This is a genomic window from Lactobacillus sp. ESL0263 (assembly GCF_003692845.1).
Taxonomy (GTDB): Bacteria; Bacillota; Bacilli; order Lactobacillales; family Lactobacillaceae; genus Lactobacillus; species Lactobacillus apis.
Genome location: NZ_REHL01000004.1, coordinates 113,869 through 229,211 on the forward strand (window position 1 = coordinate 113,869; position 115,343 = coordinate 229,211).

The following is a 115,343-nucleotide window of genomic DNA, read 5'->3' on the forward strand; positions in this document are numbered from 1 at the left end:
GGCTAATTAACTCAGTCTTTTCTTCTTTAGCCCGTTCTTTAGCAAATTCCATTGCATCAGTTTTGCGGTCAAAGACTTTAAGTGGCTTGGCTTCACCAGCAATCTTTACTGCCCATTGGTCACCGTGAGTTGTAACCCAAACATTTTTGGTGGTTTCTTCCTTGCTCATTTTGCTCATCTCTTTTCTTACTCTATATTGTGATTATACAACGAGCTACCAATTAATAGTTGAAAGATGCACATTTAAAAACTCGGAAAAAATGAGTAGCACTCTTTTGCGAAAACCCTACTCTAAAAATGATTAAAGTAGAGGATTGTTTAAGATTAGCTTGGTTAAAATGCCAATTATAATAAATAAGATAACTGCGCCAGTGAAAAGTAATAATCGTTTTTGCTTTGTACGCCGGTTATCGAAACTAAATACTAGAAAGAAGCAGGCAATGATGATTAAAAAGGCAGTGATTAAAAGTAGTCCGAAGTGATTTTTCATTAGTTTACCAGCTTTCTATTTCCTCTTAATTATTAAAGCATAATGACTTGAGTTTTTCTTGTGAAATTAATATTATTAGTGTGGAGGCACTTATGACTAAAATAAAAGTAATGATGGTTTTTGGAACCAGACCAGAAGCAATAAAAATGGCTCCTTTGGTGCTGAAACTAAAGGCAGATGAGCGTTTTGATGAGGTAACAGTCGTTACTGCGCAACATCGCGAAATGCTAGATCAGGTTCTAGAAATTTTTAATATAAAACCAGATTATGATTTTAATATCATGAAAAAGAACCAGTCGCTCGAAGGAATTACTTCAAAGGTAATGCTTAAATTGGCAGATGTGATTACCAAGGAACGACCTGATATCGTTTTGGTGCACGGTGATACAACGACTAGTTTTGCAGCTAGTTTGGCCAGTTTTTACCAACAACGACCTATTGGTCACGTCGAAGCCGGTTTGAGAACATGGAATAAGTATTCGCCTTTCCCTGAAGAAATGAATCGCCAAATGACAGATGACTTGGCAGATATTTATTTTGCGCCAACTAAGTTGAGTAAAAAAAATCTGCTTAGTGAGCATCATCAAGCAGAGAATATTTTTATTACTGGTAATACTGCTATCGATGCTTTGCAAGAAACGGTCAAAGATAACTATCATCATAAGGTGCTCGACTTAATTGAGCCAAATCATAGAGTGATCTTAGTAACAATGCACAGACGGGAAAATCAGGGCGAACCGATGAGACGCGTCTTTAAGGTGATGAAAGAAGTTGTGGATAGTCACGATGATGTTGAAATCATCTATCCCGTTCACATGTCGCCTAAGGTGCAAGAAGTAGCACATGAGATTTTAGGCAATGATCCTCGCATTCATTTGATCGCACCACTTGACGTGGTTGATTTTCATAACTTAGCTAAGCGCAGTTACTTTATTATGACAGATTCGGGTGGTGTTCAAGAAGAAGCACCTGCCTTAAACAAACCTGTGTTAGTTTTACGTGATACTACTGAACGGCCAGAGGGTGTCAAGGCTGGAACATTGAAACTGGTTGGAACGCAGGTTGACGATGTTCGAGCAGCAATGCTGCAATTATTAGAAGATAAAAGTGCCTATGACAAAATGGCTAATGCGAAGAATCCATATGGTGATGGTCATGCTTCAGACCGCATCATGGATGCAATTGCTTATTACTTTTCTGATAAAAAGGGGCAACGACCAAAAGATTTTGAATAAAAAGAAAAACCACGATTGGATAAAGAAAAATGATTTGGAAATACTTAAAACGAGTAATTAAAAAAATTGGTATTAGCAAAATTGCATATTTCTCTATCTTCGTGCTTTTTGGATATATACTTTATTTTTCGCAACCTTATTTCATCACTAATTTATTTTCTACAAATAAAAGTGAAAGTAACAGATTAGTTAATTTAATAGCCCTGATAGTTTCACTTATGACGATACCGTTTATTGATTATTTCAACAATACATTTGTTCAGGCAGTTAGGAAATATTCTAAACAAGAACTGTGGGAAGTAGTAACTAATAAACCTTTCAGCTATTTTTCAAAGCATCCTGTAGGTAAAGTCCAAAGCTATATTAAGGACGTCTCTTTTGCCTGCCGTGAGTTGGAACAAAGTAGTTTAAAAATCATAATTCAAATGGCTGTAATGATTGTGCTGTATACCATCATGATAGGTATCGAAAATAAACTACTTGGTTTTTTATACTTGGTGTTCTTTTCTGGTTATTTAGCAATTTCTGTGTGGATGGCGAAGCGCAACAGGAAAAACATATCTAATTCGTTAAAAAGTGCATCTGTTGTAAACGAGTATATGATTGACTACTACCGAAATATTGAAACAATCTCATCTAGTAATTCTGAAGAATATGAAAGTAATTACATGAACAGTATTCTTTCTAATGAGCAAAAGTCATATCAACATGTTCAGAGCATTACAAATCAGGCCGCAATAATACAACAATTAATAATAGTTGTTTTAGCTTGTCTAATTGCGGCAGTTGGACAGCATGTATTTGGAAGTAATAAAATTCAATCACTTTCAGTCATTCTAATTTTATTATATTCTATTTTGAATTTATCCGGATTTGGCCCACAGTATTTAGCTATAGAGGAATTATTAAACCGCATTCGAGCAGGATTGTCCGAACTCGAATATGGTGTGTCATCTGAGCAAAAACCTAATATGGTTAAATTTGATGATCAGACAGACGAAGTGGTAATTAGAGATATTGACTACTCATATAAAAGTGATCAAGCTATTTTTCATCACCTAAATTTAACCTTTGAAAAAAATAAAATGAATGCATTAACAGGGCAAAACGGCTCTGGTAAAAGTACACTTTTGAAAATTCTGAGTGGGTTTTATACACCGAGTAAAGGTGAAATAATTTTCCCGTTTCAGAGTGCACCCAAAATAATGTACATCGCACAAGATGCCCCGTTATTTAACAGATCTATTTATAAAAATATTTGTTATCCTAATTTAAATGCTAGTATTGAAACAGTTTTGAACCTAGTTAAAGAAATTGGCTTAGATACTTTAATTCAAACTAGAGATGATTTAAATAATAAGACACCAGGAGATTTTAAGAATAAAATCTCCGGCGGTGAAGTTCAAAAAATTTTGTTTTTGCGAGCAATTATTACTAAACCGGATATTTTATTACTTGACGAATTTACAAGTAGTTTAGATGAAAAGGCCATCAAAAAAGTTTACTTAATGATTAACAAATACCTAAGTAACACGACAATTATAAGTGTTATACATAGGGCAGATGAATTATCTTATTATTCAAATATTGTGAAAATAGCTCCAATTCAATAATTTTTCTTTTTTAAAAAATCAATTACCAAAAGCTGCAATTTGTCATGGTAACTTGATAGTTATAATGATTCTTTGTAAAATGCAGCTTTATAATATCTTGATTGAGCATCAGGCACCAAGTAGCTTGATGCTCTTTTTTGATTTCGGTTTTGAAATTTTGATAGCTTAATGGAAAAATTCTCAGGTTTGGATAAAACTGAAATATTTCTAACCAAGAATTAAAGAGACACTAAAAGGTCTGATTCCGAAAGAATATCGGACTCAGACCTTAAAGAAATGATATTAACTTTTTTCCAAGTTTTTGGCTTAGAACAATTCATGACTCTTTATTTTGGACGCTTTTCTTGATGTTCTTTGAGCTTCTTTTTAGCTCGTTCAATCATCGTTGTTTCTTTTGCTTGGAAAACAGATCTGGTAGTCAAGTAATTGAAAATACCAACCAGAACTTGATCAAGAATCTTCACGAATAGTGCATTCATTTTTAACCATGACAGACCAACTAACATGATGAGGCTGTCTGGAATCAAGCTGATAATGCGGTAAGTGAAAAAGACGATTAACTTTTGCCAAGTAGAGTGCTCTTCATCAACGTTATTTGTAAAAACGGCTTTTTGATTAAAAACAAAAGAGGCCAAATTTGAAATCACAAACGCAATTGTATTTGAAATTAATACGGGGCTATGCATGTATTTGTGGATAACCATAAATACCACGGTGTTAATGAGAGCAGCAATAAAACCGAAAATCATGTAAACAAATAAATTACGGTGCCGTTTAACCACGTTTTGTCCCAAGCGATGAATGGTTGGATCAGACGTTGAATTAAACTTGGATGAATTAGTGTTAGTGTTTTTAGCCATTTAATTGATCAGCCATTTCCTTTGCGGCATTGTCAATAGCAGCGATATCGTCATCATCCGGTGCATTTTCAATTGTAACTGGTTTAGTTACTTCTTTTGCACCAACTTGATTAAACATTTTTTCAAAGTCAAAGACATTTTCGCAAAAATGGTCAGCATAGACCATGTCGCCGCTGCCCATCACGGCGAAGTATTTACCACTTAAATCCAATTCTTTTAGTTGCTCATAAAAGTCCGCAACGTCATCAGTCATTTTACCTTCACCGTAAGTATAAGTGACGAAGATGCAGAGGTCGCTTGTCAAATAGTCACTAGCATCGGTAAATTCTGCTTCGCTTGTTTCCACATCAAAGCCGTAGTCTTGTAAATCTTCTTCCAAGATATCTGCCATATCGGCATCATTACCAGTCATACTAGCATAGACAATTCTAGCTTTCATACTTCTCCTTACCTTTCCTCTTTTTTATTCATCATAACATTATACATAATTTCACTGTATTGATGAAATTCTTTAGTAAAGTTTTAAAAAACGCTATAATGATAATAAACATCATTTTACTAAGAGGAGAAGTTTAATTTTGATAACAATTAAATCTGTTCGTGAACTTAAAGGTATGCAAGCTTCTGGCCGTTTATTGGCTTCAATGTTTGAAGGATTGCGCGATGTCATTGAGCCAGGAATTACGACCTGGAAAATTGAAGAATTTTGCCAAGACTTTGTTAAAAGCCGTGGTGGTCGCTTATCAGAACAAGGTTTTGAGGGCTACAAATATGGTACTTGTATTTCAGTCAATGACCAAATTGCTCACGCAACCCCACGTAAGGACACCATTTTAAAAGAAGGCGATCTAGTTAAGGTTGATGTAACCTGCAACCTTAACGGTTTTGAAACTGATTCATGTACCACTTATGCAGTTGGTGAAATTTCTCCTGAAGATCGGGATTTAATGGAAACAACTAAGAAGGCAATGTACCTTGGAATCGATCAGGCTGTTTTAGGCAACCGAATCGGTGATATTGGTGCCGCCATCCAACATTTCGTTGAAGATGAACACCATTATGGTGACGTGAAAGAACTAGTTGGTCATGGTATCCAACCAAGTATTCACGAAGATCCTGAAGTTCCTCATTGGGGTAAGGCAGGACACGGTTTACGTCTTCGCGAAGGAATGACAATTACGGTTGAACCAATGGTTGAAGCCGGGGGTGACTGGCGGATTGAACAAAAAACTGTTTCTGATCCAAACGATGATTGGGTCTTTTACGCTACTCCAGATGGTTCTAAATCTGCACAATTTGAGCACACTTTTGCCATTACTAAAGATGGTCCTAAGATTTTAACTTTACAAAAGCCATATGATGGTTATGAGAAGTATTTGCCACACTTTGACGAAATGGATGACTAAGTTGAATGGGTAGAAAAGCGAGCGCAGCCAGTCAACGTGTTGCTTTATTTTATAAAACCGTTTCTAACAAGTTCACTCAGGGCGAAGTTTTAACTAGTGCAATTTCAATTGCGTACTATGTTTTATTCTCAATTTTTCCGTTGATCATTATTATCGGAAACATTTTGCCATTATTTCACATTAATACGGAACCGATTGCTAGCTATCTAAAATTGATTTTTCCTGATCGGATTGCCAAATTTATTATGCCAATCATTGATTCACTGTTAAAAAGTAACTCAACTGGTTATATTTCGTTTGGTATTTTGCTGGCATTTTGGTCGGTCTCGTCTTTTGTAAATGCTATCAGAATTGGCATGAATCGGATTTACGGTGTACGTGAAGTTGAGCTGAAGCAGAAGTGGCAGATTACTGTCTGGACAAGATCGATTACCATCTTTTTAACCAACTTGATGATATTGATTTTTGCTTTACTTATTTTGACTTTTATTTTTGGTCAGCAGGTATTGGAATTTTTACGTCCAATTTTTTCATTATCAGTCGGTGAAATTGAAAAAATCTTTAGCTACCGCTATCCTGTGGTCATTATTACTTTAATTGGTGCATTGTATTACTTAAATTATTTTTTGCCCAATATAAAATTAAAAAAACGTGTCATTTGGCCTGGTGTTTTTACAACTTTAATTGGTTGGGTGGCATTGTCGTGGCTCTTTAGTTACTATTTACATAATTTCCATATTAGCTGGGAAAACTATGGCATTGTTGGTACCTTCATCATTTTTATGTTGTGGCTCAATATTGCTTCAATTTTGTTTTTGGTTGGAACCTGTGTGAATGCAGCAATTGTGACAATGAACTACGGTGAAGTGAGTTATTCGGTAGGTCACTTGGCTGAATATGTGCAAGGAAAGCGCCACCGGAAAAACTAGCATCAGATGCACTAATCTGTTATATTATTTTTGAGATTATTAAAGAAAGCGTACAAGGGATGAAAGTAAGGAAAGCAATTATTCCGGCGGCTGGATTGGGTACAAGATTTTTACCTGTCACTAAAGCAATGCCAAAGGAAATGCTACCAATTGTTGATAAACCAACAATTCAATTTATTGTTGAAGAAGCAAAACATTCTGGAATTGAAGATATCTTAATTGTTACTGGTAAAAACAAACGAACAATTGAAGATCATTTTGACTCTAATCCAGAACTTGAACAAAACTTACAAGAAAAAGGTAAGACTGGCTTACTTAAACTATCGCAAGAAATTACCCATTTAGGAATTAATATTTATTACACTAGACAGCCTTATCCAGCTGGTTTAGGTGATGCAATTGCGCGTGGACGCAGTTTTGTCGGTGACGAACCATTTGTAGTAATGCTTGGTGATGATTTAATGATGGACAAAGAGCCATTAACCAAGCAATTGATTGATCGCTACAATGAAACTCATGCTTCGACTATTGCAGTAATGCCAGTGCCTCATAAAGAGGTTTCAAAATATGGTATTATTGAACCCGAAAATGAAATTATGCCTGGTTTGATTAATGTTAAGTCATTTGTGGAAAAACCAGAAATTGACAAGGCGCCAAGTGATTATGCGATTATTGGCCGCTATCTGCTTACTCCTGAAATTTTTGCAATTTTAGAAGAACAAAAACCTGATAAGGGTGGCGAAATTCAATTAACTGATGCAATTGATACAATGAATAAAACACAGCGCGTTTTTGCACATGTGTTTGAAGGTGTTCGCCATGATGTTGGTAATAAAGAGAATTACCTTGAAACATCAATTGAATACGGGCTTCAACATCCTGAAACTAAGGATCAGTTACGTCAATATATTATTGATTTATCTAAAAAGTTGCAGGCTGAAGATAAGAAAAAATAAATAACAATTTAAAGAAACCAAATCTTAATGGTTTCTTTTTTTGTGTAAAATTTTTCTTAACGTGAGCCAAATCACTATTTTTCTGCGTGATTTTTAGGTAAGATTCAACTTGAATATTTTGTGAGGAGATTAACTTATGAAAGATATTTATGTTGTTGCAGCTAAAAGAACACCTTTTGGCCGCTACCGCAGTTTGTGGAACGAAAAAAACGCAACTGAACTTGGCGAATTAGCGCTGACTGGGGCACTTGAAAGTATTGATATTGAGCCACAGGAACTAGATGCACTATTTATGGGTAACGTGCTAAGCGCAGGGCTTGGACAAAATATGGCTCGACAAGTTGCATTGAATGTTGGAATGAAAGAAACCAGCAGCAGTGTGACAGTAAATGAAGTTTGTGGTTCAAGTTTAAAGGCAATGCGCTTGGCCCAAGGACAAATGGAGCTCGGCGACTTTGAATTAGTTGCAGTCGGTGGTGCAGAGAGCATGACTAACGCAGCTTTTATCTCTGAAGATAAAGCTGGCAGCAATTTAAAAAATGAAATGTTTACTAACGGATTAACGGACGCTTTTTCAGGGATGCCGATGGGGTTGACTGCTGAACGGCTTGCCGACAAGTATCAAATTTCTCGGCAAGAAATGGACGAGTTCAGTAGCGGGTCACATGAAAAGGCTACGGCAGCAGTGCAAAATGATTGTTTTAAAGATGAGTTAATTGAAGTTTTTGATGAAAATAATGACTTAGTGCACGACGAAAATATCCGTGAAGATACAAATGTTGCCAAGCTTAGCACCTTAAAGCCAGTTTTCAAGGAAGATGGTACTGTAACAGCTGGTAATGCGTCGCCTATAAGTGACGGAGCTAGCATCGTAATTCTGGCAACTGCGAACAAGGTAGAAGAATTAGGCTTGCAGCCACTTGCTAAGCTAGGTTCTTTTGCTGAATCAGGTAATGATCCTGCTGAAATGGGATTTGCACCGTATTATGCAGTGCAAAAACTACTGAAAAATACGGGTAGCGCGATTACAGACTATGATGTAATTGAACTAAACGAGGCCTTTGCTGTTCAATGCGTGGCGGTAGAACAAGCTTTAGCAATCCCACGTGAAAAGTTGAACATGTATGGTGGGGCCATCGCTTTAGGGCACCCCTTAGCCGCAACAGGAACTAGACTGGTCGGAACGGCAATCAATGAATTAAAGCACGTTAATGGGCACAAAGCTTTAGTCACACTCTGTATTGGTGGGGGCCAGGCCATTGCCTGTGAATTAATTCGGGACTTTTAACGAATGAAGTTTTATGAATTAACGCCTGAAAAAAGACGAGAATATTTGATTAATCAAGGGATAGAATTAGACGATATTGACGAAATTACCTTACACGAATTGGATAACTTGAGTGAAAATGTCATTGGACAATTGCGTTTTCCGGTAGGGATTGTGCAAAATTTGTTGGTAAATGGTAAGTCGCATTTTGTTCCACTAGCAACAGAAGAGCCATCGGTCGTTGCTGCTGCCAATCACGGGGCTAGCATTTTTGCAAAAAACGGTGGTGTTACAGCAGTAAGTGAACGTACCGGAATTTACGGTCAAATCACTTTACAAGTTGACACTAAGTTTGATGCAAGTGAGCTTTCTCAACTTTTTCCTATAATAATCGAGCAAGCAAACTCTCAATTTGCCAGCTTGGTTAAACACGGTGGCGGTGTTCGTCAAATTGATCTACAACAAAAAGATGATTTAGTAATGCTCAGAGTATTGGTCGATCCGGCTGAATCAATGGGCGCTAACCGTGTAAATTCAATTTTGGAGTTTATCGCTAACAAATTAGCCACTTTTCCAGGAGTTGTTGATAAGTTATTTGCAATTTTATCGAATTACCCCAGTCAATTCACTAAAGCACAAGTTGAATTAGATGTTGCCACAGTTGGTGGACTAAAAGTTGCTAAACGAATTGCTTTGTTGAGCAAAATTGGGCAAAACGATCCATTTCGCGCAGTTACTAATAATAAGGGCATCATGAATGGTGTTGACGCAGTTCTGTTAGCAACTGGTAATGATGCCAGAGCCGTTGAAGCGGCTTGCGGTGTTTGGGCCAGTGAAAAGGGCAAATACAGTAGTCTAAGTCAATGGGATGTCAAAGATGACAAGCTGATTGGCTCTTTGACGATTCCATTAGCAATTGGTACGGTTGGGGGCTCAATTAACTCCCGGACTGATGTGAAGCAGAGCTACCGTCTTTTAGGCCAAGATATTACAAGTAGTGAACTGGCTAACGTAATTGCAGCCGTCGGCTTAGCTAACAATTTAGCTGCTTTGCTAGCAATATCGACCACGGGAATTCAAGCGGGACACATGAAATTGCAAGCTAAAAATACTGTTGCTAATTTAACTGCAACTTCGCGAGAAAAAGAGCAGGTGCGGCAAATGATGATTGATAAAAAAGAGTATTCACTAGCAGCTGCGGAGCAGTTTTTAAGACAAATAAGAGAGGGACAATAATGCAAGTTGGAATAGATCAAATCGGTTTTTACACTCCAAATAAATACGTTGATATGGTGGATTTAGCCCATGCGCGTAATCAAGATCCTAATAAATTTTTGATTGGAATCGGTCAAAGTAAAATGAGTGTGGCTGATCAAACACAGGATGCTGTTTCAATGGGAATTAATGCAACTATGCGTTATATTGATGAAATCGACCGTGAACAAGTTGGTCTGTTAGTCATTGGAACGGAAAGTGGAGTAGATCAATCTAAGTCTGCATCACTTTTTGTTAAGAGTGCGCTAGAGCTTGCACCTGAAGTGCGAACTTTTGAAATAAAAGAAGCTTGTTTTGGGATGAGCGCGGGAATTATGATTGCGCGAGATTATGTTCGACTTCACCCACATCACAGTGCAATCGTTATCGGTAGTGATATCGCTCGTTACGGTTTAAACACTGGTGGTGAAGTGACGCAAGGTGCAGGTAGTGTCAGCATGCTAATTAAGGCTGAACCACGAATTTTAGCCTTAAAAAATGGTCACAGCGCCTATAGTGCCGACATTAATGATTTTTGGCGTCCAAACGATTCTGCTGTTGCTCTAGTCAATGGTAAATACTCTACCGAGGTCTATCTTGACTTTTTCAAACGGACATTTACCAATTATCAAGCACAAAATGACTGTCATACTGCCGATTTTGCGGCACTAATTTATCATCTACCTTTTGTTAAGATGGGATTTAAGGCAAATCAATTAGCAATTGAAAAGCAGGAACAAGAAACTGCAGAAAGATTAGCAAATAACTTTACAGCTTCTGCGCAATACAGCCGTGAAATTGGTAATATTTATACTGCGTCCCTATACTTAGGTCTTTTGAGTTTGCTAGAAAACGGTAATTTGGCTCCAGAAGCGTTAGTTGGACTATTTTCTTATGGTTCGGGTGCAATGGGTGAGTTTTATGCTGGTCAAGTCGTGGCTGGGTATCAAAATGCGCTTGATGTTGATGGTGACCAGGAAATGATTGCCCGTCGGCAGAAAGTCAGTGTTTCAGAATATGAGCAAATTTTTACTCAGGCACTTGAACTTCCTCAAGATAACCTTGAATTAGAAAGCGATGAAGAAACCGGTTATTGGTACTTTGCTGGAACTAAGGATCACGTTCGTCAATACAAGCAAAAATAAATTTAGACCCTAAAGTTGGGTCTTTTTTTGTGCACATTTTTATAAAAAGTGAAATCAAAACAATAAGCTAATTAACCCTTGTGCTATAATTTAGGTGATTTAATTTTAGTCTAAAAGTTTTTGAACTAAAATTGTAGCTATTTTTTAATTCAAAAGCGTGTTTTTCGCAATTACGAGGTAGTTGGGTTGACGAAAAAAACTTTGATAATTGCCGCAACTATTTTTTGATAAGACAACATTAAAAAATGATGATAAAAAATCGGTTTTAGATGGTTGTTAAATCAATGATGGTTAGAACATTAGTAGACAAATAAAAACCGTTCTAGTAGTTTTAGATGGTTGTTAAATCAATGATGGTTAGAACTGGCTACATGGGCACAGGACCAGAAGATGAGTTTTAGATGGTTGTTAAATCAATGATGGTTAGAACACCCTTGATGATATAGAAACTAAAACTGGTGTTTTAGATGGTTGTTAAATCAATGATGGTTAGAACAATGGAAATTGATTCTGTTGAGTATAAATTGTTTTAGATGGTTGTTAAATCAATGATGGTTAGAACCACGGAACTCGATTAGCTTCAACAACTGAGGTTTTAGATGGTTGTTAAATCAATGATGGTTAGAACGATTATCAGTAATCGGTTTGCTATTAGCACGTTTTAGATGGTTGTTAAATCAATGATGGTTAGAACACCCGTTAAACGATGGAGAAAAAGATGAATGTTTTAGATGGTTGTTAAATCAATGATGGTTAGAACTGGATGGCACTACAGCGGGTATAGGTATCAGTTTTAGATGGTTGTTAAATCAAAACAGTGAGACTAATACATAATTAAAAGAAGGCTAAAAATAGAGGCACTAAAATGATCAGTGGAAAGCAATATAGCCAGCAGGAGGAATTAAAAAAGAATCGAAGGGAAGCCTTTAAACGAGCAGGCATCCTTACTGATGAAAAATTCTATAGGCTAACGACAAGTGAGCGACTTGAATATGTCGAAAAACAAAATGCGTTACATATGCCAGTAACTGTAGAGCGTGACACACCTTATGATGCTAACTTTCAAGTGAAAAAATCAGGTAAAGAGAAAAAAGTAGCTGTTGACGCTAAGATTAGACATGCACAAACTAAGGGCATTATCATGAACGCTTTAGGTTTATTAGCCCTAATTGATATAATCCATAACTGGTGGGGACCTTCAAAATAGTTTCATTTTCTAAGAACAAGTGGTTATTACCTAGCCTAGGAGAAGACAAAAGTTACTAAACATTTTTAAAATTTACCGAAGTGTATCAGCTTTTGTTAGGATTAATTTATAATTGCTTATTGCATAACTATTTTGAATAAACTATGCATTTTAAATGTGCTTTTTTAATTTTCGTTGTTTAGAAGAATCAACAATAAAAAACAGTTAGTCGAATGGAACTAACTGTTTTTTGCTGTCTTTAACTATTCATATTTTTATGAAATAAAAAAACTTATGGATATGATGGACCTCGCTTACCCTTGAATCAAAACTAAGTTAATCTAATTGAATTTTGTTCGGGCAATATTTGAATGCCAAATACTGGAAGGAGTTCTTGCTGATTGACCATATATGTGGGGATATCAAAGCTATGGATGTTTTTTACTAAATGAATCATTTTACCCTTGGTCATCGCCTGTTTTCCTGGATACAACAGACACTCTTTGCTAGAAATTTTCAATTTTGCCAAAGGGTAAACTTGTTGATTGATTGTTAAAAACAGCTTGGTTTGGCCATCTATATCATTCGTTAATTGCAATAAGTTAGTCAATTTCATAATAATGATTCCTATACGTTTTTAAAGTGTTATACTATTGATATTATTTTTAGAAAAGGTGACATTTCTTTGAAACAATTAAAGCATAAAAAGCTATGGCTTTCATTAATAATTGTTGTTTTGCTAGTTTGCGTAATTTTTACTGGTGCAGGCTATTATTTCTTTAAAATGGCCTGTGTACCGGGACCAAAAAGTTTTTTAAGTTCATCCAGTAACACATTGAAAAAGTCGGATCCATTATACAAAGAAAAAAAGTGGTTCAAAAAGACTGCTAAACAAAAATGGTACATGCAGTCGGCTGACAATCAATATAAATTAGTCGCAAACTATATTCCTGCGGCTAGTTCTAATAAGACAGTAATTATTCTGCCTGGATACATGGACACTAAGGAAGATATGGGCGAGTATGACGCGCTATTCCATGAAATGGGCTATAATACTCTAACACCTGATCCACGTGCTCAAGGTAAAAGTGAAGGAAAATATATCGGCTATGGCTGGCCAGAAAAAGATGATGTCAAAAAGTGGATTAATTTAGTACTCAAGCGCAAAGGTAGTCAGCAACAAATTGTCGTCTATGGTCTTAGTATGGGCGCAGCGACAGCTATGATGACAAGTGGACTAAAACTTCCTGGGCAGGTTAAGGCCTTTATTGAGGATTGTGGCTATACCAGCGTTAAAGATGAAATTGAACACGAGGCTGAAGCACTATATAATATGCCTTCTTTTCCACGGTTCCCATTAGTAGAAATCTTGAGCGGCATCAATCGAATAAAAGTTGGTTACTTTATGAAAGATGCCTCGAGCATTAAACAACTACATAAAAATCATCGTCCAATGTTTTTTATTCATGGTAGTCATGATACTTTTGTTCCAACAAAAATGGTATACCATAATTATTTAGCGACTAAAGGCCCTAAACAACTATGGGTTGCACCAAATTCCAAACATGCCGATTCATTTTCGGATCACCCGAAGGAGTACCGTAAGCGTATTGCAAACTTTTTAAAAGATTATGTTAAATAATTAAGTGCATTTTGGTGGTAAGGACTAGCAATAAAATGCTATGATTAAATTGTGGAAAGGGGAAACAAATAACCTAATTTATTTCCATATTCTGTATATTGTTAAAGTAAAGTATATGTCATATATGAGTTGGCTTTCTAATAGTTAAGGGATAATGATCTTTACTTAAAGAGATCGGTTTATCAAATAATAAAGGTTGGTCTTTATTTATTCACCAAAAGCATTAAAATACCTCCATCCACAAATAAAAAAGTTGCCGCAATTTGCGACAACTTTTTTATATTAGCGTAAGGTTAATTTGACGACACACTCACAGCGTGGTGTTTGAGGTAACATATCAACATTTTCAATTAAGCGAACATCATATGCTTCACTCAATAACACTAAGTCTTGTGCAAGAGTGGAAGGATTACATGAAATGTAAACAAAAGTTTTAGGCTTGATTTTCAATAAGGTCTTAATTAGACTCTTTGCAAGTCCGGTCCTTGGCGGATCAACAATTAAGGCATCAATTGGAACACCATTTTTCTGCAATTCAGGAAGAACTTTTTCCACACTGCCTTGAAAGTAATCTGCATTACGCAAATGATTAAGCTCAACATTGTGTTTAGCGTCTTCAACAGCTTCTGGAATAGTTTCAATTCCCACCACTTGTTTGACTTGATCTGCTGCTAAAATTCCCAGTGTACCGACACCACTATAGGCATCGATTAAAGTGTCCTCAGGTTTTAAGTCGAGGAATTTAAGCGCTTCGGAATACAAGGTTGCAGTTTGAACTGGGTTTAATTGGAAAAATGCTCGTGGTGAAAGGGCAAACTTCTTGCCTAAGATTTCATCAATAATTTGATTTTTGCCGGCCAATTTTTCTGTCTTGTTACCCCAAACTTGAGGGTTGCGCCAATCAGTTTCGTTCTGAAAAACGCTAACAACATTAGGCAAATTAATGATTTCCTTATTTAAAGCAGGTAAGTTCTTAATTTTGTGTCCAACCGTTATCAGTGTTACTTGAATTTCTTTGGTTGCTTCCGCTTGGCGGACAACGATTGTCTTTAAACCATCATAGTGTCTGAAAGGATCGGCAACTGCTACGTGTAACTTGTCAACCAGCTCTTTTATTTTACGTTCAGTCTCTTGCGTTGCTTTGTTTTGCGTTGGCATGACAGGTAAATCGTATAGTTCATGTGAATTTGGAGCAAACAAACCGAGTTTAGTTTGACCATGATCTTGTTCAATTTGATATTGAGCCTTATTACGGTAGTGCCATTCACTTGGAGCAGGAATTGTCTTTTTGACTTTATACTTATTGTAACCGCGTGGATGATATTTTCTTAATGCTTCCAAAACATTGTCACGCTTGAATTCAAGCTGCTTTTCGTAACTTAAATGTGCCAGCTCAAGTCCGCCGATTGCTGGATCAACGCCTTTAGGGTAAGGAACACGGTCGGGACTTTTTTCCTTAATGCGAACTAGTTCAGCGTCAATGTAGTGCGGATATTCCTTGATAATTTTTGCCACAACAACTTCGTTTGGCAGTGCGCCTGGAATAAAAATGATTTTCTTGCGATAATAGCCAATACCTTCACCATTAATTCCTAAGCGTTTAATCGTGATGATAACGTCTTTTTCTTTTGTTTCTTTTTGCTTAAAATTTTTGTACATAATTTTCTTTCTACAATAAAACGTTACAATGTTAACAATTTATTGTACTACCTAACAAAACTTTTTCGCAAGAATGAAAGAAATTTGCTAGCATGTAATTATAACCTAGTAGAAAGGTGAGTAAAATGCCAATAATTACTAAAGTAAGCAGTCAAAAACGTCCGGGTCGGTATAATATCTTTTTAGATGGCAAGTATGCTTTTTCCGCCAGTGAGCAGACTGTCGCTGAATTTGTTCTTTTAAAAGGACAAGAGCTGACTGATGAAAAAGTAGATGAGGTCAAGCAATATGATGAAGATGCAAAAGCAACTAATTTAGCATCAAGGTATTTAAATTATGAACCGCGAACGGTTTATGAAGTTTTACAATACTTAAAGGATCATGGAATTGATAATGAACCTGCGCAAGCTGCAGTTAGTCAATTAACCGAAATGGGCTTTTTGGACGATCAAAAGTACGTGGATCTAGCAATTAGACAAAATTTGCGAATTGGTACTGATGGGCCAATGACGATCTCACGTAAACTTACGCAAAAGGGAATCGATCCTGAATTAGTCCAAATTGGGTTGGAACAGATTGATGACAGCGAATGGCAAGATGCGGGACAACGGGTCTTGAAGTCAATGAAAAGTAAAATTGGCAGAATTTCACAACGTGAACTTGAGCGTAAAATGAGGACCAAGTTGATGAGCCATGGCTTTTCTAGTTCAATTGCTGATGAGATAATTGCCGAACTGGATCTTGCGCAAGATGAAAGTGAGCAACTTGATGCTTTGAAAAAACAGGGCGTTAAGGCTTATAAGCGCTTCAGAAGGTTGCCCGAACAAGAGCGCAACAGTAAAATCCGTAATTATCTTTATACACATGGTTTTGCCAGCAATGAAATTGATTCTTTTTTAGCAGGAGAAATTATCCCGCTTGATGAATTAGCAGACTATTAAGGAGTTTTTATGAAAAAGTTACAAGAAAAAAGTACATTTGTTGGTCGTCCTTTTTCCGATCAACTGATGGATGACCAAAGAACATTTTCTAGTTGTAATGTGGAAATGGAACAAGATCAGGTTTTTCAAGCGTTTTTAGCCGAGCATGAATTGACTGATCAACGGGCTAGCATGATCGTTTTCGGTCCAGAAAATTTTATGTACTGGTACGGTGTACTAGTTCCAAACGAAATAGAAGTTCCTAGCGGTCTAATGAGATTTGTTTTACCTCAAAATGAGGTTGCACTTGAAGAACTTGACCAGCAAAATCTTGCTTTTTTCAGTCAACCACTTAATTCAGTTTTACCAACATTTTTACAAAAAGTTGGCGATGAAGGAATTCAAATGTATGAAAATCCAGGTGATAGCCTAACACCGTACTTTGTTCAAACGCTAAATTTAGCGACAAAAAAACTGGCACAGATGTTATATCTGGATGCCAGTGAATAGTTTATTTAATGTTGGTTAGGGTCGATTGATAAATTATCGTATTCAACGTAGGCACCTAAGCAGGTTGAAAGTAACATGACTAACATTACGATTCCTGCCGACTTGCCAACAATCTGATCCAAAGTTAGAAATTGGCGAACAACAAACGTTGCGCCAAAGCAGAGAACAAAGTCCAAAATCATATTGGCTAATTGCAAAAGTGGACGCCGTCTAATACTGAAAAAACGTAAAAGTTGTTTTAGTAATCCGTCATCAACTTCCACAGCCAAGAGGTCGACCGGACGTTGAATGGTTGCCTTAATTGCAAACATAATTAGAGCGCCGACAAATGCACCAATTGAGGTTCTGAACAAGTCAGCTGAATGCAGTACTAATGCATCGTAACCGATACCAATAATAGTAAGACTGCAGATGTATGGTATTAGCAATAAAAACGTAAAAACAAGTAAAACATGACTTTTTTTCATTAATAAACCTCATTTCTTACGTGCTATTTTAACATATCCTGTGCGTACATGATATAATGGCACTATTAAACTTCGTATTTTTAGAAAGAGAGAAAAAACTATGGCTAGCGACCCTGATAAGGGGAATTTATTTCAAATTTTCAAGAATAAATTATCCTCTTCAAGCGATGGAGAGACGAAAGAACATTTAACTGAGGAAATAAAGGAACTGCACGATCAGAAAAAAGTGAGTGACACTGAGTTTTCGATGTTAAATAATGTTTTGGATTTTCAAGGACGAATGGTCCGTGAAGTCATGGTTTCTAGAATCGATGCTTTTATGGTCGATTATGGAGTTAGCTTGCAGGATAACCTTAAAGAAATTTTGCATGAGCCATATTCAAGAATCCCTGTTTACAAGCAGGACAAGGACAAGATTGTTGGTGTCATTCATATCAGAACAGTGCTTAGAAAGGCTTGGGAAAAAGGCTTTGATAAGATTAACTATGAAGATGTCATGAATCCACCGCTATTTGTTCCAGAAACAACTGATTTGGCTGAATTACTAGTTGAGATGCAGCGAACACAGCAGCAATTAGCAATTTTAACCGATGAATATGGTGGAGTTGTTGGTATTGCAACCATTGAAGATTTGATCGAAGAAATTGTTGGTAACATTGACGATGAAGTCGATCATACTGAAGTTTTATCCGAACAAATCGCTCCGAATAAATATGTGATTTATGGGAAAATGCCGCTTGACGAATTTAACGAACAGTTTGGTACTGATCTTGAAATGGAAGACGTTGATACAGTAGCCGGATACGTAATCACTAAATTGGGAATTATTCCTGCCAAAGGAGAAAAATTATCAGTCAAATTAGACAATGGGATGGTTTTGACCACAAGAAGAATGAACCGGTCAAGGTTACTCACGGTCTTGTTGACGATACCAGACAAAGGACAAAAGGAAGAAGAGCAAAGTAATTAATGAGTGATGAACTTAAAAATAAGGTAGAACAGAGAAGAACATTTGCTATCATATCGCACCCTGACGCAGGTAAAACAACGATTACGGAGCAAATGCTTCTTTTTGGTGGCGTTATTCGAAGTGCTGGTACCGTTAAAGCACGTAAAACAGGCCATTATGCAACTAGTGACTGGATGGAAATCGAAAAACAACGTGGTATCTCCGTTACTAGTTCCGTGATGCAGTTTGAATACGATGGTAAAAGAATTAATATTCTTGATACACCAGGACACGAGGATTTTTCGGAAGACACATATCGAACATTGATGGCGGTCGATGCAGCAGTCATGGTAATTGACTCAGCTAAGGGTATTGAGCCACAAACGAAAAAGCTGTTCAAAGTTGTCAAGCAACGTGGTATTCCAATTTTCACGTTTATGAACAAGTTGGATCGTGATGGTCGTCCACCACTAGACTTAATTGCGGAATTGGAAGATCTTCTTGGCATCGAAGGAGTTGCGATGAATTGGCCAATTGGTTCCGGCCAAACTTTGCAGGGTCTTTATGATATTGCCAATAATCAAGTTGAGCTTTATCACAAGGACGGTGAAGACCGTTTCTTGCCACTTGATCAAGATGGCAACTTGCCTGAAAGCGAACCATTAAGCCAGAACCCACAATTTAAGGATACTTTAGATGAAATTGAATTAATCAAAGAAGCTGGTAATACTTTTGATTCTGAGAAGATTCTCAGAGGTGACCAGACCCCCGTATTCTTTGGTTCTGCCTTAACTAACTTTGGGGTTGAAACCTTTTTAAAGAGCTTTGTGAAATTGGCTCCAGCTCCACAAGCACACACAGTTAATGATGATGAAGAGCTAAGTCCAGATGACCCGGAATTTTCAGGCTTTGTCTTTAAGATTCAAGCTAATATGAATCCAAATCACCGGGATCGAATTGCTTTCATTAGAATTGGTAGTGGCGAATTTAAGAAGGGCTTAGATGTTACTCTTGCGCGGACTGATAAGCCAATTAGGCTAAATAATGCGACCGAGTTCATGTCTAGTGAACGTGTTCAAGTCTCCGACGCCGTTGCCGGCGATATCGTTGGTCTCTATGATACTGGCAACTTCCAAATAGGTGATAGTATCTATGCTGGTAAAAAGAAAATCGTTTACCCACCATTACCAGAATTTACACCGGAATTGTTTGTGCGTGTAACTGCGAAAAATGTGATGAAGCAAAAATCGTTCCATAAAGGAATGACGCAATTGGTTCAAGAGGGTGCGATTCAGTTATACCGCAACTATCAAACTGATGAATATATTTTGGGTGCCGTTGGTCAACTGCAATTTGAAGTTTTTAAGTTCAGAATGAAGAACGAATATAACTCAGATGTAGAGCTAAATAGTATCGGTCATCGTGTGGCTCGCTGGATTGATCCGGATCAACTTGATCCTGCTATGTCGAATAGCCGTAACTTATTGGTTAAAGATCGCTATGATCAGCCACTGTTTCTATTTGAAAATCAGTTTGCTGAGCGCTTTTTCCAAGATAAGTATCCGGATGTTAAATTAACTGAAAAATTATAAGCAAACAAAAAAAGGTTGATAAATTTATCAACCTTTTTTCTATTTATCAATATTGATTTCAATTAACTGTTGGTTTTTGTCAAAGGTTATAACGTAGGAAGGATCATCTTCCTTAATTAGTCGCTTAATGACAAATTCAGCTTCTTCTTTACGAATACGACGATCATGATTTTCCAAAGCAATTTCGATTGCTTCATTGCTTTCGGTATAGATGACAGAGGTATTTCCTAATGAATAAACTTTTACATAATTAACGTTAGTCGAATTCAGTTGACTATGAACTAGATCCTTATAACTATTGGTTACATCTATTAAGTGCATGGATTTCACCCGTTTCTTCTAGTAGTTATCTTTTACTTTAGTATAACGCTAATTACAACATTTTTCTTTGCAAAAAAGCAATTATATTGTAATTAATTAAAATTTTATTGCATAAAGCCGAGAGATTAATGATCAATTTCCTCATCGGAAGAATTATTTTCTTCATCGCTAATAACAATCTTTTGGTCCTTAACACTTGCAGTTAAGTTTTTAGCAGTTGGATGATCAAGCTTGTAATCAGCTACTTTATCTTCAATTTCTTCTTGAATAGTTCTGCGAAGTGGACGTGCACCCATAGCAGGGTTGTAGCCTTCCTCAACTAACTTGTTCTTTGCTTCGTTAGTAACAGTAATTTGCATTCCGCGGCTCTTAACCATGTTGTTTACACTGTTAAGCATTAAGTCAACAATCTTAACTAAGTCTTCCTTAGATAGTTCGTTGAAGTCGATTACGTCGTCTAAACGGTTTAAGAATTCAGGTTTAAAGAATTGACTCATTGAAGAACGAGCAGCATCTGGCTCATCACTAGCATTTTCAGCTGTAAAGCCCACGCTGGTTTCCTTAATACCTTGACCCGCGTTAGATGTCATAATAATGATTGTGTCTTTGAATGAAACAGTACGACCTTGAGAATCAGTTAAGCGACCGTCATCTAGAATTTGTAAGAACAAGTTCATTACAGAAGGATCAGCTTTTTCAATTTCATCTAACAAGATTAGACTGTATGGATTACGACGAACCTGTTCAGTTAATTGACCTGCTTCTTCATAGCCAACGTAGCCAGGTGCAGAACCAATTAGTTTAGAAACTGAATAGGATTCCATATATTCTGACATATCAAAACGAATCATGGCATCTTCTGAACCAAACATTTGCTTGGCTAATTGTTTAGCAAGTTCAGTCTTACCAACACCAGTTGGACCAACAAAGAGGAAGGAGCCAATTGGTCGTCCGGATTCGTTGAAACCAATCCGGTTACGACGAATAGCACGTGCTACCTTGTCGACAGCCTTATCCTGACCAATTACATGTTCTTTTAAGTTAGAAGCCAAGTTTTGCAGTTGATTTTCTTCTTGTTTTTGTAAGTCACCAACTGGGATACCAGTTTTTTCTTCAACAATCTTATTCATAATCTTGCTGGTAATAACTGGTGATTTATCAGGATCAACCTTTTGGTCTTTTACCTTATTATATTTTTCAATTTGATCACGATAGTAAGCAGCTTTTTCGTAGTCTTCATTTTGCAATGATTCCTGCTTTAATTTTTCAGCTGCTGCAATTCTTTCCTGCAGTTTTTCTTTATCAACGTAAGGGATGGTTAAGTTCATTCTTGAACCAGCTTCATCGAGCAAGTCAATGGCCTTATCAGGTAAGAAACGATCTTGAATATAGCGCTCAGATAATTCAGCTGCAGATTTGATTGCATCATCAGTGTAGTGAACGTGATGATAGTCTTCGTAACGTTTCTGAATACCTTTTAGAATTTGAATAGTTTCTGCAACTGATGGTTCTTTAACATCAACTGGTTGGAAACGACGTGACAAAGCAGAGTCTTTTTCAATTTCACGATATTCGTTCAAGGTAGTTGCACCGACTAGTTGCAAGTCACCACGGGCAAGAGCAGGCTTAATGATGTTACCAGCATCCATGCCGCCTTCAGCATTTCCGGCGCCAACTATTTCATGAATTTCATCAATAAACAAGATGATGTCGTCATGATCTTGCAGTTCCTTGATCAATTGTTGCATCCGTTGCTCGAATTGGCCACGGATTCCTGTTCCTTGAACAAGAGAAACAACATTTAATGAAATAATTCGTTTATCTTGTAATTTTGCAGGTACTGAACCATCAACTATTTGTTGTGCCAATCCTTCGACAACCGCAGTTTTACCAACTCCGGCTTCACCAATTAAGACAGGATTGTTTTTGGTTCTTCTATTTAAAATTTCGATGACACGTGCAATCTCTTTATCACGACCAATAACAGGGTCGATTTTGCCTTTTTTAGCAAGAGCAGTTAAATCTGTACCGTATTGATCGAGTAGTGAACGGCCTCCACCACCATTATTAGGATTACCATTGTTCATTCCAGGGTTTCCTGGGTTATTAGGGTTGCCGTTCATTGCATTTTCATTATTAAAATTAAAGAGATCGTTAAAGTCGCCAAAGAAACCGTTGTTGTCGTTACTCATGTTAATATTTCCTTGTTGTTTAAGTTCTTGATAACATTGTCCACATAAATTGATTTCGCGGCTTTCTCCATTTACCTTCGCAAAAAGATGAATAGAGGCAGGTCGTTTTTGACAGTTTTGACAGAGCATTACATTACCGCCTTTCTTTTCAATGACTAAATTATATAATTAGCACTCTCAATAATCAAGTGCTAAAACTCGGAATGATATACATTATTATCTATTGAATCCAAATATGCTAAAATAATCACTTGTAAAAGCAAAAATGCTTAATTTTTAGTGTATGTTTTAGAAAAACGGTGGTATATTTGGATTATCAAAAAATTTTAGAGCAGTTAGCAAGTGGTGAATTAGATCATTATGAAGTTGAACCTAAAGATGCATTTGCGTTTCAGGCTGCTTTGAGATCTTTTGGCAAAAGGCAGAACATAACTGGGAAGGCCCTACGTGGTGGAAAAATAGTTTACAAGCAATCAACGACGGAACTTTGATGATGTAAACTGTTACATTTATGTTGTCTAATTCACAAAAAAATGATAGTCTAAGTAAGCGAATAGGTAGTTACTACCGGTTTGATTTTTCAATTCAAAGGAGATATTTATAATGGAAAAACGCGATTTTCATGTTATTGCAGAAACAGGTATTCATGCTCGTCCAGCAACTTTGTTAGTACAAGCTGCTTCAAAGTTTGGTTCAGACATCAACTTGGAATACAATGGCAAATCAGTTAACTTGAAGTCAATCATGGGTGTTATGTCACTCGGTGTTGGTAAGAATGCTGACGTTACAATTAGTGCTGATGGTGATGATGAAAAAGATGCAATCAACGCTATTTCAGAAACAATGAAAAAAGAAGGATTAGCTGAATAATGACCAAGACATTAAAAGGAATTGCTGCTAGTGATGGTATTGCTGTAGCACCAGCCTATCTCTTGGTCGAACCAGATCTTTCTTTCACGAAAACAACTGTTTCAGATGTTGACAGTGAATTAACTCGTTACCATGAAGCTATTTCAGTATCAACTGAAGAAGTTGAAAAAATTCGTGATAGTGCCAAAAAGAGTTTAGGTGAAGAAGAAGCTCAAGTTTTTGAAGCTCACTTGATGATTTTGAATGACCCTGAATTTACAGGTGCAATTGAAAATGAAATCAAAGAGCAAAAAATTAACAGTGAAGCTGCACTTGATGAAACCGCTCAAAAGTTCATTACAATTTTTGAAGGCATGACAGATAACGAATATATGCAACAACGTGCTGCTGATGTTCGCGATGTTTCAAAACGAATCATGGCTCACTTGTTAGGTAAGGAATTACCTAATCCAGCTTCAATTGATCATGAAGTTGTTGTTGTTGCTCATGACCTTACTCCAAGTGACACTGCTCAATTAAACAAGAAATTTGTTAAGGGCTTTGTTACTGATATCGGTGGTCGTACTGCCCACTCAGCAATCATGGCTCGTTCACTTGAATTGCCTGCTGTTGTTGGTACAGATTCAATTACTAAAGACGTTGAAAACGGTCAAACATTAGTTGTTGACGGTTTGAACGGTGATGCAGTAATTGAGCCAACTGATGAACAAGTTGCTGATTACAAAGTTAAGAGTGAAGCATTCCTAAAGCAAAAGGCTGAATGGAAGAAACTCAAGAACGAACCTTCTGTAACTGCTGATGGTAAGCAATTCATTATTGCAGCTAACATTGGTACACCAAATGATATGGAAGGCGTTAATGAGAACGGCGCTGAAGCTATTGGTTTGTATAGAACTGAATTCTTGTACATGGATTCCAAGGACTTCCCAAGTGAAGAAGACCAATTCGAAGCTTATAAAGAAGTTATCGAAGGAATGAATGGCAAGCAAGTTGTCATTAGAACAATGGATATCGGTGGTGACAAGCACTTAGACTACTGGGATCTTCCAGAAGAGATGAACCCATTCTTAGGTGTTCGTGCTATCAGATTGTCATTGCAAAATGAAGAAATCTTCCGTACACAATTACGTGCGCTTTTACGTGCATCAGCATTCGGTAAGTTGGGCATCATGTTCCCAATGATCGGTACTTTGGGTGAATTGCGTAAGGCTAAGGCAATTTTGGCTGAAGAAAAAGATAAGTTAGTTAAAAGCGGTGTTAAGGTTGGCGAAGACTTACAAGTTGGAATGATGATTGAAGTTCCTGCTGCTGCAGTTATTGCTGACCAATTCGCTAAAGAAGTTGACTTCTTCTCAATCGGTACCAATGACTTAATCCAATACACAATGGCAGCTGACCGTGGTAATGATAATGTTTCATACCTATACCAACCAGCTAGCCCTTCAGTATTGCGTTTGATCAAGCACACAATTGATGCTGCTCATGAAAATGGCATTTGGTGTGGTATGTGTGGTGAAGCCGCTGGCGACAGCACCATGTTCCCAATTTTGCTTTCAATGGGTCTTGATGAATACTCAATGAGCGCAACTTCAATTTTAAGAATTAGAAGCTTAATGAAGAAGTTAAACACAGAAGATATTAAGGAATTAGCTAATACTGCTTGTTTTGTTTCAGAAACTGCTGAAGAAAACGAAAAATTAGTTGACGACTTAATGAAAAAAGTGAATAATTAAGTTCATAGGTTAACAAAGAGTGCATTAGATACTAATGCACTCTTTTTATTTCTTTACTTTTTCTTGAGAAATTCTTCACAGTTTCTTCACTTTTGTTCACTATCATAAAATATAGATAGCATAGACACATTACTTATAAAAAGAAAGTAATGTGATATAATACTAGAGGTAATGAATCATTTTTTGATCAGAAGGAGCGTGAAAATATATGGTAAATTTATATATATCTCCAAGTTGTACCTCGTGTCGGAAAGCGAAGGCATGGTTGAAGAAACATGATATTGATTTTAAGGAAAGAAATATCTTTTCTGAACCACTTACTAAAGGGGAACTTATCCAAATTTTGCGGATGACTGAAAACGGTACTGAAGAGATTATCTCTACACGATCCAGAGCATTCCAACAACTTAAAATAAATTTGGATGATCTGTCAATTGATCAATTACTAGATATGGTTGAAAAGGACCCAAGTCTTTTAAGAAGACCAATTATTATGGATGATCGTCGTCTTCAAGTTGGTTACAATGAAGACGAGATTAGACGATTCTTGCCTAGAAAAGTTCGTCGACTTGAACTTGAGGAAATGCAAAAAATCGCAGATTTATAATTTGAAATCTTTCAAAAAAAGCGTTAGTTTTAGAACTAACGCTTTTATTTTATGTACAAAATACGCTACAATAGAACAAAGGATCTGATGGAGGTGAATGACTCATGCAAGTAGAACATATTAATGAAAATACTATCCGCGTGAGAATTAACAAGTCTGAATTAGCTAAACGTGGCCTGAAAGTTCTAGATTTGCTGGGCGATAAAGGTAAGATCCAACAATTTTTCTATTCAATTTTAGATGAAATTGACACCGACCATTCTTTTAGCCAAGATGCTCCAGTCACTTTTCAAGTGATGCCAAATAATGGTGGACTTGACCTGTTGATCACTAAGGCAACGAATCAGGATCCAGAGAGCTTATCAAAACTATTTGAGAAGGATTTTGGCGATATTAAAAACGAAAATACTGATGATGCACGTCGCTCTTTCCTTGATTTAGAAGACGATGATGAAGAAGATTTGGATGACGAAGACAGTCAAGACACTGATGAAGCTACAGTTCCAAAAGTTAAAAAATCGTTTTGGAAATTGCAGACAAAACAGGGCTACAGTTTTTCTGATCTTGAATTTGTAGTTGAACTTGCCGATAATTTATTGGCACCAGATCTTTCTTCAAGTCTTTACTATGAACGAAATCGTTTTTACCTTGACTTAGCGTTTGATAATGAAAACTATTCTGAACTTAAACCTGCTGATGCGTGGGCAATTGCTAATGAGTACGGTACCAAGGTAAAGCCTGAAGAGATGGGACGTGTCCGGACAACTGCAAAGTGTCTTATTAAACAAGATGCATTAGAGCAATTACGTCAGACTTTTGCTAAAAAATAAAACTAATTAAAAACGACAGGGTAAAACCTGTCTTTTTTTGCGTACTTCATAATAGGTGATTATTTTGTACGCAGCATTTTTGAATAATGAATTAGTTACTGCCAGAGAAGAAGCAGTAAAAGAAAGTACTAACCCAAAGCAGTTTGCGAGGCGACATTATTTCTGTCCGCATTGTAAAAGAGAGGTTCAGTTAATTGTAAAAAAGAAGACAGCTTACTTTAAGCACTTGCCGCAGGTTATCAATATGGCAGGAGAAAAAGATGAGCATGCGCAAAGCAAGGAACTACTTAAAGATGCCTTGCAAGCGGCTAAATTTGACGCGCAGACGGAAGTTTCACTTGCAAATGGTAGATTACGAGCAGATGTGCTAGCAAGTCCTAAGTTGGCTTTTGAGGTGCAATGCGCGCCGCTCAATAAATCAGAATTTATGCACCGACATCTTTTGTATCAACAAATTGGCATTAAGGACATTTGGATTGTAGGAAAAAGGCACTTTCTTCAACATTATCTCAAAAAAACACAACTCATTTTCTTTCGTGAAAACGAGTTGTGGAATAATTATTATTTAGAAGTTAATCCGTATCAAAGGAGTTTACGTTTGAAATATAACGTCAAACTTGAACCACTAACGGATATGTTACATTTTCAAACTGCTAGTTTTAGTTTGGATTCTATTGGATTAGAAAAGTTATGGTATTTTAAGCCACGTTTGAAAAAATATCAGATTGATTCTAGCGTTCAGAAGAACTATCTTAAAATCCAATTAGCACATAAAAGTATTAAGGGATTGCAGATAGGTGCAAAGTTGTACCAAAAACAGATGACGGTTGATGAACTACCACAATGGGTGTTTAGCCAAGTTCGTTCTGTCAATTCAGCTGATAACGCTACAACATACTTTACATTAAGCGAAGGTGCCTTCTAGGAAGATAACCATTTTCCACCTGTTTTTCTTCTTCTTCTTGAGGTTCACTACAGTAACTATTTTTTAATAAAGCAAGCAATTTATCGTGGGCAATTGTTCCTTCAACTAAAAGTCCATTATCGTCTCCACTTTCATTAAAAAAGATTGTTGTAGGAATGGTTTGAATATTAAATTTCCGTGCGAGCTCTTTGTCTTGCTCAATCGAGTCATCAATATATTTATTGATTTTAGAATCACAGATTCGTTTGTAGTTTAAACCTAAATCAACTGCAACTTTTTTAGGCAAATCTTGTGAATAAACATTAAAGTTCTTACTCACAGCCTTTTGTACGCTAACTAAGTAGCAACGTGCTTTTTTATTGCCATATTCAAGTTTAATTGCATGATAATTACGCAATGCCTGGTAAGCCGCCATTGTGTATTCAGGAATATCGTCTATTGTTTGACCGAAAGTTTTTCTTCGAATAATGTCGTCTCTGATTACTTTTGAGTTGGTAATAGGAACAAAATGGAAAGAAGAACTAATATCAAGTTCTTCGACCGTTTTCTTAACAGCTACTTCTGTATCATAGCAGTATACGCCAATTGGATTGACAAAAAGAAATATCTCAAACATGATCAGGCTCCTCCATAACTTGATTAATCAATATAACTTTACCAAATATCTATCCTTTAAAAATGAAAAAATCCATACAGTTACATTTTACCACGATGACTGAAAGCGCGTGCAATTTTTGCTCGGTTTGTGTTAGCAGAATTTTGCACTAACCCATATTGTTGCTTAAGCAAATTCAGTGTTACTTCAATTAAAGTAGGATCATCATTTTCTACTTCTAGTTCAAAGTCCTCAAAACCATCAGGATACATTGTGTCGTCAAATGTAAGTTCACAATTTTGTGGTCCTTGAGCAAGAATTCGATGTGTTTTACTGAATGTTTGCAAGCATAAAGTTGCTTTGGAACCAAAGTGTTCTTTAAGATAATCACCAACTGAACCAGTAAAGATGATTTTGCCTTTTTCTTCAGCATCTTTTAGAAGATCTTGTGCCTTCTCTAGATTCAAGTCATCATTGATTTCGATCGCTTCATGATAACGATGCTGTACAGGTTTTTTACCCGGTACTTTCAACGTTTGCTCGGCATGATCTTCAAACAAGCGTATCCGGCAGCTGATATGTGCTTGCTTTAATAAGCCATTATCAGTGTCAAAGTAATAGTTTTCTTGTTTAAAATCATTTTTAACAGGAAAACTTGTACATAACTTCGAATACGTTGTTTTGGGCAAAATTATCTTAGCTTCAATTTCATTATTCTCTGACATTAATCTACCCCAATGTATATCAACAATTTAGCTGTAGTAGGTAACCTTACCTTAAAAGCTATCATAGGAAAATCACAACTAGTAATCTTGCCTATCTATATTATAGTCAACTTTTTACAACTTGATCACATTTATTATAATGCGGCAACGTTTTTCATTCTGAACTACTTTTGCCATAAGAGTCAAAAAATAAGCTTAGCAAAAGTTGGATTTTTAAGAATGGAGCTATCCAAACTATTGCTATAAAGCAAATGTGAATTACAGTAAAAAAATCAAAGTGAGCAACTTTTTTGACTTTATTTAATAAATTTATCATAATTTTAAAGGATTGTTAAAGAATAGCTTTTTTAAAAAATTAATTTACTGAGAAAGCTAATTAATCGCACTTTTTATACTTTTGTTATTAAAAAAAGCAAGCAAGATAATAGCTTCTGCCACCAATATGAAATTGCTATCATTTGTTTTATGTTAGAATGAAGAAGCAACTAAGAAAGGAAATATTTCAATGAATTTTGACTGGGATACTTTTTTATGGCCTTATACTGAAGCCGTTCGAGAATTAAAAGTAAAATTTCGTTCGCTGCGCCAGAGCTTTTTGACTAAAGGTGAGCACTCACCAATCGAATTTGTTGTTGGACGCGTGAAAACGGTAGATTCGATTAAAGAAAAAATGAAAAGGCGCGTTATTAGTCCTGATGTAATTGAAACCGATATGCAGGATATTGCGGGCATTAGAATTGTTTGTCAGTTCGTTGACGATATTTACAAAGTGGTAGATTTGATTCACGAGCGTGATGACATGGAAGTCTTAGAAGAGCGCGACTATGTCCAAAATGCCAAGCCATCAGGTTATCGTTCTTATCACATGGTGATTTCGTATACAGTTTATCTTCCTGAAGGATCGAAAAAATTGCTGGCTGAAATTCAAATCAGAACTCTAGCAATGAACTTTTGGGCTACCGTAGAACATACGTTAAACTATAAGTATCAAGGTTCGTATCCTGAAGACATTTCGCAAAGATTAAAATCTACGGCTGAAACTGCCTATAAACTTGATGAAGAAATGTCGCTAATCAAGGATGAAGTACAAGAAGCACAGAAAGTTTTTACCAAAAACAAAGGTAAGGAAAAATAATGAGAATAGCGATTGCTCATAATACCAATGAAGAAACTTTAAAAGTAGTAGCTCATTTAAAAAAGATTCTTGCCACAAAAGAGGGCGTGGTTTTTGACGCAAAATATCCTGATGTAGTGATTACTGTGGGTGGGGATGGCACATTAATAAACGCTTTTCACCGATATGAAAAACAAATCAGTTCGATTCGCTTTATTGGAATTCACACAGGACACTTAGGTTTTTATACTGATTGGCAGGGGCAAGATGTTGATAAAATGGTTGATGCACTCTTTTTGCGTGAACCTGAATCGGCCAAGTATCCTTTACTAGAAGTAGAACTGACAACAGAGTCTAATGAACGCAAACATTATTTAGCTTTGAATGAGTCTGCTGTTAAACGAGTTTCCCATACACTTGAGGCCAATGTTTATATTGATGGCAAGCTATTTGAAAATTTTCGTGGTGATGGTCTCTGTGTTTCAACGCCAACGGGCTCGACTGCTTATAATAAGTCAATTGGTGGGGCAGTAATTCATCCGAAACTAAAGGCGCTGCAGATGACTGAAATTGCATCGATTAATAATCGTGTCTTTAGAACTCTTTCATCTCCAATTGTCATTGCACCTGACCAGTGGATTACGATTGTCCCTAATTCAGATCATTTTGTAATGACGGTTGACGGTAATAGGATTAACATTCATAATGCCAAAAAGATAGACTTTCGAATTTCAAACAAGGAAATTCGGTTTGACCGGTTTGGACATACTCATTTTTGGTCTCGAGTTCAGAGTGCCTTCATTGGGGATAAACATGACACTATTTAAAGTTAAAGTAGAAAATAAAGCTCCCGTAGAATTAGGGGCTTTTTTAATGAAAAACGGGTTTTCAAAAAAGGCTGTTAATGACGCAAAAAACAATGACGGAATGATTTTAGTAAACCATAAACGGCGTTTTACCAATTATCAGTTGCATTTTGGTGACGAAGTGATTTTTGTTCCGGGAAACGAAAGGGAGAATCCATGGCTAAAACCGTCGTACAAGCCTTTAGTGATTGCTAAAGAAACGGAAAACTATTTAGTCATAAATAAACCAGCAGATCTCTTGTCAATTCCTTCAAGATACGATGACAATGCGGTTGTAAATCGTGTTTTGGGTTATTTTGAACAACAAAAATTGCAAGGTGTTAAGCCGCACGTTGTAACCAGGCTTGATCGCGAAACCTCAGGCTTAGTATTGGTTGGTAAAAATGCAATAGCTCATTCGCGTTTTAGTAAACTGGATAAAGATCAGTTTGTTAAAAAGTATCATGCGATTGTCCATGGTAATTTTGCGGAAAATGAATTAAAGGGTGTGATTGATAAACCAATTGGAAAAAAGGGAGACGCGGTCAAGCGAAGTATCACTCCAGACGGCAAACGAGCAATTACAGCTTATCAGGTTCTTAAACAAGAGCCCGGAATTAGTCTAGTTGAACTAAGGCTTTATACTGGACGGACTCATCAAATCAGACTTCATATGCAATCAATTAACCATCCTTTATTTGGAGATCCGCTGTATGGCATAAATGACGAATTTAAGCGCCAAGCATTGAACTGCTTTTACTTAGCCTTTCCAGATCCATTTGCACACAACCAGCTGGTAGAAATTGAAATTGCGGATCCGGAAGATATGCAATCTTTATGGCAAAATAGCACAAAAAAAGAACTGTAAAACAGTTCTTTTTGTTTGGTTTAAATTTTATTCGCTAAAGAGAACACGAGTACCTTCAGGTACGTATATGTCTTTTTGAATTGGAGTGAGACAACCATCTTCAGCACTGCGCTTATATAAGGTAGCATTGTCAGTGTTTTGGTTGGTTGCTACAACAAATTGCTCGCTTGGATCCCAGTTAAAATCACGAGGGAATTCACCAAAAGTAGAGACGCGTTGTTTAAGCTCTAACGTGTGATCCTCTTTAACTGCAAAAACGGTAATAGAGTCGTGACCGCGGTTAGAGACGTAAATGAATTTACCATCATGACTAATTTTAATAGCAGCAGCACCGTTGTGATCAGTGTAATCGTCAGGAATAGTTGAATATGTGGCAATGTTGTTAAAAGTCCAATCTTTTTCATTAAATTGAACCACATTGACCTTACTTGAAAGCTCACCAACGACATAGAAGTAATTTCCATCAGGACTAAAGACGATATGACGTGTACCAAAGCCGGCTTCATTTTGATACTTAGCTAGGTGCTCAAGCTTGTTGTTTTGAAGGCGATAAAAATCAACGCAGTCGTTACCCAAATCGCAACTTACCAGGTTCTGTTCTGGTGTTTCATCAAAAAAGTGTGGGTGAGGCCCGTCAACTTGTTCTGGACGAGGTCCAAGTGTGTCTGCTGTATGTGTGACAGAGTCGATTAGAGTTAGTTGACCATCAGTTGTGTAAGAAAAGACAGCTAAAACGCCAGTGTGATAGTTTGCTGTATAAAGTAGGTGCTTTACTGAATCAATTCCAATGTAAGCTGGTGAAGAACCAGCAGTTAAATAAGAATCTTTTTCTTGATATGCACCATCAACTAGCTGGAAAGAACTAATTCCGCCTTTATCACCAGCATTGTTAATTGTGAAAATCAAACCCTGGTCTTGAACAAAGTAAGTAGGACCGCCGATTTTGATTACTTCCTTTGCTGTTCCCAGTTCAACTTTTAAGCCGTTATCAGAATTATAAAGTGGTAATTCGTAAATTCCTGTAGCCTTTTTTTTGGTGTAACCACCAATTAATAATTTCATTTTTCAGCCTCCATTTAATTTCAGTGATATGAACTAATGAGATAAGTATAACATGACATTTATTTGTAAAAAATTTGCATGATTACATTAGTTTAAAAGTGGTAAAGTATGGTATCGGAATATTCCGATTAAATCACATTTTTATTAAGGAGTACAAATGAATGGACGAAAATAAAATTCGTGAGCTATATGCCCAGAATGATATTTCTGAAGTTTTTACTAATTTGCAATCTTCTACGGACGGTTTGAGTTCCAAAGAAGCTGCTAGTCGATTAGAGAAGTATGGTCCGAATCAAATTCAGAAAGCTAAAGAAGAATCTGAATGGAAGGCCTTTTTTAAAAACTTTATTAGTATGATGGCCATTTTGCTTTGGATTTCAGGCGCGGTTGCCATGTTTAGTGGCACACTGGAATTGGGAATTGCTATTTGGCTAGTTAATATCATCAACGGGTTATTTAGTTTTTGGCAAGAGCGAGCAGCTAAAAAAGCAACAGATGCTTTAAATAATATGCTGCCAACATATGTCGAAGCCATTCGTGATGGCAAAAAGGTCCAAATTGATGCTAAGGAATTAGTTCCTGGGGATGTTTTTGTTTTGCAAGCTGGAAATTCAATTCCAGCTGATGCACGGTTGATTTCTGCAAGTTCAATGCAGGTCGACCAAAGTGCTTTAAACGGTGAGTCTGTTCCTGAATCAAAGACAACCGACTATTCACCTGGAGAGGGCAGTTACGCTGAAACTAACTTAGTATATTCTGGTACTACAGTTGGAGCAGGAACTGCACGTGCGATTGCATTTGCAACGGGAATGAATACCGAGTTTGGTAAAATTGCCAAGCTTACCCAAAAGCAGAACAAGGTCGATAGTCCACTTACACAAGAATTAAACCGACTTACTAAACAGTTATCAATTATTGCGGTTTCAATCGGAATTGTGTTCATGATTGCAGCAATCGCTTTTGTTAAATACCCATTTGCAAAAGCATTCATTTTTGCTTTAGGAATGATTGTTGCATTCATCCCAGAAGGTCTTTTACCAACTGTTACTCTTAGTCTGGCCCAAGGGGTCAAAAGAATGGCCAAAAAACATGCTTTGGTTAAGGAACTTAATTCTGTAGAAACTTTGGGTGAAACAACCGTCATTTGTTCAGACAAGACGGGAACTTTAACTCAAAATCAAATGACCATTCATTACATTTGGACACTAAAAAATGAGTTTCAAGTTACCGGTAATGGTTATGAAAACAATGGCCAAGTTGAATTAAATAAAAAACAGCTTTGGTATGAAGAAAATCCTGATTTACATAAATTGGTTCAAATTGCTTCGCTTGATAACGATACGGCTGTTCAGCCAAGTAAAACTAAGGGCGGCAAACCCAAGATTTTGGGAACACCAACTGAAGCGTCATTAATAATAATGGCGGAAAAGGCAGGCTTTGATCGCCAAAAGGTTTTGGTTAAATACCCACGTTTACGTGAATTGCCGTTTGATTCAGACAGAAAGAGAATGTCAACTATCCACCGCTGGAACGATACACAAGACATTATCTTCACTAAAGGTTCATTTAGTGACGTAATTAAACAATGTGATCAGATTCAAGTTGATGGGGAGGTTCGGCCGCTGACTGAAGACGACCGCAATGTTGCTGATAAGCGTAATGCAGAATATGCTGCTAAAGGCTTACGTAGTATGGCAATGGCCTACAGAATCATTGATTCTAAGGACACTGATATTAATAAGTTAACCATTGAAACTGCCGAAGAACATTTGGTATTTGTTGGGTTAACCACGATGAGTGATCCACCACGTCCTGAAATTTACAATGCCGTTAAACGTTGTCATGAAGCAGGAATCAAAATTATCATGGTAACCGGAGACTCCAAGTTGACTGCCAAAACTGTGGCTGTTCAAATTGGTTTAACTTCAGATAAAGCGAGAGTTATTTCCGGTGATGAATTAAACAAGATGAGCGATGATGAACTCCGTGAGGCACTTAAGGGCGAAGTGATTTTTGCTCGAGTTGCACCTGAGCAAAAATATAAAGTTGTTAAGACTTTACAAGAAAATGGTGAAATTGTTGCCTCGACTGGTGATGGTGTTAACGATGCCCCTGCTTTGAAACAGGCTGATATCGGAATTGCGATGGGGATGACAGGTACAGATGTTGCTAAGGATGCTGCCAATATTATCTTAACTGATGATAACTTTGCTTCAATTGTTGCTGCAATTGAGGAAGGTCGTGCAGTTTATAGTAATATCCGTAAGTTCTTGACATATATCTTGACCTCAAATGTTCCGGAAGCTTTTCCATCGATTCTCTTCCTACTTTCTGGTGGTTTGATTCCACTTCCAATGACAGTTATGCAAATTTTAACGGTCGATTTGGGAACTGATATGCTTCCTGCATTGGGACTCGGTGGTGAGCCGGTTGATCCAGATGTGATGAAGCAACCACCACGTAAACGAAGCGAACATCTACTCAACCGAAGTGTAATTATCAAAGCATTTTTGTGGTACGGCTTGATTTCAAGTATTATTTCCATTTGTGCTTACTTCTTTGTTAATATGCAAAATGGTTGGCCAAAAGTGGCACTTGCTTCAAGTGGTTCAGTTTACATGCGTGCTACGACAATGGTACTTGGAGCAATTATCTTCTCTCAAATTGCTAATGTGCTAAACTGTCGTACAAATAAGGTTTCAATTTTCAAAAAGGGTTTATTCAGTAATCGTAATATCTGGTATGGAATTATTTTTGAAATTTTATTGTTCCTTGTTTTAACTGTAACTCCAGGTTTACAACAATTATTTAACACTACAAGATTAATGCCGATTGATTGGCTCTTCTTATTCTGCTTACCAATCCCATTAGTAATCATAGATGAAATCAAAAAATGGCTGTTATATCGTGAAAAATAGTCATTAGACAAATAAAACCGCTTATATATTAGTTAAGCGGTTTTTGTTATGCTAAAATTATTGTCTAAGGAGCTTAATAAAATGAAATGGAACTCAACGATTACTCAAATTGGTCAACAAGCTATTGAAGCGGATGGCAAAATGGTGATTTTATTTAGTGACAATGTGACAGCTGATCTAAATGATGTTTCAGTGATTCAAAAATTTGATGATAAAACACCAGTTAGTCAGTTTGTGTTCAAAAAGGGCGACACAATTACGATTGATGGTCAAACCTACGTGGCTGATTATGTCGGAGCAATGGTCGAAAGTAATATGAAAGCTTTAGGTCATATTACAATCTTTTTTGATCAAAATAAGCCTAAAAATCCCATGGCAAATGCTGTCTACTTGACGTTTGCTGATAAGCAAACATTCCCAGAGTTTAATGTAGGTGATGAAATTATCTACGAGCATGTTTAAATAGGGGGATTTAATGAACTCACAAGAAAAGCCTAGAAAACAGAGCATTTTTCAAAAGTGGTTTTTGAATAATCGCTTTAGTGTTGTCTTACTCAATATTTTATTGTTTTTCCTGATTATTTGGGTCTTTAATAAAATATCTTTTGTGATGAATCCGGCAAAGCTATTTGTAAGTGCAATCTTGCCGCCTTTGTTACTAGCCTTAATTCAATATTACATTATGAACCCCTTGGTTGATATTCTTGAGCGTAAGTTCAAAGTACCACGGGTTGCAACGATTATTGGTTTGTTTTTACTGGTAGCGGTATTACTTGTTTGGATTGTTAATACTTTATTGCCAATTGTACAAACGCAAGTCGATTCTTTAATAAGACACTGGCCTCATATTTGGAATGATGCAACAATTGCTGTTCAAAATATGTTAAGTGATCCACAATTTCATAGTGTGAAAAATAATATTAATGATGCAATTGCACGTGCGCAGGACATGATATTTAAATCTGGCCAGCATGCGATTGATGCTGCACTAGATAATATTTCGTCAGCAATTAGTATTGTTACGATGATATTTATGACGTTATTAACGGCGCCATTCATCTTATTCTTCATGTTAAAAGATGGACATAATCTACGTCCTTATTTGACCCAATTTGCTCCTAAACGTTGGCAAAACAGTTTTGGTGAGTTGCTATATGATATTAATACAGCTCTCTCTTCATATATCAGAGGTCAATTAACAGTTGCCTTTTGGGTAGGGATTATGTTTGCAATCGGCTATAGCATCATCGGTCTGCCATATGGGATTGCGCTCGCTGTTTTAAGTGCCTTTTTAAACCTGATTCCGTATTTTGGTACTTTTATTGCATTCATTCCAGCAATCGTAATTGGTATCATGATTTCTCTACCGATGGTCATTAAAGTTTTAATTGTTTTTGCTGTTGAGCAAACAATTGAATCACGTCTGATTAGTCCATTGGTTATGGGAAACAAAATGGAAATGCATCCAGTTACAACTATTCTTCTCTTGATTGGTTCAAGTGCGGTTTGGGGCCTATGGGGTGTGATTTTTGGTATTCCAATTTACGCAATTTTAAAAATCATCATCATGCGTGTGTATAATTACTATCGTAAGGTTTCAAAAGTTTTTGATGAAGACGAAAAAACTTCTTTAGTTCCAAAGAAGACAGTTGATAACGAAGAAGTGACAAAGAATTAGAGTAAAGTGTGGTCACTGGGCCACACTTTTTATGTTAAGGAGAAAAAAGTGACTAATCACGTTGTTTTATATGAACCATTAATGCCTGCTAACACAGGTAATATTGCACGTACTTGTGCTGGTACTAATACTGTATTGGACTTAATTGAACCACTTGGTTTTCGCATTGATAATAAAACCATGAAACGTGCCGGGCTTGATTATTGGGATAAGGTTGACGTGCGACTGCACGATGACCTTACGGCTTTTTTAAACAGTCTTGGTCCAGACGATGAAATGTACTTGATTTCCAAATTTTCATCAAAAAACTATGCGGAAGTAAGTTATACAGATCCAAAAAAGAATTATTATTTTGTTTTTGGTAAGGAAACAACTGGTTTACCAGAAACGTTTATGCGAGAATATTATGAACGCAATTTACGGATCCCAATGTCTGATAATATCAGATGCTATAACCTAGCTAATTCGGTTGCGATTGTCCTGTTGGAAGCAATTCGTCAACAAGGTTTTCCAGGATTGGAAAAAGAGCATCACTACGAAAATGATAAGCTTAAGGACAGTTATAATCGTCCAGAAAGATATGAACGTAATTTAAAAGGAGAACAATAATGGAATTTAATAAAGAAACACCAGTCATAGTAAAGAATTTTCACTACGACATTAATGAAGAACTTGAAACTAAGGACAATGTGAACTTTGGTTTGAAAAAAGTTGAAAAACAAAATGAAGATGGTACCACTGATCCTGGTGAAGATGGTAACTACTTCGACATTACCGTTGTCTTTGAAGTGGCTCCCGCTCCCGGTGAATTCACTGTTAGCGGTATGATTAGCCAAGTTGTTAAAATTAAAGATTATTTTGGTGATGGTAGTGACCTTTCAAAAACAGATTATAAAATCTTAAGTCGCCCATTGGTTGAATATATTGAAACTTTGACTTATGAAGTTACGCAAATTGCGCTGGATGAGCCAGTTAATTTGAACTTCCAAGCCAACTTTTAAAGCCTAATTAGGTGATTTTATGCCTAAGAAAAAGAAGAGGACAACAAAAGCAAGTAAGAAGGCGCAAAATACAGGAATAACTTGGGCTGTTGTCGGCCTTGTTCAAATAATTATTGTAATTTTAGCTTTTGCCAAATTCGGTATTTTAGGTAAACAAATTGCTAATGTTTTCCGTCTGTTTTTTGGTGATTCCTACCTATTAGTTGCTGGACTATGCGCAATTTTTGGCTTAGTGATGTTGATTTACAACAAGCCGACGCACTTTAAGCTGAAAAGAACATGTGGGCTGCTCTTGGCAATTTTAGGTTTTTTGATTATTCAAAGCAGCGTTTATTTTGAGCGCGAATTAGTCAATAATGCGTTCATGAACGCTTTTTGGCATGAGATGTCGGCAGAATTTGGGCGCGCAGCTATTACTGAATCAATTGGTGGTGGATTAATTGGTGCTATTTGCTATCAACTATTTTATCCGCTACTTGGACATATCGGTCTGCGTGTGTTTGCAATTCTGTTTATTCCTATTGGCATTTTGATGTTCTTTGATGTTAAGTTTGCTGATGTCATCAGGAAGTTTCAGGTAGTCAGCCAGTTGTTTATTGCCAAAAATAAAAAAGCTGGTTCAAAAATCAAAGAAAAATACAGTGAAATTCGTGAGGAGCAGATTCAAAAAAGGGAAGAAAAAAAGGACGATTTTCAAGACCCACTTTCTTCTGAATCACCAGTTTTTCCAAATGTTGATGATTTTACTGTAAAAGATGATATCGAAGATGAAAATAATGCTTCGTCTAATCAGGAAAATGATTTTGCAGAAGAACTTCCAATTGAAGAACAGCCAGCTTATCAGGAGCCGCTTGAAGATGATAGCCAAGTTCAATATTCCAGTCATGATGACCAGCAAGAGCAGTCAGAAACTGAATTACCTAAGTCTCATTCTTTTGCAGACGAAGACCAGAAATTGATGCAGGAGCTTGGATCAGTTGATCATGGTGAATTTGATGGTAAAGAAGTAGTTAACCCCGAATATCAAAAGCCACCATTGACATTACTCGATTCAGTTAAAAATATTGACCAAAGTGCTGACAAAGCTTTGATTAGGAAAAATACCCAGACCCTGCAATCTACTTTTAAGAGCTTTGGCGTCAATGTCAATATTAAGAAAGCAATTCTGGGACCTACGGTTACGCGATATGAAGTTCAACCAGCCGTCGGTGTAAAGGTAAGTAGAATAGTTAACTTAGCTGATGACCTTGCGCTGGCTCTTGCAGCAAAAGATATCAGAATTGAAGCACCGATTCCGGGTAAACCATATATCGGAATTGAAGTCCCCAATCGTGCAACTTCGATTGTTGCTTTTAAAGATGTGATGCAGAATCAGGACAGCAAGGCTAAAGCTGATCCGATGCAAGTTCCGCTCGGTAAGGATGTCAGTGGACAAATTATTTCTGCTAATTTGACAAAGATGCCGCACCTCCTGATTGCTGGATCAACCGGTTCTGGTAAATCTGTTGCAGTGAACACGATATTAACAAGTATTTTAATGAAAGCCACTCCAGATCAAGTAAAATTGATTTTAATTGATCCAAAGATGGTTGAGCTTTCAGTCTATAATGGTGTACCCCACCTGTTAATTCCGGTGGTCACGGATCCAAAATTAGCTGCAAACGCCTTAAGTAAAGCAGTTAAAGAAATGGAGCGTCGGTATAAGCTATTTGCTGCAAGCGGTGCACGTAATATGGCCGAATTTAATGAAAAGGTAGAAATCAATAATCAGGATAAAAGCAAGCCTGTGATGCAACCTTTACCATACATCTTAGTTGTAGTTGATGAATTAAGTGACCTAATGATGGTTGGTGGACGCGACGTAGAAGGTGCAATTGTTCGTTTAGGACAAATGGCTCGTGCTGCCGGTATCCACATGATTTTAGCAACGCAACGACCAAGTGTTGACGTCATTACGGGACTAATCAAGGCTAACGTGCCTTCCAGAATCTCATTTGCGGTTTCAAGTGGAATTGACTCTCGGACTATTCTTGATCAAAACGGTGCAGAAAAGTTGTTGGGGCGTGGAGACATGCTGTACATGCCAGTGGGTGCTTCAAAGCCTGAGCGAATTCAAGGTGCCTATATTTCTTCTCATGAAGTTGAAAAAGTCATTTCATGGGTAAGTCAACAGCAAAAGCCAAAATATGATGAGGGTATGATTCCGAAAAAAACTGAAGAAACAGCTGATAACGCTGACGCTGAACCAGAGGATGAATTATATGATCAAGCTGTTGATCTAGTAAGAAGACAACAATCAGCCAGTGTGTCAATGTTGCAACGGAGGTTTAGAATTGGCTACAATCGTGCAGCGCGCATCGTTGATGAAATGGAAGCTAAGGGTGTAGTTGGCCCTTCCGAAGGATCAAAGCCGCGTCAAGTATTAATACAACCTCAAAAAACTGAAAATAAGAGCTAATTTTTAAGAAAGTTTAGCATGTTGGTTTTTTGCCAAGTTTTGAGAAAAAATAATGTTAAAATTAATTCGAATGTGAACTTTAGTCGAAATTGTAGCATCTGAAAAGTAATTATTATATAATTGCAATGCTGTTTTTGGTGTTTTGTTCACTAAAACAAAAAAGGAAATGTTTTGATGCAGCGAGCGATAGTTTTTGGTGCAACTGGTGGTATTGGTCAATCGATTTGTACCGATTTAGCTGAAGCCGGTTGGTCTTTATATATTCATTGTAGCAGTAATTGGACAGCTGCTTGTGAAATGAGTGAAAGCTTCATGAAGCAATACCCATCGCAGGACTTTCTACCGCTCAAGTTCAGTTTCTTGGCAGAAAATAGTGAACTTGAAAAAATGGTGCAGAGTTTATTGCCAATTAATGCAATTATTTTTGCTCAGGGCATTACAGATTATCATCTTCTAAGTGATCAACATTTGGATAAAGTTGATGAGATAATGCAGGTCAACTTGGTTACACCAATTAAGTTGACTAGCCTACTTGAGCCACTCTTGCTAAAAAATGATTTTAGTCGAATTATTTTTATCGGTTCGGTTTATGGAGCTCAGGGCAGCGCAATGGAAACAGTTTATAGTGCAACCAAGGCTGGACTTAGCCGCTTTAGCCAGGCATACGCTAGAGAAGTTGCATCGGCTAACTTAACGGTAAATGTTATAGCACCCGGTGCGGTTGACACAGCAATGAATAAAATGATTTCTGTTGAAGAAATGGCAGAAGTAGTAGGAGAAATTCCGGCTGGACGATTAGCTAGTGGCGCTGACATTTCATTCTGGGTCAAAGCCTTACTTGATCCCAATTCAACTTATTTAACTGGACAAACGCTTTATGTTAGTGGTGGCTGGTTAACGTAGTTTATATAATGGTAAAAGAAATTAGTAGTATATATGTTATACTCAGTGTGTAAAGTTAAAAATTAAAAGGGGTAACTATGGCAGATATTGGAGACAAATTACGCAGTGCCAGAGAGGCAAAGGGACTTTCAATTGAAGATATTGAAAAAGCAACCAAAATTCAAGGCAGGTATCTGACGGCAATTGAGCAAGATGACTTTGATAAGCTTCCTGGTGACTTTTATGTACGTGCTTTTATCAGACAATATGCGCAAGTAGTCGGATTAGACGGCAAGCAGCTTCTTAGTGAATACCACAATGACATTCCCCAAGCTGAGCCTGACGAATACGTTGAGGATTCAATCGATAACAAAAGCGAAGAAGTCAGCAAAACAACTAGCAATAAAAAGAAGATTTGGAAAGAGTATCTTCCAAGAATTATTGTTGGTGTAGGAATTATTTTGGCTGTGCTTGTTTGTTACATGGTTTATGCTCATTTTTCAGCTAGCGACAATCAACCTGACAATTCTGCTAACGATGTTTCTGTTTCATCAGATAACAATACGACAAAGCCTAAGAAGCGGAAGCAAGTTAAGAAAGCTAAAGTAAAAATTAAGCAGTTGAGTAATAATCAATATCAAGTAACGGGCTTAAAGGAAAACCGCAATTTAGTTGTACGTGCTGGTAATCAACAAACCAATGTTTCCGTTGTAATTGACGGCGTTAGCCAAGCCAATCAAGTACTAACTTCAAATCAGAAACGTACTTTAGCTATTCCTGAATCTGCTAAAACTATGGTAGTGACGTTTACTAATCCTTATGGTGCAACAATTAGGATTGGCGGTAAGAGAATGCACTTTGATCCACGGATTACTGGTAGCACTTTGACTTTCTATATTGGTAAGCATAAGCAAGAGCAATCTCAGACAACTGAGAATAATTCAACTCAAACTAATAATAATCAAACGACTACTCATTCAAATACCACTACTAATACAAATCAACATAATCAAGGCCAAAATCAGTCAAATGGTACCACTAACAATCAGCAGAATGGTCAAACTGATAATGGTCAATCAGGTCATGAAACAAATCAGCAAACTAACAATGGACAAGGAACTGAAGCTAACCATTCTAACCAGTCCACAAATAACAGCAATGGTGGCCGGTAAAAGACTGCCAAGTAGTAGAAGGAAGTAATTTAGAATGAATTTACCTAATAAATTAACGGTTTTTAGAATTTTCTTAATACCGGTATTTGTATTAATTATTATTTTTGGTGGGGATGCCAGTGTTAAGGTTGCTGGATCAACTGTTTATTGGAAGTTAGTAGTTGCTGCAATTGTTTTTGCAGTTGCCTCGGCAACAGATTGGTTTGACGGACATATTGCCCGTTCACGAAACCTAGTTACTAACTTTGGTAAGTTTGCTGATCCTTTAGCTGACAAAATGTTGACAATGACAGCTTTTATTATGTTGATTTCTTTAAATTTAGCTCCAGCATGGATAGTTGCAGTTATTGTTTGCCGGGAGTTAGCAGTAACTGGCTTACGTTTGCTACTTGTTGAAAACAAGGGTCAAGTAATGGCAGCTGCTATGCCAGGCAAAATTAAGACTACATGCCAAATGTTATCAATTATCTTCTTATTAGTTGGTGATTTTTACCATATTGGAACAATTTTGCTATACCTAGCTTTAATTTTTACAATATACTCTGGCTGGGATTACTTCCGCAGTTCATGGGGTGTGTTCAAAGGATCTATGTAAAAATAACTTGAATAAATATAAAACACTAACTTAGTTAGTGTTTTTTGTTTGCTCAAAATTGGTTAATGAAGCCTAGTATAAAGCAACAAGATTGATAACAAGTAATAATACTGTTAAGATTAAATTATAATTAAAATGAAAAGGAGAGATTTTATGGTAGAAGAAATTCCAATGGTTGAATTCAAAGATGTGACGAAGATTTACTCCAAGTCGAAGCAACCAGCGGTGGAGCACATTAGCTTTAAAATAAATAAGGGCGAATTTTGCTGTTTAATCGGTACCTCCGGCTCAGGTAAAACGACGTTAATGAGAATGATTAACCGGATGAATAGCGTAACTAAAGGACAAGTCTTGGTTAACGGTAAGGATGTAAAGAAGTTTAACTCAGTTAACTTACGCCGAAAGATTGGTTACGTAATTCAAAATAATGGCTTAATGCCACATATGACAATTCGTGAAAATATCGTTTTGGTGCCCAAACTCTTAAAATGGCCGAAAGAAAAGCTCAATGAAGAGGCAGAGCGTTTAATCAAACTGGCTGAATTACCCGAATCTTATTTAGATCGTTATCCAGCTGAACTTTCTGGAGGACAACAGCAACGTATTGGTGTAGTGCGAGCTTTGGCTGCAAATCAAAATTTAATTTTAATGGATGAGCCTTTTGGCGCACTCGATCCCATCACGCGGGAGAGCCTACAAAACTTAGTGCAAAATTTACAAATGCAGTTAGGTAAAACGATTGTTTTTGTAACACATGATATGGATGAAGCATTAAAGCTTGCCACTAAGATTGTCGTTTTGCATGACGGCAAGTTAATTCAGGTAGGAAGTCCGGAAGAAATTTTGCATCATCCTGCAAACAAATTTGTTGAGAGCTTGATTGGTGAGGAGCGACTTTCTGAAGCAAAATATGAAACTGTTAAGGTTAAAAATGTGATGACAGCACCCGTGAAAATTAATTTGGGTGCTTCTTTGAATGATGCATTAGCTATGATGAAAGAACGTCACGTTGATACTTTGCTTGTAATTGATGATGATAATCATTTGAAAGGCTACATTTCGATTGCTGACTTACAAAGAAAGTATCCTCATGTTAGTTCAGTTAGTGATATTATGTTGCCAATTAATGCTACCGTGGGGCCTGAAGAATATTTACGTGATAACTTCAGCAGAATTTTAAGCCGCAATGGTCAATATATTCCAGTCGTTGACTCAGAGAGAAAGCTAATTGGCGTAGTTACTCGAGCTAGTTTAGTTAATGTTGTCTATGAAAAAATTTGGGGAGAAAAGAAACCTGCAACAGAAGAGTTAGAAAAGAAGGCGAATTAGTATGTCTGCTTTCATTGCACAGCATGGTTCAGAGTTGCTTGAAAAAACTTGGCAACAAATTTATATTTCCGCAATTTCATTGTTTTTAGGAATCATAGTTGCGGTACCGATTAGCGTAGTTTTGCTTAAATTTCCTAAGACTGCCAAAGTCGTAATTGCACTTGCGAGTATGTTGCAGACTATTCCAGCCCTAGCACTGCTCGCAATGATGATTCCTTTCTTTGGTGTAGGACGTGTACCAGCAATTATCGCTTTATTTCTTTATAGTTTGATGCCAATAATGCGAAACACATACGTTGGTTTGACTGATGTAAATCCAGACACGATAGACTCAGCTCGCGGGCTGGGAATGACGAAAATGCAATTAATTCTCAAAGTTGATATTCCCTTAGCAATGCCAGTAATTATGTCAGGCATTCGATTATCAGCTATTTATGTCATCGCTTGGGCTACTTTAGCTTCATATATCGGGGCAGGAGGATTAGGTGACTTTATCTTCAATGGCTTGAGTTTATATCAACCAGATTTGATTTTTGGTGGTACGATTCCAGTTATTATCTTGGCACTTTTGGCAGATTACTTATTAGGCCAGTTAGAGAAGAAACTTTCGCCAAAGGGAATATAAGGAGGCATATCTAATGAAAAAGCAATTTGAAAATTTATTGTTGTTATTCATTTCAGTCTTACTTGTATTGACCAGCAGTGCTTGTGGCTTACCTGGTTTAGCGGATACTCAGGGACAAAATGACGATATTAGGATTACGGCTCTAACGACTACTGAATCACAAATTGTGGCTAACATTGTTGCTCAATTGATTGAACATGAAACGAATTATAAAACTTCGATTATCAATAATTTAGGTTCAGCGCCAATGCAACACCAAGCTCTTTATCGGCATGATGCTGACATTCAAGCTGCGGCCTATGATGGTGGTGAGTTGACCGCCAATTTACTATTACCAGCAATTAAGGATTCAAAAAAGGCGAATGAAACAGTTAGGCGAGAAGTAAAGAAAAGATGGGATCAAACTTATCTGCCAACTTATGGTTTCGCAAACAACTATGCCTTTATGGTAAGAGCAAAAGATCAGAAAAAATATCATCTATATAATATTTCTGATCTGAAAAAGATGAAGGATAAGTTTTCTTTCGGAGTTGCATCCGAATGGGTCAATGCTCCTGGTGTTGGTTATCCTGCCTTTCAGACAGCGTATGGCATTACCTTTTCAAAAGCACACTCAATGAATATCGGATTAGTATATTCAGCTTTGAAGAGTGGAAAGATGGATGTCATTTTAGGCTATTCAACTGATGGCCGGATTGATAGCTATAAATTACACTTACTAAAAGATGATAAGCACTTTTTCCCACCATATAACTGCGGGATGTTGATTAATAACTATCTTTTACGTGAGCATCCAGATTTGAAGCCGCTTTTAAGTAGATTAGTAGGTAATATTAATGTCCATGAAATTAGGGCAATGAATTATCAAGTGGATGATAAATTACTTGAGCCTGCTACTGTCGCTCATCAATTCTTGGTCAAGCACAATTACTTTAGGGGGCAAAAATAATGTCAAAATTAGGTTTGTGGCAACAATTTATTTATTATTACCAGCACAATGGCAGTTATGTTTTGCAACAATTTAACCGTACGTTTTTAATTTCGATTTATGGCGTACTGTTTGCTGCTATAGTTGGAATTCCCATTGGAATTTTTATTTCTAGAAATGCACACTTAGGTAACTTTGTTGTAGAAATTGCCAACTTTATTCAAACAATTCCGTCACTTGCATTGCTTTCAATAATTATGATTGCGATGGGACTAGGTGTAATGACAGTAATAGTGACGGTGACACTCTATTCTTTATTACCAATTATTAAAAATACATATACTGGAATGAAGAGTGTTGATAAAAATGTCATTGACTCAGGTAAAGGGATGGGTATGACTAAATGGCAGTTGCTCTATCTGGTGCGACTTCCGTTATCAATGTCAGTAATTATTGCCGGATTAAAAAATGCTCTTGTGATTGCAATTGGAATCACATCAATTGGTTCTTTTGTTGGTGCAGGAGGATTAGGCGATATAATTATCCGTGGTACCAATGCAACTAACGGTAGTGCAATTATTTTAGCAGGTGCATTGCCAACCGCGTTAATGGCAATTTTGGCAGATTTACTTCTGAACTTTTTACAAAAATGGTTGCAACCAAAAGGGCTAAGAAATTAAACTGAAAAAAATTATTTTTAGTTCTAGCGTACTTATTAGTAAGAAAGTAATTTTAAAACATTTGTTCGCTTTTTCTTGCAAATATACACTAAATCAAAGTATAATTAGTAAGTACTAAATTGAGGACTAGATACTAGAGGAGGAAAAAATTCTTGGCCAAAGATGAAAAGCAGGCTGCATTGGAAAATGCGCTGAAAAAAATCGAAAAGAATTTTGGTAAAGGTGCCGTTATGCGTATGGGCGACAAGGCGGATACCAAAATTTCAACCGTTCCATCTGGCTCGCTTGCATTAGATGCAGCTCTTGGGGTTGGCGGCTATCCGCGAGGCAGAATTGTTGAAATTTATGGACCTGAATCTTCAGGTAAAACTACGGTTGCTCTGCACGCTGTAGCTGAAGTGCAAAAGCGTGGCGGAACGGCCGCGTATATTGATGCGGAAAACGCAATGGATCCAGCATATGCGGAAGCTTTAGGAGTTGATGTTGACTCACTTATCTTATCCCAGCCAAATACTGGTGAAGAAGGTTTGCAAATTGCGGACACACTGATTACGAGTGGCGCGATTGATATTTTAATTGTTGACTCTGTAGCTGCCTTAGTACCTCAAGCAGAAATTGATGGTGAAATGGGTGACAGTCACGTTGGTTTGCAGGCTCGTTTGATGAGTCAGGCCTTACGTAAGCTGTCAGGAAACATTAATAAGACAAAAACGATTGCAATTTTTATTAATCAGATTCGTGAAAAAGTCGGTATTATGTTTGGTAATCCAGAAACTACTCCTGGTGGCCGTGCCCTTAAGTTCTATTCTACGATTAGACTAGAGATTAGAAGAGCAGAAAAAATCAAGCAAACTGGTGGCGAAATTACTGGTAACCGTGTCAAAATTAAAGTGGTTAAAAATAAGGTTGCACCGCCATTCAAAGTCGCTGAAGTTGACATGATGTACGGCAAGGGTATTTCACAAAGTGGTGAATTACTTGATATGGCTGCCGATAAAGATATTGTTGCTAAAGCGGGTTCTTGGTATTCATATAACGATGAAAGAATTGGTCAAGGGCGTGAAAATGCCAAGGCATATCTTGAAGACCATCCTGATATTTATGATGAAGTTCAACAGAAGGTAAGGCAGGCTTATGGAATTGATGAAGAGTCAATTGCTGAGCGTGAAGATCCTGAAAAAGTTAAAAGTAAAAAGGCTAAAGAAGCCGAAAATGCTGAAAAGGAGGTTTCCGAAAAAAAGGAAACCGACAACAAAAGTAACTAAAGTTGAGGAGATTAACCTTGATCTATAATTTAGATCAAGGTTTTTTTCTACTTGTTTGACATCGTTCTCGCGGTTCATTATTATTAATTATGTGTAAATAATCTAAAAAACAAAAAAGGCGATAGTAATCATGACAAATACAATATTGATTCCCGTCGCGGTTGCTATTATTTCAATTTTAATTGGTACAGTCATTGGCTACGCCGTTCGAAAGAACGTTTGGGAGAAAAAAGTCCAAAATGCGCAAAGTGATGCTGACCATATTTTAACCGAAGCAAAAGCACAAGTGGATGCTGCAAAAGCTGAAGTCAACGCACAAAAGCAGGCAGCAGATGCTATTAAGCAAAGTGCACAAAATACCAAAAAAGAGAAAATTCTTGAAGCTCAAGAACAGATTCAAGAATATCGACAAAAAGTTGAAGATGAGCTAAACACAAAGCGTGACGCAATTGCACGTGATGATAATCGCTTAAAACAACGAGAAGATACACTCAATCACAAGAATTCTTTGTTGATCGAAAAAGAGGATGGACTGACCGAGAAGGAAAACCAATTAGTAAAACAAAAAGCTGATTTAGATGAAAAAATTAAAAAAGCTGATGAGTTGGTACAGCAAAGCCAAGATAAGCTCTATGAAGTAGCTCATTTGGATAAAGAACAGGGTAAAAAGATGGTTCTTAGTCAGCTATCTGATGAGCTAGTTAAAGAACGTGCTGAAATGATTCAAAATAGTAATGAGGAAGTTAAGGCAAAAGCTGATCACTATGCTCATAAAATCATTATTGATGCCATTCAGAATAGTTCAGCTGATACTGTGGCTGAGACTACAGTATCAGTTGTTGATTTACCTAATGAAGAAATGAAAGGACGAATTATTGGCCGTGAAGGTAGAAATATTCGTTCTTTTGAAGCCCTTACTGGGGTTGATTTAATTATTGATGATACTCCAAAAGTAGTTACACTAAGTGGTTTTGACGCAATTAGACGTGAAATTGCAAAACGAGCAATGGAACGTTTAATTAAGGATGGACGGATTCATCCTGCTAGAATCGAAGAAATGGTTGATAAGGCTCGTAAAGAGGTCAACGACGATATTTATGAAGCTGGTGAAAGCGCCCTAATGGAATTAGGAATTCACAAAATGAATCCTGAATTGGTTAAAACATTAGGTCGACTCAAGTATCGGACATCATATGGACAAAATGTTTTAGGTCACTCGATTGAAGTGGCAAAATTAGCCGGCACAATGGCGGCTGAGCTAGGTTTAAATGAAAAATTAGCGGTTCGCGCGGGATTATTACACGATATAGGAAAAGCCATCGATCATGATATTGAAGGCTCACACGTAGAAATAGGTGTGGAATTAACAAGAAAATATCATGAACCAGATGTAGTAGTTAATGCAATTGCTGCTCATCACGGGGATGTACCGAAGACTTCGTTTATTGCTGAACTAGTAGTAGCAGCAGACACGATTTCTTCTGCAAGACCAGGAGCAAGAAGTGAAAGTTTAGAAAACTATATTAGACGGTTAACTGAACTAGAACAAATTGCCAATCGGTATGACGGAGTTAAACAGGCTTATGCCATTCAAGCAGGACGTGAAGTTCGCGTAATGGTAGAGCCAGATAAGATCTCAGATGATCGCATCACTGTTTTAGCACGTGATATTCGAAACCAAGTTGAAAAAGAGCTTGATTACCCGGGTAATATTAAGATTACGGTCATTCGTGAAAAAAGGGTAGTTGCAGTTGCAAAATAAAAAGGTTGAATTTTCATTCAACCTTTTTTTGTGCGCTTTTTAAGATTTTTTTGGCGCATTTTGACATAAAATGTCATTATAAATCACAAAATTAATTAGTGAAAAAGTATACAATCTATTTTAGAGAGGAAATAAAAGTGAGTTTACGCATATCTTCAGAACTTCAAAATTTTATTAGTGAATTAGGCTATCCATTTACTACATTATCAAGTTTATTTGAATCGAAAAATCTAGATAAATATTTAGATTCAAAGTGGATCCAAAGTGCCCATATTTTTGAAATACTGGATAAAAATGCAAACGATCAACAGTTATTAACCTGTAGTAATGTCCAAAAATTTTATCAGTTTATTCCTCCCTACTTTGCAGCTCTTTCAAGTAAAAATGGGCAGCAAGCAATTTCACGTTTAGCATCGTACGAACAACTAATTGGTCCAATTGAAATCGGAACGTTTAAAGAGGGTGATAAGTTAAGGATCCACATTGGATACCTTAATCAATATCGTAAAATATCACGTTTTAGTTTACTAGTTGATCAACTATCGATAATCAGTTTAATTAGAACTGGCACAGGAAAAGAAGTCAAGCCCATCTCAATTGGTAGTCGTTTTGAATATAGTCAGATTTTGACTAACTATATAGGGATTCAAGCTCAAATGAGTTCGGATAACTATTTGGTATTTAAATTAGAAGATTTACTAATTCCTTTTAAAACTCAAAATGATATTGTTTGGAATTTTATGGAGCCTGGGTTAAAAAAGTACATTGATGAATTAAACGTCAATCCACCTTTTTCAGCGGTAGTTCAAAATGTTTTATTTAAATTGATTGCTGGTGGCAATTTTCAAGTTAAAGATGTCGCAGAAGAAATTGGTATCTCGCCACGAACTTTACAACGCTGGCTTGGTAAGGAAGGAACTACCTTTAAAAAAGAACTAGGTAAGGTTCAAAAAGTTCTTTCACTTAACTTGTTGCAAGATGCAACTATGAAAACTGCGGAAGTAAGCTTCTTAGTAGGATTCACGGATGTTACGTCTTTTTATAAAGCATTCAAAAAGTGGACTGGAAAGACCGTTTTAACATACCGACACGAAGTTATTTATCGGAAAAATCAATTTAATTCAACAAATTAAATTGTTGAGGAGAGAAAAGATGTTTTTAAAAAATAAAGATTCATGGAATGCAACTTATGATGTTGTAGTAGTTGGTTTTGGTGGTGCAGGTGCCACTGCTGCTCGCTTTGCTGCAGACAAGGGAGCCAAAGTCTTGCTAGTAGACAGTGCTCCTGAGGGCCATGAAGGTGGTAACACCAGATATTGTGGCCAGATTGTTGAAGCAGGTTATGATTATGACAAGCTTAAAAAGTATTATCAAAAAATGACTGAGCCACTTGATTTGGACGAAAAGGTACTCGATACCTTCGTTAGAGGAATGGTTAATTTACCAGAATACTTTGAAAAGTACTTAGGTGGCAAAGCATTCAGCGTTAAGAATAATCCTGGTAATAAGAATGTAGCAATGCTTGCATATATGAGTGCCGAGTACCCGGAATTTGAAGGTGCAGATACAAATGATGACCTTTTAATCCATGATCAGATCTTTGATGCAGCTTTATGGAAAATACTGCGTCTAAATGTTTTAGACCGAAGCGATAGGATTGATGTACTTTATTCCACTCCTGCAAAGCATTTAATCCAAAATGATGATAAAACTATTATTGGTGTTCAAATTGAAAACAAAGGCAAGTTATTCAATGTTCGAGCAAGAAACGGTGTTGTTCTAGCCTTAGGTGGCTTTGAAAATAATGATCAAATGATACAGGATTACTTAGGTGAAACAAACCTCTTACCATACGGGACACTGTATAACAATGGCGATGGTATCAAGATGGCGATTGAAGTTGGTGCTGATTTATGGCACATGAACAACTATGAGCCGGGTGGAACAGTTAACTTTGCTGCGCCAAAAGGCCAAAGAGCCCATAATATTATGGGCTGGAAAGCTTTATTTACGGGTTCACTCATTTCAGTAGGTGATGATGGTACAAGATATGTCCCAGAAGATGACCCAACTAGACATGGTCACCGCTATAACCACGGCCTTTGGAGAATACCACTTGCACAAATTCATCCACATATGATTTTTGATCAAAAGAAGTTTGATGAATTAACTGCTGGCGCTAAAGAAGATTTTCAAAAAGAGACTCTGGCTAAAGCTATTAAGTCAGATACAATTGCTGACTTGGCCAAGACAATTGGTGTTGATTCTGAGGTATTGGAAAATACAATTAAGACCTATAATTTCTTCGTAGATCAAAAGGTAGATTACCAATGCGGCAGGAAACCAGAATCAATGGCAAAAATTTCACTTTCAGGACCGTTTTACTCAATTGCACAGCAACATACAATGCTTAATACTCAGGGTGGTCCAAGACGTAATGAAAACGCTGAAGTTTTGGATACTGATCAAAAAGTGTTGCCTCATTTATACGTTGCCGGAGAATTAGGTCATATAGGAGCCAATCAATATAATGGTGGTGGAGATATTGCCGATTGCCTAATTTTCGGTAAGATTGCTGGTGAAAATGCAGCCACTGTAAAAGATGATCAAGCAGTTACAGGTGCCAGTGTTAGTGAACAAAATTTAGACACTGATTTTCCAGTTTCTGATGTAAAAGAAGAGCATTATACAACTGGCGACAATCAATACATTGGTACGTCAACTAGTGGAATGGGTAATGAAATTGTGGTTCGCGTTACTGTGGATGACCAAAAGAACCCAAGTAAAATTGAAGTGTTGAAAGAAAGTGAGTCGCCTGATTATGGTGAAAAGGCAATTAAGCAGTTGCAGGAAAAAATGATTGCAAACCAGACTGCAGATGTCGATGTCGTTTCAGGAGCTTCTGCCACAAGTCGGGCATTTAAGGCGGCTGTTATGGCAGCACTAAATCAAGCTTAGGACTTTAAAAACAAAAATGGATTCATAGTAAAGTGAATCCATTTTTTTGTGCTAGGAAAAGCCTAATTTGTACATTTTTCGCCAAGTCGGTATAATTAAGAGAATTAATTTATGAAAGTAGCCGATTATGTTTAAAATTATCGTTGAACTGTTTTTCTTAGTGATTATTCAAGCTGCAATTACACCTTTTATTAGAAGATTAGCCTTTGTTCTAGGGGCAGTAGACATCCCCAACAAAAGACGAGTAAACAAGAAGCCAATGCCGACTCTAGGTGGCTTGGGTATTTTTGTTACTTTTAATATTGGGGTTTTTATTCTCTTGCGTGAGCAATTTCCTACTCATGAAGCTTTTAGTGTCCTTCTTGGGTCAAGTGTAATTGTTCTAACCGGAATTATTGATGATATTATGGAACTTAAGCCAAGACAAAAGATGTTTGGTATTTTCATTGGTTCATTGGTAATTTACTTTTTAGCTGGAATAAAAATGAGTGTACTAAACCTACCATTTTTAAATAAGCAAATAAATCTAGGCTGGTGGAGCTTACCAATAACAATTTTTTGGATTTTAGCGTTGACTAATGCTGTCGACTTGATTGACGGCCTTGATGGCTTAGCCGATGGTGTATCAATGATATCATTGACAACAATGGGAATAGTTGGCTATTTCTTCTTACATACAGGTCAGCTTTACATTCCAATTAGTTGTTTTATGTTAGCTGCATGTCTTTTGGGATTTTTACCGTATAATTTTCATCCGGCAAAAATGTTTTTAGGTGACACAGGGGCACTCTACATTGGTTTCATGATTGCGGTATTTTCGCTTAAAGGCTTGAAAAATGTAACTTTTATTTCAATGCTAGTACCAGTCACAATTTTGGGTGTGCCAATCACTGATACAATTTATGCGATGATTAGGCGTAAACTTAATAATCAACCTGTTTCACAGGCAGATAAGCACCATTTGCATCACCAGCTAATGAAAATGGGGTTAACTCACCGTCAAGCAGTTTTAGCAATATATGGAATTTCACTGATTTTTTCATTCATTTCATTGCTTTTCTTACTTTCACCGGTGTGGGGCCTATGGCTACTCATTGCAGGGTTAGCAGTAGCACTAGAGTTATTTGTTGAATCAATTGGCTTATTGGGTGAAAAATACAAACCGCTTTTAAGTTTGATACAAAAAGTAATTAATTCACGTAGTAAGAAAGATCCAACGGTTGAAGTCTGGCATTTGGGTCAAGAAAAACCAGAACAATTAAAAAGCAAACATAAAAAGGACTAGGTACTAGTCCTTTTTATTTGTCATGATAATTATGATCGGTAATTGGAATTTCATTATAGCGTTTATCACCTGGCGTAAATTCGATTTGACCACTCATAAGGTTGGTGAGCTTTTTTTCAAGCTCTTGCTGCTCATCTTCATCGATAAAAATGCTAATGACAACATCGACTCCATAGGTAACTTTTTCAATCCAAATATTTTCTTCTTTTAGAAAATGGTTCACTTCATCAAATCGATTATATGCGACGTGAAACGAAAGCTCTTGTTGCAAGACACGCTTAACAACGCCGATTGCTTCAGCTCCTTCGGTAACGCTGTTAGAATATGCCCGAATTAATCCACCAGCACCAAGTTTAGTCCCCCCAAAATAGCGCGTAACTACAGCAGTAACATTTTTTAAATTCATCAGTTGTAGGGCTTTTAGCTCAGGAACACCAGCGGTTCCAGAAGGTTCACCATTATCGCTGGCTTTTACCTGCTCATCGTTTAATCCTATCGTATAAGCATAAGTGTTGTGAGTTGCATCACGGTATTTTTTTGTGGTTGCAGCGATTACTGCTTCAGCTTCAGCTACTGATTCGGTGCGAAAAAGACTTGCAATAAAGCGACTCTTTTTAATGACTATTTCGTTTGAACCATTTTCTTTAATTGTTAAATAATTTTCTTCTTTGGCCAAAAAAGTTTGCCTCCTTTTGACGTATTTATTATTAGGAGGACAGAGAAATGGAAAATTCATCTTGCCTCACTGGCCGCCAGTGGATTAGCAGTCAAGAGGATTTTAGCACAAATGAAACTTTAACTAAAATTAACGCAATTCAGCAAGGCTATTGTATGCGTTGCGGTGCAAGAGTTTATGCGAAGCTGCCAAATGGCAAATTTTATTGCCGCGATTGTATTGAATTAGGACGCATAGTAGAAGGTGATTTACTTGTTCGTAACCTAGAGTTAGCTGAATTTTCAAGAATGAAGAATGGCGGTCTAACTTGGCAAGGCAGTTTGACAAAACGTCAGGCAGCTGTTTCGTGTGAACTTGTTAAAAATTTCAACCAAAGAGTAGATACGCTAGTTCATGCAGTTACTGGTGCTGGAAAAACAGAAATGCTCTTTGCGGCAATTGCGGAATGCATTTCGCAGGGGAAAAGAAGTTGCATTGCAACGCCAAGAATAGATGTTGTTAATGAGCTGTACCCGAGATTTAGGGCAGCTTTTAACACAATAAAAATTGGTAAATATCATGGCAAAGAGCATCACGAACCCAGACTGGATCAACTAACCATTTGTACCACACACCAGCTCATGAAGTTTTATCATGCTTTTGATTTACTAGTAATCGATGAAGTGGATTCTTTCCCATATGTCGAAAATACGCAACTACATTTTGCCGCAAAGAATGCTGTGAAAGAGGATGGTGTAAGAACCTACTTAACGGCAACTCCAACAAATGATCTACTTGAAAAGGTTAAGAAAAAGCAGTTGAAGATTTTACGTCTTAACCGGCGGTTTCATGGTGGATTATTACCAGTTCCGCGAGAATTATTTTTTTACCGCCCATTTTTGCTCAAACAAAAAATTAATCCTAGATTGTTAAAAGAAATTGACGCAGTTATTAAGAGTGGTCATCAATTACTGCTTTTTGTGCCAAGAATTGAACAGATTTCCATCTATGTGAGTGCATTAAAAAATGATGCTCGGTTTAGTAGCGTAATAGTTGAGGGCGTTCATGCCATGGATAAAAACAGATTGGCAAAAGTGGAAAACTTTAGGCAAGGGAAGCCGCAACTACTTGTGACGACGACAATTTTGGAACGAGGAGTGACATTTAAGCACGTATGGGTAATTGTTGTGCAAGCTGATGACGAGATTTATACATCAGCTAGCCTTGTTCAAATTGCAGGTCGTGTCGGCCGGGCAAAAGATGATACAGATGGACTTGTTTTATTTTGTTACCGCAAGTACACGCAAAATATTCGTAATGCACTTAAGCAAATTAGGGAGATGAATAAATGAAAAAATGCTTGTTATGTGGGCAAGATTTCATTCCTGCTACTTCATTTTTGCGGATTTTTTCCTTTAAAAAGTTTCATGAACAATGTTTGTGCCAACATTGTTTGGCTAAATTTGCACCAATAAGTAGAGAGCACTGTGAAATTTGTTATGGTAAAGCCGCCGCAAATGAACTTTGTCTTGACTGTTTAGAATGGCAAAAAATATATGGACATAATTTACTTCATAATCATGCAATCTACCGCTACAATGATGCTTTTCACGAGATAATGGTAAGTTATAAACGATATGGTGACTATGTTTTACGTGAAGTATTGCAGGAACTGTGTTTTGAGCAGTTAAAGAAAATTAAAGCCGATTTTTATGTTCCTATTCCCACATCCCTTGAACACATCGCAAAAAGGCAGTTTGATACAGTTGCTGCGATTTATAGTCAACTAGTGCCACTTTCGTTTCTTCTTGCCAAAAAAGAAGGTCAAGGTGCCCAGGGTGAGCGTACGCGAAGTGAGCGGCTGAAAAGCAAACAAAGTTTTTTTGTTAAAGAGGGAATTAAGGGTGATGTGAGTAACCACTCAGTCCTGCTTTTGGATGATATTTACACGACCGGAAGAACGTTATATTATGCCCGGGATGCGCTTCAAATAGCCTTTCCGCAAGCAAAGATTTCTAGCTTTACAATTTGTCGATGAGATATGTTGTTCAGCGCTTTCAAGTTTTGTTATAATATAGATAAGATAAGACTGCGAATGCAGTTGAAAGGAGAATCTCATATGTTAAAGTATAATGTTCGTGGTGAAAATATCGAAGTAACCGATGCTCTAAGAAGCTACGTTGAAAAACGTTTAAAGAAATTAGAAAAATATTTTGACTTGAACCAAGATATTATTGCGCACGTCAACCTAAAGGTGTATCGTGATCGTACTGCCAAAGTTGAGGTTACTATTCCACTTCCATACTTAGTATTGAGAGCAGAAGAAACAACTGATGATATGTATCGTAGTATCGACTTTGTTTCTGAAAAACTTGAAAGACAAATTAGAAAATATAAAACACGCGTAAATCGTAAGACCCGTGAAAAGGGAATTGGTGATTTCTTTGTTGAGGGTGCTGAAGAAGAAGCACAAGAAAAAGAAACAAAAGAATTTACTATTGTTCGAAACAAGCAAATTGGTTTAAAGCCAATGAGTCCAGAAGAAGCAATTTTGCAAATGAACATGTTGGAACACGATTTCTTCGTTTTCCAAGATGCTGAAACAAATGGTACTAGTGTTGTTTACCGTAGGAATGATGGTCGTTACGGCTTAATTGAAACTAAATAAATAAGTGCTGTTTTAAGACTGGACCTCACATTTAGTGTGAGGTCTTTGTTTTGTTTATTTTTCATTTAGGGCTAATCATGGTAAAATTATGATGTGTTTTTATACTTAAGTACATATAAGGATCGATTAAATGGCTAATATTTTAAAGAAAATATACAATGGTGATAAAAGAGAACTAAAGAAATTCGAGAAATTAGCTAAGCGTGTAGAAAGTTATGCTGATGAATATAGTAAACTTTCTGATGAGCAACTACAGGCTAAGACACCAGAATTTCGTGAACGCTTGAAAAATGGTGAGACATTAGACGCACTATTACCCGAAGCTTTCGCAGTTTCTCGTGAAGGTGCTAAGCGTGTTCTGGGATTATACCCATTCCACGTTCAAATTTTGGGTGGTATTTCACTACACTACGGTAACATCTCTGAGATGATGACAGGTGAAGGTAAGACTTTAACTGCTACAATGCCAGTTTATTTGAATGCACTGACAGGTAAAGGTGTTCACGTTGTCACGGTTAACGAATATTTATCGAGTCGTGATGAAGAAGAAATGGGTCAATTATATAGATGGCTAGGCCTAACTGTTGGTTTGAACCTTAACGCAATGTCTCCTGATGAAAAACGGGAAGCATATGAGTGCGATATTACTTATTCAACTAACTCAGAATTAGGTTTTGATTATTTGCGTGACAACATGGTTGTTTATAAAGAACAAATGGTTCAGCGTGAACTTAACTACGCCATTCTTGATGAGGTTGACTCAATCTTAATCGATGAAGCAAGAACTCCTTTGATTATCTCTGGTGAAGCAGAGCAAGCTAATGGCGACTATATTCGTGCAGATCGTTTTGTCAAAACTCTTAAAGAAGATAAGAGCGATGATGACGTTGATGATGAAGAGGACCATGGCGATTACAAGATTGACTGGCCAACTAAGACTATTTCTTTAACTAGAACTGGTATTCAAAAGGCTTGTGACCATTTTGGCTTGAGAAACTTATACGATGTTGAAAATCAAAAGCTTGTTCACCACATTGATCAAGCTCTACGTGCAAATTACATCATGCTTAAGGACATCGATTACGTTGTTCAAGAGGGTGAAGTTCTGATTGTTGACTCGTTCACTGGTCGTGTAATGAAGGGACGTCGCTATTCAGACGGTTTGCACCAAGCAATTGAAGCGAAGGAAAATGTTAAGATTCAAGAAGAATCTAAGACACAAGCAACGATTACTTACCAAAACTTCTTCAGAATGTACAAAAAGCTTGCCGGAATGACTGGTACTGCCAAAACTGAAGAAGAAGAGTTCCGTGAAATTTACAATATGCAAGTTATTGCAATTCCAACTAACCGTCCGGTAATTAGAAAAGACCGTCCAGATGTTTTGTATCCTAACTTGGATTCGAAATATGCTGCAGTAGTAGACGAGATTAAAGAGCGTCACGCAAATGGACAACCAGTTTTAGTTGGTACGGTTGCGGTTGAAAGTTCTGAAAGATTAAGTAACTTACTTGATAGAGAAAATATTCCGCACGCAGTTTTGAACGCTAAAAACCACGCTAAAGAAGCACAAATTATCATGAATGCGGGTCAACGCGGTGCTGTAACGATTGCCACTAACATGGCTGGTCGTGGTACTGATATTAAATTAGGACCTGGCGTTAAAGAAATTGGTGGTTTGGCAGTTATTGGTACAGAACGTCATGAATCACGTAGAATTGATAACCAGCTTCGTGGGCGTTCAGGTCGTCAGGGTGACCCTGGTGAAACTCGTTTTTACCTATCACTTGAAGACGATTTGATGAAACGTTTCGGTGGTGAAAGAGTTAAGGACTTTTTGGATCGTTTGTCAGATAATGATGATGATAAAGTCATCGAGAATAGATTTATTACTCGTCAAATTGAATCTGCTCAAAAACGAGTAGAGGGTAATAACTATGATACGCGTAAGCAGACCTTGCAATATGACGACGTAATGCGTATTCAGCGTGAAATTATTTATGGTGAACGGATGCAAGTCATCGGTGAAGAAGATTCACTTAAGGATGTTTTAATTCCAATGATTCGTCGCACTATTAACAGTCAAGTTGACATGTTCACACAAGGTGATCGAAGCAAATGGCGGATAGATTCTCTTCGTGACTTCATTAGTTCTAGTCTTCTATCTGAAGATGAAACAGATGCAATCGACTTTAAGACAATTACAGTTCCTGAATTAAAAGAGAAATTGTATGATGAAGTTGAAAAGAACTATAACGAAAAAGCTGATGTTTTGGCTGACCCTTCACAAATGTTGGAATTTGAAAAAGTAGTTATTCTACGTGTGGTAGATGATCGTTGGACAGATCATATTGACGCAATGGATCAATTACGCCAATCAATTAGTCTTCGTGGCTATGGACAACTTAATCCGCTAGTTGAATACCAGGATTCCGGTTACAACATGTTTGAAGAAATGGTTTCAAATATTGAATTTGATGTAACTCGTTTATTCATGAAGGCTGAAATCAGACAAAATCTTAGTCGTTAAAAATTAAGATTAAAGAGAAAGCGGCTATGCTTTCTCTTTTTTGTATTAAACCTAATTTGGGAGAAAAATTAATGGAATTTAGTGACATCCAAAATCAATTAGACGAGTTAAAAAAGCGGTTAGACCACTTTAGGGGGTCTCTTTGACTTAGAGTCAATTAACGAAAGCATCATTGTTAATGAAAGTAAGATGCAGGAACCCTCGTTTTGGGATGATCAAGAAAAAGCACAAAATTTAATTAGTGAAAATAATCTATTAAAGGAAAAGCGTGACTCTTTTTTAAGTCTGCAGGAAAACTATCAAAATGCAATGACAGCTTTAGAACTTTTACGTGAGGAGCCGGATCAAGAACTGCAAAAAGAGGTTGAAGCAGATTTAGCCAAGTTACAGGAAGAATTTCATAACTATGAAATGGATCTGTTGCTGTCTGGCAAATATGATAATCACAATGCTTTGCTAGAAATTCACCCAGGCGCTGGTGGTACAGAGGCAATGGATTGGGGACAAATGCTGCTGAGAATGTACCAACGATATGCAGATAGCAGAAACTTTAAGTTTGAAATTAACAACTATGAGCCAGGTGAAGAAGCAGGACTGAAAAGTGTTAGCGTTCGAATAAGTGGAAAAAATGCTTACGGCTTATTGAAATCAGAAAATGGAGTTCATCGTTTAGTACGAATTTCACCGTTTGATTCAGCCAAAAGGCGTCACACCTCGTTTGCTTCGGTTGAAGTCATTCCGGAAATTGATGATAGTATCAAAATTGATATTAACCCGAAAGATTTAAGAATTGATGTTTATCGTTCTAGTGGTGCTGGTGGACAACACATTAACAAAACTTCCAGTGCAGTGCGAATTACCCACTTACCAACTGGTTTTGTGACTACATCACAGGCACAACGGTCACAGCTTCAGAACCGTGAAACGGCAATGAATGAATTACGGGCTAAGCTTTTTCATTTAGAAGAGGAAAAGAAACGCCAGCATAAACAAGAACTCAAGGGTGATCAAATGGAAAACGGCTGGGGCTCACAAATTAGGTCTTATGTTTTTCATCCTTATAATTTAGTTAAAGATTTGCGTACAGGCTATGAAACTTCTGATACAAGTGGTGTAATGGATGGAAAGTTACAGCCATTTGTCTATGCATATTTGCAATGGTTACTTAGTCAAGATAATCCGGAGTAGGTGGAAAAATGAGTTTTTGGGGAATTATTGGAATTGTTTTATTAGCAGTTGTCATTCTAAGTGCGATATTTGCTTTCTTTCACATTTTATTCATGCTGTTACCAGCCGTTTTGGTAATTGCAGCTATTCTCTGGCTGATTAACCACTTCACCAAGAAAGACGATGATCAGCGACCAAGTAGTTTTGGTGAGCGACCAGATTTTTCTGAGAAAAACAATTGGTATTCTAATTCGAATGAGCGGCCCAAACGGAAAAAAGTGCGTAATGTTCACACTAAGGATGTTGACAAATAACTGAAAGGCAATTTTAAATGGTAAACGCTGTTAAATTAAAAAATTTAGTTCGAGATAACAAAATTGCATATGTTGTCCAAGGACAGCAATACATTGATGATAAGGAAATAATGGTCTCGGACATTTACCGTCCAGGACTTGAATTAACTGGTTATTTCGATTTTTATCCCAAAGAGCGAATTCAGCTTTTAGGTAGAACTGAGATATCTTATGCGGCTAGGCTAGATCACGAGAGCTTAGTCAATGTCTTTAAGCGACTATGTACGCCGCAAACGCCATGTTTCTTTGTTTCACGTTCTTTGCCTGTGCCAAAAGAACTTAAGGAAGCAGCAGAGGACGCTAAGATTCCAATTTTGTCTTCAACTGAGTCAACAACCTATGTTTCAAGTCGACTAACGGAATATTTGCGTGAACGCTTGGCCGTTAGAGATACCGTTCATGGTGTTTTAGTTGAAGTAAAAGGAATGGGCATTTTACTAACTGGTGACTCTGGTGTTGGAAAGTCGGAAACTGCTCTTGGTTTGATTCATCGGGGCCACAGGCTAATTGCTGATGACCGTGTTGATGTTTACCAACGTGATGTTGAAACTGTAATGGGTGAGGCACCACAAATTTTGAAGCATCTGATGGAAATCCGTGGTATCGGAATTATTGATGTAATGGATTTGTTTGGTGTCGGTGCAGTGAAAAATCGCGAGGTAATTCAGCTTGTAATCAAACTGGTTAATTGGAATGAAAAGGCTAATTATGATCGGTTAGGGTTCGAAGAAAGTAAACGTGAAATTTGCAATGTTGAAATTCCCCAGATTACTATTCCAGTCAAAGTTGGTCGCAGTATGGAAGATATCATTGAAATTGCCGCAATGAATTTTAGAGCAAAAAGAATGGGTTATAATGCCACGACTACTTTTGACAATAATTTGACTAGTCTGATTGCTGAAAACTCTAAAGATGACTCAACAAAGGGTGAAAGTAAATGAAGTTAGTGATTAGTCCTGACGCCTTTGTAATTGGTAACTTTAGTGTAAAATGGTACGGCGTTATCATGGCCGTTGCAATCATTTTGGCGGTTTCAATGGCAATTGTTGAAGGTAGGAAACGCCAAATCGAAAGTGAGGACTTTCTTGACCTATTGTTATGGGTAGTTCCACTTGGTTATGTTGGAGCTCGAATCTATTATGTGATTTTTGAATGGAGTTACTATTCGAAGCATCCTGATCAGATTATTGCAATTTGGAATGGTGGCATTGCAATCTATGGTGGTTTAATTGCTGGCTTGGTTGTTTTACTAATATTTTCTTATCGAAGAATGTTACCGCCATTTTTAATGCTAGATGTAATTACACCAGGGGTTATGGCAGCGCAAATTCTTGGACGTTGGGGTAACTTCTTCAATCAAGAAGCTCACGGTGGACCAACAACTTTACATTTTTTGCAGAGCCTACATTTGCCAGATTTTATCATTAATCAAATGAAGATTGGCGGTACTTATTATCAGCCGACATTTTTGTATGAATCATTTTTTAACCTCATCGGGTTAATTCTGATTCTGGTATTAAGACACAGAAAGCACTTGTTTAAACAAGGTGAGGTCTTTATGCTGTACCTTGGTTGGTATTCTATCGTGCGCTTTTTTGTCGAAGGATTGCGTACAGATAGTTTATATTTAACAAGTGGAATAAGAATTTCCCAGTTATTAAGTTTGATTTTGTTTATTGCTGTAATTGCTTTATTCATATATCGAAGAAAAGTCGTCAAACCTAAATGGTATCTTGACGGTAGTGGGTTAAAATTCCCGTATTCAAGAGATTAGTAAAAATATAAATAGAAAGATTGGAAAAACAATGACAAAAATTGCAGTTTTAGGAGCAGGTTCATGGGGAACAGTTCTAGGTTCGATGCTTGCTGATAAAGGTAATGAAATCGTACTTTACGGTAATAATGAAGAAGTTAACCAAGAAATTAACGAGCATCATACCAACGAGCTTTACATGAAAAACTGGAGTGTTAATGAAACAGCTACAGCCACAGGTGACTTAAACAAAGCACTTGATGGCGCTGAAGTCATTCTTTTTGTGTTGCCAACGCAAGCAATTAGGATTGTTGCCAAGCAAGTTGGTCAAATTTTGACTGAAACTGGTCGCAAGCCATTAATTGTAACTGCAACTAAGGGAATTGAACCAGGGACTAAGAAATTAATTTCAGAGATTCTTACCGAAGAAATCTATCCTAATGACACTGATAAAATTGTGGCAATTTCAGGTCCAAGCCACGCCGAAAGTGTTGCTCAAAAAGATCTCACTGCTATTTCTTGTGCATCAACAAGTAAAGCAAACGCCGAAAAAGTACAGGAAATGTTTTCAAATGACTATTTCCGCTTATACACTAATAGCGACTTAGTTGGTGTTGAAGTTGCAGGTGCAGTTAAAAACGTAATTGCAATCGCTGCAGGAATTTTGGTTGGTAAGCATTATGGTGATGATGCTAAAGCAGCTTTAATGACCAGAGGTCTTGCTGAAATCACAAGACTTGGCGTTAACTACTTTGGTGCTGATCCAATGACATTTAGTGGCTTATCTGGTATCGGTGATTTAATCGTTACTTGTACTTCAGTTAATTCACGTAATTGGCGTTGTGGTAAACAACTTGGTGAAGGTAAGAGTCTTGATTATGTTTTGCAAAATATGGGACAAGTTGTTGAAGGTGCCACAACCGTGAAGGCAGTTCATGAATTATGCCAAGAAAAACAAATTGATATGCCAATTAGTGAAGCAATTTATCGTGTACTATATGAAAACTCTAATGTTGACGCTGAAATCACCAAAATGATGGGAAGAAGTCCAAAGCAAGAAATTAGACTTTAATCGGCTTTAGATGTAAGATTTACTTACGAAAAATAAGAGTATAGTTAAGGTGTAATTATGACAAAAAAATATGATGTAATTGTAATTGGTGCTGGCCCGGGCGGACTAACTGCAGCACTATATGCTTCGCGAGCTAACCTTTCAGTTTTAATCTTGGATCGTGGTTTATACGGTGGTCAAATGAATAATACTGATGCAATTGACAACTATCCTGGTTTTACTGAAATTAAGGGGCCAGAGTTGGGCGAGAAAATGTACAATTCGGTAATGAAATTTGGTTCCGAATTTGAATATGGTGATGTTCAGTCAGTAACTATAGACGGTGAAAATAAGGTTGTTAAGACTGACACTGGTGAATATAGTGCTCCTGCGTTGATTATTGCAACAGGTGCTGATCATCGGCACCTGAACGTACCAGGAGAAGAAGAATATTCCGGTAAGGGTGTATCTTATTGTGCTGTTTGTGATGCTGCATTTTTCAAGGATGAAGACATTGCAGTAATCGGAGGTGGCGATTCGGCGATTGAAGAAGGAATTTATTTGGCTCAGAGTGCTAAATCAGTGACTGTTATTCACCGTCGAGATCAGTTACGGGCTCAGCCAACTTTACAAAAACGTGCTTTTGCCAATGATAAAATCAATTTCATTTGGAATGGGATAACTGAATCAATCGATGGCGATGGCCAACGCGTAACAGGTGTTACATACAAGGACAAAGAAACTGGTGAAGAAAAGCAATTGGCTACTCGTGGTGTCTTCATTTACGTTGGTGTGATTCCTCAAACTGCTCCTTTTAAAGAGCTTGGAATAACCGATGAGCAGGGCTGGATTCCAACAGATGATCACATGAGAACTAAGGCTGATGGTATTTTTGCCTTAGGCGATGTTCGAGCAAAGGATTTGCGCCAGATTGCTAATGCTGTTGGTGACGGTAGTATAGCTGGTCAAGCCGCTTACAATTATCTACAAGATTTAAATGATAAATAAAACTAGGAAAGGATTCATAAAAAATGGATTCTTTTTTTATTATTGCGGATAGCTAAGTTGATAAATGCTAGAATAGAAATTATGAAAACGAATTAGCCATTTAAAAACAAGAAAAAGAGGTTTAGTGCTGTAATGAACGCTAAAGAAATATTTCAAGTTTGGCAAAAAACGCCTAATATGCCTGATTATTTAAAGAAGCAACTAGAACAGTTGGGACAAGATCCGAAATGGATTGAAGATGCTTTTGGCCAAGAAATTAATTTTGGAACTGCCGGTATGCGAGGCCGACTTGAACCGGGAATTAATCGGATAAACCTGTTTACAATTGGCTGGGTAACAGAAGGGCTAGCAAGATTAATTGATGAAAAAGGTTCTGAGGCGCAAAAACGCGGCGTAGTCATTTCTTTTGATTCAAGATATCATTCACGTGACTTTGCTGAACATGCGGCTCGGATTCTTGGAGCCCATGGCATCCACGTCTACCTTTTCGATGACTTGCGACCAACGCCAGAATTGTCTTATGCAGTCCGTTATCTCCATACATTTGCTGGTATTAACATTACCGCTTCGCATAATGCCAAACAATATAACGGCTATAAAGTGTACGGTGAAGACGGTGCCCAAATGGGACCAGTCGATGCTGATCGTGTTTTTGACTATGCACAAAAGATAACGGACATTTTTCAAGTTAAGACTGCTGAAGTTCAGGAATTACGTGCTAATGGCACTTTGGAGTTAATTGGTGAAGATCTTGATGAAGCCTATTTAGCTGAATTAAAAACAGTTAATGTTGATAAAAAGCAGATTAAGCAGAATGCAGATCAATTAAAAATTGTCTATACACCACTCCATGGTACAGGCAAGATGCTTTATGAGCGTGCCTTTAAGCAAAACGGGTTCGTTAATGTTTACCCTGTAGCAAGTCAATCGATTATTGACCCTGAATTTCCAACAACTAAGAAGCCTAATCCTGAGTATCGTGATGTTTTTAATCCAGGAATTGAACTTGCAAACCAAGTAAATGCTGACTTGATTATTGCGACGGATCCGGATGCAGACCGAATGGGCGCTTGTGTAAGGACAAAAAATGGTGAATTCCAGGTTCTGACTGGTAATCAAATTGCCACTTTGATGATCTATTATCTTTTAGTTAACTTAAAAGACAATCATCAACTAGCAAGTGACTATGAATTAATCACTTCAATTGTTTCAAGTAGTATGCCACTGAAAATTGCACAAGACTTTGGAATTAGAACCAAAACAGTGTTAACCGGCTTTAAATTTATCGGCGAAGAAATTGACCGAATGAACAAGGAGCACGATGGCCGTTTCTTAATGGGCTTTGAAGAAAGCTATGGCTACTTATTCAAGCCATTTGCACGCGATAAAGATGCAATGCAGGGCGCAATTATGTTTGCAGAGGTTGCCTCGTACTATGCTTCTCGTCAAATGACTGTTTTGGATGGCTTAAACGAGATCTGGCAAAAGTATGGCACATCATATGAACTCACACGTGCAATTGAAATGCCTGGCATCGGTGGACAAAAGAAAATGACGCAATTAATGGCTAAATTGCGTGAAAGTCAGTTAACCGAGATAAATGGGGTAAGGGTTTCTAAAATTGAAGACTACTTATTGCAAGAACAGTTTAGTGGAAAGCAAAAACAACCATTTACTGACTTACCTAAGTCCAATGTATTGAAGTACTATCTTGCCGATGATACTTGGCTTGCTCTAAGACCATCAGGCACTGAGCCAGTTATTAAAGCATACGTTGGGGTTAACAAGCCAGACATTAAACAAGCTGAAGCGGCAGCACAGGACTATCAAGAAGCTTTAGCACAACTTTTAAAATAAAAACAAAAGACGTGCGAAAATACGTTCGAGGTAGTAGAATAGAATAAACGAAATAAAGGTTGGACTTTTTGGTCCAATTTTTTTATGAGGAGCCTATCTATGATTAAACGACAAGATAAACGAAAATTTGAGCTTGTCTCAAAGTTTAAACCTGCAGGAGATCAAGAGCAGGCAATTAATAAATTAACTGACGGCTTTAAAAAAGGTTATAAGGAACAAATTCTTGAAGGAGCTACTGGTACAGGTAAAACCTTTACGATGGCTAATGTTATTGCCAATTTGAACAAGCCGACATTAGTAATTTCACATAATAAAACTTTGGTTGGTCAGTTGTATGGCGAATTTAAGGAGTTTTTCCCTAACAATGCAGTTGACTACTTTGTTTCGTACTATGACTACTACCAACCTGAGGCTTATGTACCCCAGTCAGATACCTATATTGAAAAAGATTCATCAATCAATGACGAAATTGATCAGTTGCGTCACCAAGCTACCAGTGATTTGACGGAGCGAAACGATGTGATTGTCGTAGCATCTGTTTCTTGTATTTACGGTTTGGGTGATCCAAAAGAGTATTCTGCAAGTGTGATTACGGTTCATGAAGGCGATGACTATGGGCGTAATACATTGCTGCGCAATCTTGTAAACATTCAGTATGATCGCAATGATATTGACTTCCAGCGCGGACGGTTTAGAGTGCGCGGAGATGTTGTTGAAGTCTTTCCAGCTGGTAACTCAAGTCATGCCTACCGAATTGAATTCTTTGGGGATGAAATTGACCGAATCGTTGAAATTGATTCTTTAACAGGTGAGGTAATTGGTGAGCGTGAGAGTATTTCACTATTTCCAGCTACGCATTTCATGACTAATGAAGAACAAATGCGCAGAGCGCTTAAAGCTATTTCGCAAGAAATGAAGCTTCAAGTTAAGAAGTTTGAAGGAGAGGGAAAACTCCTTGAAGCGGAGAGAATTAAGCAGCGCACTACTTTTGACATGGAAATGATGGGAGAAGTTGGTTTTACCAGTGGAATTGAAAACTATTCCAGACATATGGAAAATCGAAAAGAGGGCGAACCGCCTTACACTTTGCTTGATTTCTTTCCAGATGACTTTTTAATTCTAATTGATGAGTCCCATGCCACGATGCCTGAAATTCGAGCAATGTACAATGGTGACCGTAATCGAAAGAAAACGTTAATTGATTACGGCTTCAGATTACCATCTGCATTGGATAACCGGCCTTTAAAAATTGATGAGTTTGAAAAGCATGTAAATCAAATTATGTATGTTTCTGCTACACCTGGTGATTATGAACTCGAGCGAACTGACCACAAGGTTGAGCAGATTATCCGACCAACAGGATTGTTGGATCCGAAAATTGAGGTCCGACCGGTTGAAGGTCAAATTGATGATTTGGTCGGTGAAATTAATAAGCGAATTGAGCGTAATGAACGTGTCTTTATCACTACATTAACTAAGAAAATGGCAGAAGACTTGACCGATTATCTAAAGGATTTAGGGATTAAGGTTCAATATCTGCACTCTGATGTAAAGACACTTGAAAGAATGCAAATACTGCGTGACTTACGAATGGGCAAGTATGATGTGCTAATTGGAATTAACCTTCTTCGTGAAGGTATCGATGTTCCTGAAGTTTCATTAGTCGCGATTCTTGATGCTGATAAAGAAGGCTTTTTACGAGCTTACCGCCCACTTGTTCAAACAATGGGACGTGCATCGCGTAATTCTAATGGTGAAGTAATTATGTATGCTGACACAATCACGGATTCTATGCGGGAAGCAATTGAGGCAACGCAGAGAAGACGTAAATTGCAAATCAAGTTTAACGAAGAACACGGTATCACACCAAAGACAATCGTTAAGCCGATTAGAGACGTGATTTCTGCCACCAAGGCTGTTGATGAAGTTGCTGAGACTGATAGCTTTGCTGATCTTAACTTTGATGAACTAACTGTTAAACAGAAGAAAACGATGATTAAAGATCTTCGTCAGCAAATGCAAGAAGCCGCTAAGAAACTTGATTTCGAAGGTGCCGCAACATTGCGTGACGCAATCATGGAGCTTGAAAGTTCAACAAGAAAACCAATTGAGAAAAAGGGAAAAACACTAAATGGCAAATGATAAGATTGTAATTCGCGGGGCACGTGAACACAATTTAAAAGATATTAATTTAACAATTCCAAAAGATAAAATGGTGGTAATCACTGGTTTATCGGGTTCTGGTAAGAGCTCGCTTGCCTTTGATACACTGTATGCTGAAGGTCGTAGACGTTATGTTCAATCATTGTCTAGCTATGCTCGTCAATTTTTAGGTCAAATGGACAAACCGGATGTTGATTCAATTGATGGCTTAAATCCGGCAATTTCAATTGATCAAAGAACTACCTCGCATAATCCTCGTTCAACAGTTGGTACAGTTACTGAAATCAATGACTACTTGCGTTTACTATGGGCTAGAGTTGGTCATCCAATCTGTCCGAATGATGGAACATTAATTGAAAGACAATCCGTTGAGCAGATGGTTGACCGAATTTTAGCATTACCTGAAAGGACTAAAATTCAGCTACTCGCACCTGTAATCAGATCTAAACGTGGCGCTCACAAGGAAGTATTTAAAAGGGTTCAACGTGCTGGTTATGTGCGTGTGATTGTTGATGGTGAGATGCATGATATCAGTGAGGATTTTGATTTAGACAAAAATAAACGCCACACCATTGATATTGTCGTTGACCGGTTGGTAGTTAAAGAAGGTATCAAATCACGTCTTTTTGATTCAGTGGAAGCTGTGCTAAGGCTGTCAGAAGGATACATGGATGTTGATATTATTGATGGTGAGACACTAAACTTTTCTGAGTTCTACGCTTGTCCTAAATGTGGTTTTACAGTAGGCGAAATGGAACCACGTTTATTCTCTTTCAATGCACCGTTTGGTGCTTGTCCAGATTGTGATGGATTGGGAGTAAAGCGTTCAGTTGATGAAGATTTAGTTGTTCCTGATAAAAGTAAGACACTAGCTGAAGGGGCAATTGTTCCTTGGAAGACTTCAAATTACTATGGTGGGATGCTTCAACAAGCATGTGACGCATTAAAGATTCCAATGGATAAGCCATATAGTAAATTGACCAAAAATCAAAGAGAAATCTTGATGCATGGTTCTAAGAAAGAAATTTCTTTTCATTTATCTGGTGAATTTGGCGTGAAGAACACCACTGCACCATTTGAAGGCGTAATGGAAAACATTGAAAGACGCTACATGAACCCAATGTCCAAATTTATGCGCGATGTCATGGGTAAATACATGACAGAATTAACGTGTTCAACTTGTCACGGCAAGCGCCTTAACCAAAAAGCTTTAGCAGTTAAAGTTATGGGAAAAGATATTTCGGAAGCATCTGAAATGTCGATTACCAAGGCTTTGGAATTTTTTAATAACATTAAATTAAATGAACAAGAAACAATTATTGCTAAACCAATTCTTAAAGAAGTGCGAGATCGACTATCCTTCTTGAACAGTGTTGGCCTAGACTATTTAACGTTATCTCGTTCCGCTAACACTCTGTCTGGTGGGGAAGCTCAACGAATTAGATTGGCCACACAAATTGGCTCAAACTTGTCCGGAGTAATGTATGTTTTGGATGAGCCATCGATTGGGTTGCATCAACGTGATAATGATCGTTTGATTTCTGCACTAAAGCGAATGCGTGATCTAGGTAACTCATTGATTGTCGTTGAACATGATGATGAAACAATGCGCCAAGCTGACTATCTTGTTGATATGGGGCCTGGTGCTGGTAGTTACGGTGGTGAAGTAATGGCTGCCGGAACACCTGAAGAAGTTGAAGCTAATCCAAAATCACTTACAGGACAATATTTGTCTGGTAAAAAATTTGTGCCGGTTCCATTAGAAAGACGTAAAGGTAATGGGAAAAAGATTACCATTACCGGAGCTGAAGAAAATAACCTAAAAAATCTTAAGGTTGAATTTCCACTGGGTAAGCTAATCGTTGTTACTGGCGTGTCAGGTTCTGGTAAATCGACTTTGGTCAACATGATTTTAAAACGTGTATTAGCGCAAAAGTTGAATCGTAACCAGACTAAACCTGGTAAATATAAGAGTATTTCTGGCTATAAAAATATCGAAAAAATCGTTGATATTGATCAGAGTCCAATTGGGAGAACTCCTCGAAGTAACCCTGCCACCTATACTAGTGTTTTTGATGATATTAGAGCATTATTTGCTCAAACTAATGAATCAAAATTACGTGGCTATACTAAAGCTCGTTTTTCATTCAACGTCAAAGGTGGACGCTGTGAAGCTTGTCGCGGTGACGGTATAATTAAAATTGAAATGAACTTTTTGCCAGATGTCTACGTACCTTGTGAGGTATGTCACGGCAATCGTTACAACTCAGAAACGCTTGAAGTCACATATCGCAAGAAGAATATTGCCCAAGTCCTTGATATGACCATTAGTGAAGCTTGCGACTTTTTCAAGAATATTCCAAAAATTGCCCGCAAGTTGCAAACAATCGTCGATGTAGGATTGGGTTACGTGAAATTAGGTCAATCTGCCACTACTTTATCTGGTGGAGAAGCGCAAAGAATGAAGTTAGCAGCAGAGTTACAAAAAATTTCGACTGGTAAGAATTTTTATATTCTAGATGAGCCAACAACTGGTCTTCATACTGATGATATTAAGCGTTTGCTTGAAGTAATGCAGCGGCTAGTTGATCAAGGTAATACAGTATTAATTATTGAACATAACCTTGATGTGATCAAAAATGCTGACTGGCTAATTGACCTTGGTCCTGACGGTGGTGAAGGTGGTGGCACAATTGTTGCAACTGGTACCCCTGAAGATGTTGCTAAAGTAAAGGAAAGTTATACAGGACAATATCTTGCCCCTGTTCTTAAACGAGACACTGCGCTAACTAAAGAAGCAGCGAAAAAAGCAAAGAAATAGTATTTATTTACATATAAAAAGTGTAAAATATCGGACAGGGAGGAATAGAAATGGATAATTTTTCAAATTACAGAGAGAGACGCGGCTTTAATTGGGCTGCACTTATCTCCGGCATATTAATGATTATTGCAGGAGTATTTTTAATTAGTCACCCAAATAAGGCTTTACATGCATTTGTCTTGCTGTTTGCGATTATTTCAATAGTCCAAGGTTTTGTCTGGCTCGCATTTTATAGTCGCTTTCGTTATTTTGTTTCCTTTAGTTGGATTTCAATCGTTACGGGGGTTTTGGATATCATCATTGGTATTTTATTCCTCTATTCATACGATGCAGCAGGTTTAACCATTGCATACTTATTTGCCTTCTGGTTCCTGTTTGATTCAATTTCTGGAATTATTTTCACGTGGCATTTACGCAGTTTATCTGGTTTTTATTTCTGGGTAAACATGATACTGAATATTTTCGGGCTCTTGATTGCAGTAGGATTAATGTTCAACCCAATGCTTTCAGCATTGACATTAATTTGGCTCGTTGCCTTCTGGCTATTTATTTTTGGAATAAGCGAAGTAATTGCAGCATTTGCTCATAGATAAAGATTGAAAAAGTTCGTAATGAACTTTTTTTTTGACCTGAAATGTGAAACACCCGGTATGTTATAATTTGAGTAGAGGGGAGTGCAACATGACTAATAATAAAAAACAATTGTTGATTGTCACTGGAATGAGTGGGGCTGGAAAGACTGTCGTTTCACATTCCTTAGAAGACATGGGATACTTTGTTGTTGATAATTTGCCTCCAACCTTACTTTCAAGTTTTTGGGATTTAATTGTCAACTCGGATGATTATTCTAAAGTAGCAGTGGTAATCGATTTAAGAGTGCGCAGTTTCTATAAGGACTTAATAAATGAAATAAGTTCACTTGAGGATAATAGCTGTGTTCAAACACGGATTATCTTTTTGGATGCTTCGGATGATATATTGGTTGCTCGCTATAAAGAAACAAGGCGTGTTCCTCCACTAGTTCATGGTGGGAGGCTACTTGATGGCATTATTGAAGAGCGACATATTCTTGCAGGAATTAAAAATCGTGCTAATGACATTATTGACACGTCAAACCTTACTCCTCAAGAATTAAAAGAAAAAATGTTTGAAGAATTTAGTGATCAAGAAAAGCAGCCATTTTCAATTGAAGTTCTTTCTTTCGGCTTTAAATATGGTCTGCCAATTGATGCTGATCTTGTGATAGATGTACGCTTTTTACCAAATCCATTTTATATTTCTGAATTACGACCTTTTACGGGACTTGATCAACGAGTTTTCGATTATGTGATGGATAAAGATATTACACAAGTATTTTATGAAAAACTGTTAGATTTATTGAGAACGGCCATGCCAGGGTATATTAAAGAGGGAAAGAGCAAGTTAACTATTGCGATTGGCTGTACAGGTGGTCAACACCGTAGTGTAGCAATTGCAAGGCAGCTTGCACATGATTTGTCACAAGACTATCCAGTTGATATAACTCATCGCGAAATTAGCAGGTATACCAGAAAAAGGTGAAAATATGACATATAGCGATTCCAAAGTGATTAGGGTAACGAGAAGTAGAAGACCCAAAATTGTTGTAATTGGTGGTGGAACGGGTCTACCAGTTGTTTTGAGTGCGTTAAAAGAGCAAGATGCGCAAATCACAGCAATTGTAACAGTTTCAGATGATGGCGGCTCTTCTGGAACAATTCGTAACTTCATTAATGTTGTTCCACCTGGTGATATTCGTAACGTATTAGTTTCTCTAAGCGACATACCACAAGAACAAAAAGATGTTTTTCAATACCGTTTCGATTCATCAGACTCATTTTTCTCGGGACATGCGATAGGTAATTTGATTATTGCTGCTTTAAATGAAATGCATGGTAATATTTTTGACGCCGTCCAATCATTGTCAAAAATGATGCGTGTTGATGGACATGTTTTCCCAGCTTCTAACGAGCCTTTAACATTGAATGCGGAATTTATTGACGGGACAATCCAAGCGGGAGAAAAGGAAATAACTAACAAGGACAAACGAATCAAGCGTGTTTGGGTAACAGATACGAATTCTAATAAAGAACCGGAGGCTGTTTCACCTGTTCTGGACGCAATAATGCAAGCTGATGCAGTTGTTTTGGGTCCAGGAAGCTTATTCACTTCAATTCTTCCTAATTTGATGATACCTAACCTCGGTGAAGCTGTTAGAAAAACAAAAGCCGAAGTTATTTATATTTGTAATATCATGACCCAACTTGGCGAGACCGATCACTTTTCCGACTGTGATCATGTTGATGTTATCAATAAGCATCTTGGTGGTCATTATGTAAACACAACTTTGGTTAATGGTGCAAAAATTGACATGTCAAAATTTAATCCTAAGGATTATGATGCCTACATTGAACCCGTTAAAAATGACTATGATGGCTTGCGAAAGCAAGGGTGCCGGGTAATCACAGATGACTTTATTGACCAACGAAGCGGCCTTGTTTTCCATGATGGTGAAAAAGTGGCAAACGAGATAATTAATCGTGCATTTACGGCAATGTCGACCAGAAAGACTACGGAATAACCAATGGCAAGTTATGCAAGTGAAGTAAAGAAGGAACTTACCTCCTTACCAATTCATCCTGAGCACGCAAAGGCTGAATTAGCTGCTTTTTTGCGGATGAACGGTGTTTTAAACTATCATGACCGTATGTTTAGTCTTGATATCACAACTGAAAACCCAGCAATTGCTCGACGAATTTTTTCTTTAATAAAAACAGCGTATCGTGTAGAACCGTTATTAATTGTTTCGCGTAAAATGAAACTAAAGAAAAATAACCAGTATTTGGTGCGCCTGCAAAATCATGTCAAAGAAATTTTGACTAATTTGGAAATTTTAGCGCCTGATTCAGGTTTAATCACGCGAATACCTAAAAGAATAATTGATTCGCGCGAGGGTGCAATGTCGTATTTGCGTGGTGCGTTCTTAGCAAGTGGGAGTGTAAATAATCCGGAAACAAGCAGGTATCACTTGGAAATATATTCTGCTTATGAAGATCACAACAATGATTTATTAGAACTAATGAATCATTATTTTAACCTTAATGCCAAAACAATTAGTAGAAGGCGGGGTTATATAGTCTATCTCAAAGAAGCAGAGAAAATTGGCGATTTTCTTCACGTTGTCGGTGCAGTCAACGCAATGCTATCCTTTGAAGACTTAAGGATTATGCGTGATATGCGCAATTCGGTTAATCGCTTAGTTAATTGTGATACGGCAAATTTGAAAAAGACTGCTAATGCTGCTGCTAAACAAGTTGAGGATATTGAATTAATAGAACGTAAAATCGGGCTTGAAAATATTCCAGAAAAGCTGCAGGGAATCGCAAGATTGCGGCTGGCCAATCCGGAACTGTCATTAAAAGAGATTGCTCAGCAAGTTCCAGATGGACCTATTTCAAAATCAGGTGCAAATCACCGTTTTGCTAAACTGCATGAAATGGCACAGAAATTAGAAGAATAAAAAAGATCTCCAAGCTATTTAGCTTGGAGATCTTTTTAGTTTAATTAGTATCTAACTACTTCTTTTGGTTGACCATAATTTCATCAATTAAGCCATAATCCTTTGCTTCTTCAGCAGTTAGGTAGTTATCACGTTCAGTATCTTTCTGAATCTTTTCAAGTGGTTGACCAGTAGTTTCGTGAAGAATCTTATTGATCTTTTCACGGCTCTTTAAAATTTCATTAGCTGCAATTTGAATATCAGTTTGTTGGCCTTGAGCCCCACCTAAAGGTTGGTGAATCAATACAGTAGAGTTAGGTAAAGCAAAACGTTTACCCTTTGCACCACTGGTTAATAGAATAGAAGCCATAGAGGCAGCCATTCCGATTGCAATAGTTGATACATCTGACTTAATGAAGTTCATCGTATCCATAATTGCTAAACCAGAAGTGATTACACCACCGGGTGAGTTGATATAAAGGGAAATGTCCTTAGTGTTGTCTTGAGCATCAAGGAATAATAACTGGGCAATAATTGTATTTGCCATGTCATCATTAATTTCTCCACTGAGCATGATAATTCGATCTTTTAGCAAACGAGAATATATGTCATAAGCACGTTCGCCACGAGCAGTTTGTTCAATAACTGTAGGTACAAGCATCTTTTTACCTCCTAAAATTAAAGTCATTTTTGTTAGCACTCTAATAAGTACAGTGCTAATTAAATCACTTACATTAAATGCTGTCAATGAAAGTGTATTAATTTTGTATTCTAAGTTACAATGTTCTTATTATATAATACGAAAGTAAACTAAAATATTGGAGGAATAATTTTGAAGCTTTTTAAGAAAATTGCAATTCTTGCGACAACAATGCTTGCTGGCCTAGCATTGTCAACTGGTCTTGCAATTACATCGGTTGAGGCTGATTCTAATCAATCGCAGCAGCCAACGCAAGGAGAAACTAAAACCACTCCTAGCAAGAATAGTAATCAGGGAGAAAATACCGATGAGGAAAATGACAGTGGCGATCCCAATAGTCAACCTGATCCTGGTAATACCAACTCTGATACTCAAAATGATAAGCAGCCGATAGTAAAAAAGAAAACACCTAAACAAGTAATAACTGGTTATGCAATGATGACTAAAGTTGCTGGTAACAAAAACTATAAGGTTTGGGCAAATGTAACAGATGGCAAAGTTAGTAAAAAAGTTGCTGATGGGATTAATTTTCAATATAGCCATATTCAATCAGACCAACTAATTGAAACTAAAAGTGCGCGCTATTGGCGAATTTATGTTAATGGTCGAAAAGTTGGTTATGTAAATGAAAAATTCTTTGCTAGAAACCAAATTGCTGTTCCTAAGACTATTAGCTTGGTTAACAACGAGTTTTATGAATTTTTCACACGGGATGCAATTTCATATGCAACTAATTACATGGGTACGGTTATTAGTAATGACAATGTGAAAGTTTCGCGTGAGACTATCTCTTGTGCAACTCCAAAAACTTATACGGTTAAATATACATATGGTGATGCGACAGCAAGCGTCAAAATAACTGTTAGAAAGAGTACTACTGAAGGAATTGCTGATCCTGATGTAACTAATTCGTTCCCTGCGCAGCCTGGTACAAATGAACACCAAGCATGGAAAACACATTATGGTTCTTCAGTTAATTACATTAGTCCTACAGAATACACACCAGAAACAGAATCACATACTCTAACAAGTGGTAATATGACTCTGAAGACAAGATTTTATCAACCAGTTCTTCTGAGCGTAAAGGATCCAACCGATGATAATATTAATCGTGTTGGCCATATTCCAGAAGGTGTAACTGTTTCAAACGGCTGGGCTTATACCAGTTTATTGAGTCACACTTATTTAAGCTCTGGTCACATTGTTGGTTATGATTTGAATAAGTTAACTAATCCATATAATGCTCAACATCTTTTAGACATGTCACAAAAAGACTTTAATAATTACGTTAAGCATATTAAAGTTAGTCCATATATCCCAATTGGTCACGGTCAAGCAATGGGTGCAAGTGACAAGTATATCTATGTGATTAACAATGATAATAAATTAAATGAAACTACTGACTCAGAAGAAATTGTTCAAATTCGTAAGAGTGATTTACAAATTAACAAGATTTGGACAATGAAAACTTGGGTAGGTGACCAAAATAGTCCTCGTTACTTCCATAACGGTGTAATCATGAACGACTATGAGATGTACACGGTATATCATGATACTAAGAATAATCGCTATGAATATTGGCAACTAACTCGTACTGGTGACAACTGGAATCCAAAATTAGTTGGTAAAACAGATGGCAATTTTGTTAACAACAATTCACCGGTTCAAGGTTTTGCTTATGATCCAGATCATAAGAACTTTTACTTAGCATTTAATGATTTAATCTTCAAAATTGGTCGCGATGGAACTTTAAAGGATCACTATTCATTTGATACTGGTCGTGAAATTGAAGGTATTTCAGTACATGATGGAAAACTTTACGTTAACTTAGCACAACGTGCAGAGTTATTAGTAAGCATGAACATTGATTAAAAAATAAGCAGTATTTAAAGTAAATAAAAAGAAGAGCTAATTAGCTCTTCTTTTTTTGATTCTTCTTTTGACATTCGGGACAAATACCAAAAATTTCTAGGTGACTTGCCGACGTAACATAGCCCGTTTGTTTTTCAGCTTCTGCACGCATACGATTTTCAACTGCTTCAAAGTCTGGATAATAGACGTCAGCTATGTTATCGCATTGTTTACAAATAATGTGGAAATGAGGCTCTACAAAGTAGTCATAGTGAATGGAATCATCACTATTTTTGATTTCGATAACAATGCCTGCGTCAACTAATTTGTTTAGTGTGTTGTAGACTGTTGCTCGATAGGCTGGCTCGTCGCCGCTAATTGCTTTAAAAATAGTAGCTGCAGTAGGATGATTATGATGTGTCCGCAGATATTTCAAGATTTTAAGCCGTGGCTTGGTGACTTTCAAATTATGCTCACGTAGTAAATCTTCTGTTTCTTTTAAGTAGTTTGGCACAGGTTTCATCTCCTTAGTTTATTAAGTATAGTTTAGCATTAAATACACAAAAAAAGTCGCCTTTTATTAGGCGACTTAATTAATCTTTAATTAGTATTTACTGTTCTTTAGCATCTTGATGGTGCTTAATCGTTGGTAAAATCATACCAAGTAAGAATAAAACAATTGGGGTAGCAATATTCAAGCATAATGTAAATGGATCATCAGAGTACATTCCCATTAAGCAACATGCAACTGTAACAATTAATCCCCAAACACCAAGCGTATATGCAAGCCATTGATGCTTAGTCATTTCGTAGTTTTGGCCATTGTGGAACTTAGAAGCCTGCTTACGTAATGCAATGTAAGCAATGAATACCCATAAATAACGCATTGGCATCACGATAGAGTTTAATTTAACTAATTGTGCCATGACTGCTTGAGCGTTTGGCATAATAGCTTGTAAAACAATTAGACCACCGGATAAGCAAACAACCATCCAAATACCGTTGATGTAGGCACCATGCTTGTTAACTTTCAATAGTTTCTTAGGGATATAATCTTTAGCTTCCTTACTACCTAATAGGATACGTAATGGAGCATCAATACTGATTACTAAAGCTGAGAATTGTCCAATAACGTTGCACCAAGCATAAATGTACATGAACAATCCACCAACACCGTAGTATTGGCCCAATTTATCAAAGGCCATGTAAGGTCCGTTAGAGATGTATTCGTTTAAATTGGCGTTGACAACCTTAGGATCAAACATCATTGCCAAAGCAATTGTTCCTAAAATTGCGGAAATCATGACCATTCCAGCTAAACCTAACATTGATTTAGGGAAGTTACGAGAAGGATCTTTCAGCTTGTTTACATATGGTGAAATCTTTTCAGCTCCACCAACTGCGAATACTAAAATTGATAGTGAAGTAAAGTACTTGAGGTTAAAGTCAGGTACAAAATTCTTCCAGTTCCAGCTGATATTATTAAAACCTGCGTGAGGATTAATCATAGGTGCTGCATACATCATGATAATGAATAAAATTGACATGATGAACATTGATGAACCAGCAATCGTTGACAAAGTCTTAATAACTGGCACACCACGACTAGCAACCCAGCAGAAGAATAAAAAGACAGCAAGAGTTGCCAATTGAGTCCAAGTAGTAGGTAAACTGTCATACCAAGTGGTATTGCCAAAAATACCCCAAGACATACCTCTTAAGCCACCAGTACCTTTACTTGAGATATAAACGACATGAACAGCCCAGAAAGTCCAACCAGCATAGTATGCCCATTTGGGACCGATTGTAGCATTAATCCATGATGAGACTCCACCTTCGGAGTTTTGAAAGACAGAGCCAAGCTCACCAACCATTAATGCATAAGGGATGAAAAACAGAAGGAAAATAATAATCCAACTGAGAATAACTTTTGTTCCATCGAAATAAATGAACCCATTAACAACATTACCAAAGCTCCAAACAATAGAGAAGGCCATAGTTGCTAGGGTGGGCCACATCATTTTTTTGGAATTTTCTTGCGATGTTTCCATAACCTAGTTCTCCTTACAGAAAAAATAATAACTTTGATATTGTAACGCAGAGGATTATAAAAATCTAATTTTTGTTAGAATCCTAAAAATGCGCTATTGATTTAACTTTTTAAAAGTGTGAAACTATCTATATATGTTTTATTAGGAGGGTAAAGAATTTAATGAAGAAAAAGTTTATAAGTAAGTTGCTAGTTGCCTGCTCAATTATGGTAACTGGCTTATTTGTCGGGAGTAACACAACTGAAGTAAATGCCAAGAGCTACCACAAAGCTGTGACTAAAATTGCTGGTAATGGTAACTATGCTATTTATCATAAGGCAAGCAAAAAGGGCCCATCAGGTAAATTTACTTCAACTAAGTATTTTAAGCATGCTCAAATTCAATCTAAGCAATCACTTGATACTAAAAAGGGTAAGTTTTGGAAAATTATTGTTGATGGACGTACAGTTGGCTGGGTCAGCCAAGACTTTTTTGCAAGAAACAAAATTGCAGTCGTTTCTAAAGTAAGCCTAGTACAAAATCCAAGTTTTTCATTTGATACAAGAGATGCAATTAACTATGCTACAAATAGTGAAGGAACAGCTGTTAACGCAAATAAAGTTAAAGTTTCAACGTCTAGTGTTAGTTCCGCTACCCCTGGCGCTACAACAGTTAATTACAGCTACGGCAATGCAAAGGCAAGTACAGTAGTAACTGTTCGTGCTGACAAAAATGAAGGTATAACTAGAGCTTCTATTACACCTAAAAAAGGTCCTAAAGAAGTTTCTACTTGGAAGGGCAGTTCAAAATCTAGTTCAAGAAATTGGAATGCAGCTCATCACTTTACTTTCGAAACTAGACCGAATACTTTTAAATCAAATGGCTTAACTCTTAAAACTAAGTTTTTCCAACCTCGTTTTGTCAGTTTAGATTACAACAAGGCGGCTGATAAAATGGGACAAGTTGGGGTAATACCAGAAGGAATAACTGTACGCGGTTCCAACTTTACAGTTGCTGTCTTCAATTCAAGTAGTGATCAATACGGTCACTTGGTTTCATATGATTTAAACCATGTTAGCAAGTATGGCGCACAGAATTTACCAGGCTTAAAATGGTCAACTTTCAAAAAATATGCATCACATATTAAAGTCAGTCCATACATTAAACTTGGACACGGACAAGCAATCGGCTCTTCGGCAAATTATATTTATGTAATTGCTAATGATAATAAGGTGAAGAATTCAACTGCTTCTGAAGAAATTTATCAAATTCGTAAGTCAGATATGATGGTTAACCAAATTTGGAGCTTCAGAATTTGGAGTGGCTCATCACCAAGATATATTCACAATGCAACATTCCCTGATGATAACACGATGTACTGCTTATTCCATAATGGTGGCAATGGTTATTATGAATACTGGAAAGTAACACGGACTGGTGATTCTTGGGTACCAGAAGAAGTTGGTGCAACCAAGGGTAACTTTGTCAGCAACCATTCACCTGTTCAAGGATTTACTTATGATCCATCTCATGACCAATTCTACGTTGGCTTTAACGACTACATTTTCAAAGTGGCCAAAGACGGAACTTACAAGAAGACGCATCATTTCAACGTAAAACGTGAGCTTGAGGGTCTGTCTATTTCCGGTAATAAGATTTACGCTGAATTTGCTCAACGTGGAGAATTAACGGTCGGTAAGACTAAATAAAATGAATTAAAAACAGTTTTCCGAAAGGAAGACTGTTTTTGTTTTAGTCCGGATTAATAATAAATTGACTTTTCTTATAAAGTTTGCATATTATTTTAATTATTATATAATTTCATTTATAGTATTTTTAAAATAGTTTAAGGAAGGCCCCTATGCAAAACATACTAGAAACAACTAACTTAACCAAAAAGTTCAAAAATCAAGTTGCACTTGATCATGTTAATATACATGTACCTGCCAATCAGGTTTATTGCTTGCTTGGACCAAATGGAGCAGGTAAGACGACACTGATGAAAATTTTGACTGGAATGATTTCAGCCACAGAAGGATCGATTTCCTTTGCTGGACATGAATGGTCTAGAAAAGATCTTGCGTCTATCGGTTCGTTGATTGAGAATGCCCCATTATATGGCAACCTAACTGCAAGAGAAAATTTGCAGGTTATTTGTAATTTGCGAGGCGTAGATACTAATGAAATAGATAATATTTTAGCAACAGTGGGTATGAATCAAACTGGAAAGAAACTTGCTAAGAATTTTTCTTTAGGTATGAAAGAACGATTGGGAATTGGGTTAGCCTTAGTTGGTAGTCCTAAGCTATTGATTTTAGACGAGCCAACAAACGGACTTGATCCGTTAGGAATTCAACAATTACGTAACCTGATTGCTGAATTTAAAAAGAAAGATATCACAATTATTATTTCAAGTCACATGTTATCAGAAGTTGAGCATTTAGCAGATAACATTGGAATTATCGGAAACGGTAAACTTCTCTTAGAAAAGCCGATAGATCATCAGGAAAACTTGGAAGAACTGTTTAATAGTACGTTGATGAAAGCTGGTGTTACAGGTGCTTAAAGCTCTATCAATAGAAACTCTTAAAACTAAAAGAACTCTTGTTAGACAATTAATCTGGGTTTTTCCATTCTTAGTAGCAATTGTCACTTTTCTATTATTTGCAGCAGCCGGCTATGTGGCTCAAAGCATAATTAATCAGTGGAGTTGTATTTGGTTTCCATTATTTTTAGCACTCATCATTGGGCTAAATGATCGCCATGAAAAAAATAGTACTGAATATAAAATGATTCTGAGCTCACCGGATGATTTATTTAGTTATGAATTAGGTAGAATACTTCATGGGTCTCTGCAAGGTCTGATTACTTCCCTTGTCCTAGTTATTTTGGTTTGCGTACTTTCATTTGTGACAGTTACTAGTGTTTCAGTCTCCTCAATAGTTTTGGCGATTTTGGGATTATGGCTTGTGAATTTATGGCAAGTACCTTTATACACATGGATTAGTCGTTTGACGAATATGTATGTTACAGTGCTTATTGCGGCTATCGGAGTTTTTATTGGCATAGAAATTAATGAATATGCTTGGGGAAAAATTTGGCCATTTACTTGGTCTGAAATTTTCCCAATTTCTCTAATTAAGATTAAAATAAATGGGCTTCCGATAGCAAATACTTCAGGTTTATCGAATAATTACTGGACGATTGGAGCAGCACTTGTTTTATTTGTGATTTTAAGTTACTTAGGTGCTAGATCATTCAGAAATCAGGTAAAGAAGAATGATTAATAAAATATTTAAAGCCGAAAACGCAAAATTAAAGCGTAGTTTTTTATTATACATGCATTTATTTGTGCTACTTATTTTCCCGCTAATTATGGGACTTTACTATGGAAGTAAGAAAAATTTTGTTAATTCCCAAACCATGGTTATAAGTTTTTATGAAATATTAGCAATTGTTTCTCCTTTAGTCATTAGCGTTGTGGTTTGTCTTGTTTTTGATAGAGAAGAAAAAGCCGGCGGCTGCAAAAATTGGTTGTCCAATCCTATAGGGAAGGGCAAAACTATAATGACGCAATTGCTGTACTATTGGCTGTGGTATTTTGTTGAAATAGTAGGGACAAGTGTTTTTTACTATTTGATTCTAAAATATGGGTTCCGTGTAACGGGCATCTCCTTCTTAAAGCTTCTTCTAACAAGCATTGCTTTTGCTCTTTTTGGCTTTTTGCAATACGCAATTGCTCAATTAATTGTACTTAAATGGAACGTTGGGGGAGCGATGATTTTAGGATTTTTTGGATCCGTAATTTCTGCTTTAAGCATTACAGTTATCTTCGACTTTATTTGGCCGATTGTACCCTGGTCATGGCAAATTTACTTGATTGCTTTTTGGCAGAAAGAAATGAGTCTTGGTTTCCAAAAAGTCATAGGATTATTGATGATAATTCCACTCTTCTTAACAGTTATATTTAGCCTGTTGATTGAAAAGGCATTTAGAAACTGGCAACACTAAAAGTTCTAAGTTGAATCATTGCGTGCCTGACATAAATATAAAAATTAGAGTAGCGCATTATAATTCAGATGAGGACTAACTTTCGATTTTTAATCGAAGTTAGTCCTTTTTGCTTAAAAATGAGATATTAAGATGCTAAAGTATGTGAATAATGTTGCTATGTATGGCAATGTTTAAGACTTTTTATAATTTCAGTAAAATCATTTTTCAAAGGAAAGATATCAGTTATCATTTTAGTCTGATAAAACCAAGTATTTTAATTAAGGAGAACCTTTTGACTAAAAGAGATTTTATTGATACCTGTAATTTTTCGCAAACTGAAATGCAATATATGGCCGAACTGGGCTTAAAGCTAAAAGAGGCAATTGAGCACGGATATTATCCACCGTTACTAAAGGGCAAAAGTTTGGGGATGATTTTTGATCAATCCTCAACAAGAACGCGTTGTTCTGCTGAAGCTGCAATGACTGAATTAGGTGGTCATGCACTATATTTAGCGCCTGGTCAAATTCAATTAGGCGAAGGTGGTCATGAAGGATTAGCGGATACCAGTCGTGCTCTAGGGGACTTGCTTGATATTATCGGAGTTAGAACAGCTAGCCAAGAAGATGTTGAAGAGATAGCTCAAAATTCTCGTGTTCCTGTTGTTAACTTTATGACCGATGATGATCATCCTACTCAAGCATTAGGTGATTTGATTACCATTAAGGAGTATTTACCTGAAGATAAGAAACTATCTGAAGTAAAGCTTGTTTTTGTCGGGGATGCTACGCAAATAGCTGTTTCAGCAATTTATCTGTGTGCGCAAATGGGCATGCAATTTGTGCAATATGGCCCTAAAGCTAAGCAAATGCCAAAGAAAATAGTAGAAAAAGCACAAAAAATTGCTGACAAAACAGGTGGTACAATCACTTTATCTGAAGATGAAGCAGTTTTAAAAAACGCAGACTTCATTTATACAGATGTTTGGTACGGCTTATATGACCAAGAACTGAATAAAGATGAATACATGAAGATCTTTTACCCTAAATATCAAGTTAATGACGAGTTAATTGCAAAAACCGAAAATCCTAATGTTAAATTTATGCACTGCTTGCCTGCTAATAGGGGCGAAGAGGTCAGTGCTTCTGTTCTTGAAGGTGAAAAATCAATTGCGTGGGAGCAAGCAGCCAATAAAAAAGAGGCTATGCGCGCAGTGTTTGTTTATTTACTTAATGCCAATTTTGCTACAGACACTGATTCAATCAAGATTGCTAGTCAGTATCAAAGTGAATTGCAAGAAATACTAGAACAAAGACCGTAAAAGCAAAAAGAGCTAAATGACAACAAATCATTTAGCTCTTTTATTGTTTAATTATGGGTCCCCTGAGAGTCGAACTCAGATTTTAAGAACCGGAATCTTACGTGCGATCCATTACACTAAGGACCCAATTAACACTTGAACAAGTATAGCAGAAAAAAACAAAAAATTGAATTCTTTTTGTTCCAAAAGCTAAGCAGGACTCAGTTATTACTTAAAACTAAGGAAAAAGCAGTTAAATTATTAAGACTTTCTAATCGGTTCATTTTTGCTTGAATTATTTTTTGGTGGTTGATATACTATAGATGTCGATTGAGGAATGAAGAATTTAATTGATATAAGTTCACGTTTCTCTTATATTTTTAGACAATCTGGGACAAAAAATGACAATAGGTAGGTCAAAAATGTCCCGGGAGAAGGAGAGAAGTCGATGTACTCGGAAATTCCTGTGCTAGAAGCTCTCGTTCCTGACATTTTAAAAGTTTTTCGACAAAGATATCTTGTTCTAGAGCAGATATCACTTAAAGCCCCAATTGGGCGTAGAAGTGTTGCTCAGTCTTTAGGACTTTCTGAAAGGAATGTTCGAACTGAAACGGAGTATCTTCGTGATCTCGGCTTAATCGAGATTAAAAGCTTTGGAATGTTTATGACAGAAAAAGGTCAGAAGATGTTGCAGGATGCAGCGCCAGTGATTGATCGACTATTCAATGCACGTGAAACTGAGGTTGATTTAGCTCGTAAACTTGGAATTGAACGGACGATTATTGTTCCTGGTGATAGTGACTTGCAAGAACTTGTTTATGAGCGAATGGGTGAAGAACTCAATTCAGCTCTTGACTTACTTTTGCCTCTAGGACACTCAATTATCACTGTTTTAGGTGGAGCTGCACTTGCGAAGTCAGCAAAAAATTTGTCTAGAAATTTAGGTAAAAATCGGCAATTAGAGTTTGTACCTGGTAGAGGTGCCTTGGGTGAAAATGTTGCGATTCAAAGCAACACAATTGTTCAGGAGATGGCACTGAAAACAGGTGGTAAATATAGAACTTTATATTTACCTGAGCAGGTTTCTACAGAAGCCTATAAGTCACTGATTCGTGAATCAACTGTTGCTGATGTGCTTGAAGATATTTCAAAAACTGATGTTGTCATTCATGGAATAGGGCTAGCTCAAGATATGGCGCGGCGCAGAGGATACGATTCGGTTCGTTTGTCTGAGTTGCGTGAAAAAAAGGTCGTTACCGAATGTTTTGGGTGTTTTTTCGATAGCGATGGTAAGATTGTCGACCGCGTGCATCAGGTTGGCTTGCAGTTCGAAAATCTGAACAAAATACCTCACATATTTGCCTTTGCTTGTGGTGGCAGAAAAGCCAAAGCAATCAAAGCTTATATGCCTAATGCTCCTCATCAAACCTGGTTAATTACTGATGAGGGAGCCTCAAAGAAGATTTTAAAGGAGAAATAATTCTCATTTAAAATAAAAAGATGTTTATAGTTCTTAAGGAGGACTTTAGAATATGACAGTTAAAATTGGTATTAACGGCTTTGGCCGTATTGGTCGTTTAGCATTCCGTCGAATCATGGATTTGGGCGAAAAGTCAAAGGATATCGAAGTTGTTGCTATTAACGACTTGACTACTCCAGCACTTTTAGCACACTTATTGAAGTATGACTCAACTCATGGTACTTTCAACCACGAAGTTTCAGCTACTGATGATTCAATCGTTGTAGATGGTAAGAAATACCGTGTATACGCAGAACCACAAGCTCAAAACATTCCATGGGTTAAGAACGATGGTGTTGACTTTGTTCTTGAATGTACTGGTTTCTACACTAGCAAGGCTAAGTCACAAGCTCACCTTGACGCTGGTGCAAAGAGAGTCTTAATTTCAGCACCTGCTGGTAACGACTTGAAGACTATTGTTTACTCAGTAAACGATGATACTTTAGACGCAAGCGACACAATCGTATCTGCTGGTTCATGTACTACTAACTCATTGGCACCAATGGTTGACGCTTTGCAAAAAGAATTTGGTGTTAAGGTAGCTACTATGACTACTATCCACGCTTACACTTCAACTCAAATGCTTTTGGATGGACCTGTTCGTGGTGGTAACAAGCGTGCTGCTCGTGCTGCTGCAGTTAACATTATTCCTCACTCAACTGGTGCTGCTAAGGCTATTGGTCTTGTTGTTCCAGAATTGAACGGTAAAGTTAACGGTCACGCACAACGTGTACCAGTTACTGATGGTTCATTGACTGAATTAGTTTCAATCCTTGACAAGAAGGTAACTGCTGACGAAGTTAACTCAGCATTGAAGAAATACGAAAGCCCATCATTTGCATACAACGATGACGAAATCGTTTCAAGTGATGTTGTAGGTATGACTGCTGGTTCAATCTTTGACCCAACTCAAACTATGGTAACCACTGCCGGTGACAACCAATTAGTTAAGACTGTTGCTTGGTACGACAATGAATACTCATTCACTTGCCAAATGGTTCGTACTTTGTTGAAATTTGCTACTCTTTAATCTGTAAATTAGATTACTGAATAAGTAGTAAAGAGAAGGCGGAGGGAAATTCTTCCTTCCGCCTTTTTTTCAAGAAAAATAATTAAGTTATCGGAGGATATAGATGGCTAAATTAATCGTTTCAGACGTTGATGTTAAAGATAAAAAGGTATTAGTTCGTGTTGACTTTAATGTTCCTATTAAAGATGGCGTGATTGGTGACGATAACAGAATCGTTGCTGCACTTCCAACTATTAACTACATTATCGACAATGGTGGTAAGGCAATCTTACTAAGTCACTTGGGTCGTATTAAGTCAGATGCAGATAAGAAGGACTTATCACTTAAGCCAATCGCTGATCGTTTGAGTGAGTTATTGAAGAAACCTGTTACCTTTGTTCCTGAAAATGAAGGTAAAGAAGTTGAAGATGCTATTAACAACATGCAAGATGGCGATGTTGTTGTTCTTGAAAACACTCGTTTCCAAGATATCGACAACGACTTTGGCAAGCGTGAAAGCAAAAACGATCCTAAGCTTGGTGAATACTGGGCATCATTAGGTGACGTTTACGTTAACGATGCCTTTGGTACTGCACATAGAAGCCATGCTTCAAATGTTGGAATTGCTGAAGCAATGAAGAAGGCTGGTAAGCCTGCTGCAGCTGGTTTCCTAATGGAAAAGGAAATCAAGTTCTTAGGTGATGCTGTTGCAAATCCAGTTCACCCATTTGTTACTATCTTAGGTGGTGCAAAGGTTTCTGATAAGATTGACGTTATCACTAACTTGATTCCTAAGTCTGACCACATTTTGATCGGTGGTGGTATGGCTTATACTTTCTTAGCAGCACAAGGTCATGAAATTGGTAAGTCATTATTTGAACCAGATAAGGTTGACTTGGCTAAAGAATTGCTTGAAAAAGCAGATGGTAAGATTGTTTTACCAGTAGATAACTTGGCTGCAACTGAATTCTCAAATGATGCTGCTCGTAAAGTTGTTGGTGACGACATTCCTGAAAACATGATGGGTCTTGATATTGGTCCTAAGACTGTTGAAAAGTTCAAGGACATCTTGAAAGATGCTAAGACCGTTGTTTGGAATGGACCAATGGGTGCATTTGAAATGCCTAACTTCGCTGAAGGTACTCTAGAAGTTGGTAAAGCATTAGCTGATTTGACTGATGCTACTACTATTATCGGTGGTGGTGACTCAACAGCAGCTGCTAAGCAATTAGGTATTGCTCCTAAGATTACTCACATCTCAACTGGTGGTGGAGCTTCATTGGAATACCTTGAAGGTAAAGAATTGCCAGGAATTGCCTGCATTTCAGACAAATAAGCTATCAGAAAGGACAATAATTAAATGCGTACACCAATTATTGCTGGTAACTGGAAACTAAACATGAACCCAGAACAAACTGCTGAGTTTGTAGCTTCTATTAAAAATGAGTTACCAGAATCAAGTAAAGTAGAATCAGTAATTTGTGCTCCAGCTGTTGACCTTGATGCATTGAAAAAGGCTGCTGAAGGTTCAGAATTACATGTAGGTGCAGAAAATGCCTATTTCGAAACTGAAGGTGCTTTTACTGGTGAAACTTCTCCTAAAGTTCTTAACGAAATGGGAATCGATTACTGCATTATTGGTCACTCAGAGCGTCGTGAATACTTCCACGAAACTGATGAAGATATTAACAAGAAAGCTAAAGTTTTATTTGCTAATAACGTAACTCCAATCGTTTGCTGTGGTGAATCACTTGAAACTCGTGAAGCTAACAAGCAAGAAGAATGGGTAGTTGGCCAAATTAAAGCTGATTTGGATGGTTTAACTGCTGAACAAGTTTCAAACCTTGTTATTGCTTATGAACCAATTTGGGCAATCGGAACTGGTAAGACTGCTAGTTCAGAGCAAGCAGAAGAAATGTGCAAGACAATCCGTGAGACTGTCAAGGACTTGTACGATGATGAAACTGCTGAAAATGTTCGTATTCAATATGGTGGTTCAGTTAACCCAGCTAATGTTAAAGAATTGATGGGTAAGCCAAATATTGATGGAGGTTTAGTTGGTGGTGCATCACTTAAACCTGATTCATATTTAGCTTTGGTAAATTACCAAGACTAATTTTAACTGTATAAATGAAAAAGCCTCTGCTATTTGCAGAGGCTTTTTTGTTTATCAAAAATTTAGTACCAGGGTATTACTATAAAGTGAGCAAAGCACAAGTTGTTTTTTATAAAATCGTGTATTAAAATTTAGTATATTAAATAAAATAGTCATTAAATTAATGATCGTTAGGAGAAAATAATGAAACTAAATAAATTTAATTTAAGTTTGTTTTTAAGCACCTTACTTTTATTTTTTATAAGTCTTGGTTCGACAACTACAGTTTGTGCATCAGAAAATAGTAATACAGCTGTTGTTGCAAAAAAGTCCACGATCTACGTGCCAGATGAAAAACTATCTGCATATGTGCGTACAAAAGGAAGGGTAGAAAAAGGAACAAAAGTAAGTTTACTTTCTTCTATAATTTCAAACGGCCGAAGTTTTGATGAAATTTCAGATGGTAAGTTTATTCTGGCTACTAACCTAAAAGGTACGAGCCGCAAATTAAAGAAAGATACGTATGTTATTTTTGCAGATGGTGGGAAATTAAAAAAGTTAAAAAAACATACGAGAGTAATGACATACGGACTACCAGTCACAGGCTATTTAGATAAAAAGTACTATACGGAAAAAAGTGGAAAGTTTATCAAAAAGTCAGCTTTTATTAAATAAGAAGGGAAAGAATATTGAATAAACAAATAAAGAACAGCAAAATAAAGATACTTATTGCTATAACTACATCTTTGGCTCTTGGATTATTTGTAGGAAAAAGTAATGATAGTAACTTCTTCACTACAAACACGGTTGTTCAAGCAGCTCATGTAAAAGGTAATTTAGGAAAACTGACTACACCGAAGAAGATGCGCGGTACCTGGTATGGCAAAGCTTTTGATATAAATTATAAATCAAACACAATTGATAAATTAAGAGTAAAAGCGCATAAAATCGGTTCTAATGAATTACATAGACAAGATAGTAATGCTAAGGGAATTAAGAATACTAAGCAAACCAGAAATTGGGTAAGGGCTTTTTACCCTGTAACTTTTAAAAAGGACAAAAACATAAAATATATCTCGATGTTACCTTGGTTTAGTCCTGTTGCATCAGGTAGGAGTTTAGGTTTATATCATTACAAAGGACATCGCGTTTTAATTGAAAGAACTACATCTTCTTATAGAATAACTAACGTTTATTGGCGCTCGGCTAAGTTAGCTAGAATGTATGGTGGGACAAAGCCAAAAGAGTTAAAAACATTTGCTCAATGGTAAATTATTTTTGTGATAGTTTTTCTTATGTTTAAAATGAAAGGCCTCTGCTATTTGCAGAGGCTTTTTACTTGGAATAGTTTTGGTTAACAGGAATAATATATATAATTATATATTTAAATCACAAAAGACACTTTTATTGTTGAAAATAACTGATATAATATTAAATTATCTCAGGTTCTCAGGAGGCCGAAAAAAATGAAAAGTAAGAAGATTTTAACAATGCTTGCAGCCGCAACAGTTGCTTTAACTACTGCTACACCAGCACTAGTAAATCAACCAGCTCAAGTTCAAGCTGCCACTGTTAAGAAAAATAAATATGGTTTTAACAAACTATATACTTTCCCCAAAACTTGGCGTGGTAAGTGGTACAGCACCAATAATTTGACACCTAATCCAATGAATATTCAAAAGAATTCATTCGATACGCCATGGGCAAATGACCATGTTAAGGCTGTTGAAGTTGGAACAGTTAAGGGAACGAAAAAGTACCCTTGGCAAATGTCCCGAGCTTGGAAGTCAAAGAACGCTGATTTATTTGCTAAGTATGCAAGAGTGACAACTAAGACTATGAACGGCGACAAGTGGACAATTGTGAGTCCAGTCGATGAAAAGTCAACTAAGATGGGTTATGCTTTTACTGTAAAAACTGAATTGATTGATGGAAAGAAAGAATCTGTTTTATTCCAATCACATCCTCAAGTGGGTGAAGTTACTAACCAATACTTCAGAACTGAAGAATTAGCTAAAAAATATGCTGCTCATGAATTCAAGAATATGAAGTATAGTAAAGTAAATCCTAGAAATTAAAATAGACTGTAGTTACAATTTAACTGTAACTACAGTTTTTTTATTGGTTTTAATTGGAGAAGCTTCAAATGAAATTGCTTTTAACAGGTGATAGCATCATTGCTAGAAAAGAAGGCTTGAAAGAGCCACGACTTGACTACACTCTAAAGAAGAAAAATTCTAATATAGAGACGATTAATACCGCAGTACCAGGAATTAACTCAGGTGCATTTTTTGCTTTGATTTCTGACCTTGTCCTTAAGATAGACCACTGTGATAAGTTGATTCTATTACTTGGAACAAACGATTTGGCGCTGCATAAAAAGGTTCCATTGGAGCAGTTTAAGCAAAACATGGCATTAATTATTTCCAGCATCGTTTGCTTATATTATCCAAATAAAGTCATAATGATTTCTCCGCCTGCAGTTGATGAGCATAAACAGAAAAAGCGAACTAATGATGTTGTTGCTGTTTATACAGCAGAATTGGAACAAGTAGCAAATAACTATAAAATACATTTTATTAACCTTTTTGAAAAAATGGTTAAGCAAGGAAGCTTGACAACTCTTTGTCAAGGCCAATTAGATGATGGTTTACATTTTGGTGCTGCAGGGTATGAGCTATTGGCTGACTTGATTATTAAAGAACTTGATAATAATAGCTAAAATTGGCAATAAATAGTAGATTCAACCTTGCTATGGAGTTAACTCTAACGTTTATACTAACTCTAACAAAAGAATTTTTGGGAGAGTTAAAAATGGAGAAAATAACATTAAATAATGGGGTAGAAATGCCCCTTTTAGGGTTTGGTGCTTTTCAAATTACCGATTTAACCTTAGCTGAACAGGTAGTAGAAGATGCAATTAGATCAGGGTATCGCTTAATTGATACAGCCTCTTCATATGGCAACGAAGAGGCGATAGGACAAGCCATAAAAAATAGTGAAGTTGATCGTGCTGATATATTTGTTACAACAAAACTATGGGTATCGGACACCGGTTATGAAGCAACAAAGAGAGCAATTTTAACTTCTTTAAAGAAACTTCAGTTGGACTATTTAGATTTATATTTAATTCATCAACCGTATGGTGATGTTTACGGCTCTTGGCGAGCAATGGAAGAAGCATATCAAGCAGGTACAATTAGAGCAATTGGTGTTTCGAATTTTACAGCAGACCGTGTTTTGGATTTAGAGCTATACAATAAGATTTGTCCCGCTGTTGATCAAATTGAAGTTAATCCATGGATGCAACAAAAAGATGATGTTCCTTTTTTGCAGAAGCACAATATTCAACCGGAAGCATGGGCTCCATTTGCTGAAGGAAAGCAGCAAATATTTACTAATCCACTGATTGCTGAAATTGGACAGAAGTATCATAAGACCGTAGGGCAAGTTATTCTACGTTGGCTACTTCAAAGAAAAATTGTTGTGATTCCAAAATCAGTTCATCATGATAGAATAGTCGAAAATAGCCAAGTCTTTGATTTTGAATTGACTCATGCAGAAATGGCACAAATTAAAACACTAGATGAAAATAAAAGTCAGTTTTTTGATCATCGGGATCCAGCAGCTGTTCAAAATATCCATGATCTAGTAAGAAATGTTGATTAAGGAAATAAAAGTTTGAATATCAATGAAGTGAGCAAAAAGTTTGGTTTACCAAAAGACACATTAAGATATTGGGAAAAAGAAGGATTAATCCCTGCGATAAAGCGTGATCAAAATGGTTATCGCGTTTATAGTGAATACGATCAAAACTGGATTTTTTATATTTTAGTTTTGCGTAAGGCTGGGATGCCGGTTAAAAAGCTGAAGCAATTTGTTGCACTATATTTGCATGAACCACAAACCAGAAAAAAGCGTCGTGAATTATTAGAAATGCAACGTGATGAACTAATAAGGCAAAAACATGATATTCAAAAGACAATTAACTATCTAACTTATAAAATTGATCATTTTGATGACCAACTTCTGACATTCGAAAATGAAAAGCTAGCATATGAGAAAAAGGTTGATTAATTAGCAAAAGACATTACCCCCTGTAGCCCGGTAATGTCTTTTGCTATCTTCTTGAAGTTTAAACTAAACATAAATAAGCATTTTTCACTAATTGACAGAATAAGTGAATAATATTAGAGTTAAATGAAAAAGTGATTGTATATAGGAGGCACAACATGCACAAATATCTTAAGCAACATTTATTTTCTGTCGGGTGTGCCTGCTTATTGTTGTTAACCAATTCATTTCTGCAAGTTTTTGCTGCTACCAAAATGGCAGATTTAGCTAATGCTTTAATTGCGAAGAATATAAATCTTTTTGGTCAACTACTGATGCTGATTTTTTTACTATGGTTTATTTCTTTTATTATTTCCTTTTTTGAAAGCTATATTGAAGAAAGTGCAACTCAAGACATTTTAACTGATATCAGAAATGATATTGCAACAGCGCTAACTGAAATGCCGGAGAGTGATTTTCAGAATAATCCAGTGGACTATTACGAATCGTATTTGCAAAACGATGTTAATCTCATTCAAAGAGAAGGTGTAAACACCTTTTTCAGGATTGTTCGCTTCAGTGGCAATGCAATTTTTGCTTTAATTGCATTATATCTATATAGTCCAATTTTGTTCATTACTGCTATTTTTTTAGTAGTTTTAATTGTATTAGTACCTCGGCTTTGTAAAAAATACCTTAGTAATGGAGTGGAAGAGATATCTAAAGCTAACGAAAAATTTCTTAAGTATACTAGCAGTGGATTACACGGTTATGAGACCCTCTTTGTTTTTAATGCCCTGTCAGAGATAAAAAAGCTCGTTGATACGGGCTCTAGTATATTGAAGAAAGCAAATGTTCATAACGCTATTAGGAGATCGATTGTCGACATTATTACTAGTGTAGTAAATATTGGTAGTCAGCTAATTATTTTAGGAATTACTGGATTTTTACATTTCAAGGGTGTTTTGAGTGCTGGAGCTATTTTGTCGACAGCAGAATTAGCGACAAAAGTCTTTGATTCAGCTGGAATAATTAATCGCTATTTAGCTCAATTACTTTCAACTTCTGGTATTTTTGCCAAAGTTTCTAAGCTAAAAAAACTTGTTATTCCAGACAAACAAAAGTTTGATCTGGCATCCTTTCCAATGCAATTTAAGACACTGGAATTTAGAGATGTGTCGTTTTCATATCCTGGTTCTAGAACAACAATATTAAGTCATTTTTCTTATGCCTTTACTAGGGATAATTTTTATAAACTAAATGGTGATTCTGGCAGGGGAAAATCAACATTGCTTAAGTTAGCAACTGGTCAGCTCAAACCAAATTCTGGTGAAATTCTTTTAAATGGAATTAATATTAATCAAATCCCACAAAAAGTCATAAACGAGTTGATTATATACTTACCTCAAAAGGTTACAATTTTCCCTTACTCAATTAACTATAATATTTTATTAGGACGAAAAGTTAATTTGGAAAAATTAACCTCAATAAAAGAAAAGTTTGGAATTGATGATTCATGGCAATACAATTCTCTTTCTGGAGGACAGAAACAACGAGTTGCATTAGCTCGTCTCATTGATTCTACTAACAAGCTTGTTTTACTTGATGAAAGTTTTTCAAGCATTGATTTGAAATCGTCGCAGGATTTACTTCAAATGTTTTTGAAAGATTGTAAAACGATAGTTTTAGTTTCTCATCGAAATAATGAAATTGGCGATTTTCCAGTTAAAAATCTCACTTTAAAGTAAAAGCTGGAACAAATGATTTAGCAAAAAAGAAGATTTCTAGGCTATTTGCTGCAGGAAATGTAACTATACCAATATCTGGAGTTTCAGAAGCAATACATTCAACTCAAATCACAGGATTCTATGTAGGACGTTTATTAAAGAAAAGTACTATTGCTAATCCAAGTGTTAGATTTTTTCCCCTGAGAAGTCAACTGGGACAAAAGCTTGCAACATAATATTGAAGAGTCAAGACAGAAAATGGATAATATTTAAGGATAGAAAAGTGATGATAAAAAAGAAATATTTAAATGTTTATAAATTACTAACTGGACGGGTAGCAACTAATATTGCTGATAGTTTATTCTATATGGCAATTCTTTGGTACTTTAAAGAAACTGGTCATTCACCATTAATGGTAGCGCTAATTTTTTCAATTGAAGCTGGAATTGACATAATTTCGTTTGGATTTGGTCCGCTAATTGATCGTTTGTCCGTTAAAAAATTGCTAAAATATTCAACTCTTATACAAATTGTAATTAGTGTTATTATCGCGTGTGTACTATACCTTAAGCAAAATAATGTAATCATTGACATATTTTTACTTCTATTATTTGGTATATCAACAATATTATCATCAATTATTTATCCAACAGAATATAAGCTGTTGCCCGTGCTTGTTGAGAAGAAGGATCTCTTGCATTTTAACGGCCTTTTTCAGGTAAGCTACAAGATATTGGACTTAGTACTAGACGGTATAACCACCTTTATTATTGCTACAACATCTATCAGTATAACCATTATTATATCAGCGGTTATTTTTACCATAGCGCTCTTTATCTATGCAAGAGTACAAATTAATATGCTCGCAAAAGATGTACTAAAAAGTGAAGAATACTTTACAGGCTCCTATTTAAAAGATTTACAAGTTGGTTGGGTTACTTTGAAAAGTGAGAGTAATATTATTGAATTAATATTACCGTTATGTGTGGTTAACTTCTTTTTTGGCATTTATGATGTTGGATTGCCTTATTTTGCGGAAAGCTATATACATGACTCGGCGATTGGCTATGGAGGATTGCTGATGGTGTCCTCTATAGGAAGCATACTAGGAGCTCTTGTTATACAGCATTTTAAGTTAGGAAAAAAGAATATGGAAGCTTTTATTACTTTATGCTTCTTGGGAGCGGGAATATTTAGACTCTTGGTTCCATTAACTGTAAAAACTAGTGTGATTTTCGCCTTGATTAGCTCTGCAATCTCTTCTTTATGGATTACAATGATGAACATTGATTTTGAAACTCTAGTTCAAACAAGCTTTTCATCAGCAATTTTAGGTAGAATTGATACTATCAATGACAGTATACTTTCGCTAATGATACCGTTAGGTACATTTGGGGGAAGTTGGATTATAGAAAAATTTGGCTCAATAAGTACACAATACGTTTATGGAGTGGCATTATTAGTTAGTGCAATCTACTATTTTGGTGTAACAAGATATAGAAAAAGATTAAAATAACTCATTTTTTGATTTGGCTGAAATATATCTTTTTTGATGACCAATTTCTGACATTTGAAAATGAGAAGTTGGCTTATAAGAAAAAGGTTGATTAACAAAAGGAGCACTACAATTAGTAGTGCTCCTTTTGCTTAGTTGAATTTAACATTATATTTACGTCCAATAGGTGGGAATGTTGGTAATCGCAGAGGCGTTGTATGCCATTGTGTAAAGAGGGTGGCACACAGTAAAATAAACGGTACATCTTCTGGGCGAGCAATATTACAAGTTAAAACGACTCCATTTTTCTTGATATCCGTTTCAACCGTAGCCACTGTTTTAACCCCAGATAAAAAGCGATATTTTCCGTTTTTGATACTACCTGTAACTAAGTAATTAAGTCTAGTAATATAAAAAAGATTCGACACAGAGTTGTTGAAGCGTTTGACTTTAACTAAAGAATGATTGACAACGTCAATAGTATAAGATGAAATTATGCCATTACCATCAGTATAAAGCCGACCAATTTCAGTTTGCTTATATGTCTTCAAATAAAGTGTATGGTTAGGATTATCAAGATTACCTTGAATTAAGTATTTGATTTTGCCTTTTTCATTTGCAACGGGAATTTGACCGTATTCTTGCTTTTGAGTTAGTTCTAGTAAATAGCGCATTTAAGCACCTCTATTCTTTAGCATTTTCGCTAATAAACTGTTTTAAAATATAAGCTACTCCATTTTCATCATTAGTTTTTGTTTGTACTTGGGCTAATTTCTTAATTGCTGGAACCGCGTTGCCCATAGCTACACCTGTACCTGCATCCCTAATCATACTCTCATCATTAAGGTTATCGCCAATTGCAGCAACTTCTTCTCGCTTCAGGCCTTTCTTTTTCGCGTATTCCATCAATGCAGGACCTTTTTGTGCCTTAGCATCATTAATCTCGATATTAGCTGGGGAGCTTGAAGTCACTGCCACGTCTCCCAAAGCCATGATTTCCTTTTTTGCCTCAACAAAAGCTTCAGGTCCATGTCCATCAAAGGAAATTATCTTCATTACTTCAAGCTCTGGATCGTTTAATAGGTCAGTAAAACTGTCAACATAAGTCATGCTTAACATTGCATTACTTCCTGCTGCTGTTGCTACTGCTTTTTTAAAACTTAGGCGCGGATTAAGCGCAGTTAATGCACGAGCTAAATTAACTACTCGTTGGCTAATGTCTTTTGAAAAAATCAAGTCTGAGGTTACAAGCTCATAATAAATGTGGTGGCGGTCCAAAATGTCCGCTACTTGTTTCGCTTTGGTTGGTGGCAACGGATTTTTAACCTGTAGCTTACCATTTGCATCAAATACAAGTGCACCATTAATGTTAATAAAACCTGTGTTAATACCAAAATCTTTAATTACTTTACGCGATTGTTCAGGTGAACGTCCGGTTGCCACCAAGAACTCAATTCCACTTTTTTGGGCCGCTTTAATTGCGGCTACGTTTTCGTCTGAGACGGTAATATTACTGTTAAATAATGTGCCATCAAGGTCACAAGCTACTAATTTAATCAAGATAAGAGATGAGCCTCCTTCGTAACTGAAGCGTTTTATTATTTCATAATCATCTTAACATAAGTAGAGAACATGCCGTTTATTATTTTTTTAATAAATGCGCTTTGTTATAGTAAAAATCGTTAAAATTGTCTAAGTTATTTTCAATCAGAATTAGTTTCATGATACCATATAGGCTGTGAAAGAGAGGGTGTCTTGATAATGAAAAAGTTTATTGGCAATGACTGGGATGAAGTACTAGCTCCCGTATTTGAAAGTAATGAATACCATGCGCTTCATGAGTTTTTGAAAAAAGAATACCAAACTAAGCGGATATTTCCAGATATGTACCATATTTTCACTGCTTTTAAATTAACCCCATTTGCTAAGACTAAAGTAGTTATTCTAGGCCAAGATCCATACCATAATCCAGGGCAGGCAACCGGAATGAGTTTTGCTGTAATGCCTGGGGTTAAATTACCACCATCCCTACAGAACATTTATAAGGAACTTTATGATGATGTGGGCTGTGTTCCGGTTCAACATGGTTATTTGAAAAAGTGGGCTGATCAGGGTGTACTTCTACTGAATGCAGTTTTAACGGTACCATATGGACATGCAAATGGACATCAGGGCAAAGGCTGGGAGCAAGTAACAGATGCTGCAATCAAAGCCCTGAGCGATCGTGGTCAGGTTGTTTTTATCTTATGGGGCAAATATGCGCAAAATAAAATCGCATTAATTGACCAAGAGAAGAATTATGTGATTAAATCAGCTCATCCGAGTCCATTCTCAGCAGATCGCGGCTTCTTTGGCTCACGACCATTTTCGCGTTGTAATGAGGCCTTAAAAAAATTTGGTGAAACACCAATTGATTGGCAATTGCCGCAACAAGTCACAGAATCTGATTTAGCATAGGTGAAATAATGAGTATTTTTGAATTATTAAAGAGCAAAGTAAAAAATTCTAGTAAGCAATATCGCATAGTTTTTCCTGAAGGAAAAGATCCTAGGATATTAAAAGCCGTTAGAAAACTTAAAGACGATAATGTCGTTAGCCCAATTATTTTGGGTGATCCAGAACAAATAAAACAAGTTGCACAGCAAGAAGGAATTTCACTCAATGATCTTTTGTTAATTGACATTGATAATTACGAGAACCTGAATGAAATGGTAGTCAGTTTCATTCAAGCTCGTGGCAAAGAAATTACTGAATCCGAGGTGCGTGAAGCACTAAAGGATGCCAATTATTTTGGCACAATGATGGTTAAGATGGGAATTGCTGATGGCATGGTTTCTGGTGCAGTTCATTCGACGGCAGAAACTGTTCGTCCGGCATTACAACTTGTTCATACTGCTGAAGGCATGCATCGCGTCTCTGGTAGCTTTATTATGGAGCGAGAGAAAGAAAAGTATCTTTTTGCAGACTGTGCAATCAATCCATCACCTGATAGTCAAACGTTAGCAGAAATTGCTTATCAAACTGTTGAAACAGCCAAAATGATTGACCTTGAGCCACGTGTAGCCTTCCTTAGCTTTTCAACCAAGGGCTCCGCAAAAGGCGAAATGGTTACTAGAACTGTCGAGGCTGCTGAAATTTTTGCTAAAGAGCACCCTGATATTATTTCAGATGGTGAATTACAATTTGATGCTGCTTTTGTTCCGGAAGTTGCTGCAAAAAAGGCCCCCGATTCTAAACTTGCAGGGCGTGCAAACATTTTTATTTTCCCTGAATTACAATCGGGCAATATTGCTTATAAAATTACACAACGTTTGGGTAACTTTGCAGCAATTGGACCTATTTTGCAAGGACTTGATAAACCAATTAACGATTTATCACGTGGGGCAAGTAGCCAGGATGTCTACGACTTAGCTGTTTTAACAGCAGCTCAAGCACTTTTTAAGGACAAAGAATAATGACAAAATTAGAGATTAACTCAGCTGCTGAAATGAAGAAAATTGGTGCAGCGATTGCCTCCACGGCTAAGCCACACGATTTGCTTTTACTAAATGGTGATTTAGGAGCCGGTAAAACTACACTGACACAGGGGATTGGTTATGCGCTTGGGGTAAGACGTCCGGTGAAAAGTCCAACCTTTACGATTGTCCGTGAGTATGCTGAGGCAAAACTACCAATTTATCACATGGACTTTTATCGTTTAGAAAACAGCGATCTATCATCAATCGATTTAAATAGTTATCTGTCAGAACCAGGATTGGTTATTATTGAATGGCCAGAAGTTATTCAGGGCTATCTACCAGATCAATATTTACAGGTAGTAATTAGAAGAGTTGATGATAGCTGGGATTCCACTAAGAGGACATTAGAATTTAGACCACAGGGAAAGCGCAATGAACTGTGGGTAAAAGATATCATGAATAAATTGCAATAAAAAGGCAGAGCTGAGATTAATCAGTTCTGCTTTTTTGACTTATTTATTAGATTTGGTAAACAAGGTTTTTAATTGGCTCATCACCAAATTCTTTGTTTTGGGCGATAAGAATACCTGCACAGGCCTCACTATCGCTAAGCGCATTGTGATGGTGCCACAATTCAACATTTAATGCTTCGGATACAGTATCCAGTTTATGATTAGGTAGATTAGGTTCAAATAATTTACTTGTTTGTAGAGTGTCGATTACAAAATAGTGCGGTTCTTGAATATCGTAACGCGCTAAACTTTGCTTCATTACATTTGTATCAAAACGTGCATTATGCGCACAAACTAGCATGCCAGGCTGATACAAGTCTTTGATTTGAGTCCAAACTTCTGCCATTGTTGGCGCATCCTTTACATCATCTGCAGTAATGTCATGAATTTGAATGTTTCGCGCATCAAACGGCATTTGGGGATTTATAACTGTATAGAACCGGTCAACAATTTGATTGTCGCGAACCATTACTAATGCTAGAGAACACGCACTTTCTGGATGGCGGTTGGCGGTTTCAAAGTCCATTGCAATAAAATTCATTTTCTCTCCTTTAAAACTTAATTTTAGTATAACATAGGATGAAGCAATTCACTGAATGCGGTAAAATAAACAAAAGATTTAATAAGAGTTAATAAGATTTAATAAGGAGAATTTTAGCTTTGAAGTTATTTGATTTAGCAAAAGAAGGGATAGAAATTAAACAACAAGTCCCACTTAGCAAATATACGTTTACAAAAACTGGTGGTCCAGCAGAATTTTTGGCTTTCCCGCAAAATCAAACAGAGCTTCAAAAGTTAATTGAAGCAGCTAATGCTGATCAAATACCGCTAACTGTTATTGGAAATGCATCAAATTTAATTATTCGTGATGGTGGCATTGATGGACTTGTCATTATTTTAACCAAAATGGATAAGATTACCGTTGAAGGTCAGACAGTTACTGCTCAAGCAGGTGCACGAATTATTGACACTGCTTTTATGGCAGCCAACCATGGACTTAGTGGAATGGAATTTGCAGCTGGTATTCCAGGTAGTGTTGGTGGCGCTGTTTTTATGAATGCAGGAGCGTATGGCGGTGAAACTTGTGAGGCTGTTGCATCAGTTACCGTAATGTCTGCAAAAGGCGAGTTTAAAACTTATACAAATGAAGAAATGGCTTTTTCTTACCGACATTCACGTATTCAAGAAACTGATGACATTGTCTTATCTGTGACCTTTGAATTAAAGAAAGGCCAGAAAAGCGAAATTTTAGCGCAGATGAACTATCTCAATGCATTGCGGCAATATAAACAACCATTAGAATATCCTTCTTGTGGTAGCGTGTTTAAGCGTCCAGCTGGTCATTTTGTTGGTCCGATGATCATTGAAGCGGGTCTTCAAGGAAAACAAATTGGTGGTGCACAAGATTCCACCAAGCATGCCGGTTTTATCGTTAATAAAGGGGGCGCAACAGCTACGGACTATCTTGACTTAATTCATTTAATTCAAGAGAAGATTAAAGAGGAATTTGGTCTTGATTTAGAGACTGAAGTTAGAATTATTGGTAAGCCAAATAATTAAGTTTTGCTGGTTACAATACATAGAAAGGAGTATCTATGCAATCTAACGGAATACATATTTTTACTTGGGCGAACTTCTCAACTATCTTAGACGTTTTGATCATTTGGTTTTTAGTTTACCATTTAGTCATTTTAATCCGAGGTACTAAAGCAGTTCAACTTGCCAAAGGGATTGTCCTGATTTTTGTGGTGAGAATCGTTGCTGGAATTTTGCAATTGCATACCACGACTTGGTTGATCGATCAAATTGTTTCTTGGTCGGTCGTCGGGATTATCATTATTTTTCAGCCTGAGATTAGGCGTGGACTGGAGCACTTAGGGCGTTTGCCAATTTTTGCTGGTCGAGAAGACAGTGAACGTACTGAATCAATCAAGTTTATTAATGAGCTTGATAAGGCAATTCAATATATGTCGAAAAGAAGGATTGGTGCATTAATCACCCTTCAGCAAGAAACAGGACTAGACGACTATGTTGAAACTGGTATTAAGTTAAATGCTGATGTAACTGGTGAGTTATTGATTAATATTTTTATTCCTAATACCCCATTACATGATGGTGCTGTCATTATTAATAATGATCATAAGATTGCCGTTGCGGCAGCCTATTTGCCTCTTTCGGATAATAGTATGATTCCGAAGCGTTTAGGGACACGTCACCGTGCTGCTGTCGGAATTTCAGAAGTTACCGATGCGATTACAATTGTTGTTTCCGAAGAAACTGGTGGCGTGACAATTACGCGGAATGGGCGTTTTCTAGTTGATATGACTCGTGATGAGTACATGAAATACCTGACTGCTGAACTTGTTCCTAAGAAAAACCAAGCAGAAAAATGGTATCAAAAAATTGCTCGTAAGGTTTGGAAGTGGGGTGCTGACCGATGAAAAACTTTTGGAAAAAATCTTGGTTCATTCGGTTAGTTTCACTACTGATTGCAATTTTATTGGTAATTTATGTTAATGACACACAGGGTGGTTTTTTAACTCAGGGACAGTCAAGTAGGACGAAACAAACTGCTAACAAAACACAAACGATTAGTGTTCCTTTGCAAGTTTCAGTTGATACAGATAAGTATTACGTTGTCGGCTATCCTGAAAAAGTAAGCATTACATTAGAGGGCTCTAATGCACTAGTGACATCAACTGTCAATACGCAAAACTTTCGAGCCTATATTGATTTGACTAAGAAGAAAATCGGTAGTCATGAAGTAAAAGTTCACGTTAACGGCATTAGCAGGCAACTCTCGTATTCAATCAATCCGAAAGTTGTTCATGTTGATATTCAGAAAAGAAAATCAACAACAATGCCTGTTCAAATAGAGTATAATGAGAACGCTGTAGCTCATGGTTATACGGTTGGTCATCCAAGCGTTTATCCGCAGCAAGTTGAAGTTACTGGAGCACGAAGTGAGGTTGAACAAATTGACCAAATAGTCGCAAAGGTCGTTCTTCCAAGTGAAATGAAGCATGACTATGAACGGCAAGTTAGCCTTATTGCCTTAGATCACAAAAAGAGGCAGCTTAATGTGGTCATTGAACCTGCTACAGCTAAGGTAACAATACCAGTTTCAGTCGCTCATAAACGAGTTAGGGTTAAGCTAGAACCAAAAAGTGAGCAAAGTGGAAAAATATATTCGCTAACGGCTAAACCGGACTATGTTACTATATATGGGGCAAAGGAAGATTTAGCTAAAATAAGTAAGCTAAAAGTTCCAGTCGACCTTAGTGAAGTTGCAGTGTCGACAAGCAAAGTGATTAAACTAGACTTGCCGGCGGGTGTAGTTAAGTCTGATCCCGTCCAACTTGGAATAGACATTAAAGTAGCAAATTCAAATGTAAAAAGTGAAAAAAATTAAGTAAAAGGAAGGTATTTTAGATGTTGAAGTATTTTGGCACCGACGGTGTTCGTGGAGTAGCAAATCAAGATTTATCACCAGAATTGGCATTTAAATTGGGACGTGACGGAGGTTATATTTTAACCAAGAACAAGGATAAAGATGAGCAAGCTAAAGTTTTAGTTTCTCGTGATACCAGAATCTCTGGTCAAATGTTAGAATATTCGTTGATTTCTGGTTTGCTATCAGTTGGGATTGAAGTTTTAGAAGTTGGTGTAATTACGACTCCAGGTTTGTCATACTTGGTAAGAGCGCAAGGTGCAGATGCCGGCGTACAAATTTCCGCTTCTCATAACCCAGTTCAAGATAACGGAATAAAATTCTTTGGTAGCGATGGCTTGAAACTATCTGATGAAATGGAAGAAGAAATCGAAAAGCTAATTGATGCTAAAGAAGATACCTTACCTCGTCCTTCTGCTGAGGGTTTAGGCTCAGTAACTGATTTTCACGAAGGTAGTGCAAAATACCTCCAATTTATTGAAAATACCATCCCAGTCGATTTAGATGGAATTAAAGTTGTTATTGATGGTGCCAATGGTGCTGCTAGCAACTTGATTTCTCGTCTATTTGCTGATTGTGGTGTTGATTTTACTACGATTGCAACTCATCCAAATGGCTTAAACATCAATGATCACGTTGGTGCAACCCATACCAAAAAGTTACAAGAAGAAGTAGTTAAACAAGGTGCCCAATTAGGACTTGCTTTTGATGGGGATGCTGATCGCTGTATTGCTGTTGATGAAAATGGTAATGAAGTTGATGGAGACCACATTATGTACGTTTTGGGCAGCTACATGGAAGATGGTGGCCGTCTAAAGAAGGACACGATTGTAACTACTGTAATGAGTAACTTAGGTTTTACTAAAGCACTTGAGAGAAAGGGCATTAAAAACATTCGTACTCAAGTAGGTGACCGTTATGTTTCTGAAGAAATGAGAGCAAACGGTTATAACTTAGGTGGGGAACAGTCTGGTCACGTAATTATGAGCGACTACCATAATACTGGTGATGGGATGCTGACAGGTTTGCATTTAATGCTAGTAATGAAGAAGACTGGTAAATCACTAAGTGAACTACTTGAAGATTTCAAGGATTACCCTCAATGTCTTGTTAATGTTCCTGTAAAAGATAAGAAGAGCTGGAAAGAGCATCAACCAATTCTTGATGTTATCAAGGAAGTTGAAGATGATATGAATGGTGATGGTCGTGTCGTGGTTAGACCTTCAGGTACGCAAGAGCTTTTACGGGTGATGGCCGAAGGACCAACACAACAAGAAACTGATGCTTATGTAAAACGCATCACTGATGTAGTTGAAAAAGAAATGGGCGTCTAAATTTAACTAGTCCAATTAAAAGTAAAAGGCAGGAAAATTTTTTTCCTGCCTTTTTTGTGTATACAATAGCACTTATCAGACTTAGTATATACCAATTGTCGCAGTAATTTCTTGACCAATTTTTGAATAAATATTATCATTCCATACGTAATAAAGAAACTTTTACTAGTCCAAAAAATAAAATTCGGACTATACCAAAGGAGAATAATATGTGTGGAATTGTTGGAATTATCGGTAAATCGGCTAAAGAAGTCGTATTAGATGGTTTAGCAAACTTGGAATACCGGGGATATGATTCAGCGGGCATTTATTTAAATGACTTAAATGGGCGAGAATACTTAACCAAAACTACCGGGCGTATTAAGAACTTACGTGCTAAGATGACGCAGGATGAGGATGGACTTGTTGGAATTGGGCACACGCGCTGGGCAACACATGGCAAGCCAACTGTAGCTAATGCACATCCACAATTTGATGAGACAAAACGTTTTTACATGGTTCACAATGGGGTAATTGAAAATTATCAAGAACTAAAGGATAAATATTTAAGTGATGTTGATTTTCAATCAGATACAGACACCGAAGTTATCGTTCAATTAATTAGTAAGGTAGTTAATGACAAAAAGGTCGATACCTTTACTGCTTTAAAGATGGTACTGGCAGAAGTAAAAGGCTCATACGCAATACTTTTAGTTGACAATACAATTCCTGATCACATTTTTATTGCTAAAAATAAGTCGCCACTAATGCTTGGACTAGGAAAAGACTTTAATGTAATTGCTTCAGATGCATTGTCAGTATTAGATCAAACCAAGACTTTTATTGATTTGGCTGACGGTCAAGTTGGAGATATCACTAGGGATAACTACGTACTAGAAAATCTTGCTGGAGAGAAAATTCAGGCAAAACCTTATGAGGTGAATATTGATCCTAACGCTGCTTCTAAGGGCACTTATGAATTTTATATGTTAAAAGAAATATGCGAGCAACCAAGTGTTTTGCGTCACTTAGCTCAATACTATTTAGATGAAGACGGTAAGCCAAAAGTTGATCAAGAAATCGTTGATGCACTGACACAAGCAGATCGTTTATATATCTTTGCGGCAGGCACCAGCTATCATGCTGGTTTGGTTGGCAAAGTTTTGTTTGAAAAGTTTGCTAATATTCCGACAGAAGTTGGACTTGCATCAGAGGCTGGTTATCATTTCCCAATGATGTCGAAAAAGCCATTATTTATCTTTTTATCGCAATCTGGGGAAACTGCAGATTCACGTGTTGTTTTACAAGAAGCAATTAAGCGTAATATACCAACTCTTACATTAACAAATGTTCCAGGTTCAACACTTGCTCGTGAAGCAAGCTATTCAATGTCACTTGAAGCGGGACCTGAAATTGCTGTTGCTTCAACCAAAGCTTATACTGCTCAGGTGGTAGTTGAGGCAATACTAGCAAAAGCAATGGGAGAAAGAACTGGCAACGACGCAGCGAAAAATTTTGCTCTAAAGGAAAATTTAGCTTTAGCTGCTGAGGGAGTAGAACAAGTAATCTCCAGTAAAGAAAAAATTGAGCAATTAGCTAAAGAATACCTAGTACCGTCACGCAATGCTTTTTATATTGGACGCGGAATTGATTATCCACTTGCTCTTGAAGCTGCACTCAAACTGAAAGAAGTATCTTATATCCAAACCGAAGGGTTTGCAGCAGCCGAATTAAAGCATGGCACAATTTCGTTAATTGAAAAGAATACACCGGTAATTGGCCTAATTAATGATCCGGTTACAGCAGACCTAATGCGCGGGAACATCGAGGAGGTTGTCTCAAGAGGTGCTAGCGTGATTACCATTGTAAGTAAGAAACTGGCAAAACCTGACGACGATATCATTTTGCCAGATATTGATTATTATCTAACTCCACTTGTTAGTGTTGTTGCCGCTCAATTATTTGCCTATTATGCCTCTAAAGCTAAGGGATTAGATGTAGATAAACCACGTAACCTTGCTAAAAGTGTTACTGTTGAATAAATATTTTTTAGAACTAGCAAAACAACTAGATACCGAAAAAAGTCGTAAGTAATTACGACTTTTTGTATAATAAAGGGGACGATGCAAAAAGCAGTGGGAGGAAAATACTGTGTCAATAAAATTAATTGCTGTTGATTTAGACGGTACTTTGCTTAGTAGTACTAACTCGATTTTGCCAGAAACAGAAAAGACTTTAAAAAACGCGATTAGCGAAGGAATTCAAGTGGTTCTTGCAACAGGTCGACCTTTATCTGGGGTAATGCCTTTTAATAAGCAACTGGGCCTTGCTGGAAAGAAACAATATAACATTGTGTTTAATGGCGCGGTCATTCAAAACTTGGCAGGCGATGTTTTGATGAATCAAGAAATGAACTATCAGGATTTTTCCAGTATGCGCAAACTTCAAAGACTTGCTCATGTTAACTTACATTTTGAAACACCAGAGTGTTTTTGGACCTGTGATCGCGATTTAGGAGCTAATCTTGCAGTGAATGCCGCAATGACTAATAACATGATTAAAGTGCGTAAGGCAGAGGAAATTCCACAAGATTTTGCCTTTAACAAAGTTGGCTTTAGCATGACTGAAGATGTTAACGAGGTTGAAAAATTATGGAACAATATTCCCGAGTGGGCCTTTGCCAAATATGATATTGTTAGAAGCTTTTCGACCAATGTTGAAATCAACATTAAAGATGCTTCTAAGGGTAATGCTCTTATGGTACTTGCTGATCGCTTGAAGATTGATCAGAGTCAAGTAATGGTCTTTGGCGATCAAGGGAATGACATTTCGATGTTTTCCAATCCAAACTTTAAAAAAGTTGCAATGGGAAACGCAATCGAGCTGATTAAAGATAGTGCGGACTATGTAACTGATGATAATGACCATGACGGAATTGCCAAAGCATTAAAAAAATATGTTTTGTAGTAGAATAAAGTTAGGTTGATTATTATGGTAGAAAAAAACAAAGAACATAATATTTCTGAAGCCGAGTGGGAAGTCATGAGGATAGTGTGGACACTTGGTGAAATTCATACTGGTGATATCATTAAGCAATTACAAGCTAAAAAGAACTGGTCAGAATCAACAATCAAGACATTGATTGGGAGACTAGTTAAAAAAGGTTTGCTGAAGACTAGAAAAGATGGACATCGGTATGCATACTCCGCAACTGTTACTCAAGTGCAAATGATGATTCAGGTTTCAAAAGAAATGATGGATCACATGTGTGATATGCATAAAGGACAAGTTCTAATTGAACTTTTGAAAGATATGCCATTATCTAAGTCAGATATCTCGACGATTGAGGATGAGCTTGCCGGTAAGGAGAGTAAGGCGCCTGCAGTAATTAAATGTAACTGCTTAGTTTCAGGTCAACACGAATGCTAGAACAATAGTTAATCTACCTAAGGGGGTAAGCTTAATGAAGAAGTTTACTAGTATTTTTCTACGGTTGATCTTTGCCGCATTGGTTTGTCTATCAGGATTATTTTTATTTGAAGGCGCTGCAACAATTAATGTTCAGAATGTTCCCAAAATGGCGAAAACGGTAATTGACAAGAACGTTAATAAGACTGGGGATGCTAATTTAAAGGGATCGCTGCAGTTAGCAAAAGACTTTGGTGTTGAAGATAAGATTTTTGAGCAACTACCACAAAAGTATCATCGCGATTTGTCTTATATTAACCTTTATAATTTGAGTGTGAGTTACCAAGAAAATGGTGAAGTTACAGCGCAAAATTTGAATTTATCTGAAAAGAATCAGGTTCAAAAGGCTGTCAATTACGTCATTTTAGATCGGTTAAATAAAGAGCTCAAAAACAACGGCAAGCAAGTTAACGATACCATTAATGTTTTCCATTATTTCTTTTTCGCAGCTATTTTGCTTTTTGCTATTGCAGCTCTGCTTGTACTATTCGGTAGTTCTTGGGCTTCGTTAGTTTTATTGATTGCATCTGTAGGATCGTTTGGCGCACTGCAATATTACTTAAATCAGCTAACCCAAAACTTGCAGACAGAGCTTTATCATGGAATTTCATTGACCACTTCGTCTGTTTTGTGGCTTGGCCTCGCTATGGGCTTGGTGCTCGCATTTATTTGGCCAGTGGTCCTAAAAATAACTAAAAAAAGAGAATAATTAAAAATAGCATCGTCTATAGAAGTGACTGTACTGACGGTGCTTTTTTATGCTCAAAATTTCATAACAATGGAACTAAATGCAATAGTACTATTTACAATTAATAAGTACGATATTATTAGCCTTTTTTATAAAAACAAGCAATATTGTAATATTGGTGTGATAAAATTGAGAGTGCGAATTACAATTTAACAAGGTAAGGGAGTAAATGATGTATTATTTTCTAAATAACAGATTAGATGCTAATAGCTCTGGTATTGAGCATGCAGAAGTTAAACGATTAAAATTATTCAAGCAAAAGGGTGTACCTGCTAAGATAGTCATGTGTGAATATAATCGTCTTGCTCACCGAAATTTACCATTGTATGAAATGACTGATGATGATTATGTTAACATGTTTGACTTTTTTGCTGGTACAGTAACTTTTCCAGCGAAAGTGGTAACTGTTTCTGATTTATCAATTCCAGATGAGTATCAAATAAGAGAAGTAGATAACGGTTATGAAGTTTATAATGGTAATCGTAAAACTATGCGGATTACTATGTTTCCTAACGGTAGTGTTGATACAATTGATTACTTTAATGGTGACGGCAACCATACAAAACAAGAATTTTATGATACTCGCGGTTTCAAGAGTATGACCCAAATTTATGATACGGCAGATGGTCACCTTATTTATGAACAATTTTATCGCCCTAATAATACTGTTTATTATGAGACCTCTTATGAAAAAAGACCTAACTCCTATCCTGCAACAAATATTCAATTGACTGATACGCACGGTAAGCTGCACTCGCTGATGAACACAGGACAGGCATTCACAATTATGCTCGATGAGTTAAATGAGCAAGATGGTGACGAGATTTCGACCTTTATTTCTGACAGAAGTGATTGTTCGAATGTTCCGATGATTAACATGAAAACTCCAGCTCGGAAAATTGAGCATTTTCATAATATTCATTTCAGAGATTTTTGGGATCCAAGTTCTCCTATAACATATCCGTCAATTTCTAATAATGAGTTATTAAGCAAGACTGACTTGGTTATAACCCCGTCTCAGCGTCAAGCTGATGATATGACGAAACGTTTACGTACACAAGTACCAATTGTGTCAATTCCAGTTGGAATCGTTCCTGATAAGCAGTTGAATACCAGACATATTCCAATGAGCGAACGTACGCCAGGCAAAATTGTAGCAGTGGCACGTTTATTTTATGAGAAGCGTCTAGATGATGCGATTAATGCATTTGCAAAAGCATATAGAGAAAACCCAACGCTAAGCTTTGATATCTACGGTTATGGTAACGGACGCGATGGTCTTAAGGAAGAAAAGATGCTTAAGCAGCTTGTTAAAAATCTTGGTTTAGAAAATGTAGTTCAATTTAAGGGCTATACTCAAGATATGGAAACTGTCTACAATACAGCGGAGCTTTTAGTTCTATCTTCACGCTATGAAGGAGCTCCTCTTGCAATTGTTGAAGCACAATCGCATGGTGTACCAGTAATTGCTTATGACATTAACTATGGTCCGGCTGATTTAATTCAAGATGGTCAGAGTGGCTTTATTGTTCCGAGTGGACATGTTGATGATCTGGCTGCCAAAATAAAAGAGTACTTTGCTAATCCAGCGTTGATGGAACAGTTAAATGAAGGTGCATATCAAAATGCACAACGCTTCTCTGGCGATAGCATTTGGAAAGAATGGGAAAAGTACGTTATTAATGCCTGATTTTTCTTAATTAGTTAAGAAATAAAACCTATCTTATACGAAATGAGCTCCGAAGTTAGCAGACTTTCGGGGCTTATTTTATTATTGGTGTTTGTTGAAAAAAGCAATATCGTTTGTAATTGAACTAAAGGTCTACATTGTAATGTAATGAGGTAAAGGATTAAGAGATGTATTATTTTCTAAGTGGTGGATTAAGTGTTAATAGCTCTGGCATTGAGCATGCACAAATTAAGCGATTAAAATTATTTAAGCAAAAAGGGGTACCTGCAAAAATTGTAATGTGCGAATATAATCGCTTTGCGCATAGAAATTTGCCATTATATGAGTTAACTGATGATGACTATGTTAATATGTTTGACTTTTTTGCTGGCACAGTAACGTTTCCAGAAAGAGTGGTAACTATTTCTGACTTACCGATTCCAGTCAATTATCAAATAAAAGATGTAAATACCGGCTATGAAGTTTATGATGGTAGTCGTAAAACCATGCGAATCAGTTTGTTTCCTAATGGTAGCGTTGATACGGTTGATTACTATAACGGTGACGTTAATCTTACTAAGCAAGATTTTTATGATACACGAGGCTTTAAGAGCTCAACTAAAACTTATGATACAGCTGACGGTCATCTTGTATATGAACAATTTTATCGCCCAAATAATACAGTTTATTTTGAAATTTCTTATGAAAAGCGACCAAATTATTATCCTGCAACAAATATTCAGTTAATTGACACAGAAGGTAGAACGCATTCGCTAATGAATACAGGTCTAGCGTTCACAATTATGCTTGACGAGTTAAATGAGCAAGACGGTGATGAAATGTCGACCTTTATTTCTGATCGGAGCAATTTGGTAAATGTTCCAATGATTAACATGAAAACTCGAGCTCGTAAAATTGAGCATTTTCATAGTATTCACTATCGAGATTATTGGGATCCAAGTTCTCCTCTGACTTATCCGTCTATTTCTAATACTGAACTATTGAGTAAGACAGATTTAATTATTACGCCATCACAGCATCAAGCTGATGATATGAAGAAACGGTTAAGGACTCAGGTACCAATTGTGGCCATCCCAGTCGGAATCGTTCCTGATGAACAGTTGAATGCTAGACATATCCCAATAAGTGAACGTATTCCAGGCAAAGTTGTAGCAATAGCAAGACTTTTCCCTGAAAAGCGTTTAGCTGATGCAATTAATGCATTCGCAAAGGCATATCAAGAAAATCCGACATTAAGCTTTGATATTTACGGTTATGGTAATGGTGGCGATGGCTATAAAGAAGAAAATATGCTAAAACAGCTTGTAAAAAACCTTAATTTGCAAAATGTGGTTCAGTTTAAAGGCTATACTCAGGACACAGATAGTGTATACAATAGTGCTGAGCTCTTGTTATTAACATCAACATATGAAGGCTTTTCATTAGCAGTTTTAGAAGCACAATCACATGGTGTTCCGGTCATTTCTTATAACATTAATTATGGTCCTTCTGACATAATCCGGGATGGTCAAAGTGGTTTTCTTGTTCCAAGTGGAAATGTAGACGACTTGGCTGCCAAAATTGAAGATTACTTTGCTAATCCGGAACTAATGAAGAAGTTAAGCGAGGGTGCATATGAAAGCGCAAAGCGCTTCTCAAGCGACAATGTATGGAAGTACTGGGAGAAGTACGTTATTAATGTTTAATTTTGCTAGTAGGTTAAAAAATGATTAAATAAAACCCGTCTTTTTAGATGGGTTTTTGTTTTGAAAACGTTATTAATTGCTTTTTCAATTTTTTTGGGTTACGATAGTAAATCGTTAGCTTGCTAACTAAAATTGAAGGAGGAATTTTATGCAAAGGAAATTAGATGCGAGATTGATTTGTTCAATCTTTGCAGCAGGATTGATGTCATTTTCGGGAGTTTTGATTGAAACGGCAGGAAATGTTACCTTTCCAGTCCTAATGAGCGAATTTAACGTTAATATGTCGATGGTTCAATGGATGACAACAGGTTACTTATTGGTTGCATCAATTGTTATGCCACTTTCAGCATATTTAAAACGTAATTTTAGTTCACGTGCACTGTTTATTACAGCTTCAGTTTTGTTTATTGTTGGTCTTTTAATTGATGTAGTTGCTAAGAATTTTATGTTCTTAGTAATAGGAAGAATTGTTCAGGGAGCAGCAGCTGGAATTGCAATTCCACTGATGTTTAACATTATTCTAGAAAAATCCCCATTAGACAAAATTGGTTTATTAATGGGAATTGGAACAATGATTACTGCAGTTGCCCCGGCACTTGGACCAACTTTTGGTGGTTTAGTTGTGAATACGATGGGGTGGCGCTACATCTTCATCTTCATGCTTCCAGTAATGATTATTTCATTAGTTATGGGTCTTTGCTCAATTACTAAAGACTCAGAAAAGATTGAGCACACTAAATTAGATTTTGTTGGCTTTTTAAGTATTGCAGTAACTTTTATTGCTTTGATTTTTGCTTTTAGTAACTTAGCAACGGTTATGCAAAAGCCTCTTACGTTTATTATTCCATTAGTAATCGGAATTATCGGATTGATCATTTTTATTAAGCACTCTTTAAAAGTGGAAAATCCATTGATTGATATTCGAGTATTTAAGAAAAACAAGTTTACTCAAGGTTTGAGTGCATACTTTGTATTCCAAATTAACACGTTAGGTTTATCATTTATTCTGCCAAACTATGTTCAAATTGCTAACAAGCAAACAGCTATGACAGCAGGTCTTTTACTTTTGACTGGTGGAATTGTAGGTGCGATTGCATCTCCTGTTGGTGGACGTTTGCTTGATAACTACGGTGCCAGAAAACCAGTAATGACTGGTGCGATTCTAGAGTTTATTGGCGGTGCATTATTCTGTGCTTTTGCTTCTAACTTTAGCTCACTTGAAATTATCCTGTTTTACACAGTGACAATGCTTGGAACTGGTTTAATCATGGGCAATATCATGACAGCTTCTCTAAATGTTTTAACTGAAAAAGAACATACTGATGGTAATGGATTATTCAATATGGCGCAGCAATTTGCTGGTGCAGTAGGTACTTCAATTGTTTCAGCAATTATGCAAT

108 protein-coding genes and 1 CRISPR repeat array (2 of these 109 only partly in view) are annotated in these 115,343 nt (G+C 36.9%); of the genes, 90 read left to right on the plus strand and 18 right to left on the minus strand.

Translation table 11 applies throughout. The annotated features are described in order from the left end of the window. Nucleotides 1-169, minus strand: partial view of a DUF2188 domain-containing protein gene (locus F5ESL0263_RS02535; RefSeq protein WP_046306385.1) — the 5' portion only. It extends 68 nt beyond the left edge of the window; 169 of the gene's 237 nt are visible here — the first part of the coding sequence; the start codon lies at nt 167-169; its stop codon lies beyond the left edge, outside the window. Nucleotides 170-582: 413 nt separating this feature from the next. Here F5ESL0263_RS02535 and wecB point away from each other — a divergent pair, with 413 nt between their 5' ends. Then, a complete protein-coding gene (wecB, locus tag F5ESL0263_RS02545) occupies nt 583-1,725 on the plus strand; it encodes a non-hydrolyzing UDP-N-acetylglucosamine 2-epimerase (protein ID WP_122034613.1) in 1,143 nt (380 codons plus the stop codon). A 29-nt stretch (nt 1,726-1,754) separates the two neighbouring features. Next, nucleotides 1,755-3,338 carry an ABC transporter ATP-binding protein gene (locus F5ESL0263_RS02550; RefSeq protein ID WP_122034616.1) on the plus strand — a complete coding sequence of 528 codons (1,584 nt, stop codon included), beginning with the start codon at nt 1,755-1,757 and terminating at the stop codon, nt 3,336-3,338. Between the two features lie 326 nt (nt 3,339-3,664). Here F5ESL0263_RS02550 and F5ESL0263_RS02555 read toward each other — a convergent pair whose 3' ends face one another. Continuing rightward, entirely contained in the window at nt 3,665-4,198 is a 534-nt protein-coding gene (locus F5ESL0263_RS02555) for a GtrA family protein (RefSeq protein ID WP_122034618.1), read from the minus strand. Continuing rightward, entirely contained in the window at nt 4,191-4,637 is a 447-nt protein-coding gene (locus tag F5ESL0263_RS02560) for a flavodoxin (protein WP_046306393.1), read from the minus strand. Before F5ESL0263_RS02560 ends, F5ESL0263_RS02555 begins: the two co-directional genes overlap by 8 nt. A gap of 139 nt (nt 4,638-4,776) precedes the next feature. Here F5ESL0263_RS02560 and map point away from each other — a divergent pair, with 139 nt between their 5' ends. The 7 genes from map to F5ESL0263_RS02595 all read left to right on the plus strand — a co-directional run bounded on the left by map (nt 4,777) and on the right by F5ESL0263_RS02595 (nt 12,362). Continuing rightward, on the plus strand, nt 4,777-5,604 hold the full coding sequence (gene map / locus F5ESL0263_RS02565; protein WP_046306396.1) for a type I methionyl aminopeptidase: 828 nt from the start codon (nt 4,777-4,779) through the stop codon (nt 5,602-5,604). Nucleotides 5,605-5,609: 5 nt separating this feature from the next. Next, a complete protein-coding gene (locus F5ESL0263_RS02570; protein ID WP_122034620.1) occupies nt 5,610-6,533 on the plus strand; it encodes a YihY/virulence factor BrkB family protein in 924 nt (307 codons plus the stop codon). A gap of 59 nt (nt 6,534-6,592) precedes the next feature. Continuing rightward, on the plus strand, nt 6,593-7,489 hold the full coding sequence (gene galU / locus F5ESL0263_RS02575) for a UTP--glucose-1-phosphate uridylyltransferase GalU (RefSeq protein ID WP_122034622.1): 897 nt from the start codon (nt 6,593-6,595) through the stop codon (nt 7,487-7,489). A gap of 136 nt (nt 7,490-7,625) precedes the next feature. Continuing rightward, nucleotides 7,626-8,777: a thiolase family protein gene (locus F5ESL0263_RS02580; RefSeq protein ID WP_122034624.1), complete on the plus strand. Its 1,152-nt coding sequence runs from the start codon at nt 7,626-7,628 to the stop codon at nt 8,775-8,777. 3 nt (nt 8,778-8,780) lie between these two features. Next, entirely contained in the window at nt 8,781-9,992 is a 1,212-nt protein-coding gene (locus tag F5ESL0263_RS02585; RefSeq protein WP_122034626.1) for a hydroxymethylglutaryl-CoA reductase, degradative, read from the plus strand. Beyond that, the gene (locus tag F5ESL0263_RS02590) at nt 9,992-11,155 is read left to right on the plus strand and encodes a hydroxymethylglutaryl-CoA synthase (RefSeq protein ID WP_122034629.1); all 1,164 of its coding nucleotides are present in this window, start codon (nt 9,992-9,994) and stop codon (nt 11,153-11,155) included. The genes F5ESL0263_RS02585 and F5ESL0263_RS02590 overlap by 1 nt, the downstream gene beginning before the upstream one ends. Before the next feature lie 262 nt (nt 11,156-11,417). Next, a CRISPR array of direct repeats spans nt 11,418-11,981; the repeat unit is 36 nt; unit sequence GTTTTAGATGGTTGTTAAATCAATGATGGTTAGAAC. A 39-nt stretch (nt 11,982-12,020) separates the two neighbouring features. Then, the gene (locus tag F5ESL0263_RS02595) at nt 12,021-12,362 is read left to right on the plus strand and encodes a hypothetical protein (protein ID WP_122034632.1); all 342 of its coding nucleotides are present in this window, start codon (nt 12,021-12,023) and stop codon (nt 12,360-12,362) included. Nucleotides 12,363-12,672: 310 nt separating this feature from the next. Here the strand turns inward: F5ESL0263_RS02595 and F5ESL0263_RS02600 are convergent, their stop codons facing one another. Continuing rightward, nucleotides 12,673-12,957, minus strand: coding sequence for a hypothetical protein (locus F5ESL0263_RS02600; protein WP_122034634.1), 285 nt, complete (start codon nt 12,955-12,957; stop codon nt 12,673-12,675). A gap of 63 nt (nt 12,958-13,020) precedes the next feature. Here F5ESL0263_RS02600 and F5ESL0263_RS02605 point away from each other — a divergent pair, with 63 nt between their 5' ends. Continuing rightward, complete coding sequence (locus F5ESL0263_RS02605) at nt 13,021-13,983, plus strand: alpha/beta fold hydrolase (protein WP_370448844.1); 963 nt, start codon at nt 13,021-13,023, stop codon at nt 13,981-13,983. A 282-nt stretch (nt 13,984-14,265) separates the two neighbouring features. On the opposite strand, the gene rlmD is transcribed toward F5ESL0263_RS02605, so the two are convergent. Next, on the minus strand, nt 14,266-15,642 hold the full coding sequence (gene rlmD, locus F5ESL0263_RS02610) for a 23S rRNA (uracil(1939)-C(5))-methyltransferase RlmD (protein ID WP_122034638.1): 1,377 nt from the start codon (nt 15,640-15,642) through the stop codon (nt 14,266-14,268). Between the two features lie 125 nt (nt 15,643-15,767). Here rlmD and recX point away from each other — a divergent pair, with 125 nt between their 5' ends. Together recX and F5ESL0263_RS02620 are read left to right on the plus strand one after the other, a co-directional pair. Beyond that, the gene (gene recX / locus F5ESL0263_RS02615; RefSeq protein ID WP_122034640.1) at nt 15,768-16,583 is read left to right on the plus strand and encodes a recombination regulator RecX; all 816 of its coding nucleotides are present in this window, start codon (nt 15,768-15,770) and stop codon (nt 16,581-16,583) included. 9 nt (nt 16,584-16,592) lie between these two features. Then, a complete protein-coding gene (locus F5ESL0263_RS02620; protein ID WP_122034643.1) occupies nt 16,593-17,072 on the plus strand; it encodes a hypothetical protein in 480 nt (159 codons plus the stop codon). A 5-nt stretch (nt 17,073-17,077) separates the two neighbouring features. Here F5ESL0263_RS02620 and F5ESL0263_RS02625 read toward each other — a convergent pair whose 3' ends face one another. Beyond that, complete coding sequence (locus F5ESL0263_RS02625) at nt 17,078-17,539, minus strand: hypothetical protein (RefSeq protein WP_046306424.1); 462 nt, start codon at nt 17,537-17,539, stop codon at nt 17,078-17,080. Between the two features lie 100 nt (nt 17,540-17,639). Between F5ESL0263_RS02625 and F5ESL0263_RS02630 the strand changes: the two genes are divergently transcribed. Further along, nucleotides 17,640-18,509, plus strand: a complete 870-nt coding sequence (locus F5ESL0263_RS02630) for a hemolysin family protein (RefSeq protein WP_122034646.1) — start codon at nt 17,640-17,642, stop codon at nt 18,507-18,509. Further along, the gene (locus F5ESL0263_RS02635) at nt 18,509-20,080 is read left to right on the plus strand and encodes a peptide chain release factor 3 (RefSeq protein WP_122034648.1); all 1,572 of its coding nucleotides are present in this window, start codon (nt 18,509-18,511) and stop codon (nt 20,078-20,080) included. Before F5ESL0263_RS02630 ends, F5ESL0263_RS02635 begins: the two co-directional genes overlap by 1 nt. Nucleotides 20,081-20,119: 39 nt before the next feature. Here the strand turns inward: F5ESL0263_RS02635 and F5ESL0263_RS02640 are convergent, their stop codons facing one another. After that, complete coding sequence (locus tag F5ESL0263_RS02640; protein ID WP_046306430.1) at nt 20,120-20,401, minus strand: DUF1827 family protein; 282 nt, start codon at nt 20,399-20,401, stop codon at nt 20,120-20,122. Between the two features lie 125 nt (nt 20,402-20,526). Continuing rightward, nucleotides 20,527-22,722: an ATP-dependent Clp protease ATP-binding subunit gene (locus F5ESL0263_RS02645; RefSeq protein ID WP_122034651.1), complete on the minus strand. Its 2,196-nt coding sequence runs from the start codon at nt 22,720-22,722 to the stop codon at nt 20,527-20,529. Nucleotides 22,723-22,901: 179 nt separating this feature from the next. Here F5ESL0263_RS02645 and F5ESL0263_RS02650 point away from each other — a divergent pair, with 179 nt between their 5' ends. The 6 genes from F5ESL0263_RS02650 to F5ESL0263_RS02675 all read left to right on the plus strand — a co-directional run bounded on the left by F5ESL0263_RS02650 (nt 22,902) and on the right by F5ESL0263_RS02675 (nt 27,558). Further along, on the plus strand, nt 22,902-23,084 hold the full coding sequence (locus F5ESL0263_RS02650; RefSeq protein WP_046306432.1) for a hypothetical protein: 183 nt from the start codon (nt 22,902-22,904) through the stop codon (nt 23,082-23,084). 112 nt (nt 23,085-23,196) lie between these two features. Continuing rightward, nucleotides 23,197-23,463, plus strand: a complete 267-nt coding sequence (locus F5ESL0263_RS02655; protein WP_046306433.1) for a phosphocarrier protein HPr — start codon at nt 23,197-23,199, stop codon at nt 23,461-23,463. Continuing rightward, nucleotides 23,463-25,196 carry a phosphoenolpyruvate--protein phosphotransferase gene (ptsP, locus tag F5ESL0263_RS02660; protein WP_074425604.1) on the plus strand — a complete coding sequence of 578 codons (1,734 nt, stop codon included), beginning with the start codon at nt 23,463-23,465 and terminating at the stop codon, nt 25,194-25,196. The genes F5ESL0263_RS02655 and ptsP overlap by 1 nt, the downstream gene beginning before the upstream one ends. A gap of 208 nt (nt 25,197-25,404) precedes the next feature. Next, complete coding sequence (gene spxA / locus F5ESL0263_RS02665; protein WP_074425603.1) at nt 25,405-25,803, plus strand: transcriptional regulator SpxA; 399 nt, start codon at nt 25,405-25,407, stop codon at nt 25,801-25,803. A gap of 104 nt (nt 25,804-25,907) precedes the next feature. Next, nucleotides 25,908-26,633 carry an adaptor protein MecA gene (locus F5ESL0263_RS02670; protein ID WP_122034653.1) on the plus strand — a complete coding sequence of 242 codons (726 nt, stop codon included), beginning with the start codon at nt 25,908-25,910 and terminating at the stop codon, nt 26,631-26,633. A gap of 55 nt (nt 26,634-26,688) precedes the next feature. Next, entirely contained in the window at nt 26,689-27,558 is an 870-nt protein-coding gene (locus F5ESL0263_RS02675) for a competence protein CoiA (protein ID WP_370448831.1), read from the plus strand. Here the strand turns inward: F5ESL0263_RS02675 and F5ESL0263_RS02680 are convergent. Together F5ESL0263_RS02680 and F5ESL0263_RS02685 are read right to left on the minus strand one after the other, a co-directional pair. Further along, the gene (locus tag F5ESL0263_RS02680) at nt 27,533-28,174 is read right to left on the minus strand and encodes a DsbA family protein (protein WP_122034658.1); all 642 of its coding nucleotides are present in this window, start codon (nt 28,172-28,174) and stop codon (nt 27,533-27,535) included. The genes F5ESL0263_RS02675 and F5ESL0263_RS02680 overlap by 26 nt on opposite strands. Before the next feature lie 80 nt (nt 28,175-28,254). After that, nucleotides 28,255-28,878: a CYTH domain-containing protein gene (locus F5ESL0263_RS02685; RefSeq protein WP_122034660.1), complete on the minus strand. Its 624-nt coding sequence runs from the start codon at nt 28,876-28,878 to the stop codon at nt 28,255-28,257. Between the two features lie 505 nt (nt 28,879-29,383). Here F5ESL0263_RS02685 and F5ESL0263_RS02690 point away from each other — a divergent pair. From F5ESL0263_RS02690 to F5ESL0263_RS02700, 3 genes are read left to right on the plus strand one after another with little or no spacing between them, the layout of a single operon-like run. Continuing rightward, complete coding sequence (locus F5ESL0263_RS02690; protein ID WP_074425598.1) at nt 29,384-30,013, plus strand: GTP pyrophosphokinase family protein; 630 nt, start codon at nt 29,384-29,386, stop codon at nt 30,011-30,013. Next, entirely contained in the window at nt 30,013-30,819 is an 807-nt protein-coding gene (locus tag F5ESL0263_RS02695) for an NAD kinase (RefSeq protein WP_074425597.1), read from the plus strand. Before F5ESL0263_RS02690 ends, F5ESL0263_RS02695 begins: the two co-directional genes overlap by 1 nt. Next, on the plus strand, nt 30,806-31,705 hold the full coding sequence (locus tag F5ESL0263_RS02700) for an RluA family pseudouridine synthase (RefSeq protein ID WP_122034661.1): 900 nt from the start codon (nt 30,806-30,808) through the stop codon (nt 31,703-31,705). Before F5ESL0263_RS02695 ends, F5ESL0263_RS02700 begins: the two co-directional genes overlap by 14 nt. A gap of 27 nt (nt 31,706-31,732) precedes the next feature. Here F5ESL0263_RS02700 and F5ESL0263_RS02705 read toward each other — a convergent pair whose 3' ends face one another. Then, nucleotides 31,733-32,767 (minus strand): lactonase family protein, encoded by a 1,035-nt coding sequence (locus tag F5ESL0263_RS02705; protein ID WP_122034664.1) that lies wholly within the window; start codon nt 32,765-32,767, stop codon nt 31,733-31,735. A 161-nt stretch (nt 32,768-32,928) separates the two neighbouring features. Here F5ESL0263_RS02705 and F5ESL0263_RS02710 point away from each other — a divergent pair, with 161 nt between their 5' ends. The 18 genes from F5ESL0263_RS02710 (at nt 32,929) to F5ESL0263_RS02795 (ending at nt 54,303) form a co-directional block, all read left to right on the plus strand. Beyond that, the gene (locus tag F5ESL0263_RS02710) at nt 32,929-35,685 is read left to right on the plus strand and encodes a cation-transporting P-type ATPase (protein WP_122034666.1); all 2,757 of its coding nucleotides are present in this window, start codon (nt 32,929-32,931) and stop codon (nt 35,683-35,685) included. 81 nt (nt 35,686-35,766) lie between these two features. Beyond that, a complete protein-coding gene (locus F5ESL0263_RS02715) occupies nt 35,767-36,147 on the plus strand; it encodes a PTS glucitol/sorbitol transporter subunit IIA (protein ID WP_122034668.1) in 381 nt (126 codons plus the stop codon). A 13-nt stretch (nt 36,148-36,160) separates the two neighbouring features. Further along, nucleotides 36,161-37,363, plus strand: coding sequence for an AI-2E family transporter (locus tag F5ESL0263_RS02720; RefSeq protein WP_122034670.1), 1,203 nt, complete (start codon nt 36,161-36,163; stop codon nt 37,361-37,363). A gap of 48 nt (nt 37,364-37,411) precedes the next feature. Continuing rightward, complete coding sequence (locus F5ESL0263_RS02725; RefSeq protein WP_046306450.1) at nt 37,412-37,972, plus strand: tRNA (cytidine(34)-2'-O)-methyltransferase; 561 nt, start codon at nt 37,412-37,414, stop codon at nt 37,970-37,972. Beyond that, on the plus strand, nt 37,972-38,364 hold the full coding sequence (locus F5ESL0263_RS02730) for a DUF1149 family protein (RefSeq protein ID WP_046306452.1): 393 nt from the start codon (nt 37,972-37,974) through the stop codon (nt 38,362-38,364). The genes F5ESL0263_RS02725 and F5ESL0263_RS02730 overlap by 1 nt, the downstream gene beginning before the upstream one ends. Before the next feature lie 19 nt (nt 38,365-38,383). Further along, the gene (locus tag F5ESL0263_RS02735; RefSeq protein ID WP_122034673.1) at nt 38,384-40,822 is read left to right on the plus strand and encodes a DNA translocase FtsK; all 2,439 of its coding nucleotides are present in this window, start codon (nt 38,384-38,386) and stop codon (nt 40,820-40,822) included. A 174-nt stretch (nt 40,823-40,996) separates the two neighbouring features. Continuing rightward, nucleotides 40,997-41,725, plus strand: coding sequence for an elongation factor P 5-aminopentanone reductase (ymfI, locus tag F5ESL0263_RS02740; protein ID WP_122034675.1), 729 nt, complete (start codon nt 40,997-40,999; stop codon nt 41,723-41,725). Nucleotides 41,726-41,802: 77 nt separating this feature from the next. Beyond that, complete coding sequence (locus tag F5ESL0263_RS02745) at nt 41,803-42,876, plus strand: RodZ family helix-turn-helix domain-containing protein (RefSeq protein WP_122034677.1); 1,074 nt, start codon at nt 41,803-41,805, stop codon at nt 42,874-42,876. A gap of 34 nt (nt 42,877-42,910) precedes the next feature. Next, nucleotides 42,911-43,471 (plus strand): CDP-diacylglycerol--glycerol-3-phosphate 3-phosphatidyltransferase, encoded by a 561-nt coding sequence (gene pgsA, locus F5ESL0263_RS02750; protein ID WP_122034679.1) that lies wholly within the window; start codon nt 42,911-42,913, stop codon nt 43,469-43,471. 153 nt (nt 43,472-43,624) lie between these two features. Continuing rightward, nucleotides 43,625-44,800 (plus strand): ABC transporter ATP-binding protein, encoded by a 1,176-nt coding sequence (locus F5ESL0263_RS02755; RefSeq protein WP_122034681.1) that lies wholly within the window; start codon nt 43,625-43,627, stop codon nt 44,798-44,800. Nucleotide 44,801: 1 nt separating this feature from the next. Then, nucleotides 44,802-45,425 (plus strand): ABC transporter permease, encoded by a 624-nt coding sequence (locus tag F5ESL0263_RS02760; RefSeq protein WP_122034683.1) that lies wholly within the window; start codon nt 44,802-44,804, stop codon nt 45,423-45,425. Nucleotides 45,426-45,438: 13 nt separating this feature from the next. Continuing rightward, nucleotides 45,439-46,374, plus strand: coding sequence for an osmoprotectant ABC transporter substrate-binding protein (locus F5ESL0263_RS02765; RefSeq protein ID WP_122034685.1), 936 nt, complete (start codon nt 45,439-45,441; stop codon nt 46,372-46,374). Beyond that, nucleotides 46,374-47,033: an ABC transporter permease gene (locus tag F5ESL0263_RS02770; RefSeq protein WP_122034688.1), complete on the plus strand. Its 660-nt coding sequence runs from the start codon at nt 46,374-46,376 to the stop codon at nt 47,031-47,033. The genes F5ESL0263_RS02765 and F5ESL0263_RS02770 overlap by 1 nt, the downstream gene beginning before the upstream one ends. A 152-nt stretch (nt 47,034-47,185) precedes the next feature. Beyond that, nucleotides 47,186-48,298, plus strand: a complete 1,113-nt coding sequence (gene recA / locus F5ESL0263_RS02775) for a recombinase RecA (RefSeq protein WP_074425584.1) — start codon at nt 47,186-47,188, stop codon at nt 48,296-48,298. Nucleotides 48,299-48,428: 130 nt separating this feature from the next. Then, the gene (gene rny / locus F5ESL0263_RS02780; protein ID WP_122034690.1) at nt 48,429-50,060 is read left to right on the plus strand and encodes a ribonuclease Y; all 1,632 of its coding nucleotides are present in this window, start codon (nt 48,429-48,431) and stop codon (nt 50,058-50,060) included. 137 nt (nt 50,061-50,197) lie between these two features. Beyond that, entirely contained in the window at nt 50,198-51,193 is a 996-nt protein-coding gene (locus F5ESL0263_RS02785) for a helix-turn-helix transcriptional regulator (RefSeq protein ID WP_122034692.1), read from the plus strand. Nucleotides 51,194-51,212: 19 nt separating this feature from the next. After that, nucleotides 51,213-53,018 (plus strand): FAD-dependent oxidoreductase, encoded by a 1,806-nt coding sequence (locus F5ESL0263_RS02790; protein ID WP_122034695.1) that lies wholly within the window; start codon nt 51,213-51,215, stop codon nt 53,016-53,018. Between the two features lie 127 nt (nt 53,019-53,145). Further along, the gene (locus tag F5ESL0263_RS02795) at nt 53,146-54,303 is read left to right on the plus strand and encodes a glycosyltransferase family 4 protein (protein ID WP_122034697.1); all 1,158 of its coding nucleotides are present in this window, start codon (nt 53,146-53,148) and stop codon (nt 54,301-54,303) included. Nucleotides 54,304-54,316: 13 nt separating this feature from the next. Here F5ESL0263_RS02795 and F5ESL0263_RS02800 read toward each other — a convergent pair whose 3' ends face one another. Continuing rightward, entirely contained in the window at nt 54,317-54,979 is a 663-nt protein-coding gene (locus F5ESL0263_RS02800) for a YigZ family protein (protein ID WP_122034699.1), read from the minus strand. A 47-nt stretch (nt 54,980-55,026) separates the two neighbouring features. On the opposite strand from F5ESL0263_RS02800, the gene F5ESL0263_RS02805 reads away from it, so the two are divergent. The 17 genes from F5ESL0263_RS02805 (at nt 55,027) to whiA (ending at nt 75,867) form a co-directional block, all read left to right on the plus strand. Beyond that, nucleotides 55,027-56,310, plus strand: coding sequence for a helicase-related protein (locus tag F5ESL0263_RS02805; protein ID WP_122034702.1), 1,284 nt, complete (start codon nt 55,027-55,029; stop codon nt 56,308-56,310). Continuing rightward, the gene (locus tag F5ESL0263_RS02810) at nt 56,307-56,996 is read left to right on the plus strand and encodes a ComF family protein (protein ID WP_122034704.1); all 690 of its coding nucleotides are present in this window, start codon (nt 56,307-56,309) and stop codon (nt 56,994-56,996) included. The genes F5ESL0263_RS02805 and F5ESL0263_RS02810 overlap by 4 nt, the downstream gene beginning before the upstream one ends. Nucleotides 56,997-57,077: 81 nt before the next feature. After that, nucleotides 57,078-57,626 (plus strand): ribosome hibernation-promoting factor, HPF/YfiA family, encoded by a 549-nt coding sequence (gene hpf / locus F5ESL0263_RS02815; RefSeq protein ID WP_122034706.1) that lies wholly within the window; start codon nt 57,078-57,080, stop codon nt 57,624-57,626. A 130-nt stretch (nt 57,627-57,756) separates the two neighbouring features. Continuing rightward, nucleotides 57,757-60,156 (plus strand): preprotein translocase subunit SecA, encoded by a 2,400-nt coding sequence (gene secA / locus F5ESL0263_RS02820; RefSeq protein WP_122034708.1) that lies wholly within the window; start codon nt 57,757-57,759, stop codon nt 60,154-60,156. Nucleotides 60,157-60,227: 71 nt separating this feature from the next. Further along, nucleotides 60,228-61,344, plus strand: a protein-coding gene (gene prfB, locus F5ESL0263_RS02825; RefSeq protein WP_122034710.1) for a peptide chain release factor 2 whose coding sequence is annotated in 2 segments (ribosomal slippage) — nt 60,228-60,299 and nt 60,301-61,344 — 1,116 coding nt in all. Because the reading frame shifts where the segments join, the coding sequence is not laid out codon by codon here. An 8-nt stretch (nt 61,345-61,352) separates the two neighbouring features. Next, nucleotides 61,353-61,637 carry a hypothetical protein gene (locus F5ESL0263_RS02830; protein ID WP_122034713.1) on the plus strand — a complete coding sequence of 95 codons (285 nt, stop codon included), beginning with the start codon at nt 61,353-61,355 and terminating at the stop codon, nt 61,635-61,637. Nucleotides 61,638-61,654: 17 nt separating this feature from the next. Beyond that, a complete protein-coding gene (hprK, locus tag F5ESL0263_RS02835; RefSeq protein WP_074425575.1) occupies nt 61,655-62,617 on the plus strand; it encodes an HPr(Ser) kinase/phosphatase in 963 nt (320 codons plus the stop codon). Beyond that, nucleotides 62,614-63,450, plus strand: a complete 837-nt coding sequence (lgt, locus tag F5ESL0263_RS02840; RefSeq protein WP_122034715.1) for a prolipoprotein diacylglyceryl transferase — start codon at nt 62,614-62,616, stop codon at nt 63,448-63,450. Before hprK ends, lgt begins: the two co-directional genes overlap by 4 nt. 31 nt (nt 63,451-63,481) lie before the next feature. Further along, the gene (locus tag F5ESL0263_RS02845; protein WP_122034717.1) at nt 63,482-64,501 is read left to right on the plus strand and encodes an NAD(P)H-dependent glycerol-3-phosphate dehydrogenase; all 1,020 of its coding nucleotides are present in this window, start codon (nt 63,482-63,484) and stop codon (nt 64,499-64,501) included. Nucleotides 64,502-64,558: 57 nt separating this feature from the next. Next, nucleotides 64,559-65,488 (plus strand): thioredoxin-disulfide reductase, encoded by a 930-nt coding sequence (gene trxB / locus F5ESL0263_RS02850; RefSeq protein ID WP_122034719.1) that lies wholly within the window; start codon nt 64,559-64,561, stop codon nt 65,486-65,488. Nucleotides 65,489-65,620: 132 nt separating this feature from the next. After that, a complete protein-coding gene (locus tag F5ESL0263_RS02855) occupies nt 65,621-67,345 on the plus strand; it encodes a phospho-sugar mutase (RefSeq protein WP_122034721.1) in 1,725 nt (574 codons plus the stop codon). Nucleotides 67,346-67,444: 99 nt separating this feature from the next. Then, entirely contained in the window at nt 67,445-69,487 is a 2,043-nt protein-coding gene (gene uvrB / locus F5ESL0263_RS02860) for an excinuclease ABC subunit UvrB (RefSeq protein WP_122034724.1), read from the plus strand. Continuing rightward, complete coding sequence (gene uvrA, locus F5ESL0263_RS02865) at nt 69,477-72,329, plus strand: excinuclease ABC subunit UvrA (RefSeq protein WP_122034726.1); 2,853 nt, start codon at nt 69,477-69,479, stop codon at nt 72,327-72,329. The genes uvrB and uvrA overlap by 11 nt, the downstream gene beginning before the upstream one ends. A gap of 50 nt (nt 72,330-72,379) precedes the next feature. After that, the gene (locus F5ESL0263_RS02870; protein ID WP_122034729.1) at nt 72,380-72,922 is read left to right on the plus strand and encodes an HdeD family acid-resistance protein; all 543 of its coding nucleotides are present in this window, start codon (nt 72,380-72,382) and stop codon (nt 72,920-72,922) included. An 88-nt stretch (nt 72,923-73,010) separates the two neighbouring features. Continuing rightward, nucleotides 73,011-73,889, plus strand: coding sequence for an RNase adapter RapZ (gene rapZ / locus F5ESL0263_RS02875; RefSeq protein ID WP_109715311.1), 879 nt, complete (start codon nt 73,011-73,013; stop codon nt 73,887-73,889). Between the two features lie 4 nt (nt 73,890-73,893). Beyond that, nucleotides 73,894-74,928 (plus strand): gluconeogenesis factor YvcK family protein, encoded by a 1,035-nt coding sequence (gene yvcK, locus F5ESL0263_RS02880; protein ID WP_122034731.1) that lies wholly within the window; start codon nt 73,894-73,896, stop codon nt 74,926-74,928. Between the two features lie 3 nt (nt 74,929-74,931). Then, nucleotides 74,932-75,867, plus strand: a complete 936-nt coding sequence (gene whiA, locus F5ESL0263_RS02885; RefSeq protein ID WP_109715312.1) for a DNA-binding protein WhiA — start codon at nt 74,932-74,934, stop codon at nt 75,865-75,867. Between the two features lie 55 nt (nt 75,868-75,922). Here the strand turns inward: whiA and clpP are convergent, their stop codons facing one another. After that, nucleotides 75,923-76,507 carry an ATP-dependent Clp endopeptidase proteolytic subunit ClpP gene (gene clpP, locus F5ESL0263_RS02890; RefSeq protein ID WP_046306499.1) on the minus strand — a complete coding sequence of 195 codons (585 nt, stop codon included), beginning with the start codon at nt 76,505-76,507 and terminating at the stop codon, nt 75,923-75,925. Nucleotides 76,508-76,678: 171 nt separating this feature from the next. Between clpP and F5ESL0263_RS02895 the strand changes: the two genes are divergently transcribed. Continuing rightward, nucleotides 76,679-78,418 (plus strand): SH3-like domain-containing protein, encoded by a 1,740-nt coding sequence (locus F5ESL0263_RS02895; RefSeq protein ID WP_233558443.1) that lies wholly within the window; start codon nt 76,679-76,681, stop codon nt 78,416-78,418. Between the two features lie 40 nt (nt 78,419-78,458). Here F5ESL0263_RS02895 and F5ESL0263_RS02900 read toward each other — a convergent pair whose 3' ends face one another. Together F5ESL0263_RS02900 and F5ESL0263_RS02905 are read right to left on the minus strand one after the other, a co-directional pair. After that, complete coding sequence (locus F5ESL0263_RS02900) at nt 78,459-78,911, minus strand: Fur family transcriptional regulator (protein ID WP_233558444.1); 453 nt, start codon at nt 78,909-78,911, stop codon at nt 78,459-78,461. Nucleotides 78,912-79,008: 97 nt separating this feature from the next. After that, nucleotides 79,009-80,448 (minus strand): APC family permease, encoded by a 1,440-nt coding sequence (locus F5ESL0263_RS02905; RefSeq protein WP_122034733.1) that lies wholly within the window; start codon nt 80,446-80,448, stop codon nt 79,009-79,011. Between the two features lie 161 nt (nt 80,449-80,609). Between F5ESL0263_RS02905 and F5ESL0263_RS02910 the strand changes: the two genes are divergently transcribed. The 17 genes from F5ESL0263_RS02910 to F5ESL0263_RS02990 all read left to right on the plus strand — a co-directional run bounded on the left by F5ESL0263_RS02910 (nt 80,610) and on the right by F5ESL0263_RS02990 (nt 97,639). Then, nucleotides 80,610-82,136, plus strand: a complete 1,527-nt coding sequence (locus F5ESL0263_RS02910; protein ID WP_122034735.1) for an SH3-like domain-containing protein — start codon at nt 80,610-80,612, stop codon at nt 82,134-82,136. A gap of 152 nt (nt 82,137-82,288) precedes the next feature. Beyond that, nucleotides 82,289-82,993 (plus strand): lantibiotic protection ABC transporter ATP-binding subunit, encoded by a 705-nt coding sequence (locus F5ESL0263_RS02915; RefSeq protein ID WP_122034737.1) that lies wholly within the window; start codon nt 82,289-82,291, stop codon nt 82,991-82,993. Next, complete coding sequence (locus F5ESL0263_RS02920) at nt 82,986-83,714, plus strand: hypothetical protein (protein WP_074425560.1); 729 nt, start codon at nt 82,986-82,988, stop codon at nt 83,712-83,714. Before F5ESL0263_RS02915 ends, F5ESL0263_RS02920 begins: the two co-directional genes overlap by 8 nt. Further along, nucleotides 83,707-84,438: an ABC transporter permease gene (locus F5ESL0263_RS02925; protein WP_122034739.1), complete on the plus strand. Its 732-nt coding sequence runs from the start codon at nt 83,707-83,709 to the stop codon at nt 84,436-84,438. Before F5ESL0263_RS02920 ends, F5ESL0263_RS02925 begins: the two co-directional genes overlap by 8 nt. 274 nt (nt 84,439-84,712) lie before the next feature. Beyond that, on the plus strand, nt 84,713-85,741 hold the full coding sequence (gene argF / locus F5ESL0263_RS02930; RefSeq protein WP_122034741.1) for an ornithine carbamoyltransferase: 1,029 nt from the start codon (nt 84,713-84,715) through the stop codon (nt 85,739-85,741). 427 nt (nt 85,742-86,168) lie between these two features. Beyond that, nucleotides 86,169-87,200, plus strand: coding sequence for a sugar-binding transcriptional regulator (locus tag F5ESL0263_RS02935; protein WP_046306514.1), 1,032 nt, complete (start codon nt 86,169-86,171; stop codon nt 87,198-87,200). Between the two features lie 52 nt (nt 87,201-87,252). Next, on the plus strand, nt 87,253-88,269 hold the full coding sequence (gap, locus tag F5ESL0263_RS02940) for a type I glyceraldehyde-3-phosphate dehydrogenase (RefSeq protein ID WP_046306516.1): 1,017 nt from the start codon (nt 87,253-87,255) through the stop codon (nt 88,267-88,269). Between the two features lie 103 nt (nt 88,270-88,372). Further along, nucleotides 88,373-89,584 (plus strand): phosphoglycerate kinase, encoded by a 1,212-nt coding sequence (pgk, locus tag F5ESL0263_RS02945; RefSeq protein ID WP_046306517.1) that lies wholly within the window; start codon nt 88,373-88,375, stop codon nt 89,582-89,584. A 24-nt stretch (nt 89,585-89,608) separates the two neighbouring features. Then, nucleotides 89,609-90,364, plus strand: coding sequence for a triose-phosphate isomerase (gene tpiA / locus F5ESL0263_RS02950; RefSeq protein ID WP_074425556.1), 756 nt, complete (start codon nt 89,609-89,611; stop codon nt 90,362-90,364). Nucleotides 90,365-90,547: 183 nt separating this feature from the next. Next, nucleotides 90,548-91,018 (plus strand): SLAP domain-containing protein, encoded by a 471-nt coding sequence (locus tag F5ESL0263_RS02955; RefSeq protein WP_122034743.1) that lies wholly within the window; start codon nt 90,548-90,550, stop codon nt 91,016-91,018. Nucleotides 91,019-91,032: 14 nt separating this feature from the next. Beyond that, nucleotides 91,033-91,614 carry a hypothetical protein gene (locus F5ESL0263_RS02960; protein WP_122034745.1) on the plus strand — a complete coding sequence of 194 codons (582 nt, stop codon included), beginning with the start codon at nt 91,033-91,035 and terminating at the stop codon, nt 91,612-91,614. A gap of 195 nt (nt 91,615-91,809) precedes the next feature. After that, nucleotides 91,810-92,421, plus strand: coding sequence for a hypothetical protein (locus F5ESL0263_RS02965; protein ID WP_122034747.1), 612 nt, complete (start codon nt 91,810-91,812; stop codon nt 92,419-92,421). 68 nt (nt 92,422-92,489) lie between these two features. Further along, nucleotides 92,490-93,065 (plus strand): GDSL-type esterase/lipase family protein, encoded by a 576-nt coding sequence (locus F5ESL0263_RS02970; protein ID WP_122034749.1) that lies wholly within the window; start codon nt 92,490-92,492, stop codon nt 93,063-93,065. A 92-nt stretch (nt 93,066-93,157) separates the two neighbouring features. Beyond that, nucleotides 93,158-94,012 carry an aldo/keto reductase gene (locus F5ESL0263_RS02975; RefSeq protein WP_122034751.1) on the plus strand — a complete coding sequence of 285 codons (855 nt, stop codon included), beginning with the start codon at nt 93,158-93,160 and terminating at the stop codon, nt 94,010-94,012. 12 nt (nt 94,013-94,024) lie between these two features. Further along, nucleotides 94,025-94,420, plus strand: coding sequence for a MerR family transcriptional regulator (locus tag F5ESL0263_RS02980; protein WP_122034752.1), 396 nt, complete (start codon nt 94,025-94,027; stop codon nt 94,418-94,420). A gap of 155 nt (nt 94,421-94,575) precedes the next feature. Then, nucleotides 94,576-96,144 carry an ABC transporter ATP-binding protein gene (locus tag F5ESL0263_RS02985; protein ID WP_122034754.1) on the plus strand — a complete coding sequence of 523 codons (1,569 nt, stop codon included), beginning with the start codon at nt 94,576-94,578 and terminating at the stop codon, nt 96,142-96,144. 265 nt (nt 96,145-96,409) lie between these two features. After that, nucleotides 96,410-97,639: an MFS transporter gene (locus F5ESL0263_RS02990; RefSeq protein ID WP_122035600.1), complete on the plus strand. Its 1,230-nt coding sequence runs from the start codon at nt 96,410-96,412 to the stop codon at nt 97,637-97,639. Nucleotides 97,640-97,770: 131 nt separating this feature from the next. Here the strand turns inward: F5ESL0263_RS02990 and F5ESL0263_RS02995 are convergent, their stop codons facing one another. Beyond that, complete coding sequence (locus F5ESL0263_RS02995; RefSeq protein WP_046306534.1) at nt 97,771-98,292, minus strand: hypothetical protein; 522 nt, start codon at nt 98,290-98,292, stop codon at nt 97,771-97,773. A 10-nt stretch (nt 98,293-98,302) separates the two neighbouring features. After that, on the minus strand, nt 98,303-99,178 hold the full coding sequence (locus F5ESL0263_RS03000; protein WP_122034756.1) for a Cof-type HAD-IIB family hydrolase: 876 nt from the start codon (nt 99,176-99,178) through the stop codon (nt 98,303-98,305). 201 nt (nt 99,179-99,379) lie between these two features. Here F5ESL0263_RS03000 and F5ESL0263_RS03005 point away from each other — a divergent pair, with 201 nt between their 5' ends. The 3 genes from F5ESL0263_RS03005 to tsaE are packed head-to-tail and all read left to right on the plus strand — an operon-like array spanning nt 99,380 to nt 101,549. After that, the gene (locus F5ESL0263_RS03005) at nt 99,380-100,075 is read left to right on the plus strand and encodes a uracil-DNA glycosylase (protein WP_179853673.1); all 696 of its coding nucleotides are present in this window, start codon (nt 99,380-99,382) and stop codon (nt 100,073-100,075) included. Nucleotides 100,076-100,083: 8 nt separating this feature from the next. After that, entirely contained in the window at nt 100,084-101,073 is a 990-nt protein-coding gene (gene pta, locus F5ESL0263_RS03010) for a phosphate acetyltransferase (protein ID WP_122034758.1), read from the plus strand. Continuing rightward, the gene (tsaE, locus tag F5ESL0263_RS03015) at nt 101,073-101,549 is read left to right on the plus strand and encodes a tRNA (adenosine(37)-N6)-threonylcarbamoyltransferase complex ATPase subunit type 1 TsaE (RefSeq protein WP_122034760.1); all 477 of its coding nucleotides are present in this window, start codon (nt 101,073-101,075) and stop codon (nt 101,547-101,549) included. The genes pta and tsaE overlap by 1 nt, the downstream gene beginning before the upstream one ends. Nucleotides 101,550-101,595: 46 nt before the next feature. On the opposite strand, the gene F5ESL0263_RS03020 is transcribed toward tsaE, so the two are convergent. Beyond that, nucleotides 101,596-102,129, minus strand: coding sequence for a 3'-5' exonuclease (locus tag F5ESL0263_RS03020; RefSeq protein WP_109715328.1), 534 nt, complete (start codon nt 102,127-102,129; stop codon nt 101,596-101,598). Nucleotides 102,130-102,248: 119 nt separating this feature from the next. Here F5ESL0263_RS03020 and murB point away from each other — a divergent pair, with 119 nt between their 5' ends. The 11 genes from murB to F5ESL0263_RS03075 all read left to right on the plus strand — a co-directional run. Further along, entirely contained in the window at nt 102,249-103,148 is a 900-nt protein-coding gene (murB, locus tag F5ESL0263_RS03025; protein WP_122034762.1) for a UDP-N-acetylmuramate dehydrogenase, read from the plus strand. 35 nt (nt 103,149-103,183) lie between these two features. Then, nucleotides 103,184-104,029 (plus strand): diadenylate cyclase CdaA, encoded by an 846-nt coding sequence (gene cdaA, locus F5ESL0263_RS03030; protein WP_074425541.1) that lies wholly within the window; start codon nt 103,184-103,186, stop codon nt 104,027-104,029. Continuing rightward, nucleotides 104,026-105,000: a YbbR-like domain-containing protein gene (locus F5ESL0263_RS03035; RefSeq protein WP_122034764.1), complete on the plus strand. Its 975-nt coding sequence runs from the start codon at nt 104,026-104,028 to the stop codon at nt 104,998-105,000. Before cdaA ends, F5ESL0263_RS03035 begins: the two co-directional genes overlap by 4 nt. 20 nt (nt 105,001-105,020) lie before the next feature. Then, entirely contained in the window at nt 105,021-106,373 is a 1,353-nt protein-coding gene (glmM, locus tag F5ESL0263_RS03040) for a phosphoglucosamine mutase (RefSeq protein WP_122034766.1), read from the plus strand. A gap of 209 nt (nt 106,374-106,582) precedes the next feature. Further along, entirely contained in the window at nt 106,583-108,394 is a 1,812-nt protein-coding gene (glmS, locus tag F5ESL0263_RS03045) for a glutamine--fructose-6-phosphate transaminase (isomerizing) (RefSeq protein WP_122034768.1), read from the plus strand. A 109-nt stretch (nt 108,395-108,503) separates the two neighbouring features. After that, nucleotides 108,504-109,319 carry a Cof-type HAD-IIB family hydrolase gene (locus F5ESL0263_RS03050; RefSeq protein ID WP_122034770.1) on the plus strand — a complete coding sequence of 272 codons (816 nt, stop codon included), beginning with the start codon at nt 108,504-108,506 and terminating at the stop codon, nt 109,317-109,319. A 24-nt stretch (nt 109,320-109,343) separates the two neighbouring features. Beyond that, nucleotides 109,344-109,781: a CopY/TcrY family copper transport repressor gene (locus F5ESL0263_RS03055; protein ID WP_109715334.1), complete on the plus strand. Its 438-nt coding sequence runs from the start codon at nt 109,344-109,346 to the stop codon at nt 109,779-109,781. Nucleotides 109,782-109,815: 34 nt separating this feature from the next. Further along, nucleotides 109,816-110,529, plus strand: a complete 714-nt coding sequence (locus tag F5ESL0263_RS03060) for a hypothetical protein (RefSeq protein WP_122034772.1) — start codon at nt 109,816-109,818, stop codon at nt 110,527-110,529. A 211-nt stretch (nt 110,530-110,740) separates the two neighbouring features. After that, a complete protein-coding gene (locus F5ESL0263_RS03065; RefSeq protein ID WP_158593017.1) occupies nt 110,741-112,258 on the plus strand; it encodes a glycosyltransferase in 1,518 nt (505 codons plus the stop codon). Nucleotides 112,259-112,425: 167 nt separating this feature from the next. Continuing rightward, nucleotides 112,426-113,943 carry an accessory Sec system glycosyltransferase Asp1 gene (gene asp1, locus F5ESL0263_RS03070; RefSeq protein ID WP_122034776.1) on the plus strand — a complete coding sequence of 506 codons (1,518 nt, stop codon included), beginning with the start codon at nt 112,426-112,428 and terminating at the stop codon, nt 113,941-113,943. A gap of 148 nt (nt 113,944-114,091) precedes the next feature. Next, nucleotides 114,092-115,343, plus strand: partial view of a DHA2 family efflux MFS transporter permease subunit gene (locus F5ESL0263_RS03075; RefSeq protein WP_122034778.1) — the 5' portion only. It continues 146 nt past the right edge of the window; only the first 1,252 of its 1,398 coding nucleotides appear in the window; it begins with the start codon at nt 114,092-114,094; its stop codon lies off the right edge, out of view.

Coding starts and splice junctions, on each gene's coding strand:
- wecB (WP_122034613.1), top strand. CDS start 583: ATGACTAAAATAAAAGTAATGATGGTTTTTGGAACCAGACCAGAAGCA.
- F5ESL0263_RS02550 (WP_122034616.1), top strand. CDS start 1,755: ATGATTTGGAAATACTTAAAACGAGTAATTAAAAAAATTGGTATTAGC.
- F5ESL0263_RS02555 (WP_122034618.1), bottom strand. CDS start 4,198: ATGGCTAAAAACACTAACACTAATTCATCCAAGTTTAATTCAACGTCT.
- F5ESL0263_RS02560 (WP_046306393.1), bottom strand. CDS start 4,637: ATGAAAGCTAGAATTGTCTATGCTAGTATGACTGGTAATGATGCCGAT.
- F5ESL0263_RS02570 (WP_122034620.1), top strand. CDS start 5,610: ATGGGTAGAAAAGCGAGCGCAGCCAGTCAACGTGTTGCTTTATTTTAT.
- galU (WP_122034622.1), top strand. CDS start 6,593: ATGAAAGTAAGGAAAGCAATTATTCCGGCGGCTGGATTGGGTACAAGA.
- F5ESL0263_RS02580 (WP_122034624.1), top strand. CDS start 7,626: ATGAAAGATATTTATGTTGTTGCAGCTAAAAGAACACCTTTTGGCCGC.
- F5ESL0263_RS02585 (WP_122034626.1), top strand. CDS start 8,781: ATGAAGTTTTATGAATTAACGCCTGAAAAAAGACGAGAATATTTGATT.
- F5ESL0263_RS02590 (WP_122034629.1), top strand. CDS start 9,992: ATGCAAGTTGGAATAGATCAAATCGGTTTTTACACTCCAAATAAATAC.
- F5ESL0263_RS02595 (WP_122034632.1), top strand. CDS start 12,021: ATGATCAGTGGAAAGCAATATAGCCAGCAGGAGGAATTAAAAAAGAAT.
- F5ESL0263_RS02600 (WP_122034634.1), bottom strand. CDS start 12,957: ATGAAATTGACTAACTTATTGCAATTAACGAATGATATAGATGGCCAA.
- rlmD (WP_122034638.1), bottom strand. CDS start 15,642: ATGTACAAAAATTTTAAGCAAAAAGAAACAAAAGAAAAAGACGTTATC.
- recX (WP_122034640.1), top strand. CDS start 15,768: ATGCCAATAATTACTAAAGTAAGCAGTCAAAAACGTCCGGGTCGGTAT.
- F5ESL0263_RS02620 (WP_122034643.1), top strand. CDS start 16,593: ATGAAAAAGTTACAAGAAAAAAGTACATTTGTTGGTCGTCCTTTTTCC.
- F5ESL0263_RS02625 (WP_046306424.1), bottom strand. CDS start 17,539: ATGAAAAAAAGTCATGTTTTACTTGTTTTTACGTTTTTATTGCTAATA.
- F5ESL0263_RS02630 (WP_122034646.1), top strand. CDS start 17,640: ATGGCTAGCGACCCTGATAAGGGGAATTTATTTCAAATTTTCAAGAAT.
- F5ESL0263_RS02635 (WP_122034648.1), top strand. CDS start 18,509: ATGAGTGATGAACTTAAAAATAAGGTAGAACAGAGAAGAACATTTGCT.
- F5ESL0263_RS02640 (WP_046306430.1), bottom strand. CDS start 20,401: ATGCACTTAATAGATGTAACCAATAGTTATAAGGATCTAGTTCATAGT.
- F5ESL0263_RS02645 (WP_122034651.1), bottom strand. CDS start 22,722: ATGCTCTGTCAAAACTGTCAAAAACGACCTGCCTCTATTCATCTTTTT.
- F5ESL0263_RS02655 (WP_046306433.1), top strand. CDS start 23,197: ATGGAAAAACGCGATTTTCATGTTATTGCAGAAACAGGTATTCATGCT.
- ptsP (WP_074425604.1), top strand. CDS start 23,463: ATGACCAAGACATTAAAAGGAATTGCTGCTAGTGATGGTATTGCTGTA.
- spxA (WP_074425603.1), top strand. CDS start 25,405: ATGGTAAATTTATATATATCTCCAAGTTGTACCTCGTGTCGGAAAGCG.
- F5ESL0263_RS02670 (WP_122034653.1), top strand. CDS start 25,908: ATGCAAGTAGAACATATTAATGAAAATACTATCCGCGTGAGAATTAAC.
- F5ESL0263_RS02680 (WP_122034658.1), bottom strand. CDS start 28,174: ATGTTTGAGATATTTCTTTTTGTCAATCCAATTGGCGTATACTGCTAT.
- F5ESL0263_RS02685 (WP_122034660.1), bottom strand. CDS start 28,878: ATGTCAGAGAATAATGAAATTGAAGCTAAGATAATTTTGCCCAAAACA.
- F5ESL0263_RS02690 (WP_074425598.1), top strand. CDS start 29,384: ATGAATTTTGACTGGGATACTTTTTTATGGCCTTATACTGAAGCCGTT.
- F5ESL0263_RS02695 (WP_074425597.1), top strand. CDS start 30,013: ATGAGAATAGCGATTGCTCATAATACCAATGAAGAAACTTTAAAAGTA.
- F5ESL0263_RS02700 (WP_122034661.1), top strand. CDS start 30,806: ATGACACTATTTAAAGTTAAAGTAGAAAATAAAGCTCCCGTAGAATTA.
- F5ESL0263_RS02705 (WP_122034664.1), bottom strand. CDS start 32,767: ATGAAATTATTAATTGGTGGTTACACCAAAAAAAAGGCTACAGGAATT.
- F5ESL0263_RS02710 (WP_122034666.1), top strand. CDS start 32,929: ATGGACGAAAATAAAATTCGTGAGCTATATGCCCAGAATGATATTTCT.
- F5ESL0263_RS02715 (WP_122034668.1), top strand. CDS start 35,767: ATGAAATGGAACTCAACGATTACTCAAATTGGTCAACAAGCTATTGAA.
- F5ESL0263_RS02720 (WP_122034670.1), top strand. CDS start 36,161: ATGAACTCACAAGAAAAGCCTAGAAAACAGAGCATTTTTCAAAAGTGG.
- F5ESL0263_RS02730 (WP_046306452.1), top strand. CDS start 37,972: ATGGAATTTAATAAAGAAACACCAGTCATAGTAAAGAATTTTCACTAC.
- F5ESL0263_RS02735 (WP_122034673.1), top strand. CDS start 38,384: ATGCCTAAGAAAAAGAAGAGGACAACAAAAGCAAGTAAGAAGGCGCAA.
- ymfI (WP_122034675.1), top strand. CDS start 40,997: ATGCAGCGAGCGATAGTTTTTGGTGCAACTGGTGGTATTGGTCAATCG.
- F5ESL0263_RS02745 (WP_122034677.1), top strand. CDS start 41,803: ATGGCAGATATTGGAGACAAATTACGCAGTGCCAGAGAGGCAAAGGGA.
- pgsA (WP_122034679.1), top strand. CDS start 42,911: ATGAATTTACCTAATAAATTAACGGTTTTTAGAATTTTCTTAATACCG.
- F5ESL0263_RS02755 (WP_122034681.1), top strand. CDS start 43,625: ATGGTAGAAGAAATTCCAATGGTTGAATTCAAAGATGTGACGAAGATT.
- F5ESL0263_RS02760 (WP_122034683.1), top strand. CDS start 44,802: ATGTCTGCTTTCATTGCACAGCATGGTTCAGAGTTGCTTGAAAAAACT.
- F5ESL0263_RS02765 (WP_122034685.1), top strand. CDS start 45,439: ATGAAAAAGCAATTTGAAAATTTATTGTTGTTATTCATTTCAGTCTTA.
- F5ESL0263_RS02770 (WP_122034688.1), top strand. CDS start 46,374: ATGTCAAAATTAGGTTTGTGGCAACAATTTATTTATTATTACCAGCAC.
- rny (WP_122034690.1), top strand. CDS start 48,429: ATGACAAATACAATATTGATTCCCGTCGCGGTTGCTATTATTTCAATT.
- F5ESL0263_RS02790 (WP_122034695.1), top strand. CDS start 51,213: ATGTTTTTAAAAAATAAAGATTCATGGAATGCAACTTATGATGTTGTA.
- F5ESL0263_RS02795 (WP_122034697.1), top strand. CDS start 53,146: ATGTTTAAAATTATCGTTGAACTGTTTTTCTTAGTGATTATTCAAGCT.
- F5ESL0263_RS02805 (WP_122034702.1), top strand. CDS start 55,027: ATGGAAAATTCATCTTGCCTCACTGGCCGCCAGTGGATTAGCAGTCAA.
- F5ESL0263_RS02810 (WP_122034704.1), top strand. CDS start 56,307: ATGAAAAAATGCTTGTTATGTGGGCAAGATTTCATTCCTGCTACTTCA.
- hpf (WP_122034706.1), top strand. CDS start 57,078: ATGTTAAAGTATAATGTTCGTGGTGAAAATATCGAAGTAACCGATGCT.
- secA (WP_122034708.1), top strand. CDS start 57,757: ATGGCTAATATTTTAAAGAAAATATACAATGGTGATAAAAGAGAACTA.
- F5ESL0263_RS02830 (WP_122034713.1), top strand. CDS start 61,353: ATGAGTTTTTGGGGAATTATTGGAATTGTTTTATTAGCAGTTGTCATT.
- hprK (WP_074425575.1), top strand. CDS start 61,655: ATGGTAAACGCTGTTAAATTAAAAAATTTAGTTCGAGATAACAAAATT.
- lgt (WP_122034715.1), top strand. CDS start 62,614: ATGAAGTTAGTGATTAGTCCTGACGCCTTTGTAATTGGTAACTTTAGT.
- F5ESL0263_RS02845 (WP_122034717.1), top strand. CDS start 63,482: ATGACAAAAATTGCAGTTTTAGGAGCAGGTTCATGGGGAACAGTTCTA.
- trxB (WP_122034719.1), top strand. CDS start 64,559: ATGACAAAAAAATATGATGTAATTGTAATTGGTGCTGGCCCGGGCGGA.
- F5ESL0263_RS02855 (WP_122034721.1), top strand. CDS start 65,621: ATGAACGCTAAAGAAATATTTCAAGTTTGGCAAAAAACGCCTAATATG.
- uvrB (WP_122034724.1), top strand. CDS start 67,445: ATGATTAAACGACAAGATAAACGAAAATTTGAGCTTGTCTCAAAGTTT.
- uvrA (WP_122034726.1), top strand. CDS start 69,477: ATGGCAAATGATAAGATTGTAATTCGCGGGGCACGTGAACACAATTTA.
- F5ESL0263_RS02870 (WP_122034729.1), top strand. CDS start 72,380: ATGGATAATTTTTCAAATTACAGAGAGAGACGCGGCTTTAATTGGGCT.
- rapZ (WP_109715311.1), top strand. CDS start 73,011: ATGACTAATAATAAAAAACAATTGTTGATTGTCACTGGAATGAGTGGG.
- yvcK (WP_122034731.1), top strand. CDS start 73,894: ATGACATATAGCGATTCCAAAGTGATTAGGGTAACGAGAAGTAGAAGA.
- whiA (WP_109715312.1), top strand. CDS start 74,932: ATGGCAAGTTATGCAAGTGAAGTAAAGAAGGAACTTACCTCCTTACCA.
- clpP (WP_046306499.1), bottom strand. CDS start 76,507: ATGCTTGTACCTACAGTTATTGAACAAACTGCTCGTGGCGAACGTGCT.
- F5ESL0263_RS02905 (WP_122034733.1), bottom strand. CDS start 80,448: ATGGAAACATCGCAAGAAAATTCCAAAAAAATGATGTGGCCCACCCTA.
- F5ESL0263_RS02910 (WP_122034735.1), top strand. CDS start 80,610: ATGAAGAAAAAGTTTATAAGTAAGTTGCTAGTTGCCTGCTCAATTATG.
- F5ESL0263_RS02915 (WP_122034737.1), top strand. CDS start 82,289: ATGCAAAACATACTAGAAACAACTAACTTAACCAAAAAGTTCAAAAAT.
- F5ESL0263_RS02925 (WP_122034739.1), top strand. CDS start 83,707: ATGATTAATAAAATATTTAAAGCCGAAAACGCAAAATTAAAGCGTAGT.
- F5ESL0263_RS02935 (WP_046306514.1), top strand. CDS start 86,169: ATGTACTCGGAAATTCCTGTGCTAGAAGCTCTCGTTCCTGACATTTTA.
- gap (WP_046306516.1), top strand. CDS start 87,253: ATGACAGTTAAAATTGGTATTAACGGCTTTGGCCGTATTGGTCGTTTA.
- pgk (WP_046306517.1), top strand. CDS start 88,373: ATGGCTAAATTAATCGTTTCAGACGTTGATGTTAAAGATAAAAAGGTA.
- tpiA (WP_074425556.1), top strand. CDS start 89,609: ATGCGTACACCAATTATTGCTGGTAACTGGAAACTAAACATGAACCCA.
- F5ESL0263_RS02955 (WP_122034743.1), top strand. CDS start 90,548: ATGAAACTAAATAAATTTAATTTAAGTTTGTTTTTAAGCACCTTACTT.
- F5ESL0263_RS02965 (WP_122034747.1), top strand. CDS start 91,810: ATGAAAAGTAAGAAGATTTTAACAATGCTTGCAGCCGCAACAGTTGCT.
- F5ESL0263_RS02970 (WP_122034749.1), top strand. CDS start 92,490: ATGAAATTGCTTTTAACAGGTGATAGCATCATTGCTAGAAAAGAAGGC.
- F5ESL0263_RS02975 (WP_122034751.1), top strand. CDS start 93,158: ATGGAGAAAATAACATTAAATAATGGGGTAGAAATGCCCCTTTTAGGG.
- F5ESL0263_RS02985 (WP_122034754.1), top strand. CDS start 94,576: ATGCACAAATATCTTAAGCAACATTTATTTTCTGTCGGGTGTGCCTGC.
- F5ESL0263_RS02990 (WP_122035600.1), top strand. CDS start 96,410: ATGATAAAAAAGAAATATTTAAATGTTTATAAATTACTAACTGGACGG.
- F5ESL0263_RS02995 (WP_046306534.1), bottom strand. CDS start 98,292: ATGCGCTATTTACTAGAACTAACTCAAAAGCAAGAATACGGTCAAATT.
- F5ESL0263_RS03005 (WP_179853673.1), top strand. CDS start 99,380: ATGAAAAAGTTTATTGGCAATGACTGGGATGAAGTACTAGCTCCCGTA.
- pta (WP_122034758.1), top strand. CDS start 100,084: ATGAGTATTTTTGAATTATTAAAGAGCAAAGTAAAAAATTCTAGTAAG.
- tsaE (WP_122034760.1), top strand. CDS start 101,073: ATGACAAAATTAGAGATTAACTCAGCTGCTGAAATGAAGAAAATTGGT.
- F5ESL0263_RS03020 (WP_109715328.1), bottom strand. CDS start 102,129: ATGAATTTTATTGCAATGGACTTTGAAACCGCCAACCGCCATCCAGAA.
- cdaA (WP_074425541.1), top strand. CDS start 103,184: ATGCAATCTAACGGAATACATATTTTTACTTGGGCGAACTTCTCAACT.
- F5ESL0263_RS03035 (WP_122034764.1), top strand. CDS start 104,026: ATGAAAAACTTTTGGAAAAAATCTTGGTTCATTCGGTTAGTTTCACTA.
- glmM (WP_122034766.1), top strand. CDS start 105,021: ATGTTGAAGTATTTTGGCACCGACGGTGTTCGTGGAGTAGCAAATCAA.
- glmS (WP_122034768.1), top strand. CDS start 106,583: ATGTGTGGAATTGTTGGAATTATCGGTAAATCGGCTAAAGAAGTCGTA.
- F5ESL0263_RS03055 (WP_109715334.1), top strand. CDS start 109,344: ATGGTAGAAAAAAACAAAGAACATAATATTTCTGAAGCCGAGTGGGAA.
- F5ESL0263_RS03060 (WP_122034772.1), top strand. CDS start 109,816: ATGAAGAAGTTTACTAGTATTTTTCTACGGTTGATCTTTGCCGCATTG.
- F5ESL0263_RS03065 (WP_158593017.1), top strand. CDS start 110,741: ATGTATTATTTTCTAAATAACAGATTAGATGCTAATAGCTCTGGTATT.
- asp1 (WP_122034776.1), top strand. CDS start 112,426: ATGTATTATTTTCTAAGTGGTGGATTAAGTGTTAATAGCTCTGGCATT.